Origin of the sequence: Pseudomonas sp. Kh14 (assembly GCF_900291005.1) — a bacterium.
Taxonomy (GTDB): domain Bacteria; phylum Pseudomonadota; class Gammaproteobacteria; order Pseudomonadales; family Pseudomonadaceae; genus Aquipseudomonas; species Aquipseudomonas alloputida.
The window spans coordinates 617,788-733,130 of record NZ_OLKJ01000034.1 but is presented as its reverse complement, the minus strand read 5'-3'; the positions used below and the strand labels follow the sequence as shown (position 1 = coordinate 733,130).

Genomic DNA, 115,343 nt, shown 5'->3' with positions numbered 1-115,343 from the left:
CGGCTACCTGCCGGAACTGATCAACACGGTGGCCGGCAAGGCCTTGGGGGAGGAGCGGGTAATCACCGAGGACTGGAGCGGCGAAGACTTCGACACCCTCTACGTACTGACCCTGACCTGGCACGATGGCAAGGCCAGCCTGCTGAGCCGCAATGTGCGTCAGGGCCTGAATGACGGTGCGCATAGCTGCCCGACCTGATCCGCTGGTACTGTTTGGCAAGGAAGCCGGAACAGGGATGAGCGATGAAGCAGCGGGTAACGGTGATCGGTGGCGGAGTGGTGGGCCTGGCGACGGCTTACGCGCTGGTTCGGGAAGGGCGGTCGGTTGATCTGATCGAGGCCCGCGACAGCCTGGCGTCGGCCACCAGTTTTGCCAATGGCGGGCAATTGTCTTATCGCTATGTGGCGCCGCTGGCTGATGCCGGGGTGCCGTGGCAGGCGCTGGGCTGGCTGTTGCAGGACGAGTCGCCATTGCGCTTGCGCTTGCGCATGGACCCGGCCCAGTGGCGCTGGCTGCTGGCATTCACCCTGGCTTGCAGGCGTAGCGTCAATCGCCGTAATGCCGGGCAATTGCTTGAGCTCGCGCTTTACAGCCAGGCCGTTCTGGCGCAGTGGCGCGAACACCAGAACCTGGGGGATTTCGCCTGGCGGCGCAATGGCAAGCTGGTGGCTTTTCGCAGTGAACGGGCCTTTGCCCAAGGCCGGGAACAGTTGACGGACCCGTCCAGTCAACAGGTGCTGGCGGCTGCCGAGCTGCGCGGGTTGGAGCCTGCCCTGGATGGCGCACCGTTTGTGGGTGGCGTGTTCACGGCGGGCGAAGAGGTTGGCGATTGTCACCTGTTTTGCTTGCGGCTGGAGGCGCTATTGCGCGCGTCGGGCCAGTGCCGCTTCCTGCTTGGCCGGCCGGTGACGCAATTGGTTCAGCGCCAGGGCCAGGTCGTGGCACTGCAACTGGGCGATCAGCAACTGGACGTGGAGCAGTTGGTGCTGTGTGCCGGGCATCGCGGTCCAGGCTTGGCATTACCGGGAGTGCATATACCGGTTTACCCGCTGAAGGGCTACAGCCTGACCGCACCGATCAGCGCCGGGCACCTGCCCCCGGAGGTGAGCCTTACCGACTATGAGCGCAAGATCGTCTATGCACGCCTGGGGCAGCAGCTGCGGGTAGCGGCGATGGTGGACATTGTCGGGTTCGACGAGTCGGTGGACATGCGCCGTTTGCAGAGCATGCGGCGGCTGGCGCTGGAGACGCTGCCGAGGGCGGCGGATTATGGCCAGGCGGTGGAGTGGGCGGGGATGCGACCAGCGACACCGACCGGGGTGCCGATCATAGGTGGGACGGTGTATCGCAACCTGTGGCTGAACCTGGGGCATGGGGCGTTGGGGTTCACCTTGGCCTGTGGCAGTGCGCAGCGTTTGGCCCGGATGATGCGTTAACCGGGCCGGCCTCTTCGCGGCTAAAGCCGCTCCTACGAGGACCCCAACGGTATTCAGGCGTGTGGGTGGTCCTGTAGGAGCGGCTTTAGCCGCGAAGAGGCCGGTACAGGCGAAGAATATCTAGCGGCCAAAGCGCATCGGCCAGCCCACCACTTTCTTCGCCCGTGGCGTCGCATAGGTGCGCACTTTGGACGTGCTCAAACCCATGCGCACCAGCGATTCGGCAATGGTCACCGCTGCACTCACACCATCCACCACCGGCACGCCGGTGCGTTGGCGAATCTGCTCGTCCAGCCCGGCCATGCCGCCACAACCCAGGCAAATCACCTCGGCCTTGTCGTCACGCACGGCGCGTTCGGCCTGCTCGACAATCGCCTCCACCGCCCGCAGCGGGTCGGCTTCCAGTTCCAGCACCGCCAGCCCGCTGGCTCGCACCGAGGCGCAGCGGTCATACAGGCCCGAGAGCTTCAGGCGGTCCTCGATCAGTGGCACGGTGCGGTCGAGCGTGGTTACTACGGAATAGGCGTGGCCCAAATACATTGCCGTGCTGGCGGCGGCGTCGGTAATGTCCACCACAGGCACGTTGAGCAGTTCCTGCAGGCCTTCGCGGCCATGTTCGCCATAACCGGCCTGGATCACGGCATCGTAGGGCCCTTCAAAGGCCAGGACCCGGTCCATCACCGCGATGGCCGCCAGGTAGCTCTCGAAGTTGCCCTCCACCGATTCGGCGCCGAACCAGGGTGTGAGGCCGACGATTTCGGTACCGGGTGCGGCCACCGCACGGGCCTGTTCGGCAATGGCGTGGGTGATGGCTTCGGTAGTGTTGACGTTGGCGATCAGAATGCGCATGGGCAGTCCTCCCTGACTAATGGCTGCTGTGGTCGACGGCGATGCACTCGCCGCTGATGTCGTGGTATTGGCGGTTGCGTGGGGCGATCAACAGATAGAGGGCGGCGGCGATGCCGGCACCGATCAGCCAGGAGAACGGCGCGATACCCTGGAAGTTGGGCACCAGTGCCAGCACGATGGCCAGCAGTGCGGCCGGCACGAAGGCGGCCACGGCACGCAGGTTGATGCCCTTGCTGTAGTGATAGGCGCCGGCCGGGTGCTCGGTATACAGCTCTGGCACGTTGATGCAGCCTTTGCGCAGCAACCAGTAGTCGGACATGATCACGCCGTACAGCGGGCCGAGCAGGGCGCCCAGGCCCGACAGGAAGTACACGATCACCAGCGGACTGTTGTACAGGTTCCACGGCAAAATCAGCACCGCCAGGGTGGCGCTGATCAGCCCGGCACGGCGGAAGTTGAGATGGCGCGGCGCCAGGTTGCTGAGTACGAAGGCCGGGGCGACGAAGTTGGCCATGATGTTCACCGCCACGGTGACGATCAGGAAGGCCAGGCAGCCGAGCACCAGGAATGGCGTGCTGGGTATGGCGGCAACGATCTGCGTCGGGCTGTCGATGATCTGGCCGTTGATCTGGAATTGCGCGCCGCACAGCACCACGGTGATCACGGCGAACACCAGGATGTTCACCGGCAGGCCCCAGAAGTTGCCGACGCGGATGGTCTTGCGGCAAGGCGAGGAGCGGGCGAAGTCACAGAAGTTCAGCACCAGGGTGCCGTAGATCGCCAGCCACAGTGCGCCGCCGGCGAAGATGTTGCGCCACATCTCGTAGCCGGTCAGCGGGGTAGCCACCGACCAGGCAATGCGCGCGTCGGCCTTGAAGTACATGAACACCGCCAGGGCGGCGACGGTCAGCAGGATCACTGGCCCGGCAAAGGCCTCGTAACGGCGCACCATCTCCATGCCGTAGGCCAGGATCACCAGCTGTACCAGCCAGATCGATACGAAACATACCCAGCCCAGGCTCGACAGGCCGAGGATGCTGTCGTGGTCGTAGGCTGCAAGTTGCGGCCACACGGCGGTGAGCAGCACCCGCAGCACCACCGATGCCAGGTAGGTCTGGATGCCGAACCAGGCGATGGCGATGACGGCACGGATCAGCGCCGGGATCTGCGCGCCGTGGATGCCGAAAGCAATGCGGCTGATGACCGGGAACGGTACCCCGGTTTTCTGCCCCATATAACCCGACAGGTTCATGAAGAAGTACACCAGTGCCGCGCCGATGGCCAGCGACAGCAGAATTTGCCAGCCGCCCAGGCCGAGGGCGAACAAGCCCATGGCGAACGAATAGTTGGCGATATTGTGCACATCGTTTGTCCACAACGCGAAGATGCTGTAGCCGCCCCAGCGACGGCCTTCCATAAGCGTGGGCGCCAGGTCGCGGTTATGCAGGCGCGGGCTGAGAACAAGGTCCGGCTGGTGGCCGGCAAGCGTGGACGCGGGGTGTGTGCTGGCGACGGATTGTTCAGGGGCAAGGTCGAGGCTGCTACTCATTCCGGCGGGCTCCTGATGCACATGGACTGCGATGAGCGGGCATGCGCACGGGCTCGCCATCTCGTCGGTGCAGCGTTGGCATCACAGGGTTGTGGGCGCGGCGGCTGACATTGGGTCGGCGTCGCGGATTCTTGTGTACCTATGTTTTGTTTAAGTTGTATACAAAACACGAACACACAAAAGCGAGTTCCATGCCAAAGGAAGAGCAGGTTTCAACAGGCGATCATTTCTAACTTATCTTTTTGAAAGGTAAGTTGATGAAATACAGAGAATATAAGTTGACCAAACGAACAAGTTTAAATTTTTGAAAGATTGATTAGTTGATCATTTGGTCAAAATAACGGGTGGAAAGTGTGTAACGAATTGGGGCGCTACTGAAGAAAGTGCACACAAAAATGGCACCTATGGTTACGTTTTTGTGTACAAAAAATAGTCAACTTTCTGTGTTGACCTCTTCGCGGGCACCCCTGCAAGGAGGCCAGTACAGAGGCCAATCAATCCATTGGCGGCAACCGCCGCTTGACCGGGGTCTTCTTGATGATCGCGGTATTGGTCTCAGCCAGCACATTCATGAGGTCGAGCAGCGTGTCCAGCTGCTCCATCGAGCGCACATGCAGTCGGGCGACGAAGCAGTCTTCGCCAATGACCTTGTCGCATTCGGTGAACTCAGGGATGGCAATGATCTGGCGCTCCACTTCTTGCAGCTTCCCCGGTAGCGGACGGATGCGCACGATCGCCTGCAACTGGTAGCCAAAGGCGCGTGGGTCGACCTCCACGGTATAGCCGCGCAGCACACCACGCTCTTCCAGCCGGCGCAGGCGCTCGCTGACGCTGGGTGCGGACAGCCCGCTGACCTGCGCCAGAGCCTTGAGCGAGCGGCGCGAGTCCTCCATCAGTGCGTTGATCAATAATTGGTCAATGGCATCGGTCATGCTCACCTCATCAGGTAATTCGTGTTATCTGCCTTGATAGTAAAGGTAGGTTGGCGAAAATGCCTTGGTTATCCGCTGGATGGCCAGCCTGCAGCCTTTGCATACTGTTGCCATTATCAAAGGGAGGTTTGAGATGGACAGTTCATTGCGCCGTGGCTCGCTGGAAATGGTGGCCGCCATGCTGATTTCCGGGACCATTGGCTGGTTCGTGCTGGTGTCCGGCCAGCCGGTGCTGGATGTGGTGTTCTGGCGCTGCGTGTTCGGTGCCGTGACCTTGCTGGCGATTTGCGCCGCGTTTGGCTTTCTGCGCCCAGGCGTGATCAGCCGCACGGCATTTTTGCTGGCGATTGCCAGCGGGGTGGCCATTGTCGGCAACTGGCTGCTGTTGTTCGCTTCGTACGCACGGGCGTCGATTGCCATCGGCACGGCGGTTTACAACGTGCAGCCATTCATTCTGGTGGGGCTGGCGGCGCTGTTTCTGGGCGAAAAGATCACCTTGGCCAAGGTGACCTGGCTGAGTGTGGCGTTCCTCGGCATGCTGGCCATCGTCAGTGCCCATGGTGCTGGGCAAAGTAATGGCGAGGACTATCTGCTGGGGATTGCCCTGGCGCTGGGGGCGGCGTTTCTGTATGCAATCGCGGCCTTGATCATCAAGCGCCTGAGTGGCACGCCCCCGCACCTGATTGCGCTGATTCAGGTAACCACGGGTGTGTTGCTGCTGGCGCCATGGGTCACGCTTGGCGGGTTGCCGGTCGAAGTGCCGGCGTTGGCCAGCTTGTTGACACTGGGGATGGTGCACACCGGCCTGATGTATGTGCTGTTGTACAGCGCCATCCAGCGTTTGCCCACGGCGTTGACCGGTGCGCTGTCGTTCATTTACCCGATTGCGGCAATTCTGGTGGACTGGGTGGCGTTCGGGCACCGCCTGGTGCCGCTGCAGTGGCTGGGCGTGGGGTTGATCCTGCTGGCGGCAGCGGGCATGCAGCAGGGGTGGTGGTTCCGCTCGGCGCGGCATCCTGTAGGCGCGGGTTTACCCGCGAAGAGGCCCGCAAGGTAGAATGCCGCTTTTTGCCAGCCTGCGATCCGCCATGACCTCGCCCATCGACACCCTTGAGCAACACCTGCTTGCCGCCCTCGACCCTGCACCACGGGAAACCCGCCGCCTGTTTCACGGCCGCGGCCGCTGCTGGCAGGGCCTGGAGCAGGTCACCGTCGACTGGCTGCAGGGCGTGCTGTCGGTCGCCTTGTTCCGTGAGCCGCCCGAAGGCCAGCTCGCCGAACTGGAAGCCATGCTGTGCAGCTTGGCCGATCGCCCGCAGTGGACGGGTCAGGCTGTCATCATCCAGCACCGCTACCTGCCCGACAGCCCGGGCCAGTGGCTGCTGGGTGAGCCGTGCCAGCAACGCGAAGTGATCGAGGACGGCCTGACCTACCTGCTGGACCTGGGCGTGCGGCAAAACAATGGTCTGTTCCTCGACATGCGCTATGGCCGCCGCTGGGTGCGCGAGCAGGCGGCGGGCAAGCGCGTGCTGAACCTGTTCGCTTACACCTGTGGCTTTTCGGTGGCAGCAATTGCCGGCGGTGCCGAGCAGGTGGTGAACCTGGACATGGCCAAGTCGGCGTTGTCGCGGGGCCGGGATAACCACCGCCTGAATGGCCATGATGCCTCGCGAGTGGCGTACCTTGGGCATGAGCTGTTCAAGTCGTGGGGCAAGGTGCGCAAGTACGGGCCTTATGACCTGATCATCATCGACCCGCCGACCTTCCAGCGCGGCAGCTTTGTGCTGACCCAGGATTACGCGAAGATCCTGCGGCGTTTGCCGGAGTTGTTGAGCGAAGGCGGGACGGTGCTGGCGTGTGTCAACGACCCGGGCATCGGGCCGGAATTCCTGATCGAGGGAATGGCAGAGCAGGCGCCTTCGCTGGCGTTTGTCGAGCGGTTGGAAAACCCGCCGGAGTTTCCGGATGTGGACCCGGCTGGCGGGCTGAAGGCCTTGGTATTCCGTCAGGTTTGATGCTGCCCTTGCTGGAAGCTTCGCGGGCGAGCCCGCGAAAGGGCCGGTGCAGGCGAATTCAAGCCCCCAGGGCCTGCAGCGGCAGCGGGTACACCTGGGCAAAGCGGTCCACCCCGGATACCTGTAACGGCCCTTGCAGGTTGATGCGCAGCAGCGGGTCTTCGCTGATCGACTTGCCCACCTCATGGATCAGCGCGAGTGACGCATCCACATCACTGTCGTAAGTGAACTGCACCGAGAAGAACGCATAGGCGAACTGCCGCGACTGGTTGGTAACCGCCTTGATCTGACCAAACGGCACCGAGTGCACGAAGCCTTTGCCATCGCGCAGCCGCTACGGATCGTCAGGCTTTCGACTGTACCGGTATGGCCGGAATCGAGCACTACCCAGTCGCCGATGGAAATGGAATCCTCGATGAGGATGAACAACCCGGTAATCACATCGTGCACCAGCTGCTGCGAGCCGAAGCCGATGGCCAGGCCGATCACCCCGGCACCGGCCAGGAACGGCGCGACGTTGGTGCCCAGGTTGGCCATGGTGGTGATGGTGTAGATGACGATCAGGACCACTTTGATCGCATTGTGCAGCATCGGCAGGATGGTCCGCACCCGGGTGCTCGGCTGACGCGCGCTGCGGCGGCCGACGGGGGCTTGAGTGCTTCCTGGATGTCCGTATCGAGTACCACCCACAGCAGCCAGGTGACCAGCAGGATCAAGGCAATGCTCGACAGCGAGTTGCTGATCGCCTGGCCCAGGCTGTTGCTCAGGGCGAAATCGACCACCGAGAAGCCCCAGATGCGCCCCAGCAGCTCGATGAAGGTAACGGCCATGTCGATGCGCAGTAGCGCGTGGGCGAGGCTGCGCAGCAGCTCCTTACAGGGGCGTACCCGCGCATCCCTTGTATGAGCCGAGGTGAACGGCACGCTGTTGTCCGGCAGGCGGGTTACCAGTTGTTCGGCACCTTACTGGCCTGTGCCAACGACCCAGGCATCGGGCTGCAGTTCCTAATCGAAGAGTTGTCCTTGCATGCCCCGGCGCTGGCGTTCGCCGAGCGGCTGGCGAATCCGCTGGTTTTTTCGGATGCGGGCGTGGAGGAGCACTCAAGGTGATGGAGTTCTATTATAAATACGTCATTATTCATCCGTTAATGTAGGATTTATCTTACGGGTATAATTTATTTATATTAATTGTGTGAGGATTAATTGTTTTTACAATTTTTAATATTTGCAATGAAGTTGGCCGTCTACTAGGATCCGAGTTCCTATTTGGATGCGGCGCCGACAATCAGTGATCGGCTTGATCAAGGCAGGGAGAATGCCAATGTTCAACACTTACCAGCGATGGCTCGTATTGGCCGTCCTGTCCTTCGCCTTGCTATTGGTTGCGATCGACATGACGGTCCTTTACATCGCCTTGCCCACACTTACCCATGCGCTCGGGGCATCTACCTCCGAAAAGCTGTGGATCATCAACATGTATCCCCTGGTCGTCGCCGGCTTGTTGCTGGGTGCTGGCACCTTGGGTGATCGCATCGGCCACCAGCGATTGTTCGTGATCGGCCTTGTGCTGTTCGGTGCGGCGTCGCTTCTGGCTGCATTCGCGCCATCTTCTGCGCTGCTAATCCTGGCTAGGGGCGCGCTGGGCGTCGGTGCGGCGGCCATGATGCCGGCCACGCTGGCGATCATCAGCCTGACCTTCGAGGATGAGCGTGAGCGTGGTTTTGCCATCGGCGTCTGGACGGCCGTGGCTTCCGGTGGTGCAGCGATTGGTCCGCTGATAGGGGGGACGCTGCTCGAGCATTTCTGGTGGGGTTCCGTGTTTCTGATCAACGTGCCCATCGTGCTGGTGGCCCTGGTGTTGTCCTTGCTGCTGATCAGGAACACGCAACAGGCCAACGCCGGGCCATGGGACTTGCTTGGCTCCCTTCAGGCGATGGTAGGGCTCATCAGCCTGGCGTACCTGATCAAGGAATTCGCCAAGCCCGAGCCCTCGCTGGTGGCGGCGCTGGGGGCGTTGGCCATCTGCGCGGGCTTCGGCTGGATGTTCGTGCGCGGGCAGCGCAAGCGTGGTTTTCCGTTGATCGACCTGCAGATTTTCCGCAGCCCCGCGTTCTCCTCTGCGGTCATCGCCAGCCTGGCCGCGGCCGGCTGCCTGATGGGCATCAACCTGGTACTGAGCCAGCGCCTGCAACTGGTTTTCGGGCTATCCCCGCTCGAGACCGGCCTTTATTTCCTGCCCCTTTCCGTGGGAGCGATCGTGGCCGGTCCGTTAAGCGGCTGGTTGCTGCCCAAGGTCCGTTGTGATCGGTTCCTGGTGCTCGCACTGTTGATCTACGCCGGTGCCATTGGCCTGTTCATGTACAGTTTCAGCCAGTCGGTCGCCCTGCAACTGCTGCTGCTGTTCGTCATGGGTGCTTGCGTAGGGGCGAGTATGACCGGGGCGTCCACCACCATCATGGCCAGCGCGCCGCCGGAGCGAGCGGGGATGGCCGCTTCGGCCGAGGAAATTTCCTACGAGCTGGGAGGAGGGTTGGGCATCGCCTTCATGGGTAGCCTGATGTCGGTGGTGTACAGCCGCTCGCTGGTCGTGCCCGAGCAGGCCGCCGACGCGGCGCGCCTGCAGGACGGGATCGACAGCGCGCTAGCCGCTGCCGCGCAAATGCCCGCCCCGCTGGGGCAGGAAATCGCTGTGAATGCGCGATTGGCGTTCGACCAAGCGGTGTCCTCGGTAATGATGGCCACCATGGGGGTACTCGTGGTCATCGCACTGTTGGTGTTTGTGAACTTTCGAAGGTATTCGACAGTTTCTGCCGAACAGCAAGTTTCTTCTTAATTTAGTCAAATAATGCTCGCCCCGGAATTGTTCAGTTGAATAGTTTCGGGTCTGGATTTGTGCTGCTTTAAATTTGGAGAGGTGGCATGCGCCTATTATTGGGGCAATTGTATGATCAGCGTGCGGCCTTGCATCTGGAACAGCGTTATGTCGGCGAAGTCCTGATACCGCAGGAGCATCTAATGTGGTGTTTCAGAGAGAGGGCTTTTGACAGGCGCATAAAAAATCCGATGCTCGTTTCCAAGCGTCGGATTTTGCGGCCTACAGGCTAAAGGTCAATGAGTCTGTCTTAACTGACTGGCATTAGGCCAGATGCCCCCTTACGGCTATTGGTTGGTATAGATCTGGTCAAACACCCCACCATCATTGAAGTGGGTCTTCTGCACGGTACGCCAGTCACCGAAGGTTTTCTCCACCGACAGGAAGTCCACTTTCGGGAAGCGGTCGGTGTACTTGGCCAGTACCGTCGCATCACGCGGGCGCAGGTAGTTGTTGGCGGCGATCTCCTGGGCTGCGGGTGACCACAGGTACTTCAGGTATTCCTCGGCTACGGCCTGGGTGCCTTTCCTGGCCACCACCTTGTCGACCACCGTCACCGGTGGCTCGGCTTCGGCCGATACGCTTGGGTAGACCACTTCGAACTGGTCGCGGCCGAACTCGCGGGCGATCATCTCGGCTTCGTTTTCGAAGGTGACCAGTACGTCACCGATCTGGTTGGTCATGAACGTGGTGGTGGCCGCACGGCCACCGGTGTCCAGCACGGGTGCCTGCTTGAACAGCTTGCCGACGAAGTCGCGGGCTTTGCTTTCATCGCCGCCTTGCTTGAGTACGTAGCCCCAGGCCGACAGGTAGGTATAGCGGCCATTACCCGAGGTTTTCGGGTTGGGCACGATCACCTGCACACCGTCCTTGAGCAGGTCGGGCCAGTCTTTCAGGGCTTTCGGGTTGCCCTTGCGCACGATGAACACAGTGGCCGAGGTGAACGGCGCGCTGTTGTTCGGCAGGCGGGTTACCCAGTTGTCGGGCACCAGCTTGCCATTGTCGGCCAGGGCGTTGATGTCGGTGGCCATGTTCATGGTGATGACATCGGCCGGCAGGCCATCGATCACCGCACGGGCCTGCTTGCTCGAGCCGCCGAAGGACATCTGCACGTTGACCTTCTCGTTGTGCTCGGCTTCCCAGTGCTTCTGGAAGGCCGGGTTGTAGTCCTTGTAGAAGTCGCGCATCACATCGTAGGAAACGTTGAGCAGGGTCGGGGCGGCCTGGGCGAGGTTGCCCAGGGCCAGGCCTGCGGCGAGCAGCGAGGCGGTGAAGAGTTTTTTCACGATGCTTCCTTGTTCTTGAAGGTTGTTGGGGCAGATTGCCAGCGACTATAGCGGGTGGGTTTATGCGGGTTAAAGAACAAAAAATGCTTTGGTTATGCTTCTGCCCGTGCCGGCCTCTTCGCGGGTAAACCCGCTCCTACAGGGACCGCGCACGGTCCGGGCCTGTGGTTATCCTGTAGGGGCGCGTTTACCCGCGAAGAGCCCGGCGCAGGCGCTATCACGCTTTGGGAAACAACCCATTCCCACAGCGAGAGCAGAACGCCGCCCCAGGCTCGTGGGTCTTCTTGTGGCAGGTCGGGCAATCATGCTGCAGCTGCTCCCCGCGCATGGCATTGGCTAGCTCGGCAGTGAAGATGCCGGTCGGCACGGCGATGATCGAGTAACCGGTGATCATCACCAGCGACGACAGCACCTGCCCCAGCGGGGTCTTCGGCACGATGTCGCCAAAGCCCACTGTGGTCAGGGTGACGATGGCCCAGTAGATGCCTTTGGGGATGCTGGTAAAGCCATGCTCAGGCCCTTCGATCACGTACATCAGCGTGCCGAACACCGTCACCAGCGTCGATACCGTCACCAGGAACACGATGATCTTCTGCTTGCTGCCGCGCAGCGCTTCCAGCAGGTAGTTGGCCTGCTTCAGGTACTGGCCGAGCTTGAGCACGCGGAATATCCGCAGCATCCGTATCACGCGGATGATCAACAGGTACTGGGCGTCGCTGTAGTACAGCGCGAGGATCCCCGGCACGATCGCCAGTAAATCGACCAGGCCGTAGAAACTGAAGGCGTAGCGCAGCGGCTTGGGCGAGCAGTACAGGCGGGTGATGTATTCGGCCAGGAAGATCGCGGTAAAGCCCCACTCGATGCCGGCCAGCAGGCCGGCGTAGCCCTGGTGGACCTCGTCGATGCTGTCGAGAATGACGGTGACCAGGCTGGCCAGGATGATCAGCAGCAGGATCTTGTCGAAGCGGCGGCCGGCTACGGTGTCGGTCTGGAAGACCATGATGTAGAGGCGTTCGCGTAAAGATTGCGGGGTGGACATGTGAGATATTCCTGAGCCTTGATCTGCAAGCGTAGAGGGTCTTTGTCGGAGCTTGCAACGCGAAAATTCGGAGCCGACCTAATAAAAATGCCAGTTTCCTACATCCCGCATCCGATGCAGTATGAAACTAATAGTGCTACGGCCAGGGACTTGAAATGTATATGGCTACTTGGGTTTTAGTGTAAAGGTGCAGCACATGTCGGCTTCAGAACCGCGTCGTTCGCAGGCGCTACTGTTTTATCAATCTGGTCAGTTAGTGTGTGTATTGAATAACGGCAGCGAGCGACTGGTACAGGCTGCGGGTCATGTGCTGTTCCAGCAGGGCGCGTCATCTGCCTTATTGTTGGCCGACGGTGCCAATTCGGTGAATGGGGTTTTGCGTGATCAACAGCTCTTGAGAGAGGTGTACTCCCCTTATGGCTATTCATCCTCGGGCGCTGCGGCCTCTCTGGCTGGCTTCAATGGTCAATGGCGGGATCCGATCGGTAAGGCATACCCATTGGGTAACGGGCACCGGTTCTACATGCCATCACTTCGGCGTTTCAATCGCGCTGACCAGAAGAGCCCATTTGATGAAGGCGGCATGAATGCCTATGCATACTGCGGCGGTGACCCCATCAATCATGTGGATCCAACGGGGCAGTCCTGGTCAGGCCTGCTCGGAAGAGTGGTGCGTACCGTTTTGAACTGGCTGCCAAGGCGCGCAGTTGCGGCTGCGCCCACGTTCTACCCGTCACCCGCTCAAAATATTCGGCCACCTCAAGCCGTTCCACCCCTTGCGGTGATAGATGTACCAGCAAGTCTCAGGCTACATAATCTTCCAGCTTCGCTGGAGCCCGTAGTTCAGCAGGGGTTCAGGCAGCGAGTCCCTGTGTACATTTACGGGCCGGGTGCTGGGGACGAAGTGAATGTTGTCACGTACGACACTATTGGAATGGGACACCAGAGGGTTTCGGTTCGTTCGGAACCCGGGGGTATTTATCAAGGGTTTGCCGGGCAAGGTGTGGTAGTTGATGCTTCAGGTATCGATGCAAGTTTGTTCAGGGGCGACGTGCGGCGAATGTTTGCAGGCCCGTACGGCAATTACCAATACGACGAAGGGAGATTTCATTTTATCCGTCCAGTTCGTACTCGTGGTTGGGGAGGGTAAGGTGCAAGCAGGGCCCGGTTGGGCCCCATCTCTGGTTTATCTTTGCCCTATCCGTTGCTTCACGGTCTCATTACGGGCGCTATCGAACATCATGGTCAATGCACCCCTACCCAAGTGCATGAGCCAGCAGGCAACGACAAATGGCGCGGTAAGTCCCGCGATAGGCATAAGTGAGAAAACTGGCTGCAGTAGCAGCGCTAGCGCGATTGCAGTTAGTGTGACCCAGGTTTTCTCCTGTTGACGGCTGAATGCCAATGCCGCCAATGCCGCATTGAAACCATGCAGCCCCAGCCACGCCGCCTGTGCCTGATCGGCGAGCAACGCCACGCCGCCACCAATGGCCGAACCGATTACAGCCCACATCGCCGCATAGGGGTTGGCGATGAACATACCGACGATGATCAGCAACCCGGCCAAGGGCTGGTCGAGCAGGAAGATCTGGCCTATGCCGCGGGCCAACGCGTACAGCGGGTCAGCTTCGACGAAGCCGCTGGGCGAGGGGCTGGCGATTAGCAGTGTGGCCCAGCCGAGCATGACGAAGGGGGCGGTGTAGGCGACCAGCAACTTGCCGCCGCGCTTGCGCCACTGGTGCGTGATGATGCTGGACAGGCCGCCGGCGGCGATGATCAGGGGGGGCAATATGGCCGACCAGGGCAGCACGGCGCTGATCAGGGTGCCGATCAGCACGCCGTTGTAGCAGTACAGCCCGGCCTGGCGGTCGGCACGGTCATAGCCGCGTGCCTGGGCGGTGAGCAGGCCGGCCAGGGCGCCAAGCAGCGCACCGCCGACCAGGTTGGGCGCCGTCAGCAGGATGGCCAGCAGGCAGCACAGGCCGCACAGGGGGTTGCGCAGCAGCAGCACCTGGCTGAAGCCGTTGAGTAACGCCGTGGCCCAGTCGGGGCACGGGTTGACGAAATTTTTGGTGTACATGGGGCAGTCAGTGAGGTTGATGGGGGAGCGGTGGGCCTCTTTGGGCCTCGGTTTTCCGCGGTCGGGTAGAGCGGCCTTGTGTCGCGAAAGGGGCGCAACGCGCCCCGGCAATCTCAGATCAAAGTCTCGATCCGCAGCGTGTTAGTCGTACCCGGCTTGCCGAAAGGCACGCCAGCGGTGATCAGCAGCGTGTCGCCACGGCTGGCCATGCCTTGCGCCTGGGCAATTTCCAGCGCAGTAGACACAACCTCATCCACCTGACGCAGGCGGTCGTTGACCACCGAATGCACACCCCAGGCCACGCTCAGGCGCCGCGCGGTGTTCAGGTTGGGCGTCAGATTGAGGATCGGTGCCCGTGGCCGCTCGCGCGCCGCGCGCAGGGTCGAGGCGCCCGACTCGCTGTAGTTGACCAGCACCGCCACCGGCAGAATGCCGCTGATTCGGCGGATGGCGCAGCTGATGGCATCCGACACGGTCGCTTCGGCCTTTGGCCGGCTGACGTCGAGCTGGGCCTGGTAGTCCGGGCCGTTTTCAACCTGGCGGATGATCTTGCTCATCATCTGCACGGCTTCCAGCGGGTAGTCGCCCGACGCCGTCTCGGCCGACAGCATCACAGCATCGGCACCTTCGGCCACCGCGTTGGCCACGTCGGTGACTTCGGCACGGGTTGGCGCTGGCGAGAAACGCATCGACTCGAGCATCTGCGTGGCCACCACCACGGGTTTGCCCAGCTGGCGGCAGGTGCCGATGATGCGCTTCTGGATCTGCGGCACGCTTTCGGCCGGTACTTCCACGCCCAGGTCACCACGGGCCACCATGATCGCGTCTGCCAGCTCGGCGATGGCTTGCAGTTGTTCTACTGCCGATGGCTTCTCGATCTTGGCCATCAGGTAGGCGCGGTCGCCAATCAGCTGGCGCGCTTCGACGATGTCTTCCGGGCGCTGCACGAACGACAGGGCGACCCAGTCCACACCCAGCTCCAGGCCAAAGGCCAGGTCGCGGCGGTCTTTTTCGGTGAGCGGGGAGAGGTCTAGCACCGCTTGCGGTACGTTGACGCCCTTGCGGTCGGAAAGCTCGCCACCGTTCAACACCTCGGTGTCGATGGCGTCGCTGTGCTTGGCGGTCACGCGCAGGCGCAGCTTGCCGTCGTCCAGCAGCAGGTCCATGCCGGGTTCGAGGGCGGCGATGATTTCGGGGTGCGGCAGGTTGACCCGGCGGCTGTCGCCCGGGGTTTTGTCCAGGTCCAGGCGCAGGGCCTGCCCGCGTTGCAACTGCACCCTGCCTTCGGCAAAGCGGCCAACGCGCAGCTTCGGCCCTTGCAGGTCCATGAGGATGCCCAGCGGGTAGTTCAGTTGTTGTTCGACTTCGCGGATCCACTGGTAGCGCAGGGCGTGGTCGGCATGCTCGCCATGGCTGAAGTTGAGGCGGAAGATGTTCACCCCGGCTTCGACCAGCTGGCGGATATCGTCGATGCCGTTGATCGCAGGGCCAAGGGTGGCGAGGATCTTAACTTTTTTATCAGGCGTCATGATTGGGCAGTCTCGAGGATCAGGATGGCGCGGAAGTCGTTGACGTTGGTGCGGGTCGGTTCGGTGACGATCAGCGCATCCAGCGCGACGAAGTAGCCGTAGCCGTTGTTGTTGTCCAGCTCGTCGCTGGCCGACAGGCCCAACGCTTCGGCGCGGGTGTAGCTGGCTGGAGTCATGAAGGCACCGGCGTTTTCTTCCGAGCCATCGATGCCGTCGGTGTCACCGGCCAGGGCGTACACGCCCGGCAGGCCTTTGAGGCTTTCGGTGAGGCTGAGCAGGAACTCGGCGTTGCGCCCGCCACGGCCATTGCCGCGCACGGTCACAGTGGTTTCGCCACCCGACAGGATCACGCAGGGCGCTTTGAGCGGCTGGCCGTGCTGAACGATTTGCCGGGCGATACCGGCATGCACCTTGGCCACTTCACGTGATTCACCTTCCAGGTCGCCGAGGATCAGCGGGCTGAAACCGGCCTGACGGGCTTTGACCGCGGCGGCCTCGAGCGACTGCTGGGGTTTGGCGATCAACTGGAAGTGGCTGCGGGCCAAGGCCGGGTCATCGGCCTTGACGGTTTCCGAGGCCGGGTTGTTCAGCCAATCGATGACCGCTTTGGGCGCTTCGATGTTGTAGCGTTTGAGGATGGCCAGGGCGTCGGCCGAGGTGCTCGGGTCGGCCACGGTGGGGCCGGAGGCAATTACCGTGGCGAGGTCGCCCGGTACATCGGAAATGGCATAGGTGTAGACCGTGGCCGGCCAGCAGGCCTTGGCCAGGCGCCCGCCCTTGATCGCCGAGAGGTGCTTGCGCACGCAGTTCATCTCGCCGATGGTGGCGCCGGATTTCAGCAGTGCCTTGTTGATCTGCTGCTTGTCGGCCAGGGTCAGGCCTTCGGCAGGCAGGGCCAGCAGCGCCGAGCCACCGCCAGACAGCAGGAAGATGACGCGGTCTTCTTCGTTGAGGTTGCTGACCAGTTCCAGCACGCGCTTGGCCACCGCCAGGCCGGCAGCGTCCGGGACCGGGTGGGCGGCTTCGACCACCTCGATCTTCTGGCAGTTGGCGCCGTGGCCGTAACGGGTCACGACCAGGCCGGAGACTTCGCCCTGCCAGCTTTTCTCGACCACTTCGGCCATGGCGGCTGCGGCCTTGCCGGCGCCGATGACGATAACCCGACCGCTGCGATCGGCGGGCAGGTAGGGTTCGAGGACTTGACGGGGGTGGGCGGCGGCGATGGCTGTGTCGAACAGCTCGCGGAGAAGTTTTTGCGGATCGACCGACATGGCAGGCTCCCAATTATTGTTGTTCTGCAGAATCAAAAACGCCCCTGGAACTGCCTCCGTGCAGGCCGAACCAGGGGCGGGTGTTGCTCGATGCCACCATTGGGCCTGTGGTCGCAGGTTCAACGGCGTTGGCTTCTTCGTGGGCAAGCACGCTCCTACATGCACAGCTTTGAGCGATTGTGCGGTCTTTGTAGGAGCGGGTTTACCCGCGAAGAGGCCAGTGAGGCTAAAAACGATTTATTTGTCGTCGCGGATCGAGAAGTTGGCCATGTGCTCCAGGCCTTTGATCAGCGCCGAGTGGTCCCAGTTGCCGCCGCCCAGAGCCTGGCAGGTGTTGAACACTTGCTGGGCATTGGAGGTGTTGGGCAGGTTGATGCCCAGTTCCTTGGCGCCTTGCAGGGCCAGGTTCAGGTCCTTCTGGTGCAGGTTGATGCGGAAGCCTGGGTCGAAGGTGCCCTTGATCATGCGCTCGGCGTGCACTTCGAGGATTTTCGACGAAGCAAAGCCGCCCATCAGTGCTTCACGCACCTTGGCAGGGTCGGCGCCGTTCTTGGCGGCGAACAGCAGGGCTTCGGCCACGGCCTGGATATTCAGGGCGACAATGATCTGGTTGGCGACCTTGGCGGTCTGGCCGTCACCGTTGCCACCGACGCGGGTGATGTTCTTGCCCATGGCTTCGAACAGCGGCAGGGTGCGCTCGAAGGCGTTCGGGCAGCCACCGACCATGATGCTCAGGGTCGCCGCCTTGGCACCGACTTCACCACCGGACACCGGGGCGTCCAGGTAGGCGGCGCCGGTGGCCTTGATCTTCTCGGCGAAGGCTTTGGTAGCGGTAGGGGAGATCGAGCTCATGTCGATCACCACCTTGTTCGGGCCAACGCCTTCGGCCACGCCGTTTTCACCGAACAGGACGCTTTCGACCTGCGGAGTGTCGGGAACCATGACGATGATGAATTCGGCTTCCTGGGCAACTTCTTTCGGGTTGGCCAGGGCCACGGCACCGGCGGCGATCAGGTCGGCTGGCGCGGCGTCGTGGTGGGTGGAAACGAAGATGCTGTGACCTGCCTTTTGCAGGTTCTGGGCCATGGGCTTGCCCATGATGCCGGTGCCGATGAAACCGATTTTAGCCATGAGAAATTACCTCTTTGTAATTGTGATATCTCAAGCAAGCTTTGGCCCCCTGTGGGAGCGGGCTCGCCCGCGAAGCAGACAACTCGGTGGATGGCACCGGCTTTGCCGGTGTTCGCGGGCGAGCCCGCTCCCACAGGGTCCCGAGTTGTTACTCAGATTGCGTTGTGGGTTTTCAGCCAGCCCAGGCCCGCTTCGGTAGTGGTCTTGGGCTTGTACTCCGCGCCCACCCAGCCCTGGTAGCCAATGCGGTCCAGGTGTTCGAACAGGAAGCGGTAGTTGATCTCGCCGGTGCCTGGTTCGTTGCGGCCGGGGTTGTCGGCCAGCTGGATGTGGTTGATCAGCTTCAGGTTGGCTTCCATGGTGCGAGCCAGGTCACCTTCCATGATCTGCATGTGGTAGATGTCGTACTGCAGGAACAGGTTGTCGCTGCCCACTTCGGCCTGGATTTCCAGGGCCTGTTGGGTGGTGTTCAGGTAGAAGCCCGGGATGTCGCGGGTGTTGATCATTTCCATGACCAGGCGGATCCCGGCGCCCTTGAGCTTGTCAGCGGCGTAGCGCAGGTTCTCGACGAAGGTCTTGCGCACGGTAGCGCAGTCCGGGCCTTGTGGGCGGATGCCGGCCAGGGCGTTGACCTGGGTATTGCCCAGCACCTTGGCGTACTCGATGGCCTTGTCGACACCGGCACGGAACTCTTCGATGCGGTCAGGGTGGCAGGTGATACCGCGCTCACCTTTGGCCCAGTCGCCGGCAGGCAGGTTGAACAGCACCTGGGTCAGGCCGTTGGCTTCCAGCTGCTGCTTGATGTCGGCAGCGCTGAAGTCGTATGGGAACAGGTATTCGACGCCGCTGAAACCAGCATCGGCGGCAGCCTTGAAGCGGGCCAGGAAGTCCTGTTCGGTGAACAGCATGGACAGGTTGGCAGCGAAGCGAGGCATGAGTTGTCTCCTTGCGATGAAGGCCCCCAGGGCGTGCCTGGGGGCGTCAGGCGATCAGTCCAGCAGCGAGATGGCGGTTGGCGCGTCGTTGCCGACCAGGGCCAGGTCTTCGAACTCGTTGACGGCGTTGATCTCGGTGCCCATGGAAATGTTGGTCACACGCTCGAGAATCACTTCAACCACCACCGGCACGCGGAACTCTTCGGCCATCTTCTGTGCCTTGAGCAGGGCAGGGGCGATCTCAGCCGGTTCGAACACGCGGATGGCCTTGCAGCCCAGGCCTTCGACCACAGCGACGTGATCGACACCGTAGGTGGCAGCGTCGGTCGAGTTGATGTTCTCGAACGCCAGTTGTACACAGTAATCCATGTCGAAGCCACGCTGCGCCTGGCGGATCAGGCCCAGGTAGGCGTTGTTCACCAGTACGTGGACGTACGGCAGGTTGAACTGTGCGCCTACCGCCAGCTCTTCGATCATGAACTGGAAGTCGTAGTCACCTGACAGCGCCACAACCTTGCGCTTCGGATCGGCTTTCACCACGCCCAGCGCAGCAGGGATGGTCCAGCCCAGCGGGCCGGCCTGGCCGCAGTTGATCCAGTGGCGAGGCTTGTACACATGCAGGAACTGCGCGCCGGCAATCTGCGACAGGCCGATGGTGCTGACGTAGCAGGTGTCTTTGCCGAATACCTGGTTCATTTCTTCGTAGACGCGCTGCGGCTTGACCGGCACGTTGTCGAAGTGGGTCTTGCGCTGCAGGCTCGACTTGCGCTCCTGGCACTCTTCCAGCCAGGCCTTGCGGCACTTGAGCTTGCCGGCGGCTTTCCACTCGCGGGCCACTTCCAGGAACACGTCCAGTGCCTTGCCGGCATCGGAAACGATGCCCAGGTCCGGGGTGAACACGCGGCCGATCTGGGTCGGTTCGATGTCGACGTGTACGAACTTGCGGCCTTCGGTGTAGACATCGACGGAACCGGTGTGGCGGTTGGCCCAGCGGTTACCGATACCGAATACCAGGTCGGATTTCAGCAGGGTTGCGTTGCCATAGCGGTGCGAGGTCTGCAGGCCGACCATGCCGACCATCTGTGCGTGGTCGTCCGGGATGGTGCCCCAGCCCATCAGGGTCGGGATCACGGGTACGCCGGTCAGTTCGGCGAATTCGACCAGCTTGTCGCTGGCGTCGGCGTTGATGATGCCGCCACCGGCTACCAGCAGTGGGCGCTCGGCGTCATTGAGCAGGGCCAGGGCTTTTTCGGCCTGTACGCGTGTGGCGGACGGTTTGTGCACGGGCAGCGGTTCGTAGGCGTCGATGTCGAATTCGATTTCGGCCATCTGCACGTCGAAAGGCAGGTCGATCAGCACCGGGCCTGGGCGGCCGGTACGCATTTCATAGAAGGCCTTCTGGAAGGCGTAAGGCACCTGGCCTGGCTCCAGAACGGTGGTCGCCCACTTGGTCACTGGCTTGACGATGTTGGTGATGTCGACGGCCTGGAAGTCTTCCTTGTGCAGGCGCGCACGGGGCGCCTGGCCAGTGATGCACAGAATCGGGATGGAGTCGGCCGAGGCACTGTACAGGCCGGTGACCATGTCGGTGCCGGCAGGGCCGGAAGTGCCGATGCACACACCGATGTTGCCCGGGTTGGCGCGGGTGTAGCCCTCGGCCATGTGCGAGGCACCTTCGACGTGACGAGCGAGGACGTGATCGATGCCACCGACTTTCTTCAGGGCCGAATACAACGGGTTGATGGCAGCCCCCGGGATGCCGAACGCGGTATCTACACCTTCACGGCGCATGACCAGAACGGCTGCATCGATTGCTCTCATTTTGCTCATGGTTTGTGCCTCATCAATTTTGTAATTGTATACAACTTGCTTTGCGACAGAGTGTATTCACGCCTGACGGCTTAGGTCAATGGGTTTTCATCGGCTAAGCTGGCTTTCGTCAGAGCGCCCGTGAAAACGGGGGTTTGCGCCATCGCATACGATCGTTTCAAAATATTGTATACAAAAAAATCTCTCGTTGTGTTCTATTTGTTCGATCGGTTTTCAACTGCCCTTAGGGCTTCTCACAACAAGAAGAGGACCTTTCCATGAACGTTCTTAACCTGAAAGTCGCCGTCAGCCTGGTGAATGCCGCGCTGGTGGCGGGCCGCAAGATCAATGCCGCGCCGCTGACCGTGGCGGTGCTGGATGCCGGCGGGCACCTGTTGGCGCTGCAGCGCGAAGATGGCGCGAGCCTGATTCGGCCTGAAGTGGCCACTGGCAAAGCCTGGGGTGCGATTGCCCTGGGCAAGGGGTCGCGCTTGCTGGCGCTGGATGCACAGCAGCGGCCAGCTTTTTTTGCCGCCTTGAACGGGATGGGTGAGCGGCCGGTGGTGCCGGCGCCGGGTGGGGTGCTGATTCGTGATCAGGACGGCAAGGTGCTGGGTGCCGTGGGGATCAGCGGCGATACGTCGGATATTGACGAGCAGTGTGCGATCAGTGCGATCGAGGAGGTGGGGTTGCGGGCAGATGCCGGGGTAGCGGCGTAAGGCTCAAGTTAGCAGGGGCCGCTTTGCGGCCCATTCGCGACACAAGGCCGCTCCCACAGGGGCGTGCGACCCCAGTGGAATGCGGTCCCCATTGTCCATCTCAGGCCACCTCTGGCTCACATCCCTTGAGCACCATGCGGATAATGGTTTCGGCCGCCGCGTCATAATCACTGTCGGCCAGCTTGGCCTTGCCGGTCACCGCAGAAATCTGCCAGTCGAAGTCCGCATAGGTCTGGGTCGCCGCCCAGATGCTGAACATCAGGTGATGCGCGTCCACATGGGCGATCTGCCCGCGGTCGATCCAGCGCTGGATGCACTCGATGTTGTGTCGGGCCTGCTCGTTCAACTGCTCTACTTGGTTCGGTGACAGGTGCGGTGCGCCATGCATGATCTCGCTGGCGAACACCTTGGACGCATGGGGCAGATCACGCGAAATGCGAATCTTCGAACGAATGTACGCACTCAGCACTTCTTTCGGGTCGCCGTCTGCATTGAACGGCGTGGATGCCTGCATGATCGGCGCGATGATGCTTTCCAGGACCTCACGGTAAAGGTTGTCCTTGGACTTGAAGTAGTAATACACGTTCGGCTTGGGCAGGCCGGCCTTGGCCGCGATATCGCTGGTCTTGGTGGCGGCGAAGCCCTTGTCGGCGAATTCCTCGCTGGCCGCGCGCAGGATCAATTCCTTGTTGCGCTCGCGAATGGTGCTCATGGTCAGGGATCTTCCTCGTGTCTGGCCACCTCTAAGGGGGATCGGGCATGGTAGCACCGGCCTCGACGGGCGCTCAAGGCAGCGGCTTTGGGCTAGAATCCGGCACATTGACTTATTTGGATACAAGCAAACATGGCAGGAAGCAGTCTACTGGTACTGATCGACGATATCGCCACGCTGCTGGATGACGTCTCTCTGATGACCAAGGTGGCGGCAAAAAAAACCGCAGGCGTGCTGGGTGATGACCTGGCGCTGAATGCTCAGCAGGTCACCGGCGTGCGCGCCGATCGCGAACTTCCGGTTGTCTGGGCGGTGGCCAAGGGGTCGTTCGTCAACAAGGCGATCCTGGTACCGGCCGCGCTGCTGATCAGTGCGTTCATACCCTGGGCGGTTACGCCGTTGTTGATGCTGGGTGGCGCGTTCCTGTGCTTCGAGGGTTTCGAGAAGCTGGCGCACAAGTTCTTGCACAGCAAGGAAGAGGATGAGGCACAGCACGAGGCGCGCAAGGAGGCCGTTGCCGATGCCAGTGTTGACCTGGTGGCTTTTGAAAAAGCCAAGATCAAGGGGGCTGTGCGTACCGACTTCATCCTGTCGGCGGAAATCATCGCCATTACCTTGGGTATCGTGGCTGACTCGCCGCTGACCCAGCAGATCATCGTGCTGTCGGGCATTGCGGTGGTGATGACCATTGGTGTGTATGGGTTGGTAGGCGGGATCGTCAAGCTTGACGACCTTGGGCTGTGGATGGCCCGCAAAACCTCCAGGCTGACTCAGGCAGTGGGTAACGGCATCCTGCGGGCGGCGCCGTACATGATGAAAAGCCTGTCGGTGATTGGTACTGCGGCGATGTTCCTGGTGGGCGGTGGGATCCTGGTGCATGGCATCGAGCCGCTGCATCATGCCATCGAGGCGTTCAGCGAAGGGCGTGGCGGGGCGCTGACCGGGGCGTTGCTCAACGCTGGGGTCGGTGTTGTGGCCGGTGCCATGGTGCTGGCGGTGGTCAGTGCTGCGGGGAAGTTGTGGCGGGCGATCAGACCTGCCAATTGAGGCGCCTGGCCGGGGCTTTGCCCCGGTTCGCGGGTGAACCCGCTCCTACCAGGTACCGCATTTGCCTTGAACCCGGCGCGGCCCCTGTAGGAGCGGGTTTACCCGCGAATGGGCCGCAAAGCGGCCCCGGTAACTCAGGTCAGAAGTGCACCTTGACCAAGAAGCTCATGGTGTTCTGGTCGGTAGTGAAGGCGTCGCTGTCCTTGATACCGTACTTGTTCTTCCAGTAGTCATACTCCACACCCACGTACAGCTGTTTCTCACCCAGGTGCAATGCCTTGCCCAGGTCATACTTGATCTGCGGGTTGAAGTGCAGGTTGGCCTGGTAGGTGCCGCGGCGGTTCTCGTCGTTGTCCACCACCCAGTCCATGAAGCCGTCGATCAGCACGTCGGAATCGCCGACCGGAATGGTGTACGACCACACCGGGGTGATCTGCCACACGTTGTCGCCGGCACGGCTGCCGTCGGTGGTGCGGTTGTAGAAGTTCAGCTGGAAGTAGTCGAAGCCCGGGATGGCCAGGTCGAAGCCCGGGCCGATCAGGTAGGACTCGGTGTCACCCTCGCCAAACTCGTAGGTCATTGCCAGCAGCACGTCCTTGACCGGGCCAAACTCGATCTTCTGGTCGAAAATCTTGCCGAACGACAGGCGTGGGCTGATCTCACCGTAGTAGGTGTTCGGGCCGTTGCCGGCGTCTTTCTGGCCCTGGTAGAAGATCTTGTCGACGAAAATGAAGTTGTCGCCGTACTTCCAGCCATCGGCGTGCTCGAAGGTGACGGTTTGCTGAATCGCGGGGTTGACCTTGAAGTTCTTGCCCCACAGGTAGGTCAGGCTGTTGTTCTGCCATTGCAGCAGGTCGCCGCCGAAGGTGGTGCCGCAGGCCAGCAGGCCGCCGGCGAGGATCAGGCTGTTGATAGTACGCATTGCGAGTGTCGCTCCCTTGATTGATCTGTTGTCAGCGCTCGGTGTCGGCGCTTTTTTTGTCTTTTGAGTCAGCTTTTTTCGATAGGCCACAGCTGTTTGGCAAGGGTTGGGCCAACTTTTCCGGGTTGGCAAAACCTTCCTGCTCGACTTCGTTCTGAACGGATGAAAAGGGTATTTCAGGCTGGCAACACGTTGGCCAACCGCCCGAATTCATTGACTGAGCGGTCAGTAAACGCAGGCAGAATCCGTTCTGCCCTGATCGAGGGGGCGCGCAGATTACTGGCTTGCGCGCCGGGCCTCAAGTGCTCCGTCCTGGAGCGGGGTGATTCAAACTTGTGCGTTTGGTCAACTTCCTAGAAGTGTACCTTGATCAGCGCACTGGCGACGCTCTGGTTGCTGTCCAGGTTGCCGCGGCTGTCAATGCCGTACTTGTCTTTCCAGTAGCTGTATTCAAAGCCGACGTAGAGCTGTTTGGCGCCCAGGTTCAGCGCCTTGCCCAGGTCGTATTTGACCTGCGGGTTGAAGTGCAGGTTGGCGTGATAGGTGCCACGACGGGTCTGGTCGTTGTCGGTAACCCAGTCCAGGTAACCGTCGATCAGAATGTCTGACCGGCCTACAGGGATGGTGTACGACCAGCCGGGGGTAATCTGCCATACGTTGTCACCGGGGCGGCTGCCTTCGGTGTTACGCACGTAGAAATTGAGGGTGAAATAGTTGAAGCCGGGGATGTTCAAGTCAAAGCCTGGGCCGATCAGGTAGGCCTCGTTGTCGCCTTCACCGCGCTCGTAGGTCATGGCAAGCAGCACGTCCTTGATCGGGCCGAAGGCAAGCTTGCGGTCGAAGATCTTGCCCAATGACAGGCGTGGGCTGAACTCGCCGTAGTAGGTGGTCACACCTTTGCCGGGGTCGGCCTTGCCGTTGTAGAAGATCTTGTCGACGAACATGAAGGTGTCGCCGTACTTCCATTTGTTGGCGTGCTCGAAGGTGATGGTCTGCTGGATATCAGGGTTGACCTTGAAGTCCTTGCCGTACAGGTAGGTCAGGCTTTCGCCGTGCCATTGCAGCCATTCGCCTGCGTGCGAGGGGAGGGTGACCAGCAGGCTGCTGCCCAACAACAGGGACGTGGTGATGCGCTTCATGTTGTGATTCCCGGACTTATTGTTTTTGTTGGCGTTTTTTTGGCGCGCAGGCGCCCCGGGCGACCCATTCCGGCGGGTCGACGGCGTAGCAGTTACTGCAGAGGTGGACGAGGGGCGGCCATGCACCGCCCCCTTTGGCTCAATGCTGGTGACAGACGTCGTTGTGCATTGCGCGGTCGGCACCGCCAAGGATGTTGAACAGTACGTTCAACACCAGGGCACAGACCGTGGCCATGGCGATACCGCTGTGGGTGATGGGTTCCATCCACTGTGGCATCTGGGCAAAGAACTCCGGACGCACCACGGGGATCAACCCGAAGCCGACGCTCACGGCAACCAACAGCTGGTTGCGGCGGTCGCCGATGTCCGCCTCCTGAAGAATCTTGATCCCGGTGGCGGTGACCATGCCGAACATGGCGATGGACGCGCCGCCCAGTACCGCAGGCGGGATCGAGGCAATCAGGAAGGCCGCCTTGGGCAGCAGGCTGAGCAGGATCAGCAGTGCACCGGCCACGATGGTGACATAGCGGCAGCGCACCCCGGTCATCTGCACCAGGCCGATGTTCTGGGCGAACGAGGAGTGGGTGAAGGTGTTGAAGAAGCCCGCAATGAACGACGCACCGGCATCGCACAGCAGGCCGCGACGCAGCATGCCAGGGGTGACTTCGCGATCGGTCACCTTGCCCAGGGCCAGGAACATGCCGGTGGACTCGACGAAGATGATCACCACTACCAGGCACATGGACAGGATCGGCGCCAGGCTGAAGGTCGGCATGCCGAAGTGCAGGGGGGTGACCACCTGCAGCCACGGTGCGTCGTTCAGGCCCGACAGGTCGACCATGCCGATGGAGCCGGCCAGGATATAGCCAAGGCCCATGCCCACCAGTACCGACACGTTGACCCAGAAACCGCGCATGAAGCGGTTGATCAGCAGGATCACAGCCAGTACCAGGCCGGCCACCAGCAGGTAGATCGGCGAGCCGAACGTTTCTGCTTCATGGCCGCCACCGGCCCAGTTGACAGCCACCGGGAACAGCGACAGGCCAATCGAGGTGATCACCGTACCGGTAACCAGCGGTGGGAAGAAGCGGACAACCTTGGACATGAACGGCGCGATCAGCATGCCGAAGAACCCGGCAGCGATGGTCGCGCCGAAGATCCCCTGCAGGCCCACGCCGGGCATGCCGGCCATGGCCACCATGCTGCCGACGGCAGCGAAACTGGCACCCATCATCACCGGCATGCGGATGCCCACCGGGCCGATACCGAACGACTGGATGATGGTAGCGACGCCAGCGACCAGCAGGTCGGCGTTGATCAGGAAAGCGACTTCTTCACGGGACAACCCGGCGGCCTGGCCGATGATCAACGGCACGGCGATCGCGCCACCGTACATCAGCAGAACGTGTTGCAGGCCAACCAGGATCAGTTGGAACAAAGGCAAGGGTTCTCGCGGCGGCGCAATGGGGATATACGCCTTGCGTGACTCGGACATGCAGCACCTCGAGTTTTGTTTTTATTCTCGGATCCAAGCGGCAGGCCTCATGCCTGCGCGCTCGATGCTTGCTTGTTGCGTTACACATGAAGCTTGAGGCCGGGGCTACCGGCCTCTTCGCGGGCAAGCCCGCTCCTACAGGGAAAGGTGATTCCCTTGGGGGCGGGTTGCCTGGCGAGGTGCTGTCAGTTGACCTGGGCGCCTTTGGCGATCCAGTCGCCGACGAGCTTGCGCTCTTCGGTGGTCATCTGGGTGATGTTGCCCAGCGGCATGATCTGGCTGGCAACCGCTTGCGCCTGAATGCGCGCGGCCTGGGCCTGGATCTGCTGCGGAGTGTCGAACATCACGCCGGCAGGGGCGGTGCTGAACAGTGGGCTGGTCGGCTTGGACGAGTGGCACACGGTGCAGCGTTCCTGGATGACATTGTGGATCTTGTCGAAGTCGCCGCCACCGGCCTGGGCAGCGGCCTGGGCCGGTGCTTGCGCAGGTGCGGCGGGTGCTTCGGCAGCCTTGGCGGCGTCCTCGGCACGCTGCTCGGCAGCAGTCTTGCCACCTACCGCAGTTGCCGGCAGCGGTTGGTACTCGATCTTCGCTGCTGCTTGCTCAGGGCTTACGGCCATCGGTTTCGGGCCGGTAACGTAGGCCAGGCAGATCATCGCCAGAGCGCCGACGGGCAGGGTCCAGGCGTACTTGTTGCTGTCGTGGCGGGTGTTGAAGTAGTGGCGGATCAGAACCGCGGCTACTGCGATACCGGCCAGGATCAGCCAGTTGTACTGGCTACCGTAGGTGCTCGGGAAATGGTTGCTGATCATGATGAACAGCACCGGCAGGGTGAAGTAGTTGTTGTGACGCGAGCGCAGCAGGCCCTTGGCCGGCAGTACCGGGTCGGGCGTCTGGTTGTTCTCGATCGCCGCCACCAGCTGGCGTTGGGCCGGCATGATGATGCGGAACACGTTACCGACCATGATGGTGCCGATGATCGCGCCGGTGTGCAGGTAGGCACCGCGGCCGCTGAACACCAGGCTGAAGCCCCAGCAGGCAGCGATGATCAGCACGAACAGCACACCACCGAGTAGCGCTGGCTTCTTGCCCAGGGGCGAGTCGCACAGGAAGTCGTAGATGAACCAGCCCGCGATCAGCGAACCGATACCGATGGCCACGCCTTCGGCACCGCTCAGGGTGCTGCCAGGTGCCAGCAGGTACAGGGTCGGGTTCCAGTAGAACACCACGCACAGCAGGGCGATACCGGACATCCAGGTGAAATAGGCTTCCCATTTGAACCAGTGCAGGTTCTCGGGCATTTTCGGGGGGGCGAGCTTGTATTTCTCCAGGTGGTAGATACCACCGCCGTGAATCGCCCAGAGATCACCCGACAACCCATCGCGCGGGTTGCTTCGGTTCAGGTGGTTCTCCAGCCAGACGAAGTAGAACGATGCACCGATCCAGGCGACGCCGGTGATCATGTGAACCCAGCGAATGCTCAGGTTCAGCCATTCGTGAAGGTGTGCTTCCACAGTATGTACCTCTGCCAGTCACCGAGAAGATGACTGACCTTTTCTTATTGGTGGGGATTGAGGATCAGCATCTGTTCCTCGGTGAAGTAATGCTCATCGCAGTTGTTGCCAGAACCACTGCGATCAACCACCAGGAAATCATCCCGCTTTTCGATCGTCAGCACCGGGTGGTGCCAGACGCCGCGATGGTAATTAACGCCCTGCCTGCCATTACTGCGGAAGGCTCGGACCAAGCCTGATACAGGTGCATCGCCAACGGGCGCGACCACGATCAGAAAGGGGTTGCCGAGCAGCGGGATGAAAGCCTGGCTGCCCAGCGGATGGCGTTCCAGCATGCGCACGGTCAGCGGCATGTCCTGCGCGTCGGCGCGGAAGATGCTGATGATCGCCTTGTCTTCAGGCTCGGCGGTTTCGACCGTGGCGAGCTTGTGAAAGCGCATGGTCGAGCCGTTGTTGATCATGAAGTGGTCGCTGCCGTCGGTTTCGATCACGTCTCCGAACTGGGCGAAGGCTTCTTTGGTCAAGGGCTCGATCATCAGGGTGCGCATGCGGTTATCTCTTCTATTGTTCGTTTTCTGAATAAGGTTCGGCTGTTGCTTACAGCTGCAGCAGGCGGAACAGGGCGATCAGGTTGATCTGCGCCAGGGCTTCCTTGAATTCGGCATCGGCATCGTTGTGGATGCGCTTTTCAAAGGCGGCGAGAATCTGGTGCCGGTTGCTGCCCTTCACCGCCATGATGAACGGGAACTGAAACTTGGCTTTATAGGCATCGTTCAGCTCGGTGAAACGGGCGAACTCCTCGGCGGTGCACTGGTGAATGCCGGCGCCAGCCTGTTCGTTGGTGCTCGATTCGGTCAGCTCGCCCTGGATGGCGGCCTTGCCGGCCAGGTCCGGGTGAGCGTTGATCAGCGCCAGCTGGTCGGCGTGGTTGGCGCTGAGCAGGATGTCGCTCATGCGCTGGTGCAGCGCCTCGATCTCGTCCAGCTCGCCCAGTTGGCCCAGGTCATAGGCTTTTTCCGCAACCCACGGCGAGTGCTCGTAGATGTCGGCGAAGGCCTTGACGAAGGCGTCACGGTCCAGGGTGGATGGTTTGAGGGTATTGAAGGCGGTCATCAGGCGTTCTCATTCTTGTACGGGTGGGTGGCGTGCCAGTGGCGGGCGATATCCACGCGACGGGCGAACCAGACCTGGTCATGACTTTTTGCGTAATCGACGAAGCGCTTGAGCGCAGCCAGGCGTGCCGGCCGGCCGACCAAGCGGCAGTGCAGGCCGATGGAAAGCATTTTCGGTGCGTCGGCGCCTTCGGCGTACAGCACATCAAAGGCGTCTTTCAGGTACTGGAAGAACTGCTCGCCGCAGTTGAAGCCCTGTACCTGGGTGAAGCGCATGTCGTTGGTGTCCAGGGTGTAGGGGATCACCAGGTGCGGCTTGCCGGTGGGGTTGTTCGGCTCCCAGTAGGGCAGGTCGTCGTCGTAGGTGTCGCTGTCATAGAGGAAGCCACCTTCTTCCATCACCAGGCGGCGGGTGTTCGGGCCGGTACGGCCGGTGTACCAGCCCAGCGGGCGCTCGCCGGTGAGTTCGGTGAGGATACGGATGGCTTCGAGCATGTGCTCGCGCTCCTGGGCCTCGTCCATGTTCTGGTAGTCGATCCAGCGGTAGCCGTGGCTGCAGATCTCATGGCCGGCTTCGACCATGGCGCGGATCACGTCGGGGTGGCGCTGGGCGGCCATGGCCACGGCGAAGACGGTGAGTGGCACGCCGCTGTCCTTGAACAGCTTCAGCAGGCGCCATACACCGGCACGGCTGCCGTATTCATACAGCGACTCCATGCTCATGTTGCGCTGGCCCTGCAGGGGTTGGGCAGCGACCATCTCGGACAGGAAGGCTTCGGATTCCTTGTCACCGTGCAGGATGTTGCGTTCGCCACCTTCCTCGTAATTGAGGACGAAAGACAGCGCGATGCGGGCGTTACCCGGCCATTGCGGGTGAGGAGGGTTGTTGCCGTAACCGATCAGGTCGCGAGGGTAATCAGCGCTCACTGCAGTCTTCCTTCTTGTGCGTTAGTGCGGGGGGTGGGCGGGCCGCGTCGGTATGTCGCACCACCGGATGGGCTGATTGTATACAACTTCTGAAATCTTTTGTAAGCCTGTTTTTCCGCATTTCTTCCCTTTTGTCGCCTGACAGCGACCTGGAAATACAGTGCAAGAAACCTGCCTGATTGGTCAGCTAATGAGGTTGGCATCGTTATGGTGCGTGTATTTGCGACCGATGGGTGGTTTATGGGCAGCAAATGGAGGGTGTGACAGAGGGGATCAAAAAATTGTGTACAATCCTTGGGTAGAATGTCTTAATAACGTCATTCCCGCCTGCCGCAGGCGCTAAGCTGGTGCGATGGCTGAGTATTTTTTGCCCACAGATTGAACAAAGAGGCGACACGCAATGGGACGTTTGACCACACACGTACTGGATGCCGCGCATGGCTGCCCGGGTAGCTCGATCAAGGTCGAGCTGTACCGCGTTGAAGGCCAGCAACTGGAGCTGGTGAACACTGCCCTGACCAACAGCGATGGCCGCGTCGACGCGCCGCTGCTGCAGGGGGACGATTACCGCACTGGCGTTTACCAGTTGCAGTTCAGCGCTGGGGATTACTACCGCGCCCGTGGCGTGCAATTGCCGGCCCAGGCGTTTCTGGATGTTGTCGTGCTGCGCTTTGGCATCGACGAGTCGCAGGAGCACTACCACGTGCCGCTGCTGATTTCGCCGTACAGCTATTCGACCTATCGTGGAAGCTAGTTGGTCGCTAGAAGAATCTTCGTAGGTCCTTTGGCCCGCTCTCACACTGGCGGGCTTTTTTTCGTCTGCTGTTTTTTGCATTGCCTGTGCCGGCCTCTTCGCGGGTAAACCCGCTCCTACACGACGGCCTGTGCCCAACCCCCGACATGTGTGTCCACCACCGATCAGGTGTAGGAGCGGGTTTACCCGCGAATACGGTGGCGGCAGCAACGGTGAACGGCGGGTGGAGATTGGCCAGCAGGGCCGGCCTCTTCGCGGGTAAACCCGCTCCTACGGGGGGACCGCGCAGGCCTTTCCAATGTTAAGCAAGATAGTGGCTCCTACGTCTGTTTCGGGCCATTTGACGCAGTGGGATTTGCGCGTGAATGCCTTGGCGCATGGAGCCATATCGCGGCGTACCAGCACGGGGGGGCGCGTCCCTCGCATTAATGGCCCGAAACAAGCGTAGGAACGACCTTGTTCGCGATGCGCCGCGCGGGCGGCGCTCGATTTCGAGAACACTGGAAATCTAAAGCCAAGCGCCCTCGGTCAGAGGAACACGAACTTGGCAATGAAGATCGCGCACAGCACCCACAGGCTGGCCGAGATTTCCTTGTACTTGCCGGTACCCGCCTTCAATGCCACATAGCTGATGAAGCCCAGGGCAATACCATCGGCGACCGAGAACGTCAGCGGCATCATGATCACCGTGACGATCGCCGGAATGCTGTCTGTGGCCTCATCCCAATGGATGTGCGCCATGCTGCCCATCATCAACATTGCAACGTAGATCAGCGCACCTGCTGTCGCATAGGCCGGAATCATCCCGGCCAGCGGTGCGAAGAACATCGCGGCGATGAACAGCAGGCCTACCACCACAGCCGTCAGGCCAGTTCGGCCACCTGCGGCAACCCCCGCAGCACTCTCCACATAGCTGGTCACTGGCGGTACACCGACCACCGCGCCGAACACACTCGAGGCACTGTCAGCCTTCAACGCTTTCGACAGGTTCTCGATACGCCCGTCCGGCGCCACCAGGTTGGCCCGTTGCGCGACGCCCATCAGGGTGCCGGCAGTGTCGAACATGTGCACGAAGAGGAACGCCAGCACCACGCTGATCATGCTGACGTTGAACACGCCAGCCACGTCCATGGCCATCCAGGTCGGCGCCAGGCTCGGCGGCATAGACACCACCCCGCCAAACTTGACCAGGCCCAGGCCCCAGCCGGCCAGGGTGACGCCAATGATGCTGATCAGGATCGCGCCGAATACCCGCTTGTAGCTGAGGATGGCGATCAGCAGGAAGCACACGGCCGCCAGCAGCGGCCCCGGCTCATGCAGCGAGCCCAGCTTGATCAGGGTGGCGGGGCTGTCGACGACGATGCCTGCAGTCTTCAGGCCGATCAGCCCGAGAAACAATCCGACGCCGGCCCCCATGGCATGGCGCAGGCTGACCGGGATGCTGTTGAGCAGCCATTCGCGCACTTTCGACAAGGTCAGGAACATGAACAGCACGCCCGAGACGAATACCGCCCCCAGCGCCGTTTCCCAGTTGTAGCCCATGGTGCCAACCACGGTGTAGGTAAAGAAGGCATTGAGCCCCATGCCCGGCGCCAGGCCCACCGGCCAGTTGGCGTACAGGCCCATCAGCAGGCAGCCCAGCGCGGCGGCGATGCAGGTGGCGACAAAAGCGGCACCATGGTCGATGCCGGCGTCGGCCATGATGTTGGGGTTGACGAAGATGATGTAGGCCATGGTGATGAAGGTGGTCACCCCAGCGATCATTTCGGTTTTGACAGTGCTGCCGTGTTGCTTGAGTTTGAAAATCCGCTCCAGCCAGCTCGTTTCGAGCGGTGGGGCAAGATCCAGCGTAGGGGCTTCGGATTTGCGGCTTTCCACAGCGAGTACTCCTCAAGTCGTTCTTGTTGTTATGGAGCCAGTTTCCTGAGCGATGCACTTGGCGGCTCCGCGGGGAAGGCAGACGTCTGACCGTTTTGTTGACTTATGGGTCAAGAAGTTGCTCGGTGGATTATGCTTTTGTGTACAAATAAAGCAAATAATGTTTTATGTTTTGTATGCGCAATGTGTCGTACAACGGCTATATAGGTAAAACGCCCCCTGCGGAATCGCCTCAGCCTGTGTACAATGGCGCCATACTTTCTCTTCGTGCCTCGAGAGCCCATGAACGAACAGCTGCAACCTCTGAAGAAACCTGCACGAGTCGGCAAGGCCGGCCGCAGCGGTACCCAGGACGACATCGTCTACGCGCATATTTTCGAGGCGATCCTCGAGCAGCGTCTGGCTCCGGGCACCAAGTTGAGCGAGGAAGCGCTGGGCGAGATCTTTGGCGTCAGCCGCACCATCATCCGCCGCGCCTTGTCGCGCCTGGCCCACGAAAGCGTGGTGCTGCTGCGGCCGAACCGCGGTGCGGTGGTGGCCAGCCCGACCGTCGAAGAGGCGCGCCAGGTGTTCTTCTCACGGCGCATGGTCGAACGCGCCATCACCGAGTTGGCGGTGCAGCATGCCACCCCCGAGCAGCTCAACGAGCTGCGGCAGATGGTGCGCGAAGAGCGCGACAGCTTCTCGCGCGGTGACCGGGGTGCCGGCATCCGCCTTTCCGGTGAGTTCCACCTCAAGCTGGCCGAAGCGGCGGGCAATGCACCGCTGGTGAGTTTCCAGCGCAGCCTGGTCTCGCAGACTTCGCTGATCATTGCCCAGTACGAAAGCGGTAACCGCTCGCACTGCTCATACGATGAACACATGCAGCTCATCGATGCCATCGAGGCGCGCGATGCCGAGCAGGCCGTGAGCCTGATGATGCATCACATGGACCACATCGACAGCAAGCTGAACCTGGACGAGGAGAGCGCCTCGGACGATTTGCATGCCGTGTTCTCGCATCTGTTGAAAAAACCCAAGGTTTCCGTCAAGGGTTGATCGTTTGCCTGCGTGATCGAGGGGCTGCAAGGCAGCCCTTCCAGCCACTACTGGCCATAACCCAAAGGTCTGCTAAATTCTTGTGAGCAAACCTTCATCAAGCAGTTGGGCTTGCGCATTCGTTGCGTTCAACTTCTTGAGGAATGGATTCATGAGCATGTCCCTGGGTAAACGCATGGGGGCCGAACTGATCGGCACCTTCTGGCTGGTCCTTGGTGGCTGTGGCAGTGCGGTACTCGCAGCCAGTTCCCCTCTCGGCATCGGTGTGCTCGGTGTCGCCTTCGCCTTCGGCCTCACCGTACTGACCATGGCCTTTGCCATCGGCCATATCTCTGGTTGCCATCTAAACCCTGCTGTGTCGTTCGGGCTGGTGGTAGGCGGGCGCTTCCCGGCCAAAGAGCTGCTGCCTTATGTGATCGCCCAGGTAATCGGTGCCATTCTGGCGGCCGGTGTGATCTACCTCATCGCCAGCGGCAAGGCCGGTTTCGAGCTGTCTGCGGGGTTGGCTTCAAACGGCTACGCCGACCACTCGCCTGGTGGCTATACGCTGGGTGCGGGTTTTGTCAGTGAAGTGGTAATGACGGCGATGTTCCTGGTGGTCATCATGGGGGCGACCGACGCCCGCGCACCGGCAGGTTTTGCACCCATCGCCATTGGCCTGGCCTTGACCCTGATCCACCTGATCTCGATCCCGGTGACCAATACCTCGGTCAACCCCGCGCGTAGCACGGGGCCGGCCTTGTTCGTCGGTGGCTGGGCCCTGCAGCAGCTGTGGCTGTTCTGGGTGGCGCCGCTGATCGGTGCTGCAATCGGCGGCGCGCTGTATCGGGGCCTGGCGAAAGAACCTTAGCGCTGGTGCACGCACCGCCCGGCGGCGTAGGTTTCACGTACGGTACGGTCATCGCCCAGGGTGGTGAGCACGAACAAGGTTTCTTCAATGCTGTTGGACTGCTGGATACGGTAGTCCAACAGTGGTGTGGCCTTGTAGTCCAGCACCACGAAGTCCGCATCGTTGCCCGGGCGCAGGCTACCGATACGGTCGTCCAGGCGCAGTGCGCGGGCGCCGCCGAGGGTGGCCAGGTACAGCGATTTGTACGGATGCAGGCGCGCGCCTTGCAGCTGCATCACCTTGTATGCCTCGTTCAGGGTGTTCAGCAGAGAGAAGCTGGTGCCGGCGCCAACGTCGGTACCCAGGCCCACGTTGACCTTGAATCGCTCGGCCTGGGGCAGGTTGAACAGGCCACTGCCGAGGAACAGGTTGGAGGTGGGGCAGAAGGCCACGGCCGAGCCGGTTTCGGCCAGGCGTTGGCACTCTTCGTCGCACAGGTGCACGCCGTGGGCAAACACCGAGCGCTCGCCCAGCAGCTCGAAGTGATCGTAGACGTCCAGATAACCTTTCTGCTCGGGGAACAGCGACTTGACCCAGTCGATTTCCTTGAGGTTTTCCGACAGGTGCGTGTGCATGTATACGCCCGGGTGCTCCTTGAGCAATTGGCCAGCCAGGGTCAATTGTTCCGGCGTGCTGGTTGGGGCGAACCGCGGGGTAACGGCATAATGCAGGCGGCCCTTGCCATGCCAGCGCTCGATCAGTGCCTTGCTTTCGGCATAGCCCGATTCGGCGGTGTCGGTCAGGTAGTCCGGCGCGTTGCGATCCATCATTACCTTGCCGGCGATCAGGCGCAGGTCCAGGCGTTCAGCCTCTTCGAACAGGGCATTCACCGACTCCGGGTGCACGCTGCCGAATACCAGCGCAGTGGTGGTGCCGTTGCGCAACAGTTCCTTGAGGAAGATCTTCGCCACCTGGTCGGCATGGCCTTTATCGGCGAACTGCTTTTCGCAAGGGAAGGTGTAGGTGTTCAGCCAGTCCAGCAACTGCTCGCCGTACGAGCCGATCATGCCGGTCTGCGGGAAGTGGATGTGGGTATCGATGAAGCCTGGGGTGATCAGCGCGTCCTGGTAGTGCTCGACCGGGATGCCGGCATCCAGCGTCGGCAGCAGTTCACTTGCGTGCCCAACGGCGCTGATGCGGCCATCGTCGACCACCAGCAGGCCGTCTTCGTAGTATTCATGGGAAGCCTCCAGGCCCACCTCGGCCGGGTCGGCAATGCTGTGCAGGATGGCGGCACGGTAGGCTTTGCGGGTAACGGTCATAACACACTCGTCAAATGGCTTGGCTGCGCCGGGAGGGCGGCAGCAACTGGGCAATGGGGCCGGCATTGGCGGCAGCGTCGTGCTGGCCGAAGCAGGCGTTGTAAGTGGCAATGATTTCACCGGCGATAGACACGGCGATCTCGATGGGCAGCTTGCCCTTGACCTCGGCCAGGCCCATCGGGCAGCGCATGCGTGCCATCACGGCCTCCTCGAAGCCTCGCTCGCGCAGGCGGTGCTCGAACTTGACCCGTTTGGTCTTCGAGCCGATCAGGCCGAACCAGGTGAAATCGTTGCGCTTGAGAATGGCGGCGGTCAGTTCCAGGTCGAGCTGGTGGTTGTGGGTCATGACGATGCAGTAGCTGCCGGGTGGCAGGTCCGCGACTTCGTCGACCGGTTCCTCACTGACGACCTTGGTCACCCCTTTGGGGATGAGTTCAGGGAATTCCTGTTCACGCGAGTCGATCCAGCGCACCCGGCAGGGGAGCGCGGCGAGCAAGGGTACCAGAGCCCTGCCGACATGGCCCGCGCCGAACACGGCGATCTGCGCCTGTACCGCGGCCATCGGCTCGAACAGCAGCACGGTGGCGCCGCCGCAACACTGGCCCAGGCTGGCACCGAGGCTGAAGCGCTCCAGGTGCGGGGTGGTGCGCTGCTCTTCGAGCATCTGCCGGGCGATGTGCAGCGCCTTGTATTCCAGGTGGCCGCCGCCGATGGTGTCGAACAGGCCGCTGGCGCTGACCACCATCTTCGAGCCTGCGTTGCGCGGGGTAGAGCCGCGCTCCTCGATGATGGTCACCAGCACGCAGGCTTCGCCACGGGACTGGTGGTCGGCGAGGGCGTTGATCCATTGGTGCATGATGCAACCTCTCTAAGCCATGCTGCCGACCCTTGTAGGAGCGGGTTTACCCGCGAATGCGGCGGTGAAGCCACTATCGCATTCGCGGGTAAACCCGCTCCTACGAGGGCCTTGCGTTGTCAGTGGATAATGGTTTCCAGTTCCAGTTCGTTCGACTGTGTTTCAGCCACCGCCTTGCGCATCTGCTCGCAGCCCCACAGCACCCGCTCCGGCGTAGCTGGCGCATCCACCTGCGGCTGCACGCGGTAATCGGCCAGGCTGGCCACGGCATCCTTGATTGCACACCAGGCTGCAATGCCGAGCATGAACGGGGGCTCGCCCACGGCCTTGGAATGGAATACGGTGTCTTCCGGGTTCTTGCGGTTCTCCACCAGCTTCACCCGCAGGTCCAGTGGCATGTCAGCCACGGCCGGGATCTTGTAGCTGGCCGGGCCGTTGGTCATCAGCTTGCCTTTGGCGTTCCACACCAGCTCTTCGGTAGTCAGCCAGCCCATGCCCTGGATGAAACCGCCCTCCACCTGGCCGATGTCGATCGCAGGGTTCAGCGAATCGCCCACGTCGTGCAGGATGTCGGCGCGCAACATCTTGTATTCGCCGGTCAGCGTGTCGACGATCACTTCCACGCAGGCAGCGCCAAAGGCGAAGTAGTAGAACGGCCGGCCGCGGGCCTGGCTGCGATCGTAGAAGATCTTCGGCGTGCGGTAGAACCCGGTGCTGGACAGCGACACCTGAGCGAAGTAAGCCTGCTGCACCAGTTGCTCGAAGCTGACGATCTGGTCGCGCACCCGCACATGGCCGTTGCGGAACTCGACGTCTTCCTCGGTCACTTGATAGTGCCGTGCGGCAAACTCGGTCAGGCGGCGCTTGAGGATTTCAGCCGCGTTCTGCGCCGCCTTGCCGTTCAGGTCGGCGCCGCTGGAAGCAGCCGTAGGCGAGGTGTTGGGTACCTTGTCGGTGTTGGTGGCGGTGATCTGGATGCGGCTGAAATCCACCTGGAAGATCTGCGCCACCACCTGGGCCACCTTGGTGTTCAGGCCCTGGCCCATTTCGGTGCCGCCGTGGTTCAGGTGAATGCTGCCGTCGGTGTAGATATGGATCAGTGCACCGGCCTGGTTGAGGAAGGTGGCGGTGAACGAAATGCCGAACTTGACCGGTGTCAGTGCCAGGCCTTTCTTCAGGATCGGGCTGTTGGCGTTGAAGCGGCGGATCGACTCGCGTCGCTCGGCGTAGTCGCTGCTGGCCTCCAGCTCGGCGGTCATCTCTTCGAGCATGTTGTGCTCGACGGTCTGGTAGTAGTGGGTGACGTTGCGTTCGGTCTTGCCGTAATAGTTGGCCTTGCGCACGGCCAGCGGGTCGCGGCCCAGATGACGGGCGATATGGTCCATGACCTGCTCGATGGCGACCATACCCTGTGGGCCGCCAAAGCCGCGGTAGGCGGTGTTGGAGGCGGTGTTGGTCTTGCAGCGGTGGCCGTGGACGGTGGCATCGCCCAGGTAGTAAGCGTTGTCGGAGTGGAACATGGCACGGTCGACGATCGAACCGGACAGGTCGGGCGAATAGCCACAGTTGCCGGCCAGGTCGAAATTGATACCGTGCAGCCGGCCGTTGTCGTCGAAGCCCACGTCATACTCGACGTAGAACGGGTGGCGCTTGCCGGTCATGGTCATGTCTTCGACCCGCGGCAGGCGCATCTTGGTTGGTTGGCCGGTCAGGCGCGCGATTACCGCGCACAAGCATGCCGGGCTGGCGGCCTGGGTTTCCTTGCCGCCAAAACCGCCGCCCATGCGACGCATGTCCAGTACCACCTTGTTCATCGGCACGTCGAGCACTTCGGCGACCAGTTTCTGCACTTCGGTGGGGTTCTGCGTGGAGCAGTAGACGATCATGCCGCCGTCTTCGGTAGGCATGACCGAGGAAATCTGCGTTTCCAGGTAGAAGTGCTCCTGGCCGCCGATGTGCAAGGTGCCCTGAATGCGATGGGGGGCGCTGGCCAGAGCAGCAGCCGAATCGCCGCGCTGATGGGTGTGGCTATCGAGCACGAAGTGCTTCTTGCGCAGCGCCTCGACCACGTCCAGCACCGGTTCCAGGTCTTCGTACTCGACGATGGCGGCCATGGCCGCCTTGCGTGCGGTTTCAAGATCGCGGGCAGCGACAGCGAGCACCGGCTGGCCGAAGAACTCGACCTTGTCGATGGCCAGCAGCGGGTCGCCGGCCACCACCGGGCCGATGTCCTTCAGCCCGGGGATGTCTTCGTGGGTGATGGCGATACGCACACCCTCGAAGGCATAGCACGGCGTGGTGTCGATGCGCAGGATGCGCGCATGGGCGCGGTCGGCGGTACGTGCATACACATGCAACTGGTTAGGGAATTCCAGGCGATCGTCAATGTACAGCGCCTCCCCCGATACATGCTTGTCGGCGCTGTCGTGCTTGACGCTGCGGCCGACACCGGTGGTCAGGTCCTGGCTGAACAGTTCGGCCATCTCGGCCTGGTTCTTGGCTATGTGATGGTTAGACATAAGCGGTCACCCGGGTTTCGATGTGCGGCGTTTGCTGTTCGATGAAGTACTTGCGCAGCAGGTTCTGCGCGGTCAGCAGGCGGTATTCCTTGCTGGCACGGAAGTCGCTGAGCGGGGTGAAGTCCTCGGCCAGGGCCTGGCAGGCGCGCTCGATGGCGGCCTGGTTCCACGGCTTGCCGCGCAACGCTGCCTCGCAGGCGCGTGCGCGCTTGGGAATCGCCGCCATGCCGCCGAAGGCGATACGCACACCGCTGACCACTCCGTCTTCGATGCTGAGGTTGAAGGCTGCGCACACGGCGGAGATGTCGTCGTCCAGTCGCTTGGACACTTTATAGGCGCGGAACGCCCAGTCACTGGAGACGCGCGGTACGATGATCTTCTCGATGAACTCGCTGTCCTGGCGAGCCGTGATGCGGTAGTCGATGAAGTAGTCTTCCAGCGGCATAACCCGTTGGCGTTCACCCTGGCGCAGCACCACCTGCGCGTCCAGGGCGATCAGCAGGGGGGGCGAGTCGCCGATTGGCGAGGCGTTGCCGATGTTGCCACCGAGGGTGCCCTGGTTGCGGATCTGCAGCGAGGCGAAGCGGTGAAGCAGTGCCCCGAAGTCAGGGTACTCCTCATTCAGCGCGGCGTAGCAGTCAGTCAGCGGCGTGGCGGCGCCGATCTCCAGATGGCTGGCGGTTTTCTCGATGCGCTTGAGTTCTGCCACGTGGCCGACGTAGATCATCACCGGCAAGGTCTTGTGGAACTGGGTGACTTCCAGCGCCAGGTCGGTACCACCGGCCAGCAGTCGCGCTTCGGGGTGCGAACTGTACAGGTCAGCCAGATCCGCCACGGTCAGCGGCACCAGGCAGCGCTTGTCGCCGCTGTTCAGCTCGCCGGTCTGGGTCGGGGCAATCGCCTTGAGGCGGCTGATGGTTTGCGCCTGCTGGGTATCGAACTGGTCGCGGCAGGGCTGGCGGCAGCTCTGCTCGGCGGCGTCGAGGATCGGCCGGTAACCGGTGCAGCGGCACAGGTTGCCAGCCAGGGCTTCCTGGGCCTGGTGCAGGTCAGGGCCGCTGCTGTTCTTTTGCAGGGCAAACAGTGACATGACGAAGCCGGGCGTGCAGAAGCCGCATTGCGAACCATGGCAGTCCGCCATCGCTTGTTGAACGCTGTGCAGTTGACCCTGTTGTTTGAGGCCCTCGACACTGATCAGTTGCTTGCCATGCAGCGACGAGACGAAGGTCAGGCACGCGTTCAGGCTGCGGTAGCGCAGGCTGTCGTTACCCAGGTCGTCCTGGATCAGCTCGCCGACCACCACGGTGCAAGCGCCGCAGTCTCCACTGGCGCAGCCCTCCTTGGTGCCGGTTTTGCCCAGGTGCTCGCGCAGGTACTGCAGCACCGTCATGTTAGGGTCCAGGGCGTGCTCACTACGCAGCTCCTGGTTGACGAGAAACTGGATCACGGGGATGGCCTCGCAATGGTTTTATTGTTGTTGGGCGGACTCTAAGCAAGACCTGTCTAGCAGGTCAATATTTTTCTGACTCAAGGGTCAAGAAAATGCACATGTCCATGCCCAGCCGCACACACTGCCTCTATTCCAAGCATAGATCGCGCCGGGCGCGTGGCTGTCTGAAAGGTCAAATAAACCACCTGGCCCCTCTGCGCGATTACCGCCCAAGTACGCTACAATTCGCCCCTTGTGCCCAGTTCAATGATTTTGAAGGAAAACCATGACGTTCAAGGCCCCGGACAGCCTCTCCGAGCAGATTGCCGATTACCTGGCCGAACGCATCATCCGCGGCGAGCTGGCGCCAGGCGAACGTATCCAGGAGCAGAAAGTTACCCAGGCGCTCAACGTCAGCCGCGGCTCGGTGCGCGAAGCACTGCTGATCCTCGAACGCCGTCATCTGGTGGCGATCCTGCCGCGCCGGGGCGCCCATGTGACCCAGCTGGATGAGCGCAGCGTTCGCAGCCTGTGCTCGCTGATGGGCGAGTTCTACATCCTGCTGGGCAATGCAGTTGCGCAAAAATGGCGCACCGAAGCCGACCTGCGCCCGTTTCTGGAAATCCAGCAGCGGCTCCAGCGTGCCCATGACCAGCTCGACATCAAGACCTTCGTCGCCGACAGTTTTGCGGTCATGCGTGCGGCCTATCCCTTCGCCGACAACCCGTTCCTGCAGGAAACCGTGGAAAACCTGCAGCCGGCCATGAGCCGTGCCTATTACCTGTCGCTGGACCAGCGCCAGGCCAACATGATCGACTATCTCGACCTGTTCGCCCGGCTGCTCGAAGCCGTGGTCTCGCGTGACCTGCCGCGCATTCGCGAGGTGCTCACCGCCTATGGCCAGCGCAGCTGCGAACTGGTGCTGGCGGCACTGGCCAGAGGCTGACCGATGCGCCTGAAGTGCATTCGCCTGGCCGGGTTCAAGTCGTTTGTCGACCCGACCACGGTCAACTTCCCCAGCAACATGGCGGCCGTGGTCGGCCCAAACGGCTGCGGCAAGTCCAATATCATCGACGCGGTGCGTTGGGTGATGGGCGAGAGTTCGGCGAAGAACCTGCGCGGCGAGTCGATGACCGACGTCATCTTCAACGGCTCCAGTGGCCGCAAGCCGGTCAGCCAGGCCAGTATCGAACTGGTGTTCGACAACAGCGAAACCACCCTGGTCGGCGAGTATGCCGCCTACGCCGAGATTTCGATCCGCCGCAAGGTTACCCGCGACGGGCAGAACAGCTATTACCTCAACGGCACCAAGTGCCGACGGCGTGACATCACGGATATTTTCCTCGGGACGGGTCTGGGGCCGCGCAGCTACTCGATCATCGAGCAGGGCATGATCTCCAAGCTGATCGAGGCCAAGCCCGAGGAGCTGCGCAACTTCATCGAGGAAGCGGCTGGCATTTCCAAATACAAGGAGCGCCGCCGCGAAACCGAGAACCGCATCCGCCGCACCCAGGAAAACCTGGCGCGCCTGACCGACCTGCGCGAAGAGCTCGAGCGCCAGCTGGAGCGTCTGCATCGCCAGGCCCAGGCAGCCGAGAAGTACCGTGAGTACAAGGCTCAGGAGCGGCAGATGAAAGCGCGCCTGTCTGCCTTGCGCTGGCGAGACCTGGACGAACAAGTACGCCAGCGCGAATCGGTGATCGGCGATCAGGGCGTTTCTCACGAGGCACTGGTGGCCGAGCAGCGCAATGCCGATGCCAGTATCGAACGCCTGCGCGACGGTCATCACGAACTGTCCGAACGCTTCAACCAGGTGCAGGGCCGTTTCTACTCGGTAGCCGGTGACATCGCCCGGGTCGAGCAGAGTATCCAGCATGGCCAGCAGCGCCTGCGGCAGTTGCAGGACGACTTCAAGGAAGCCGAGCGCACACGCCTGGAAACCGAATCGCACCTGGGGCACGACCGTACTTTGCTGGCGACTTTGGGCGAAGAGCTGGCCATGCTCGAACCCGAGCAGGAAATGACCCTGGCTGCTGCCGAGGAAGCCGCTGCCGCGCTGGAAGAGGCCGAGCTGGGGATGCACGGCTGGCAGGAACAGTGGGACAGCTTCAACAGCCGCTCCGCCGAACCGCGCCGCCAGGCCGAAGTGCAGCAGGCGCGCCTGCAGCAGCTGGAAACCAGTCTTGAGCGCCAGGCCGAGCGCCAGCGCAAGTTGGTCGAGGAGCGCGAGCAACTGGGCAGCGACCCGCAGGATGCCGCCATGCTCGAACTGGCCGAGCAACTGGCCAGCAGCGAAATGCTGCTGGAAGAACTGCAGCTCTGCGAAGAGCAGGTGATCGAGCGCCTGGAAAGCGCGCGCGAGCAACTGCAGCAGGCCACCCAGGCGCAACAGCAGGCACAGGGCGACCTGCAGCGCCTGGGCGGGCGCCTGGCCTCGCTTGAAGCCTTGCAGCAGGCCGCCCTGGAGCCGGGCGCAGGTGCTGCGCAATGGCTGCACGGCCAAGGGCTGGAGCAACAGCCGCGGCTGGCCGAAGGCCTGCGGGTGGAGCCGGGTTGGGAGCTGGCGGTAGAGACGGTGCTTGGCGCCGATCTGCAGGCTGTGCTGGTGGACGATTTCAACGACCTCGATTTTGCGGGCCTGGAACAGGGTGAGCTGCGCTTGCTGCTGGCCGTCGGCGCGGGGGCGACGTTGCCCGGCAGCTTGCTGGAGAAGGTCGAGGGCCGTATCGACCTGGCGCCCTGGCTGGGCCAGGTAAGGCCTGTGGAAGACCTGGCCCAGGCGCTGGAGCAGCGCGGGGCGCTCGGCGAAGGGCAGAGCCTGGTCAGTCGCGATGGCTACTGGGTCGGCCGGCACTTCCTGCGGGTACGCCGGAGTGGCGAGGCCGAAGGCGGCGTGTTGGCGCGCGGCCAGGAAATCGAACGCCTGGGCCAGGAACAACTGGAACAGGAAGCGGCGCTGGAGCAACTCGATCAACAGTTGCAGGCCCTGCGCGAGCAGCAACTGGACCTGGAGGAGCAGCGCGAACAGTTGCGCCGCCGCACCCAGGATGAAAACCGCCTGCACGGCGAGCTGAAGGCCAGTCTTTCGGCCAGCCGCGCGCGCGCCGAGCAGGTCGAACTGCGCCGCCGCCGCTTGCACGAAGAGCTGAGCGAGCTGGAAGAACAGCGCGCCCTGGAACACGAGCAACTGGGCGAAGCGCGCCTGCTGCTGCAAGAGGCTTTGGAGCTCATGGCCCAGGACACCGAGCAGCGCGAACAGTTGATGGCCCGCCGCGACACCCTGCGCGAAAGCCTTGACCGGGTGCGTCAGGAAGCCCGCCAGCACAAGGACCACGCTCACCAGCTGGCGGTGCGCCTGGGTTCGTTGCGTGCCCAGCACGACTCCACCCGCCAGGCGCTGGAGCGTCTGGAGCAGCAAGCTGCACGCCTGACCGAGCGCCAGGAACAACTGAGCCTGAACCTGGAGGAGGGTGAAGCTCCGCAGGAAGAACTGCGCCTGAAGCTGGAGGAGCTGCTGGAGCGGCGCATGAGCGTCGACGAGGAAATGCGCCTGGCTCGCCTGCACATGGACGAAGCTGACCGCGAACTGCGCGATGCCGAAAAACGCCGCACCCAGGCCGAGCAGCAGGCCCAGCTGCTGCGTGGTCAACTGGAGCAGCTGCGCCTGGAGTGCCAGGGCCTGGATGTGCGGCGCAAAACCTTGCAGGAACAGTTGCTGGCCGATGGCTATGACCTGCAAGGCGTGCTCGCCACCCTGGAAGCCGAGGCCAGCGAGCAGGGCACCGAGCAGGAGCTGGAACAGCTTGAAGCGCGCATCCAGCGCCTGGGGGCGATCAACCTGGCGGCCATCGAAGAATACGAGCAGCAGTCCGAGCGCAAACGTTACCTGGACGCCCAGGACGCCGATCTGGTCGAAGCGCTGGAGACCCTCGAAAACGTCATCCGCAAGATCGACAAGGAAACCCGCAACCGCTTCAAGGATACCTTTGATCAGATAAATGCCGGATTACAGGCACTTTTCCCAAAAGTTTTCGGGGGAGGCAGCGCTTATCTGGAACTGACGGGCGAAGATTTACTCGATACAGGGGTGACGATCATGGCGCGCCCACCGGGCAAGAAGAACAGCACCATCCATTTGCTGTCCGGCGGCGAGAAGGCACTGACCGCCTTGGCGCTGGTGTTTGCCATCTTCAAGTTGAACCCCGCACCGTTCTGCATGCTCGACGAGGTCGATGCACCGCTGGACGATGCCAACGTCGGGCGCTACGCGCGTCTGGTCAAGGAAATGAGTGAAAGCGTGCAGTTCATCTACATCACCCATAACAAGATTGCGATGGAGATGGCGGACCAATTGATGGGGGTGACCATGCATGAACCAGGTTGTTCACGCCTTGTTGCGGTTGATGTGGAGGCGGCCATGGCCATGGTCGACGCGTGATGCACGACAATAGGGGCACATTCTGCAGCGAAATGCCCCCGCCGTGTGCGACAGACGGTGTAAAGTTGTCTTTGGTCGTGCTAGCTTAATGTCACTCGTTTTTTGCGTGGGTAAAACGCCTGTCAGAACATAGAGTTGGCGCCACGTGTTAAAGGGCTTTGAACCCTTTGTTTTCAAGCATATTTTTATAGAGGCACGGGATTACATGGAAATCGGTCTGCGCGAGTGGCTGATCCTCATCGGCATCATTGTTATCGCCGGGATTCTTTTCGACGGCTGGCGCCGCATGCGCGGCGGGAAAGGCAAGTTGAAATTCCGTCTGGATCGCAGTTATTCCAACCTGCCGGACGAAGAGGGTGGCAGTGCCGAAGTGCTCGGCCCGTCGCGAGTGCTCGATACCCACAAGGAGCCTGAGCTGGACGAAAGCGACCTGCCGTCGCTCAGCGCGTCTGCGCGTGATCGCGAGCGTGAGCCCAAGCCGGTCAAGGCCAGCAAGCGCGGCAAGCGTGCCAGTGCGGCTGCCGATGTGCAGCAGGGTGACCTGAACCTGAGCGCCGAGCCGCGCGAGCCCGACCTGTTTGCCGACAGCGATGACGAGTTTGCCGCCGACAACAACCGTAGCAGCGCAGCGCCTGCCAGCAACAGCGTCAAGGAGTTGCCACCTGCCGAAGAGGTGCTGGTCATCAGCGTGATCTCCCGCGACGAGGGTGGCTTCAAGGGCCCGGCGCTGCTGCAGAACATCCTGGAAAGCGGCTTGCGCTTCGGCGAAATGGACATCTTCCACCGCCACGAGAGCATGGCCGGTCACGGCGAGGTGCTGTTCTCGATGGCCAACGCAGTCAAGCCTGGCGTGTTCGACCTGGACGACATCGATCACTTCAGCACCCGCGCGGTGAGCTTCTTCCTCGGCTTGCCGGGCCCGCGTCATCCGAAGCAGGCTTTCGACGTGATGGTTGCCGCGGCACGCAAGCTGGCCCACGAACTGAACGGTGAGCTCAAGGATGACCAGCGCAGCGTGCTGACCGCCCAGACCATCGAGCACTACCGCCAGCGTATTGTCGAGTTCGAGCGCCGTGCGCTGACCCAGAAGCGCTGACAGATCCAGACGAAAGAGCAGCCTGAGGGCGTGCTGGCCGGTTCGGGTATCGTCGTTGCCTGTGCCGGCCTCTTCGCGGTTAAACCCGCTCCTACAGGTACATCACAGCCCTGGAAGCATGTGATGCCCTTGTAGGAGCGGGTTTACCCGCGAAGAGGCCGGCACAGTCAATAGGCACCTGGAACCCCACGCACACCCCAAGCTGCTCTTTTGCTTTGCAAGAGAAGACAAATCCCATGACCGCCGAAACCCGTATCCTCGAACTGCGTGCCGAGCTCGATCAGCACAATTATCGCTACTACGTGCTCGACGAGCCCAGCGTGCCCGATGCCGAATACGACCGCCTGTTCAACGAGCTCAAGGCGCTGGAAGCCGAACACCCGCACCTGTTAACCCCTGACTCGCCCACCCAGCGTGTGGGTGGAGCTGCCATGGCGGCGTTCAGCCAGGTGCGCCACGAAGTGCCGATGCTCAGCCTGGGCAACGCCTTCGAAGAAGCCGACCTGCGTGAGTTCGGCCGTCGCGTGGTAGAAGGCCTCGATCAGCCTGGCGCGGTCGACTACAGCTGCGAACCCAAGCTCGATGGTCTGGCCGTGAGCCTGCTGTACCGCGACGGCCAGCTGGTGCAGGGCGCCACCCGTGGCGACGGCACCACTGGCGAAGACATCAGTGCCAACGTACGCACCGTGCGCAACATCCCGCTCAAGTTGCAGGGTAAGGGCTGGCCGGCAGTGCTGGAGGTGCGCGGCGAGGTGTACATGAGCAAGGCCGGTTTCGACCGGCTCAATGCCGCCCAGGCCGAGGCCGGTGGCAAGACCTTCGCCAACCCGCGCAACGCTGCCGCTGGCAGCCTGCGCCAGCTGGATTCGAAAATTACCGCCAGCCGCCCGCTGGAGTTCTGCTGCTATGGCGTCGGCCAGCTGTCCGAAAGCATCGGCGACAGCCACATCGGCATCCTTGAACAACTCAAGGCCTGGGGGCTGCCGATCAGCCGCGAGCTCAAGCATGCGGCGGGCATCGAAGAATGCCTGGCCTACTACCGTGACATTGGCGAGCGGCGTAACAGCCTGCCGTATGAGATCGACGGGGTAGTGTTCAAGGTCAACAGCCTGGCCGCCCAGCGCGAACTGGGCTTTCGCGCCCGAGAGCCGCGCTGGGCGATTGCCCACAAGTTCCCGGCCATGGAAGAGCTGACCGAGGTGCTGGACGTTGAGTTCCAGGTTGGCCGTACGGGTGCCGTAACGCCTGTGGCTCGACTGAAGCCGGTCAAGGTGGCCGGTGTGACCGTGTCCAACGCCACCTTGCACAACATGGACGAAATCGCCCGCCTGGGCCTGCGCATCGGCGACACGGTGATCATTCGCAGGGCCGGCGACGTGATCCCGCAGGTGATGCAGGTGGTGCTGGAGCGTCGTCCGCAAGACGCCCGCCCGGTAGAAGTGCCAAGCGAGTGCCCGGTGTGTGGTTCGCAGGTCGAGCGCACCCAACTGGTCAAACGCAGCAAAGGCAAGGAAACCACCAGCGAAGGGGCGGTGTACCGCTGCGTCGGCCGCCTGGCCTGTGGCGCGCAGCTCAAGCAGGCGATCATTCATTATGTGTCGCGCCGTGCCATGGACATCGACGGCCTGGGTGAAAAGAGCGTCGAGCAGTTGGTGGACGAGGGCCTGATCGGCTCGCCGGCTGATTTGTACAAGCTGCAGTTCGAGCAGGTCGTCGGCCTTGAAGGCTTTGCCGAGGTGTCGACCCAGAAGCTGCTGGATGCCATCGAAGCCAGCAAGCGCCCGAGCCTGGCGCGCTTCATCTACGCGCTGGGCATCCCGGATGTCGGCGAGGAGACTGCCAAGGTGCTGGCCCGCTCGTTGGGCAGCCTGGCGCGCGTGCAGCAGGCATTGCCGCAGGTGCTGACCTATTTGCCGGACATCGGTCTCGAAGTGGCCTACGAGATCCACAATTTCTTTGAAGACGAGCACAACCAGAAGGTTATCCAGCAGCTGCTCGACAGCGGTATGCAGTTGCAGGACGAAGGCGAGCTGGCTGCCGAATTTGCCGCCAGCACCACCTTGGCCGGGATGATCGCCAAGCTCGACATTGCCTCCGTCGGCCCGACCGGTGCCGAGAAGTTGGTGGCCAAGCTCGACAGCCTGGACAAGATCATCGCCGCCGACGGCATTGACCTGCGCCAGGCCCTGGCGGCCAAGCAGGCCGACGCAGTGCGTGAGTTCTTCAAGGATGAAGCCAACCAGAAACTGGCTCGGGACATCGAAGCGCAGCTGCTGGCGTTCGGCATGCACTGGAGCAGCGAGAAGAAGGTGGCCGAAGGCTTGCCGCTGGCCGGCCAGACTTGGGTGCTGACCGGTACGCTGGAGCGCATGAGCCGCGACATTGCCAAGGACAAGCTGGAAAGCCTGGGGGCCAAGGTTGCCGGTTCCGTTTCCGGCAAGACCCACTGTGTGGTGGCAGGGCCGGGGGCAGGTTCCAAGCTGGCCAAGGCTGCTGAGCTGGGTGTGAAGGTGCTGGACGAAGATGCCTTCGTCACATTCCTGGCCGAACAGGGCATAGCGGTCTAGGCATCCGTGCCCCCCCCTGTGGGGGGCAACTGTCTTGCTCAAAACTCGAAAAGCCTGCGCGGTCGCCCGTAGGAGCGGGTTTACCCGCGAAGAGGCCCGTCCAGGCCGTCTCGACCCTGACAAGTCATTGAGAAATGATGACTTTTTCTGCCGCAGTGGTTGTATCTGCTCCAAAGACCGGTACAATGGCGCCACTCGCTGCTCAGCGAGGCATGTAGTGGTGGCCCCATCGGTCCCCCCGCATTGATTACCCGTTAACCTGGTCAGGCCCGGAAGGGAGCAGCCATAGCGGGAACATCGAGTGCCGGGGTGTGGCTGGTGGGGCCGCCTCCATTTCTGTAAATCCTTGAACGCTCAAGGATCCCTCGCTCAAAAAATACCTTAGTCAATGTGCCAAAGCGCATGACGTGTCGACGTTCCAACTTCTGCTCTGCGAGAATGCCAGAAGGCCATACCGCCTCCAGAACGGACGCTGTGCCATGGACAGCCTTCCTACCCTCGAAACCTCGCGCCTGATACTCACGCCGCTGCAGCTGGGTGACGCACCCGCTATTCAGCGACTCATCGGCAGCATCAGCCTCTATGATCAGCCGGGTAACAACCGGGGCTTCTGGCTTGCCACTGAATGGCAGAGAAACGGCTACATCCGCGAGGCCTGTGTGGTCATCAACGAGTACTGGTTCGAGACGCTTGGGCGCTGCGTCATGCAGGTGCCCAAGGCAGCGAGCAATGACAGATCGCGCAGTGTTTCCGTGCATGAAGGCATGCGCCTGGTCGGGACTGAAGCGGGGCATTTCGTCTGTGGCGCTGTGCTCAAAGAGATCTGGGAGTTGAGCCGCGATGAGTGGCGTCAAAGGGCGGCGGTCGTTTAGGTACTGAAGTGACGATCTAAACGTCAGCAAATGCATGCCTTCGCCAGTGCCTTGCCATGATAGAAAGCAGTCCCTTTCAGCAAGGACTGCTTACATGAAGTCTTCTGCATCCCCGCCACGGTTTCAGCAGTTTACCGTGTTCTGCATTGCCTGTTTCCTACTGTCCATCAGCTACGGCACGACGTTTTTGCTCTCGATGTGGGTGCAGATGCTGGGTGGAACTGCGAGCGATGCTGGGCAGGTATTTGCAGTCGCGATGCTGAGTACGCTGCTGTCTGTGGTGAGCTCGGGGCATCTGTTGCAGCGCGTTGGTGCTGCTCGCGCTATCGCTACCGGGGCGTTCTGCCTGGTCGTGGCGTCAGTAGGTTTTGCCGTCGTGCCCGGTCTGGGCGGCGCGTTGTTGGCGTGTGGCTTGATGCTCGGAGTCGGCTGGGGGCTCTTCTACACGGTAGGGCCGATCATGGTTGCTCAAATGGTCGAGCCATCACGCCGCACGCATTGTTTTGCATTGCTCTCCGGCAGCATGTTGACTGGCATAGGTACTGGGCCGTTACTGGGCAAGTTCGCGGCCTTTGTGGGTCTGCCTACCCAGCTCGCTTTTTGGGTGGCGGCGTGTGCTGCAGGGTTGGCGGGGGCGTACTTTGCTTGGCTCGGTTCGACTTCGCGGGGGCAGCGACCGACTGAGAAGGTGCAGATTGGTTTGGCGTCCGCACTCAAAGTGATGCGTTCGCGATCAGGCTTGTCGATCCTGATGGTGGGGCTGGGTGGGGCGATTTTCGGCACCATGGGCAGTTTCCAGACCAGCTATGCCGAGCGCCTTGGGCTTGATTACTCGATCTTCTTCATTGGCTTCATGGGTGCTGCGATTGCCTGCAGGCTCTTGCTGGCCGGCTGGGTTGTGAAGCAACCGCCGCTTGCGACCTCGTGGGTTCTAACCTTGATCATGGCCACCGCCGTACTGGGGTTTGATCAATGGGTGCACAGCGCCGAGCGCTATCTGGCGATGGCCATGCTGCTGGGCGTCGGTTATGGCTTGAACTACTCCGTGATTAACGGGTTGGCTGCCAACGAGGCGCCGGTGGGCCTTACCGCGCAAGCGCTGCTGCTGTTCAGCCTGTCGTATTTCATTGGTGTGTTCGGGTTCCCCTACGTAGCCAGCCAATTGATCACGCAGCTAGGCATCAACGCGATGATGTTAAGCATTGAAGGCGTTACGCTGTTGGTTGTAGGGCTAAGTACGGCGAGATGGCTGGCTTCGCGTTTTTCCAGGCCCGCGCTGGTGTAGGTGCGTTTCCCCCAACGCCCCTGCGGCTGACAGCTTCATCAAGCGCTGAAATTTCGGGCAGGCCAGGTGATCGTCCTCCGGGCACTGTGCTGCATGCCGCAGCCCCTTGCTCATTGCTTGCAAGCGCTTGATACGTGCATCGATTTCGTCTGCTTTGGCTATCAGCATTTGCCGATCAACCTGTAGGTCCACCAGCATTACCCCCACTTCATCCAGCGAAAACCCCGCAGCCTGCCCCAAGGCGATCAGCGCCAACCGGTCTGCCACATCGGCTGAAAATTGCCGACGCTGGCCGTGCCCGGCGAGTGACTTGAGCAAGCCTTTCTTCTCGTAATAACGCAGTGTCGAAGCGGGTACGCCTGTGCGTTTGGCGACGTCGGCAATGTCCATTTCGGGCCCTTGACTTGAAGTTGACTTCAACTTCTATGCTGCGCGGCATGGGTAATGACCGTCAATCATCGAGGGCTTGTTCAATGACGTTTACTGCGATGTTTTTAGCTGCATTGCCGATTGGCATCGGTGCCACTGTAGTTATGGACCTGTGGGGGCTGCTGCTGAGGCGGCTGGGTGTTGCCACACTGAACTTCGCCATGGTCGGGCGTTGGGCGGGGCATCTGCTGGGCGGGCGAGTGTTGCACCAAGCGATTGCCAAAGCGGAACCGGTGCGAAATGAGTTGGCGTGGGGATGGGTGATTCATTATGCCATCGGTGTGCTTTTCGCGATGCTGCTGGTTGTGATCGTCGGGGAGGGCTGGTTGCGATCGCCTACTCTTTTACCTGCAGTCGTTGTGGGTGTGGGTACAGTTGTGGCGCCGTTGTGCTTCATGCAGCCAGCGATGGGGGCAGGGTTCTTTGCGTCCAGGACGCCGACACCTGCGCGGAACTGCCTGAAGAGTCTGGCCACGCATTTTGTGTTTGGTGTGGGGTTGTTCTTGAGTGCGGTTTTGCTGGCTTCGGTGTGAGGGCGGGGAGTTCGGTCAGAGGCTGCGTACAGTCAATATTCCTGCAAATAGGCCTAGTGGGCACGAAGCTGCAAAATGCGATATTTGCGAAGATGAATCCCAATAATTGTGGCGACCGGTCTTGGGCGCCAAGCGTGAATTATGCCTGTGACGTTACCGTTTCGCTGATACGGGATTCTCCCTGGCGAACGGACGATATTCTCTATGAGACGGAGTCCAAATCATGTGATCTGAATCCGGGGTTAAAGCACCAGAACCAAAGGGTCTTGTTCCCTCCTTTCAGATTTGAATCCTGCTCGTTTATAAAATGGATAACTCCTGTCACTTGGCCATACAACTAACAGCTCGCACTTATCTACGATTGCCTGGTCCTTGACAAAGCGCAGCAATTGCTCACCGACCCCATTATTCCGATAGGCAGGTCTTACGTAGACATTCGTGACATATCCCCAGTAACCATTGATTTCGCATGGAGAAGGTATTTTGCTCACTAAAATCAGAGAAGCAACACCTATCAACTCTGCATCTTTTTCAGCGACGTAGTTTATTAAATTTCCCGTAGCTTCTAATTCTTCCTCTCTTTTCAGGAATTGCTCTGTAAATCGGGCCTTATCTACAGGTGGCTCAGTTTCCTCATCATCGCTGCATAAAGCCCAGCGTAGTTCGGCGAGTGCCGATAATTCGGCAGTGGTAGATTTTCGTATATTGACTTTATTACAGTCGAGGGAGTTGTCTGCTTTCATGTCTATACCTTGCTTTATTTATGATTCTGCAGTGTTTAGTCCTGGTGCGCTGCTTTTAATTTGAGAATGGTTTGTCGGGTAGTGCTGAATTCACGAGCCACAGCACTAACCGTGATCCCCGTGAGAAGTCGTTCTAAGTAGCAGATCCTTCTCAAGCTCAGCGACCGTCGAGATCACCTGCATGGTCATTTTTCCCGCCGGACTGGTCAGATTTACGCCGCCCTGCGCCACGCAGTGAGCTCTGATACCAGACGCGGTCAGTTGTTCCACTGTTTTCCTGACATCCATAGCATTTCGTACAAGACGATCCAAGTCGTGTGCAGAGTCGGGATAATGGCCTGGAACCTGTCGGAATTTTAGTTGGAGGACAAATCCCAGACGCCCCGTATCGGTAATCCCCGGTACCAGGGAAAGCTTGTCAGTAAGCAAACGCCACTCGTCCCTGTCATCAAAAGCCTTCTCCTGTGACAACATCCCAACTCCCTGAATCTTCAATGTGTAATCGCTATGGTAACCATCCACAGCTGAGTGATTTTTACTCAGATCCAGTTCAAAAAGTCGGCTTTTGCATTTTGCGGCTTCGCTCCCACCAGGCAATAAGCATTACCCCTGGAGAAACTGCGCCGAAGTAGCACAGGAGCACGCCCGTCCATGGTGAAAATTATCGGAGCTTGCGCAATTCCCCCATCGAGTATCTCGTCTTCACTCTGCATGTGTCCATTGAACGCTTGAGTGGTACAGCGCATTTTCGATTCCTTTTGTTAGATGAATGAAGGCTCAGGTCAAGTTGCCTAGGGGCATGATAAATGCGATGAACTTGGCAGTCGCGGGCTCGGCGTGTTTTTAGAACGATCTGACATGAGCCTGAGAAAACTCCTACCGATCAGATGAGTGCGGCGAATTATCCTACGATCTCCGTCGTCTCACGTCTGATTGTTCCGGTCAACCTCGCCCACTAGGCTTTCGCGGTCGCTGTCAGTTCAGCGATCGGGTGTGGAAGCCTGGGTGGTTTGGCGGCTGTCGATATGACGGTTGTGCGTGGGAGGCCTTCGGGCCTGCCGGGTTTGCCATACCCCTGGTCTTCCACCCCGCGTACAACTGTCACCCTAAGTGTGGAAGCGAAAGGGTGCTCTCAGCCCGGCATGGTGAACTCATGAAAAAACTGGTCCCCGATCCACCCCACGTCTTCGATCTTCCCCAAGGCAAATCCCTTTCCCGCGCCATGAGCGAAGGCATCGTCCCGATGGAGTTCGCGTTGATGAATGTTTCCCACTACCTGATGTTCGCCTACAGCGATAGCCGCCGGGCGCTTGAGCGTATTCAGGACGAAGAAACCAGGCAGTTATTGGAGCATGGTTTGCGGGCCATGCAGATTGCCTGGGGGCAGGCGGATGCTGTCAGCTTGGCGTTTGAACGTAAAGGCCGCTGATGTTGAGTTTGTGAGTGTGCCGCTGTGGGAGCGGGCATGCCCGCGAAGAATATAACGCGGTGGATGGCACCGGCTATGCCGGTGTTCGCGGGCAAGCCCGCTCCCACAGTGTTTGCGCAAGCGTTCGCGAAATGAGCAGGGCGTTAGTTGCGCTGGCTGTGTGCCGGCATTTTGCTGGGTATTTCGGGCCGGGCCACAGACATACTGTCCGGGTCGCCCGTTCCTCCATACCGCTGCAAAATCCGCTCGATCTCCCCCGACTGCTTCATTCTTACCAACGCCCGCAACAACCCTTGTGTCGGTATCGCCGGATCGTTGCGCACCATGCACCCCAAATCCTGTTCGTCCAGCACTGCCAGCGCTTGCAATTGCTGCTCCGCTGGCAACCCTTGGTTGAACCACTGCAACGACAACTGGTTGCTCACCGCATGGCGATACCGGCCTGCCTGCAGCTTTTGCAGCACCAGCAACTGATTGCGGCTGTCCTCACGGTGCAGCTGGCCGTGGTCCAGCAGTGGTTGCAGGGTTGAATAGGTGTAGCCCAGCACCGTGCCGATCGCCTGGGGTGGCAGTTGCTCCGGGGGTATCGGGGTGCTGTCGTCGGCGCGGCCAACCAGTACGTCGCGCTGATGAATCAGCGGGATACTCCACACAAAATCCCTTGGGCGGTCGTTGAGCCACTGGGTACTGACGTAGCAACGCACATCAATGTCGCCGCTGCTCATGGCCTCCTCCAGACGCAGGCGGGCCATGACGTGGAACTCGGGGCGAGCGCCCACTTGCCTGGCAACGGCTTGCATCAGGTCGTACAGCAATCCCTCCACTGGCTGATCGCCTTCGATGCGTACCAGGGGCATGCTCCAGCTCTCGGTTACGGAGAAGCGCAGCACCGGCTGGTCAGCCAGGCTGTTTGTAGACCACAGCAGTAACAGGGCCAGCAGTCTTCGCAAAGGCAATCCTCTCTGGACAATGCGCCATTCCAAGCTTAGACGAGTTGCGCAGGGTGCAATTTTGCCCCCGCTCCGCTAGCATTAGCGATCTTCCGCTCGATCAGGCTACGATGGTTTTTCGATGAGTTATCAGGTTCTTGCACGAAAATGGCGTCCGCGCTCGTTCCGCGAAATGGTCGGCCAGACCCATGTGCTCAAGGCCTTGATCAATGCCTTGGACAACCAGCGCCTGCACCATGCCTACCTGTTCACCGGTACCCGCGGGGTGGGCAAGACGACCATCGCCCGTATTATCGCCAAGTGCCTGAACTGTGAAACCGGCATCACCTCCACGCCCTGTGGCACCTGTTCGGTGTGCCGGGAAATCGACGAAGGCCGTTTCGTCGACCTGATCGAGATCGACGCCGCCAGCCGTACCAAGGTCGAGGACACCCGCGAACTGCTCGATAACGTGCAGTACGCCCCTAGCCGTGGGCGCTTCAAGGTCTACCTGATCGACGAAGTGCACATGCTCTCGACCCACTCGTTCAACGCCTTGCTCAAGACGCTGGAAGAGCCGCCGCCCTACGTCAAGTTCATCCTCGCCACCACCGACCCGCAGAAGCTGCCGGCCACCATCCTGTCGCGCTGCCTGCAGTTCTCGTTGAAGAACATGAGCCCGGAGCGGGTGGTGGAGCACCTCAGCCACGTACTGGCCGCCGAGAACGTGCCGTTCGAGGAAGATGCCCTGTGGCTGCTGGGGCGTGCGGCCGACGGCTCCATGCGTGATGCCATGAGCCTGACCGACCAGGCCATCGCCTTCGGTGAAGGCAAGGTACTGGCCGCCGATGTACGTGCCATGTTGGGTAGCCTCGACCATGGCCAGGTGTATGGGGTCTTGCAGGCACTGCTCGAAGGCGATGCCAGGGCTTTGCTGGAGGCCGTGCGTAACCTGGCCGAGCAAGGGCCGGACTGGTCGGGCGTTCTGGCCGAAATGCTCAATGTGCTGCACCGTGTAGCCATTGCCCAGGCGCTGCCCGAAGCGGTCGATAACGGCCAGGGTGATCGCGAGCGGGTATTGGCGCTGGCTTCGGCGCTGCCGGCCGAGGATGTGCAGTTCTATTATCAGATGGGCCTGATTGGCCGCCGTGACCTGCCCCTCGCACCGGACCCGCGCGGTGGCTTCGAGATGGTGCTGCTGCGTATGCTGGCGTTCCGCCCGGCAGACACGGACGACGCACCGAAGCCGGTGCTAAAGCCAACGGGGATCAGCCAGGCCACAGCTGATCCTGCAGGGCAGGTGGCAGCCGCGGCGCCGGTCGCGCTTTCATCGCCTGTCGCGGCTGTGCCGGCGCAGCCTGTTGCGCAAGCCCCGCAGCTGGAGGTGCCTGCACCCGCGACGGCTGATCATGAGCCGGAGGCCGAGGCAGATGTTGAGCTGAAGGCCGAAGCCGAGGCCATCTCCGTGCCTGAGCCGGTCGCCGAAGTGGTCGACCTGCCGTGGGAAGAGCCTGCCGTTGCACCCGCGCCGTTAGCGGCTGAACCTGCGCCTGAACCGGCACCTGCGCCCGAGCCTGTTGCCCCGGTGGCGCCCACACAGGCCGCCCCGGCACACGACGAGCCGCCTTTCGACCCGTCTGCCTACGCTGCCGTGGGGATGGAGCGCGACGATGAGCCGCCGCTTGACGAAGACTATTACGGCGGCGAGAGCGATCCGGCAGGTTTCAGCTACCTGGACGAATTGGCCGAACATGTTCAGGAAGACAAACCGGCTGCCGAACCGTTGCCGGCAGCCAAACCGGCCACCGGCCTGGCCTTGCAATGGCTGGAATTATTCCCACAGTTGCCTGTGTCCGGGATGACAGGCAACATCGCGGCAAACTGTACGCTGATTGCCGCCGATGGCGACGACTGGTTGCTGCACCTGGACCCGGGCCAGGGGGCGCTGTTCAACGCCGCCCAGCAGCGGCGCCTGAACGAAGCGCTCAACCAGCACTTGGGGCGCACGCTGAACCTGCGCATCGAGCTGATCCTGCCCGAGCAGGAAACCCCGGCTCAGGCGGCAGCACGCAAGCGAGCCGAGCGCCAGCAGGACGCCGTCGCGTCGATCGAGCAGGATCCGTTGATCCAGCAGATGATCAAGTTGTTCGGCGCCAAGGTGCGGCAGGATACTATTGAGCCTGTAGAAGCCCTGGTCAGTCAGGGCCAGTAACCGATAACCATGCGGCCGGCCCGGTGCCGGGCCGCATCACATGACCCAATCGAGGTATACCCCATGATGAAAGGTGGCATGGCCGGCCTGATGAAGCAGGCCCAGCAGATGCAGGAAAAAATGCAGAAGATGCAGGAAGAACTGGCCAACGCCGAAGTCACCGGCCAGTCCGGTGGCGGGCTGGTGAGCGTGGTGATGACCGGTCGTCATGACGTCAAGCGCGTCAGCATCGACCAGAGCCTGATGTCGACTGATGAAGATGACAAGGAAGTACTGGAAGACCTCATTGCCGCTGCGCTGAACGACGCCGTGCGCAAGGTTGAGCAAAGCAGCCAGGAAAAGATGGGCGGCATGACCGCCGGCATGCAGCTGCCGCCAGGCTTCAAGATGCCGTTCTAAGGCATTGAGGTACTCAAGAACGCCGCTGATATCAGCGGCGTTTTTTTTGCGTAGATTTCAACCCAGACGCGGTCTGCTTTTTTATGTCGGGACAACTGTTTTGCTCGAACTTTGAAATTTTGCACGATCACTGTGGGAACGGGCATGCCCGCGAACACGGGCGAAGCCCGTGCCATCCACTGTGCAGCCTGCTTCGCGGGCATGCCCGCTCCCACAGTGATCACACTAGCTTTTCAGTTTTGTGCAAGGCAGTTGCTCTCATAAAACTGCAGGCCGCGTAGACTTGGGGTGACCTGATTTGACGCCACCGCCCCCGCTGGGTATAAACCGCCTCTTATTGAATTGTCAGGCCTTTCCCATGAGCTTCAGCCCTCTCATCCGCCAACTGATCGACGGCCTGCGCATCTTGCCAGGCGTTGGCCAGAAAACCGCCCAGCGCATGGCCCTGCAACTGCTCGAGCGCGACCGCAGTGGCGGGCTGCGCCTGGCTCAGGCCTTGACCCAGGCCATGGAAGGGGTAGGGCATTGCCGCCAGTGTCGCACCCTCACCGAGCAGGAACTGTGCCCGCAGTGCGCCGACCCGCGCCGTGACGACACCCAGCTGTGCGTGGTCGAGGGGCCGACCGATGTGTATGCGGTGGAGCAGACGGGCTACCGTGGCCGTTACTTCGTGCTCAAGGGGCACCTGTCGCCGCTGGATGGCCTGGGGCCTGAGGCGATCGGTATTCCGCAGCTGATGGCGCGGATCGAAGAGCAGGGCACCTTTACCGAGGTGATCCTGGCGACCAACCCGACAGTGGAGGGGGAGGCGACGGCGCATTACATTGCCCAGTTGCTGAGCGAGAAAGGCTTGGTGGCGTCTCGCATTGCCCATGGTGTGCCACTGGGCGGCGAGCTGGAGATGGTGGACGGCGGTACCCTGGCCCATGCCTTTGCAGGGCGCCGGCCCATTTCGCTCTGATTCATTGGGGCCGCTTGGCGGCCCATTCGCGGGTAAACCCTACAAAAAATGCGCGGCCTTTGTAGGAGCGGGTTTACCCGCGAATGGGCTGCAAAGCAGCCCCAAAGCCCACTCAGTACTCGCTTAGGGAAAACTCGGTCAGGCAGAAGGTAGGCACCCCCGCCGCTTGCAATCGACGCGACCCGTCCAGTTCCGGCAGGTCGATGATCGCTGCCGCCTCGAACACCTGCGCCCCGGTACGACGCACCAGGTTGGCCGCCGCCAGCAGCGTACCGCCAGTGGCAATCAGGTCATCGAAGATCAGCACCGAGTCGCCTTCACACAGGCTGTCGGCATGCACTTCCAGGAAGGCTTCGCCGTACTCGGTCTGGTAACCCTCGCTCAACACGTCAGCCGGCAGCTTGCCCTGCTTGCGGAACAGGATCAGCGGCTTGTTCAGCTGGTGGGCGATGATCGAGCCGATCAGGAAGCCCCGCGCGTCCATGGCGCCGATGTGGCTGAATTCCGCCTCGACATAGCGCTCGATGAACTGGTCGGCCACATAGCGCAGCCCGCGTGGTGACTGGAATAACGGGGTAATGTCGCGGAAGATCACACCCGGTTTGGGGAAGTCCACTACCGGGCGGATCAGGGCTTTGAGGTCGAAGGCGTCGCTGTGCATTGTTGCGGGTATCCTGGGAAAACGAATGCCCAAGTATACCCGCTAAAGACCAACCTCAGGCCTCGATTGCGCCACCGGCAAGCGCGCACAGCTGGATCGGATCGAGGATGTGCACTTCCTTGCCCTCGGCGCGCAGCAGGCCGTTCTGCTGGAAGCGGGTGAACACCCGCGACACGGTTTCTACCGCCAGGCCAAGGTAATTGCCGATTTCGTTGCGCGACATGCTCAGGCGGAACTGATTGGCCGAATAGCCGCGGGCGCGGAAGCGCGCCGACAGGTTGACCAGGAAGGTGGCAATGCGCTCGTCGGCGGTCTTTTTCGACAGCAGCAGCATCATTTGCTGGTCGTCGCGGATTTCGCGGCTCATTACCCGCATCAGCTGGCGACGTAGCTGCGGCAGTTGCACCGACAGCTCGTCCAGCCGCTCGAAGGGGATTTCACACACCGAAGTGGTTTCCTGAGCCTGGGCCGATACCGGGTAGGCCTCGGTATCCATGCCCGACAGGCCGACCAGTTCGCTGGGCAGGTGGAAGCCCGTGATCTGCTCTTCGCCGCTGTCGCTGAGGCTGAAGGTTTTCAGGGCCCCGGACCGTACTGCGTAGACCGAGCCAAAACTGTCACCCTGGCGGAACAGGAACTCGCCTTTCTTGAGCGGCCGCCCGCGTTTGACGATTTCATCCAGCGCGTCCATGTCTTCCAGGTTCAGCGAAAGAGGCAGGCACAGGGGGGCCAGGCTGCAATCCTTGCAATGGGCCTGGTTGTGTGGGCGCAGTTTGACTGGCTCGGACATTTGAATCGATCCTTGTGGGAAAGCACACATAAGTCGTAAGGGTAACTCACGACACAGGGTGTAGGCCAGTGTGCGCGGTGATGGTGCGCGCTGGCGAAACCCCGGCAGGAGGCCTGCCGGGAGTCCATGTGTGCTCATAGTGTGCCTGACAAGGAAGCTTGTCCATGCGGTTGAACGCCTTGTTTTTCAGATCACTCGCGAGAAGCGCTGGCGATTGTGCATCGCCAGATAGGCGTCGAACACCATGCATACCGAGCGCGCCAGCAGCCGGCCGGCGGGCAGGATGCGAATGCCCTTGTCGTCCAGGCTGATCAGGCCGTCGCGCTGCAAGGTCAGCAGCTCGGGCCAGAGGTCGTTGAAGTAACCGCGAAAATCCAGGGTGAAAGCCTGTTCGATGGGTTCGAAATCCAGCTCGAAATGGCAGATCAGTTGCTGGATCACCGCCCGGCGTATGCGGTCGTCGTGGTTGCACAGCAAGCCGCGCTGGGTGGCCAGTTGGGCGTTGGACAGGCTGTCCTGGTAGGTGTTGAGGTCACTGCTGTTCTGGCAGTACAGGTCGCCGATCTGGCTGATCGCCGACACGCCCAGGCCAATCAGGTCGCAGTGCCCGTGGGTGGTATAGCCCTGGAAGTTGCGCTGCAAGGTGCCTTCTTCCTGGGCAATGGCCAGTTCGTCGTCGGGCAGGGCGAAGTGGTCCATGCCGATGTAGCGGTAACCGGCGGCGGTCAGTTGGTCGATGGTGGCGTGCAGCATCTCCAGCTTGGCGGCGGCGCTGGGCAGGTCGTTGCTGTCGATGCGCCGTTGCGGCATGAAGCGCTCGGGAAGGTGGGCATAGTTGAACACCGACAGGCGGTCGGGCTGCAGGCGGATCACTTCTTCCACGGTGCGGGCAAAGCCTTCCGGGGTTTGCTTGGGCAGGCCGTAGATCAGGTCGAGGTTGACCGAGCGAAACTGCAGCGTGCGCGCAGCCTCGATCAGGGTGCGGGTCTGTTCCAGGCTCTGCAGGCGGTTGATCGCGCGCTGCACGGCCGGGTCGAGGTCCTGTACACCCAGGCTGACGCGGTTGAAGCCCAGTTCGCGAAGCAGGCCCATGGTCGACCAGTCGGCTTCGCGAGGATCGATCTCGATGCCGTAGTCGCCGGAATCGTCGTCCAGCAGGTGGAAGTGCTGGCGCAGGGTAGCCATCAGTTGGCGCAGTTCCACATGGCTGAGGAAGGTCGGCGTGCCGCCGCCAAAATGCAACTGTTCAACACGCTGTTTAGGGGCCAGGTGGCAGGCGACCAGCTGGATTTCCTGCTCCAGGCGCTGCAGGTAGGGCGCAGCGCGGGCGCGGTCTTTGGTGATGACCTTGTTGCAGGCGCAGTAGTAGCAGATGTTGGCGCAGAACGGCACATGCACGTACAGCGACAGCGGGCGCACGGCCCGTCGGCTCTCGCGCAGGGCGTTGAGCAGGTCGAACGAACCCACCTCGCTGTGCAGTTGCACGGCGGTTGGGTATGAGGTGTAGCGTGGCCCGGCGAGATCGTAGCGGCGGATCAGGTCGGTATCCCAACGGAGGTCGTCGAGCATGAGGGTAGTCCCCGGAAAGAGCAGCAGTGCACCGGAGTCTATGGCCGTCTGTAGGAAACTGTGTTGATTTGTATCAAGGGCATTGGGGCTGCTTTGCAGCCCTCGTCAATGCCCCATCAGCCAGTGCTGGTGTGGGCCCGGCAGGGTCCAGACACCGAATAGCATCACCAGCACACCGCCCGCCACGCGCACGCTGCGTCGCCGCAACAGGGCGTTTACCCGTTCGGCAGCCAGCCCGGTTGCCAGCAACACCGGCCAGGTGCCCACCCCGAACGCCAGCATCAACGCGGCGCTGTAGCCGGCATTGCCCTGGCTGGCCGCCCACAACAGGGTGCTGTACACCAGCCCGCAGGGCAGCCAGCCCCAAAGGGCGCCCAGCAGCAATGCCCGAGGGAGGCTGGACACTGGCAGCAATCGCGACGCCACCGGCTGGATATGCCGCCACAGCCCGCGGCCCAGTGCCTCGATACGGGTCAGCCCGCTCCACCAGCCGGCCAGGTACAGGCCCATGGCAATCAGCAGCAGCGCCGCAACCACCCGCAGCGCCAGCGCTGCCGGGCTGCTGGCCACGGCCCAGCCGGCCAGGCCCAGCAACAGGCCGGCGCACGCATAGCTGAAAATGCGCCCCAGGTTGTACGCCAGTAACAGGCGCAGGCGCTTGCCGCGTTGTTCGGGGGGGATGGCCAAGGTCAGTGCGCCCATCAGGCCGCCGCACATGCCCAGGCAGTGACCGCCCCCTAGCAGGCCAAGGACCAGTGCCGAGCCCAGCAGCGCAAGCAGGTCAGGCACGGGGTGGTGGTTCCTTGTCGGTGTCGGCTGCGGCATCGTCAGGTTTCACTGCCGCCTGGTGGCGCGGGTCCTGGTCGTCGAACAGGATGCTATGGGCGGGGCCTTCAAGGTCATCGTACTGACCGCTGTCTACCGCCCAGAAGAAGATGTACACGGCCACGCCGACCAGCAGCAGGGCTGCCGGGATCATGACATAGAGGGCGGGCATGGCGACTTCCTCCCGGGTAAAGGGGCTTCGTGGGGCAGCGGGCCCGAGGCCACGGGCATCCGGGTCAGGCGCAGGGCATTGAGCACCACGATCAGCGAGCTGACCGACATGCCGATGGCGGCCCACACCGGCGTGATCCAGCCGAGCGCGGCGAACGGCAACATCAGGCCATTATACAGGGTCGCCCACAGCAGGTTCTCGAGGATGTTGCGGCGGGTGCGGCGGGCCAGCTCGAACGCCTGCACCAGCGCTTGCAGGCGGTTGGACAGCAAGACGGCGTCGGCACTGGTCTTGGCCAGGTCGGTGGCGCTGCCCATGGCGATGCTGATATCGGCGGCGGCCAGTACCGGTACATCGTTGACCCCGTCGCCAAGCATCAGCACCTTGCGCCCGTCAGCCTGCAGGGCTTTCAGGCGGTCCAGTTTGTCATCCGGGCGCAGGCCGCCAATGGCCTGGTCGATACCCAGCTGCGCGGCCACTTCGGCAACCATCGGTGAGCTGTCGCCCGACAACAGCAGGGTGTGCCAGCCGCGCGCCTTGCAGGCAGCGAGCAGGGCCGGGGCATCGTCGCGCAGGCGGTCATCCAGGCCGAACCAGGCCAGTGGCCCCTGGCGGTCGCCCAGCAGCAGCCACTGGCCGCGCGGCTCGGGTACAGCGGGGATTTCCGCACCACTCAAGGCGCAGACGAAGGTAGCCTGACCAATGCGCAGGCGCTGGCCGTCGACCACCCCCTCCAGGCCCAGGCCGGGTACGCTCTGTACGTCATCGGCAGGTGTGGCGGTACGACCAAACGCGCGAGCGATGGGGTGTTCAGAGCGGTTTTCCAGCGCCGCGGCCAGGGCCAGGCAGCGGTCGGCGGCCTGGCTGCCGAGCGGGCGGATGCTGCGCAAGGTCAGGCGGCCCTCGGTCAGTGTGCCGGTCTTGTCGAAGATCACCGTGTCGATCTGGTTCAGGCCTTCCAGCACATGGCCGCGGGTCACCAGCAGGCCAAGCTTGTGCAGGGTTCCGGTAGCGGCGGTCAGTGCGGTTGGCGTAGCCAAAGACAGGGCACAAGGGCAGGTGGCCACGAGCATGGCCAGCACGATCCAGAACGCCCGTGTCGGGTCCAGGTGCCACCACCACAGGCCGATGGCAACGGCGGCCAGCAGCGAGAACAGCAGGAACCACTGCGAGGCCCGATCGGCGATTTCCGCCAGGCGCGGTTTTTCGGTCTGGGCGCGTTCCAGCAAGCGGACAATGGCCGACAAGCGTGAGTCATGGCCGAGGGCTTGCACTTCCACATTCAGCGCGCTTTCAACGTTCAGCGTACCGCCAGTGACCCGCTCACCCACCCGACGAGGTTGTGGCAGATACTCGCCGGTCAGCAGCGATTCGTCGACACTGGAGCGGCCCTCGACGATGCGCCCGTCGGCAGGGATGACCGCACCGGGCAGCACCTGCACGGTGTCGCCGCACTTTAACTCGCTGAGCAGGATGCGTTCGCTGCGCCCGATGGCGTCCAGGCGCAGGCATGAGGCTGGCAGCAGGTTGACCAGCTGCGCAGTGGCCGCCGCTGTGCGCTCGCGGGCGCGGCGCTCCAGGTAGCGGCCGGTCAGCAGGAACAGGGCGAACATGCCCACCGTGTCGAAATAAAGCTCGCCGCTGCCAGTGATGGCTGTCCAGATGCCGGCGCCGAACGCCAGGCCAATGGCCAGCGACACCGAAACGTCCATGGTCAGGTGGCGCGTTCGCAGGTCGCGCGCCGCGCCCTTGAAGAAGGGCGCGCAGCTGTAGAACACGATGGGAATGGTCAGAAACAGCGCCACCCAGCGCAGGATGGTGTGTAACTCGGGTGTCAGGTCGATGTTGAATTCGGGCCAAGTGGCCATGGTCGCCATCATCGCCTGGAACCACAGCAGCCCGGCCACGCCCAGGCGGCGTAGGGCGCTGCGGTTTTCCCGGGCCAATTGCTCGGCGGCCTGGTCAGGCTGGTAGGGGTGGGCGGCGTAGCCGATCTGGCGAAGTTCGGCGAGCAGGCGCGACAGCGGCAGCTGCTTGTCGTCCCAGTTCAGTGCCAGGCGGTGGTTGGACAGGTTCAGGCGAGCTTCGGCGACACCGGGCAGGTTGCGCAGGTGCTTTTCGATCAGCCAGCCGCAGGCGGCGCAGCTGATGCCCTCGACAAGCAAGGTGGTTTCGGCCAGCTCACCCTGGTGGCGGACGAAGGTTTGCTGCACGTCGCTGCGGTCGTACAGGGCCAGTTCGTCTTGCAGTTGCTTGGGCAGGGCTTCGGGGTTGGCGCTGTTGTCGCTGCGGTGCTGGTAGTAATGTTCCAGGCCTCCAGCGACGATCGACTCGGCCACTGCCTGACAGCCGGGGCAGCAGAACTGCCGCGGTTGGCCGAGGACCACGGCGGTGAAGCGGCTGCCGGCCGGGACGGGCAGGGCGCAGTGGTAGCAGGGGGTCGGTTGGGTCATAGGGCAGACACTGCTCAGGCAGATAGGAAACCCTGTGGGAGCGGGCGCGCCCGCGAATGCGTCAGACCTGGAAATACCTTTGCCTGAGCTATCGCATTCGCGGGCGTGCCCGCTCCCACAGGGATTTGCGGTGTTGCTACTGTTGGTGTTCGGCGCCTTGCAGGGCTTCGTCACCCAACTGCAAGGTCACACCATGCGCCACTTTTTCCTCTTCGAACAGGCGCCACACCTGGGCCCCTTCGCTACCCAGCAGTTCGACAAAACGGCGCCCGTCGACCTTGTCTTCCAGCTGCCCCACATAGCGCCCTGCTTCGACCCGGCTCAGCAGCACCTTGCGGTCCTTCTCTGGCTGGGTTGGCGAAATCAGGTTCAGCTCCAGGCTTTGCGGGTCGCTGTTACCGGTCAGGCGCAGGTCTGCTTCGCCGGTCAGTTCGTCCAGATGCACGCTGGCTTTCAGACCCAGCTGCTGCGCCAGCAGCTCGCGGTCCAGCGAGCGGTTGATGCCCTTGCCGGCCTCGTAGTAGTTGTCGTTCACCAGGTTGTCCGGGTTGTGCACAGCGATGCTGACCATGGTCAGGCTCAGGCACACCGAGGTGGTGAGGATGCCGATGATGATCCAGGGCCAGAGGTGCTTGTACCAGGGGCTGGCGGCGGTGGCGGCAGGCATTGTGCGTTATCTCTCTTAGCGGATCTGTGGGCCGATGAAACGGCTCTTGGCTTCAACCTGGGCGTCGCTGTCGTCGGCGCTCTTGAGGATGAAGGTGATTTCGTTGGTGGTCGATGGCAGCTTCTCGGGGGCAACCGACAGCTGCACGGGAAGGCTGACGATGTCACCGGCGGCCACGCGGATCTCGCGCTGGCCTTCGAGCTTGAGGTCCGGCAGGCCGGCGGCGTCCAGCACGTAGAGGTGATCGCGCTGATCCTTGTTCATTACCTTCAGGCTGTACACGTTCTCGATCCGGCCCTGGGCGTTTTCGCGGTACAACACGCGGTCTTTGCTGACGTCGAAACCGACCAGCGAACGGGTGGCGAAGGCTGTCGCCAGCCCGATCATCATCACCAGCAGTACCACGGCATAGCCGATCAGGCGCGGGCGCAGCATGTGGGTTTTCTGCCCGGACAGGTTGTGCTCGGTGGTGTAGCTGATCAGCCCTTTGGGGTAGTTCATCTTGTCCATGATGCTGTCGCAGGCATCGATACAGGCGGCGCAGCCGATGCACTCGATCTGCAGGCCGTCACGGATGTCGATGCCGGTCGGGCAGACCTGCACGCACATGGTGCAGTCGATGCAGTCACCCAGGCCCTGGGCCTTGTAGTCGGTATCTTTCTTGCGCGGGCCGCGGGTTTCGCCACGGCGTGGGTCGTAGGACACGATCAGCGTGTCCTTGTCGAACATCACGCTCTGGAAGCGGGCATAGGGGCACATGTACACACACACCTGTTCGCGCAACCAGCCGGCGTTGCCGTAGGTGGCGAGGGTGAAGAAACCGACCCAGAAGTAAGCCCAGCCATCGGCCTGGCCAGTGAAGAATTCGATCGCCAGTTCACGGATCGGCGAGAAGTAGCCGACAAAGGTCATGCCGGTGACAAAGCCGATCAGCAGCCACAGGCTGTGCTTGGCGAATTTGCGCAGGAACTTGTTGCCGCTCATGGGGGCTTTGTCGAGCTTCATGCGCTGGTTGCGGTCACCCTCGGTGACCTTTTCGCACCACATGAAAATCCAGGTCCACACGCTTTGCGGGCAGGTGTAGCCGCACCACACCCGGCCGGCGAACACAGTGATGAAGAACAGGCCGAAGGCGGCGACGATGAGAATCCCCGAGAGCAGGATGAAGTCTTGCGGCCAGATGGTGGCGCCGAAGATGTAGAACTTGCGCTCGGGCAAGTTCCACCACACGGCCTGGTGACCACCCCAGTTCAGCCACACGGTGCCGAAGTACAGCAGGAACAGTGCGGCACCCCCGACCATGCGCAAGCGGCGGAACAGGCCGGTGAAGGCGCGGGTGTAGATCTTTTCCCGGGAAGCGTAGAGGTCGACGGAATCCTTCCCTTTGTTGGCAGGCGGGGTGACATCATGTACCGGAATTTGCTTGCTCATCATCAAGTCCCACGGCAGTGGAGAAACGCCGCGGCCTGTGCGTGCGGGCCGCAGTCTCGCGCAATCTGCTAGCGCTCTGCGGTCCATGATACGCCGCTGATGGCGGTATGGGATCGCACTGCGACCTTTAGTCGCGTTGGGTTCGTGGTATGAAACGTGTTATGGCGGGTGTCAATTGATCCAGGTCACTTGCCTGCGAGAAATGCTGTGCCAGTACCGGCCTCTTCGCGGGTAAACCCGCTCCTACAAGGATCCTGTGTAGGAGCGGGTTTACCCGCGAAGAAGCCAGGCCTGCCTTACTCAGCCTTGGCTGGCTCAGCCTGGTGCGACAGGCTATAGACGTAAGCCGCCAGCAAGTGCACCTTGTCGTTGCCCTGCAGTTGTTCCTGGGCTGGCATCTGCCCCTGGCGGCCATAACGAATGGTTTGCTGCAACTGGGCAAAGCTCGAGCCATAGATGAACGCCTGCGGGTGGGTCAGGTTCGGAGCGCCCATGGCGGGCGTACCTTTGCCTTCCGGCCCGTGGCAGGCCACGCAGTTGGCTGCGAAGATCTTCTGTCCGTTCTCCACATCGGCCTTCGCGCCCTCAGGCAGAGTGCGGCCATCGAGTTTGCTGACCACGAATGCAGCCACATCGGCCACGCCCTGGTCACCGATCACTTCGGCCCAGGCCGGCATCACGCCATGGCGACCGGCCATGATGGTGGTCTTGATGGTTTCCGGCTCGCCGCCCCAGCGCCAGTCATTGTCGGTGAGGTTAGGGAAGCCGAAGGCGCCCTTGGCGTCGGAACCGTGGCACACCGAGCAGTTGGAGGCGAACAGCCTCGCACCCATTTTCAATGCCTGTGGGTCCTTGGCCACTTCTTCGATCGGCATGGCCGCGAACTTGGCGAAGATCGGCCCGAAACGGGCGTCGGCCTTGGCCATTTCCTTTTCCCATTCATGCACGCCGGTCCAGCCCGGCTGGCCGTTGGAAAACTCGGTCTGCTTGTCGTTATCCAGGTACGAATAGCCCGGCAGGACGCCTTTCCAGTTGCCCAGGCCCGGGTACAGCACCAGGTAGCCGAGGGCGAAGATGATGGTGCCGACGAACAGCCAGAACCACCATTGCGGCAGCGGGTTGTCGTATTCCTCGATGCCATCGAAGGCATGCCCGACGGTTTCGTCGGTAACCTCTTCGCGCTGGCCCTTGCGGGTGGACAGCAGCAGCCAGGTCAACGAGAAGATGGTGCCCAGGGTCAGGACGGTAACGTACAGACTCCAGAAGGTTGTCATTGTTGTTTGCTCCCAGAAGCTTTTGCTTGCTCGACGTGCCGAGTGGCCTCGGGGTCATCCGCGAAGGGTAGTTGGGTCGCTTCGTCGAAGTCCTTTTTACGCCGTGGGTTGAACACCCACAGCGCCAGGCCCACGAACGCCACCATCACCACGACGGTGCCCAGGCCGCGAATCATCCCGATATCCATCAGCGTCACCGTTTGCTCTTGATGATGGTGCCAAGACCCTGCAGGTACGCGACGATGGCGTCCATTTCGGTCTTGCCCTTGACCGCGTCACGTGCGCCGGCAATGTCGGCGTCGGTGTACGGGGTGCCGAGTGTGCGCAGCACTTCCATCTTCTTCGCGGTGTCCTTGCCGTCGAGCTTGTTCTCGACCAGCCACGGGTAGGAAGGCATCTTCGACTCCGGTACCACGTTGCGCGGGTTGTACAGGTGCGCACGGTGCCAGTCATCGGAGTAGCGGCCGCCGACGCGGGCCAGGTCCGGCCCGGTACGCTTGGAGCCCCACAGGAACGGGTGGTCCCATACGCTTTCACCGGCTACCGAGTAGTGGCCGTAACGCTCGGTTTCAGCACGGAACGGGCGGATCATCTGCGAGTGGCAGCCCACGCAGCCTTCGCGGATGTAGATATCGCGGCCTTCCACCTCGAGCGCAGTGCGTGGCTTCATGCCCTCGACCGGCTTGTTGGTGACGTCCTGGAAAAACAGCGGGACGATCTGGGTCAGGCCACCGATACTCACGGCGATGACCATGAAGAAGGCCAGCAGGCCTATGTTCTTCTCGACGGCTTCATGCTTCATCAGTGCGCTCCCACAACGACGATCTTGGCGGCCTCTTCAGCCTGTGCCGGGTTGGCGGCACGTACGGTACGGAACACGTTGTAGGCCATCAGCAGCATGCCGCTGGCGAAGAACGCACCGCCCAGGGCGCGGACGATGTAGCCGGGGTGGCTGGCCTGCAGGGCTTCGACGAAGGAGTAGGTGAGGGTGCCGTCATCGTTGATGGCGCGCCACATCAGGCCCTGGGTGATGCCGTTGACCCACATCGAGGCGATGTACAGTACGGTACCGATGGTGGCCAGCCAGAAGTGCGCGTTGATCAGGCCGATGCTGTGCATCTGCTCGCGGCCGTAGAGTTTCGGGATCATGTGGTACACGGCGCCGATCGAAATCATTGCCACCCAGCCAAGGGCGCCGGCGTGGACGTGGCCGATGGTCCAGTCGGTGTAGTGCGACAGTGAGTTCACGGTCTTGATGGCCATCATCGGGCCTTCGAAGGTGGACATGCCGTAGAACGCCAGCGACACCACCAGGAAGCGCAGGATCGGGTCGGTGCGCAGTTTGTGCCAGGCGCCCGACAGGGTCATCATGCCGTTGATCATGCCGCCCCAGCTTGGCGCCAGCAGGATGATCGACATTACCATGCCCAGCGACTGCGCCCAGTCAGGCAGGGCGGTGTAGTGCAGGTGGTGCGGGCCGGCCCAGATGTACAGGGTGATCAGCGCCCAGAAGTGCACGATCGACAAGCGATACGAGTAGATCGGCCGCTCGGCCTGCTTGGGCACAAAGTAGTACATCATCCCCAGGAACCCGGTGGTGAGGAAGAAGCCCACGGCGTTGTGGCCGTACCACCACTGGATCATCGCGTCGGTGGCGCCGGAGTAGGCCGAGTACGACTTGAACAGGCTCACCGGCAGCGAGATGTGGTTGACGATGTGCAGCATCGCGGTGACCACGATGAACGCACCGTAGAACCAGTTGCCGACATAGATGTGCTTGGTCTTGCGCTTGACGATGGTGCCGAAGAACACCAGGCCGTAGGTTACCCAGACGATGGCCAGCAGGATCGCCAGCGGCCACTCGAGCTCGGCGTATTCCTTGGTGGTGGTGTAGCCCATCGGCAGGGTGATCAGCGCGCCGACGATCACGGCTTGCCAACCCCAGAAGGTGAAGGCGGCCATGCTGTCGGAGATCAGCCGGGTCTGGCAGGTGCGCTGCACCACGTAGTAGCTGGTGCCGAACAGCGCACAGCCCCCGAAGGCGAAGATCACCAGGTTGGTGTGCAGCGGGCGCAGGCGGCCGAAGCTGGTCCAGGGAAGGTCCAGGTTCAGTTGCGGCCACACCAGCTGCGAGGCGATGAAGACGCCGAGGCCCATGCCAAGGATCCCCCAGACCACCGTCATGATGGCGAACTGGCGGACGACCTTATAGTTATAAGCAGTCGGACTGATTGCTGTGCTCATTCTAAGGTTCCACGGTTTTGATGTTCTTGTTGGTCGAAAAATCGGCGCCAGTATTGATAACCAGCAAGGTTACCGCAACGCAACTTTGGTACGCCGACCCGTGTCCAGACCCGTTCACTGATGTCCCGCAGGGATCGGGTCTGGGCGATTGTACACAAATAAATATTTGTAATGTGTACCGTTTTTCATCTTTTTCTGATCGATCGGTCAAGCTTTTTCTGGGGCGGCGACAGGCCATGCGCCGCGTCTGCTCCGGTCCTTTCGGAGCGAAGCCCACTGAGGCAACAAGCTTAGTTGTGTTCGGTGGGGGTGCAAGGGAAGGGGGTTGAGGCTGGTAGTGGGCGGGGGAGTGTAAGGCTTGAGGGTTATGGGGGGTGGGGGTGTAAGGTTTGGGGTTGTGGTGGGCGGGGGGGGGGTAAGGTTTGGGGGTTGTGGTGGGGCAGGGGTGTAAGGTTTGGGTGTTGTGGTGGGGCAGGGGTGTAAGGTTTGGGTGTTGTGGTGGGGCAGAGATCGAGCGCCGCCCGAGCGGCGCTTCGCGGGTAAACCCGCTCCTACGTTTGTTTCGGGCCAGTCCCTCCTGCACCAGTCGCGCGCGACCGCCTTGTTTGTACGACGCGATATCGAGACATGCGCCAAGGCGGTCGCGCGCAAATCCCACAGGAATAATTGGCCCGAAACAAACGTAGGAGCGGGTTTACCCGCGAAGCGCCGCGCGGGCGGCGCTCGATCTCACAGGCGGCAAATCCCTTTCGGCGAACTCACTTGGCCGTCACAGCCTCAGCCGAACCATCCTGCGACAGGCTGTACACGTAAGCCGCCAGCAGGTGCACCTTGTCATTCCCTTGGATCTCGGCCTGCGCCGGCATTTGCCCCTGGCGACCATAACGAATGGTCTGCTGCAGCTGGGCAAAGCTCGAGCCGTAGATGAACGCCTGCGGATGGGTCAGGTTCGGAGCGCCCATGGCGGGCGTACCTTTGCCTTCCGGCCCGTGGCAGGCCACGCAGTTGGCTGCGAAGATCTTCTGCCCGTTCTCCACATCGGCCTTCGCGCCCTCAGGCAGAGTGCGACCATCGAGTTTGCTGACCACGAATGCAGCCACATCGGCCACGCCCTGGTCACCGATCACTTCGGCCCAGGCCGGCATCACGCCATGGCGACCGCTCATGATGGTGGTCTTGATGGTTTCCGGCTCGCCGCCCCAGCGCCAGTCATTGTCGGTGAGGTTGGGGAAGCCAAAGGCACCCTTGGCGTCGGAACCGTGGCACACCGAGCAGTTGGAGGCAAACAGGCGGCTGCCCATTTTCAGCGCCTGCGGGTCCTTCGCCACTTCTTCTACGGGCATGGCGGCGTATTTGGCGAAGATCGGACCGAACCTGGCATCGGCCTTATCCATTTCCTTCTGCCATTCGTTGGCGCCGGTCCAGCCATTTTCATAGCCCGGCAGGATGCCTTTCCAGTTGCCCAGGCCCGGGTAGAGGATCAGGTAGCCGACCGAGAACGCCAAGGTGCCAACGAACAGCCAGAACCACCACTTGGGCAGCGGGTTGTCGTACTCCTCGATGCCGTCGAAGCTGTGGCCCATGGTCTCGTCGGTGGTGTTGTTGCTCTGGCCCTTGCGCGTGGCGAGCAGTAGCCAGGTCAGGCCAATCAGGCTACCGATGGTCAGTACGCTGATGTACGTACTCCAGAAGGTGGTCATTGCCCGTTACTCCTTTTTGCAGCAGGCTCCTGCCCGGCAGTGGGCAGGCGGTCGTCGACGAAGGGCAGCAGGCGCGCTTCGGCGAAATCACGGTCGCGGCGGCGGTTGAAGACCCACAGGGTGAGGCCGATGAAGGCAATCATCACCACGAGGGTGCCCAGCCCGCGGATCATGCCGATGTCCATTTCCATCGCACTCACCTCTTGTTCTTGATCGCGGTGCCGAGCACCTGCAGGTAGGCGACCAGTGCATCCATCTCGGTCTTGCCCTTGACCGCTTCACGGGCGCCGGCAATGTCGTCGTCGGTGTACGGCACGCCCAGGGTGCGCAGGGTACGCATCTTGACGTCGGTGTGGCTGTTGTCGACCGGCTGGGCAACCAGCCACGGGTAGGACGGCATCTTCGACTCCGGCACCACGTTGCGCGGGTTGTACAGGTGCGCACGGTGCCAGTCGTCCGAGTAGCGGCCGCCGACCCGGGCCAGGTCCGGCCCGGTACGCTTGGAGCCCCACAGGAACGGGTGGTCCCACACACTTTCACCGGCTACCGAGTAGTGGCCGTAACGCTCGGTTTCGGCCCGGAACGGGCGGATCATCTGCGAGTGGCAGCCCACGCAACCCTCGCGGATGTAGACATCGCGGCCTTCCAGCTGCAGCGCGGTATAGGGCTTCATGCCTTCGACCGGTTTGTTGGTGACGTCCTGGAAGAACAGCGGGACGATCTGGGTCAGGCCGCCGATGCTGACGGCAAATACCATCAGCAGCGCCATCAGGCCGACGTTTTTCTCGATGACTTCATGTTTCATCAGGCGTTTCTCCTCAAGCCAACCGGGCGTTCGCAGGGGCGACGTCAAGCGCTGGCGAACGCACGGTGCGCCAGGTGTTCCAGGCCATCAGGAACATGCCGCTGAGGAAGATCGCGCCGCCGACGAAGCGCACGACGAAGCCTGGGTGGCTGGCCACCAGGGTTTCCACGAACGAGTAGGTGAGCGTGCCGTCGCTGTTGACCGCGCGCCACATCAGGCCCTGGGCGATGCCGTTGACCCACATCGAGGCGATGTACAGCACGGTACCAATGGTGGCCAGCCAGAAGTGCGCATTGATCAGGCCGAGGCTGTACATGCGTTCTTTGCCGAACACTTTGGGGATGGTGTGGTACAGCGCGCCGATCGAGATCATCGCTACCCAGCCGAGGGCGCCGGCGTGGACGTGGCCGATGGTCCAGTCGGTGTAGTGAGACAGGGCGTTGACCGTCTTGATGGCCATCATCGGGCCTTCGAAGGTGGACATGCCGTAGAACGCCAGCGACACCACCAGGAAGCGCAGGATCGGGTCGCTGCGCAGTTTGTGCCAGGCGCCCGACAGGGTCATCATGCCGTTGATCATGCCGCCCCAGCTGGGTGCCAGCAGGATCAGCGACATCACCATGCCCAGCGACTGCGCCCAATCGGGCAGGGCGGTGTAGTGCAGGTGGTGCGGGCCGGCCCAGATGTACAGGGTGATCAGCGCCCAGAAGTGCACGATCGACAAGCGATACGAATACACCGGCCGTTCGGCCTGCTTGGGCACGTAGTAGTACATCATCCCCAGGAAGCCTGCGGTCAGGAAGAAGCCCACCGCGTTATGGCCGTACCACCACTGCACCATGGCATCGGTGGCGCCAGCGTAGACCGAGTAGGATTTGGTCAGGCTGACCGGCAGTTCCAGGTTGTTGACGATGTGCAGCAGTGCCACGGTCAGGATGAAGGCGCCGAAGAACCAGTTACCGACGTAGATGTGTTTGGTGTTGCGCTTCATCAGCGTGCCAAAGAACACGATGGCGTAGCCCACCCAGACGATGGTGATCAGAATGTCGATCGGCCATTCCAGTTCGGCGTATTCCTTGGAGCTGGTGTAGCCCAGCGGCAGGCTGATGGCCGCCAGCAGGATAACCAGTTGCCAGCCCCAGAACGTGAACGCGGCCAGGCCCGGTGCGAACAGGGTGGTCTGGCAGGTGCGTTGCACCGAATAATAGGAGGTGGCGAACAGTGCGCAGCCGCCGAACGCGAAGATCACCGCATTGGTATGCAGGGGGCGCAGGCGGCCGAAACTGGTCCAGGGGAGGTCGAAGTTGAGGGACGGCCAGGCGAGCTGGGCGGCGATGAAGACGCCGAGCCCCATCCCGACGATTCCCCACACCACCGTCATGATGGCGAATTGGCGGACCACCTTGTAGTTATAGGCGGTACTGCTGGTTGTGTTCATGTATGGGTTCCCATCCACGGTTATTTGGCAGGCTTTACAGCGAGGCAAGCATGATTAATGGGCAAAGTGCCGGTATTGACGGGGATCAATGGGCGAAGGTCGCAAATGTCCCAGGCTTGCGCTGCGATCCTCCGCGGGTTGCAGGTAAAGATGACTACAAGGGGTGCCTGATTCTGGCCCATGGCGCGGGCGCGCCGATGGACAGCGAGTTCATGGACGAAATGGCGCAAAGGCTTGCGGCGCTTGGGGTAGCGGTAGTGCGCTTCGAGTTCCCGTACATGGCCGAGCGCAGGGTTACCGGTGGCAAGCGGCCGCCGAACCCGCAGAAGGTGTTGCTTGAATGCTGGCGCGAGGTGTACCGGCAAGTGCGACCTTTGGTCGCGGGCAAGCTGGCCGTGGGGGGCAAGTCCATGGGCGGGCGCATGGCGAGCCTGCTGGCCGACGAACTGGGCGCGGATGCGCTGGTGTGCCTGGGCTATCCGTTCTACGCGGTGGGTAAACCCGAGAAGCCACGGGTAGAGCACCTGGCCGAGTTGAAGACACCGACGTTGATCGTGCAGGGCGAGCGGGATGCGCTGGGTAACCGCGAGGCGGTGGCGGGGTATGCGTTGTCGCCGGCGATCGAGGTGAGCTGGCTAGTGGCGGGGGACCATGACCTGAAGCCGTTGAAGGCTTCGGGGTTCAGCCATGAGCAGCATTTGCAGGCGGCGGCTGAACGCGTTGCTGATTTTCTGAAGAACTAGTGCTGGATTCTTCGCGGGTAAACCCGCACCTACAAGGACCGCACAACATCGAAGGTCGGCTCAGCACCCTGTAGGAGCGGGTTTACCCGCGAAGAGGCCGGAACAGGCCGGCGCTTAGTCGCGGTATTCGCACAGGTAAGCGGTATCCACCTTCACCTGCAGCTGAAACTTGCTGTCAGCCGGCACGTTGAACTTGTCACCGGCGTTGAAGGTTTCCCAGTTGTCGCTACCTGGCAGTTTCACGGTCAGTGCACCCGATACCACATGCATGATCTCGCGCTTGGCAGTGCCGAATTCGTATTCGCCCGGAGCCATGACGCCGACAGTGGCCGGGCCTTCTTCGCCCGAAAATGCGATCGACTTGACGGTGCCGTTGAAGTACTCGTTGACCTGGAACATGGGCGACTCCTGAAAAGAGGTGCTGAAAAAGGGCTGGCCAGTATGCCCAAGCCCACAGGCGTCGTCATCTGCTTTCAGGGGCTGTTGGCGGGCAGGGTCAACGGTAATAGCCGCGCCGTGTTGCGCGCATCTTCCAGGGCCCTGTGCTGCTGCCCGCAAAAGTGCATGCCGGCCAGTTGCAGGGCGCCGTTCAGGCCGGTGGGGCGCTGCAGGTGGCGGGCCTTGGCAAAGCGTTGCTTGAGGTTGATGTGCGGCAATGTGCGCAGCAGGCTATCGAGGCTGTGCTGTTGCCACTCCTGGTGCAGTTGCTGGCGGTCGTAGTCGCCCCAGCTGACCCAGGCCTGAAGCTGCCCGCGGTGGTGCCCCAGCCAGCGCTCGAAGCTTGCCCACACCTCGCGAAACGGCGCGGCGCTGTCCACGTCGGCCTGGCTGATGTGGGTCAGCTCACGGCAGAACGGGGTCAGCTGCGGCCGCCGCCGTGGCTTTACAAAACGCTGGAAATGGTCGACCTCGCGGCCTTCGCGGGTAACCAGGCTTGCGCCGATTTCAATGACTTCCATCTCTGTGACCGGCCACCCACCATCGTCGGTGGTGGCTTCCAGGTCGATCACCAACCAATGGCCCATACCAGGCTCCCCTGCAGATCCTGCTAGAGCGTAGCCAATGTCCGGGCATACGGCATCCTATGGCATTTTGCCGCCTGCTTTGGCACAAAGAGCAGGCGTCAGTAGTTGTGTCGCCCCTGGAAAACGCCTAGCTTAAGCGCATACAGGCATAAACCGTGATGAGTGTCCGTCTTGACTCCAGCGCCCGGCCTCAAGGCCTTGTCCACCCTGATGCTGCTGGCCGTGTTCTGGTTGGCGGCACCGGTATGGGCTGGCGAGGCGGTTGAAGTGAAGATTGGCGCAGCCCATTTCCCGCCTTACACAGTGCGCCCCGAGCAAGGTGCCGATACCGGTTTGCTGCCGCAGTTGGTCGATGCACTCAACCGGGCGCAGCAGCACTATCACTTCGTTCTGGTGCCTACGTCTATCCAGCGGCGCTTCGGTGACTTCCAGCAGGGCCGCACCGACATGGCTATTTTCGAGAACCCACAATGGGGCTGGGAGCAGATTGCTCATCAGACCGTGGACATGGGCCTGGAAGATGCCGAAGTGTTCGTCGCCCGCAAGGCAAACGGCAATGATCCGCATTATTTCGATGACCTGCGCGGCAAACGCCTTGCCTTGTTCAACGGCTACCACTACGCGTTCGCCAGCTTCAACACTGACCCGGACTACCTGCGCAAGACATACAACGCGACCCTGACCTATTCCCATGACAGCAACCTGCTGATGGTGCTGGCCGGCCGCGCCGATATTGCCCTGGTCACGCGTTCCTACCTCAGCGACTTCCTGGCACGCAACCCGGCGAGCAGGGCGCAGCTGGTGCCTTCGCAACGCATTGACCAGGTCTATCACCACTACGCTTTGCTGCGCCCGGGGTCGCCTATTGGCGAGCAGTCGTTCGCTGCCCTGCTGCGTGGCCTGCGTGACAGCGGTGAACTGGCGCGCATCTTCGAGCCGTACCGCATCACGGTGGCTGCACCGCAAGACTAAATTCCCGTGTTGCGGCAACGTTCCCTGCAGTGTGCCTTTTCTTCATTTTCGTGAGTCAAGCCCATGCCGTTCGATGCCGCTTCGCAGCCACAGTCACCGCCACGCTGGCGCAGCCTCAGTGCCGAGGAGGGCGACAGCTGGCTAAGCCTGGCCCTTGAAGGCCGCCCCCTGATCCAGTTGCGACTGGAGGCTGGCGCTTCTCTGCACGTTCACCTTGAGCGCTTTTGCCCCGAGCGCCCCTACCAAGCCTTGTGGGCCGCCTGTTATTGGTTGCTGTCGCGCGATACGGCCTGCCAGCGCCTGACCTGGCACCTGCCCGAAGTGTTGCCGCAGGCGTTGGCCAGTGGCCTGCTGCTGGCCGGTGAACAGCCTGGCCAGTACCTGTGCGAGCGCGCACTGTTCTGGCAACTGCCGCAGCCGTGGCTGGGCGAGTCGGTTGCCGGGGTATATCCGCAGCAGATGCAGATCAGCAACGGTAAGCGCCACCCGCGCCGGGCGCCCAAGCCGCGGGGCGAAGTGTACCGGCGCTTCGATGCGCGCTTGGGCAGTTGGGTATCGCTGCGTACCCTGGAGATCGAGCATGACCTGGAGCGTTTCAACCGCTGGCAGAACAACCCTCGCGTGGAGGCGTTCTGGCAGGAGGGTGGCACGCTGGCGCAGCACCGCGAATACTTGGCCAAGCTCGAAGCCGACCCGCATACGTTGACGTTGATCGGTTGTTTCGATGACGAGCCGTTTGCCTACTTCGAGGCGTACTGGGCCAAGGAGGACCGCATTGCCCCCTTCTACCCGGCCGATGACTACGACCGTGGTATCCATATGCTGGTGGGAGAGGAGAGCCACCGGGGGCCGCACAAGGTGGCCAGCTGGCTATCGGCGTTGGTGCACTACCTTTTCCTGGATGACCCGCGCACCCAGCGGGTGGTGGCCGAGCCGCGCGCCGACAATGGCAAGATGATTGGCTACATGCACGACCAATGTTTCCATTGCGACAAGGAGTTCGACTTTCCACACAAGCGGGCGGCGTTGATGATTCTGGGGCGGGAGAGGTTTTTCGATCGTTGCAAGCTGACGTAGGGGCTAGTGTGGTGTTTCACAAATAACGACCATAACTCGCGGCGCTTTTTGCACTCATGCGGCGTTGTCGCTCCTCGCCGTAGCTGGGCTACGACTCGTCGCGACGCCTTGCCTGAACGCAAAAATCGCTCGCGAGTTATTGGTCGTATTTGCAAAACACCACACTAGCGCTGCAAGCAAAAGCGAGAGCGATCCAGGTTCGCTCTCGCGTTTGCTTGAAGCTATCTTCAGGCCTGCCGACTGGCCGTCTTGCGGCAATGCACCAGTGCATCGCGGATCATGAAGTTGACCAAGGTCGGCGATACGCCCAGTTCCTTGGCAATGTCCTTCTGCGGCACGCCATTAAGGCGGTACATCTCGAAAGCATAGCGGGTGCGTGGCGGCAGTTCGTTCAAGGCCTCCGCGATGTCATTCAGCGCGGCGCGGTTGATGTGGGTGGCTTCGGGCGAGGCGTTCTGCACCACCACGTTCATGCCTTCCTCTTCACTACCGGAGTACTTCAGCTCCATCGCCTGCTTGCGATAGTGGTCGATCGCCAGGTTGCGCACGATCTGGAACAGGTAGCTCAGCTGGGCCTTGAACGATGAGGTGATCTGCGGGGCGGTGCTGAGCCGGAAAAAGGCATCCTGTACCACGTCCTCAGCCCGCGAGCGGCAGCCTGTGATGCGGGCGGCGATCTTGACCAGGATGCTGCGGTTGTCGACGAAGGCCTGCAGTAATGGTGAATCGCACTTACTTGTGGATAGTTGTTCCGCCATGGAAATCACCTTGTCACAGAGGGGAGAGGAGGCGCCCAAGGTTGGGAAGCTTCCTACGACGTGCGACAAACTATGCAAGATGATAATAATTGTCAAATGCGAAATGTAATTAGTATCTGTGGGTTTCAGTTCTAAAGCGCGGTTGGCTTTGGGGGTATGCCTTATCAACCCTTAAAGCCTGACCTGCCCGCTAATTTCTCTCCCTGCCCATCCGTTCCCCTGTGTACATCCCCGGTCGCATACGTTGCCCGCCCACGTTAGCGGAGCAGCTGTCAGACCTAACCAGACACTGGCAGGAACACCCAATGACGGACGCCTTCGAACTCCCGCTCTCGCTGGTCCAGGCCCTGGCGCAACGCGCCGCGCAGACCCCGGACAGGATTGCCCTGCGCTTTCTCGCCGACACGCCCGGTGAGCAGGCCGTGCTCAGCTACCGGGACCTCGACCAGCGTGCACGCACCATCGCCGCCGCCTTGCAGGCGCGCGCCAGCTTCGGTGACCGTGCCGTGCTGTTGTTCCCCAGCGGGCCAGATTACGTGGCGGCGTTCTTCGGCTGCCTGTATGCGGGCGTGATCGCGGTGCCGGCCTACCCGCCGGAGTCCGCGCGCCAGCAGCACCAGGAGCGTTTGCTGTCGATCATCGATGACGCCGAGCCGCGCCTGCTGCTGACCGTGGCGGCGCTGCACGACAGCCTGCAGGGCCTGGAAGCCCTGGCGGCGGACAATGTCCCCCAACTGCTGGCAGTGGATGGCTTGGACCCGGCCCTGGCTGCGAACTGGCGTGAACCCGTGCTCAAGGGCGATGACATCGCCTTCCTGCAGTACACCTCCGGCTCCACCGCGCTGCCCAAGGGCGTGCAGGTCAGCCATGGCAACCTGGTGGCCAACGAGCAACTGATCCGCCAAGGCTTTGGCATCGACCTCAACCCCGACGATGTGATCGTCAGCTGGCTACCGCTGTACCATGACATGGGCCTGATCGGCGGCCTGCTGCAGCCGATCTTCAGTGGCGTGCCTTGCGTGCTGATGTCGCCGGGGTACTTCCTGGCCCGGCCGTTGCGCTGGTTGCAGGCCATCAGCGAATACGGTGGCACCATCAGCGGCGGGCCCGACTTCGCTTATCGCCTGTGCAGCGAGCGGGTCAGCGAGGCTTCGCTGGCCGGGCTCGACCTGAGCCGCTGGCGCGTGGCCTATTCCGGCTCCGAGCCGATCCGCCAGGACAGCCTGGCCACCTTCGCCGACAAGTTCCAGGCCTGTGGCTTCGACCCGCAGAGCTTCTTCGCCAGTTATGGCCTGGCCGAAGCCACCCTGTTCGTTAGCGGCAGCCGTCGTGGCCAGGGTATCGCCGCGCTTGAGCTGGATGCCAAAGCCTTCGCCGCCAACCGCGCCGAACCCGGCACTGGCAGCGTGCTGATGAGTTGCGGCTTCCCGCAGCCGGGGCACGCGGTACGCATCGTCGAGCCGCAACAGTTGCAAGTGCTGGGCGACAACCAGGTGGGGGAAATCTGGGCAGGCGGCCCGAGCATCGCCCGGGGCTACTGGCGCAACCCAGAAGCCAGCGCTCGAACCTTCGTCGAAATGGACGGCCAGACCTGGCTGCGTACCGGCGACCTGGGCTTCATGCGTGACGGCGAGGTATTCGTCACCGGGCGTCTGAAGGACATGCTGATCGTGCGTGGGCAAAACCTGTACCCACAAGACCTGGAGAAAACCCTCGAGCGCGAAGTTCAGGTGCTGCGCAAAGGCCGGGTGGCGGTGTTCGCCGTCGAGCACCAAGGCGAGGAGGGCATCGGTGTCGCGGTGGAGATCAGCCGCAACGTGCGAAAGGCACTCAAGCCCCAGGACCTGATCAAGACCCTGCGCCAGGTCGTCGCCGACACCTGCCGACAGGCCCCGGCCGTGGTCCTGCTGCTGAACCCCGGCGCGCTGCCGAAGACCTCCAGCGGCAAGTTGCAGCGCTCTGCCTGCCGGCTGCGCATGGACGATGGCAGCCTGGACTGCTATGCCCGTTTCCCTGAGGTGAGCGAAGCCGGTACCCGTGCATCCGCTGGCGACGAGCTGCAAGCACGCATCGCCGCTGTGTGGCGCGACATCCTCAAGGTAGAGGCGGTGGCCGCGGACGACCACTTCCTGCTGCTGGGCGGTAACTCCATCGCCGCCACCCAGGCCACAGCGCGCCTGGCCGATGAGTTGGGTATCGACCTGAGCCTGCGTACCCTGTTCGAGGCGCCGGTACTGGCCGACTACAGCAAGGCCGTGGCACAGATCATCGCCGATGGCGCCGCTGGCACCGCAGCCATCACCACGCTGGAGCGCGCCCAGGCGTTGCCCCAGTCGCTGGCGCAAAACCGCTTGTGGCTGCTGTGGCTGCTGGAACCGCAATCAGCGGCCTACAACATTCCCGCCGGCTTGCACCTGCGTGGCGAGCTGGATGTCAATGCTCTGCAAGTGGCCTTCCAGGCACTGGTGGCGCGCCATGAATCGCTGCGTACCGTGTTCAGCGAAGAGAATGGCCAGGCGCTGCAGCGTATCCTGCCTCAACAGCCGTTCAGCCTGCACCGCCTGGACCTTGAAGGGCACTCGCCCGAGCAGGTTGCCGCACAGCGTGAAACCGAGGCCCGCCAGCCCTTCGACCTCACCCAGGGCCCGCTGCTGCGGGTAACCCTGGTGCGCCTGGGCGACGAAGAGCATCAGCTGTGGGTGACCCTGCACCACATCGTTGCCGACGGCTGGTCGCTGAACATCCTGCTCGAAGAATTCGCCAAGCTGTACGCCGCTCGCTGCCAAGGCCTGGAGGCCAACCTGGCGCCGCTGCCCCTGGGGTACGCCGACTACGGCAGCTGGCAGCGGCAATGGCTGGCTGACGGTGAAGCCGAACGCCAGTTGCAGTACTGGAAGGCACACCTTGGTGGTGAGCTGCCGGCGCTTGACCTGTGCACTGACCACCCGCGCGCCAGCCAGCGCGAGCACAGCGCTGCGCGCTTCAACCTCAAGGTGCCGGCCAGGCTTGGCGAAGCGCTCAAGGGCCTTGCCCACCAGCAGCAGGCCAGCCTGTTCATGGTCCTGCTGGCAGGTTGGCAGGCGCTGCTGCTGCGCTACAGCGGCCAGGCCGATATCCGCGTCGGCGTGCCCAACGCCAACCGCCCGCGCCTGGAAACCCAAGGCATGGTCGGTTTCTTCATCAATACGCAGGTGCTGCGCGCGCAATTCGATGGCCGTCACTCGTTTACCCAGTTGCTGACCCAGGTACGTCAGGCCACCTTGCAAGCCCAGGCTAATCAGGACCTGCCCTTCGAACAGCTTGTCGAAGCCCTGCCCGATGCGCGCGAGCAGGGCCTGTTCCAGGTCATGTTCAACCACCAGCAACGCGACCTGTCAGCCCTGCGGCGCCTGCCAGGGCTGTTGGCCGAAGAACTGGCGTGGCACAGCCGCGAAGCCAAGTTCGACTTGCAGTTGCACAGTGAGGAGGACCATCTGGGCCGCCTGAGCCTGGCCTTCGACTACGCCACGGAGCTGTTCGAAGCCAGCACCGTCGAACGTCTGGCCCATCACCTGCTGGCGCTGCTGGAACAGGTGTGTGCCGCGCCGCAGCAGGCGCTGGGCGACGTGCAATTGCTGGATGAGCCCGGCCGTGCGCAGCTGCTGGGTTGGGGCCAGGCACCGGCCGCCGCAGCGCAGCACCTGTTGGTCGAACAACTCAATGAGCAGGCACGCCTGACGCCGCAGCGCACCGCCCTGGTTTGGGACGGGGGCAGCCTGGATTACGCCGGGCTGCACCAGCAAGCCAACCGCCTGGCCCACTACCTGCGTGACAAAGGCGTCGGCCCCGATACCTGTGTGGCCATTGCCATCGAGCGCTCACCGCAATTGCTGGTCGGCCTGCTAGCCATTCTCAAGGCTGGCGGTGCCTACGTGCCGCTGGATGTCGATTACCCTGCCGAACGCCTGGCCTACATGCTGGCCGACTGCGACGCCCGGTTGCTACTGAGCCACAGCAGCCTGCTGGGCAAGCTGCCGCAGGTCGACGGTGTCAGCGCCATTGCCCTCGACCAGTTGCACCTGGACAGCTGGCCCAGCCATGCCCCCGGCCTGCACCTGCACGGCGACAACCTGGCCTACGTTATCTATACCTCCGGCTCCACCGGGCAGCCCAAGGGCGTAGGCAATACCCATGCGGCGTTGGCCGAGCGCCTGCAGTGGATGCAGACGACCTATGCGCTGAATGACAGCGACGTGCTGATGCAGAAGGCGCCGATCAGTTTCGACGTCTCGGTGTGGGAATGCTTCTGGCCGTTGGTCACCGGCTGCAAGCTGGTGCTCGCCGGCCCTGGTGAACATCGCGACCCGCAGCGTATCGCTGCCCTGGTGCAGGCTTATGGGGTGACTACGCTGCACTTTGTACCGCCGCTGTTGCAGGTGTTCGTCCAGGAGCCGCAGGCAGGTGCCTGCAGCAGCTTGCGCCGGGTGTTTTCGGGTGGCGAAGCGTTGTCCGCCACGCTGCGTGACCGCTTGCTGCAGGTGCTGCCGCAGGTGCAGCTGCACAACCGGTACGGCCCGACCGAAACCGCCATCAACGTCACCCACTGGCACTGCCAGGTGGCGGACGGCGAGCGCTCGCCCATCGGCCGCCCGCTGGGCAATGTGCTGTGCCGCGTGCTGGACGATGAGCTGGAACTGAGCGCCCCCGGTGTGCCGGGCGAGCTGTACCTCGGTGGCGCGGGCCTGGCCCGTGGTTACCTGGGCCGCCCCGGCCTCACTGCCGAGCGCTTCGTACCCCAGGCCGACGGCAATGGTCAGCGTCTGTACCGCAGTGGCGATCGCGCCCGCTGGCAGGTTCAGCTGGAGGCCCTGGAATACCTTGGTCGCCTCGACCAGCAGGTCAAGGTGCGCGGTTTCCGCGTCGAGCCCGAGGAAGTGCAGGCCTGCCTGCTGGCACAGGCGGGTGTGGAACAGGCGCTGGTGTTGATACACAAGGACGCCGTTGGCGCGCAACTGGTCGGCTATTACAGTGGCAGCGCCCAGCCTGCCGAGGTGCTGGCCGTGCTGGCTGAGCAATTGCCAGCCTACATGGTGCCGGCGCAACTCATCCCCTTGGCACAGATGCCACTGGGCCCCAGCGGCAAGGTCGACCGCAAGGCACTGCCTGCCCCAGTGTGGCAGCAGCGTGAGCATGTCGAGCCACGAACCGAGCTGCAACAACAGGTCGCGGCCATCTGGCGCGACGTGTTGAATCTGCCGCGCATTGGCCTGCAGGACGACTTCTTCGCCCTTGGTGGCCACTCGTTGCTGGCTACCCAGATCGTTTCACGCACCCGCCAGGCCTGCGATGTCGAGCTGCCGCTCAAGGCCCTGTTCGAAGCCAGCGAGCTGGGCGCCTTCTGTGCCGAGATCGCCCGCCTTCGCGCGGCCGGCGAGCGCAACCTGCAAGGTGCAATCACCCGTGTCGACCGCCGTCAGGCGGTGCCATTGTCGTACTCGCAGCAGCGAATGTGGTTCCTCTGGCAGATGGAGCCGGACAGCCCGGCGTACAACGTCGGCGGCATGGCACGCCTGCGCGGCACCCTGCACGTGGACGCCTTCGAGCGTGCACTGCAGGCGCTGATCGTGCGTCACGAAACCTTGCGCACCACATTCCCCAGCATCGACGGCGTGCCGTACCAGTGCGTGGCCGAAGACAGCGGCCTGCATCTGGACTGGCAAGACTTCAGCGCTTTGTCAGACGATGCCTGCCAGCAACGTTTGCAACAACTGGCCGACGACCAGGCGCACCAGCCCTTCGACCTGGAGCGGGGGCCGCTGCTGCGCGCGTGCCTGGTCAAGGCCAACGAGCGCGAGCACTTCTTTGTGCTGACGCTGCACCACATCGTCACCGAAGGCTGGGCCATGGACATCTTCGCCCGCGAGCTGGGCGAGCTGTACGAAGCCTTTGTCGATGACCGCGAGTCGCCACTGGCGCCGCTGCCGGTGCAGTACCTGGACTATAGCGTGTGGCAGCGGCAATGGCTGGAAAGCGGCGAGGGCGCTCGTCAACTGGCCTACTGGAAGCACCGCCTGGGCGACGAGCACCCGGTGCTGGCGTTGCCTGCCGACCGCCCGCGTCCGGCAGTCCAGAGCCACCGTGGCGAGCTGTACCGCTTCGAACTCGATCCGGCACTGGTGGCCCGCGTGCATGCTTTCAATAGCCAGCGCGGCCTGACCCTGTTCATGACCATGACCGCCACCCTGGCCGCCTTGCTGCACCGCTACAGCGGCCAGCGCGACCTGCGTATCGGCGCGCCGGTGGCCAACCGCATCCGCCCGGAAAGCGAAGGCCTGATCGGCGCTTTCCTCAACACCCAGGTGCTGCGCTGCCAGCTGGACGGCCAGATGACCGCCAGCGCGCTGCTGGAGCAGATTCGCCAGGCTGCCATCGAAGGCCAGTCGCACCAGGACCTGCCGTTCGACCAACTGGTAGAGGCCCTGCAGCCCCCACGCAGCAGTGCCTACAACCCGCTGTTCCAGGTGATGTGCAACGTGCAGCGCTGGGCCTTCCAGCAAAGCCGCACGCTGGCCGGCATGCAGGTGGATTACCTGGTCAACGATGCCAGCGCCACCAAGTTCGACCTTTACCTGGAGGTGACCGACCTGGACGGCCGGCTGGGCTGCTGCCTGACCTACAGCCGCGACCTGTTCGACGCGCCGCGTATCGCGCGCATGGCCGAGCACTGGCAACAACTGCTGGTCGGTTTGCTCGACAACCCGCAACACCGCCTGTGCGAACTGCCAATGCTGAGCAGTGCCGAGCGACAAGTGCTTACAGGCCAGTTGCAGGGCGAACACGATTTCGACCTTGGCCAGACCCTCCACGGTCTGTTCGCCGCCCAGGCCGCGCGCACGCCACAGGCTGGCGCGTTGACCTTCGCCGGCCAGCACTTGACCTACGCCGAGCTCGACCAGCAGGCCAACCGTCTGGCGCGTGCCCTGCGCGAACGGGGTGTCGGCCCGCAGGTGCGCGTGGGCCTGGCGCTGGAGCGCTCGCTGGAAATGGTCGTCGGCCTGCTGGCCATCCTCAAGGCCGGCGGCGCCTATGTACCGCTCGACCCCGAGTACCCGCTCGACCGCCTGCGCTACATGATCGAAGACAGCCGCATCGGCTTGCTGCTCAGCCAGCGTGCGCTGCTGCACACCCTGGGCGAGCTGCCTGAAGGCGTGGCCAGCTGGAGCCTGGAAGACGATGCCGCCAGCCTGGCGGCCTACAGCGATGCGCCGCTGGACAACCTCAGCCTGCCGCAGCACCAGGCTTACCTGATCTACACCTCAGGCTCCACCGGCAAACCCAAGGGCGTGGTGGTCAGCCATGGCGAGTTCGCCATGCACTGCCAGGCGGTGATCGCTGCATTCGGCATGCGCAGCGATGACTGCGAGCTGCATTTCTATTCGATCAACTTCGACGCTGCCAGCGAGCGACTGTGGGTGCCGCTGTTGTGTGGTGCGCGTGTGGTGCTGCGCGCCCAGGGGCAGTGGGGCGCCGAGGACATCTGCCAGTTGGTGCGCGAGCAGCAGGTAAGCATTCTGGGCTTTACCCCCAGCTACGGCAGCCAGCTGGCGCAGTACCTGGGCGGGCGGGGCGAACAATTGCCGGTACGCCTGGTGATTACCGGGGGCGAAGCGCTGACCGGCGAGCACCTGCAACGCATCCGCCAGGCCTTTGCACCGCAGCAGTGCTTCAATGCCTACGGCCCGACCGAAACCGTGGTCATGCCGCTGGCGTGCCTGGCGCCAGACGCGTTGCCAGCAGACCTTGGCAGCGTACCAATCGGCCGCGTCATCGGTAGCCGTACGGCCTATATCCTCGACGAGGATCTGGCCTTGTTGCCGCAAGGCGGCATTGGCGAACTGTATGTCGGCGGCGCCGGCCTGGCCCAGGGTTATCACGACCGGCCAGGCCTCACTGCCGAGCGCTTTGTCGCCGACCCGTTCAGTGCCAAAGGCGGGCGCCTGTACCGTACCGGAGACCTGGTACGCCTGGGTACCGATGGCCTGGTGGAGTATGTCGGCCGTGCCGACCAGCAGGTGAAGATCCGCGGCTTCCGCATCGAACTGGGCGAAATCGAGAGCCGCTTGCAGGCGCACCACGATGTCGACGAGGCCGTTGTGCTGGCGCTGGACTTGCCGGGCGGCAAGCAGTTGGTGGGCTATCTGGTGTGCAGGCAGGCCACCGCCAGTAGCGACGCGCAACAACTGCTGCGCGAAGCGGTGAAAGCCGATGCCCGCCAGCACCTGCCCGACTACATGGTGCCTGCGCACCTGGTGCTGCTCGATAGCCTGTCGCTGATGGGCAACGGCAAGCTCGACCGCCGTGCGCTGCCGCTGCCGGACCTTGAGCAGGCGCGGCAGCAATACCAGTCCCCTGGCAATGAGGTGGAAGCACAGCTGGCGCAGATCTGGCGCGAGGTGCTCAACGTTGCCCGGGTCGGCGTGCAGGACAACTTCTTCGAGCTGGGGGGCGACTCGATCCTGTCGATTCAGGTGGTCAGCCGCGCCCGGCAGGCCGGCTTGCAATTCACGCCGCGCGACCTGTTCCAGCATCAGACCATCCAGACCCTGGCAGCTGTGGTTCAGCTCAGCGAAGCCGTGAGCACGGTGGAGCAGGGACTGCGCCAGGGCCAGGCCGGGTTGACGCCGATCCAGCACTGGTTCTTCGACAGTGACGTGCCACAGCCGCAACACTGGAACCAGGCCGTGCTGCTGGAGGTGCGCCACCCCTTGGTTGAGGCCACCCTTGAACAGGCGTTGGCTGCGCTGGTGCAGCACCATGACAGCCTGCGTCTGCGCTTCAGCGACGCCCAGGGCCGCTGGCAGGCGCAGTACGCGCAGCCTGGTGCCGAGCAACTGCTGTGGAGCGCCACTGTCGCCGATTTCAATGATTGCCAGGCACTCTACACTGACGTGCAGCGCAGCCTGGACCTGCAACAGGGGCCGCTGCTGCGCGCCTTGCTGGTGCGTGACGGGCAGGGCACCCAGCGGTTGTTGCTGGCGATCCATCACCTGGTGGTCGATGGTGTGTCCTGGCGGGTGCTGCTGGAAGACCTGCAGGCGCTGTATCGTGGCCAGCCTCTGCCGGCCAAGACCCACGCCGTCGGCGACTGGGCCGCGCGCCTGGCCAGCTACGCCGGCAGCGATTCGCTACGTGACGAACTGGCTTGGTGGCAAGGCCAGCTGGGCGGTGTGCGTCGCGAATTGCCGTGCGACCATCCGCAGGGCGGCAATTTGCATCGCCATGCTCAAACCCTGGCCATCGGCCTGGACGTGGAGCAAACCCGACAGCTGTTGCAACTGGCCCCGGCGGCTTACCACACCCAGGTCAACGACCTGCTGTTGACTGCACTGGCGCGGGCCTTGTGCCGCTGGAGCGGCGATGAAGAAGTGCTGGTGCAGCTTGAAGGCCATGGCCGTGATGGGCTGTTCGAAGACATGGACCTGACCCGCAGCGTCGGCTGGTTCACCAATGCCTACCCACTGAGCCTGCGTCCGCTGCCAGGTGAAGACGACGCGGCGCGGGCCGGTTCGATCAAGCGCATCAAGGAACAACTGCGCCAGGTGCCGCACAAGGGCCTGGGCTACGGCGTACTGCGCTACCTGGCGGATGCCGCCGGGCGCGAGCAGATGGCGGCCTTGCCGCAGGCGCGCATCACCTTCAACTACCTGGGCCAGTTCGACCAGCAGTTCGACAGTGCGGCCTTGTTCCAGCCCCTGGAGGCCCCGGCCGGGTTGGCCCATGACCTCGATGCGCCGTTGCCCAACTGGTTGAGCGTCGATGGCCAGGTGTATGGCGGTGCTCTGCAACTGCGCTGGACCTTCAGCGCCGAGCGCTACGATCAGCAGACCATCGCGGGTCTGGCCGAGGCCTATCGTCAGGAGCTGCTGGCGCTGGTCGCGCATTGCCTGGCCGATGGCAATGGCAGCTTCACCCCATCGGACTTCCCGCTGGCGCACCTGACTCAGGAGCAGATCGACGCATTGCCGGTACCGGCCGCGCAGATCGAGGACGTTTACCCGCTGACGCCGATGCAGGAAGGCATGCTGCTGCACACCCTGCTGGAGCCGGGCACTGGCCTGTACTACATGCAGGACCGCTACCGCATCAACAGCGCCCTCGACCCCGAGCGTTTCGCCCAGGCCTGGCAGGCCGTGGTGGCGCGCCACGAAGCGTTGCGCGCCTCGTTCAGCTGGAACAGCGGCGAGGCGATGCTGCAGATCATCCACAAGCCGGGCAACCTGGCGGTGGACTACCAGGACTGGCGCGGCCTTGCTGAGGATGCCCAGGAGCAGCGCCTGCAGGCCCTGCACAAGCAGGAGCGCGAGGCCGGCTTTGCCTTGCTCAGCGAAGCACCGTTCCACCTGCGCCTGGTGCGCGTGGCCGATGAACGCTACTGGTTCATGATGAGCAACCACCACATCCTTATCGATGCCTGGTGCCGCTCGCTGTTGATGAACGATTTCTTCGAGGTCTACCAGGCCCTTGGCGAAGGCCGTCAGGCCCAACTGCCGGTGCCACCGCGTTACCGCGATTACATCGGTTGGCTGCAGCGCCAGGGCCTGGACGATGCACGCGCCTGGTGGCAGGCCAACCTGGCTGGCTTCGAACGTGCCACAGCCATCCCGAGCGACCGCCCGCTGCGCCATGACCACGCCGGTAGCGGCATGGTCGTCGGCGACTGCTACACCCGCCTGGAGATGAGTGATGGTGTGCGTCTGCGTGAACTGGCCCAGGCTCATCAGCTCACCGTCAACACCTTCGCCCAGGCGGCCTGGGCCTTGGTGTTGGCGCGTTACAGCGGCGACCGCGATGTGGCCTTTGGCGTGACCGTGGCCGGGCGCCCGGTGAGCATGCCGCAGATGCAGCGCACCGTTGGCCTGTTCATCAACAGCGTGGCCCTGCGCGTGCAGTTGCCCATCGCTGGTGAGCGCTGCAGCGTACGCCAGTGGCTGCAGGGCCTGCTGCAAAGCAACATGGAACTGCGCGAGTACGAATACCTGCCGCTGGTGGCGATCCAGGCGTGCAGCGAGCTGCCCAAGGGCCAGCCGCTGTTCGACAGCCTGTTCGTGTTCGAGAATGCGCCGGTTGAAACCGCCGTGCTCGATCACGCCCAGCACCTGAACGCCAGCTCCGACTCGGGCCGTACCCACACCAACTTCCCGCTGACGGCGGTGTGCTACCCGGGTGATGACCTGGGCCTGCACCTGTCGTTCGACCAGCGCTACTTTGACTACCCGACCGTCGAGCGCCTGCTGGCCGAATTCAAGCGCCTGCTGCTGGCGCTGGTACAAGGCTTTGAAGGGGAGGTGAGCGAGCTACCGTTGCTGAGCGCCCAGGAGCAAGGCTTCCTGCTGGAGGATTGCAACCGGACCGAGCGGGTTTATCCGCTGGAACAGAGCTACATCGCGCAGTTCGAAGCGCAGGTCGTGGCGCATCCACAGCGTACCGTGGCCCGCTGCCTGGAGGCGTCCTACGATTACGCCGGGCTGAACCTGGCGGCCAACCGCCTGGGCCATGCGCTGGTGGCTGCCGGGGTCTGCGTGGACCAGCCAGTGGCACTGCTTGCCGAGCGTGGGTTGCCGCTGCTGGGCATGATTGTCGGCAGCTTCAAGGCCGGCGCCGGCTACCTGCCGCTGGACCCGGGCCTGCCGGCGGCGCGCCTGCAAAGCATCATCCAGCTCAGCCGCACGCCAGTGTTGGTGTGCAGCGCGGCCTGCGCCGAGCAGGGGCGGCAGTTGCTCGGTGAGCTGGAGGCTGCGCTGCGGCCGCAACTGCTGGTCTGGGAAGACGTCCAGGCCAACCCGATCGCAAGCCACAACCCGGGCATCCACAGTGGCCCGGACAACCTCGCCTATGTGATCTACACCTCAGGCTCGACCGGCCTGCCGAAAGGGGTGATGGTCGAGCAGCGCGGCATGCTCAACAACCAGCTGAGCAAGGTGCCTTACCTGGCGCTGAGCGAGCAGGACGTGATCGCCCAGACCGCCTCGCAAAGCTTCGACATCTCGGTCTGGCAGTTCCTGGCTGCGCCGCTGTTCGGCGCCAAGGTAGAGATCGTGCCTAACGCCATCGCCCACGACCCGCAGGGCCTGCTGGCGCACGTGCAGGCCACCGGCATCACCGTGCTGGAGAGCGTGCCGTCCCTGATCCAGGGCATGCTGGCCAGCGACCACCAGGCCCTCGACGGCCTGCGCTGGATGCTGCCGACCGGCGAGGCCATGCCACCGGAGCTGGCGGCGCAGTGGCTGCAGCGCTACCCGCAGATCGGCCTGGTCAATGCCTATGGGCCGGCGGAGTGCTCGGATGACGTGGCGTTCTTCCGCGTCGATGCCGCCTCGACCCAAGGCAGCTACCTGCCAATCGGCACGCCCACCGATAACAACCGGCTGTACCTGTTCGGCGAGGACCAGGCGCTGGTGCCGCTGGGAGCGGTGGGCGAGCTGTGCGTGGCTGGTACGGGTGTAGGCCGTGGCTACGTCAGTGACCCGGTGCGCACGGCGCTGGCGTTCATTCCTCACCCTTACGGGGCACCGGGAGAGCGCCTGTACCGTACCGGTGACCTCGCACGGCAGCGCCTGGACGGTGTGCTGGAGTACGTCGGGCGCATCGACCATCAGGTGAAGATTCGCGGCTATCGCATCGAGCTGGGCGAGATCGAGGCCCGGCTGCATGAGCAGGCGGAAATTCGCGATGCCGCCGTGGCGGTGCAGGAGGGCGTGAACGGCAAGCATCTGGTTGGCTACCTGGTAGCGCACCAGGGCGTCAGTGCCGATGCCGCGTTGCTGGAGCAGGTCAAGCAACGACTGCGTGCCGAGTTGCCGGAGTACATGGTGCCGTTGCATTGGGGCTGGTTCGACAGCTTGCCGCACAACGCCAACGGCAAGCTCGACCGCAAGGCCTTGCCAGCCATCGACATCGGCGTCCAGTACAGTCAGGCCTATCAGGCGCCACGCAATGAATTGGAGGACGTGTTGGCGGGTATTTGGGCCGATGTGCTCAAAGCCGAGCGGGTGGGGGTGCACGACAACTTCTTCGAGCTGGGCGGGCATTCGCTGCTGGCCACGCAGATCGCTTCGCGGGTGCAGAAGCAGCTACAGCTGAACGTGCCGCTGCGGGCGATGTTCGAGTGCAGCACGGTGGAGGCGTTGGCCGAGTATGTTCAGGGGCTGCAGGGCAGTGCGCTGGATGATGACAAGGTCGACCGGCTCAGTGACCTGATGGCGGAGCTGGAGGGGCTGTGATGGGCAGGGGCGCCTGGCGCCCCCTCTCGATGGCCACGGTACTTAGACCGAAGCATTGATAAAGGCTTCATCCAGCGATTTGGCACGGTGGCGTTCCATGAACTGTCCACCACTGTCAAACGCTTCCAGTCGTTTGTTTGCGAGCATATAAAAGCGCTGGCAGTTTCTCGTGATTTCCTCTGTGTAATGAGAAGATATCAGCACGCTCGCACCTTCCGCGCACGCGCTTTTTATACCGAGCCATATATAATGTCGAAATTCAGGGTCTACGCCAGCCGTTGGCTCGTCAAGAATGATCAAGTCACTGTTTAAAAGCAACAAGGTCAGCGTGAAGTAGCTACGAATTTCACCGTAGCTGCAATTGGCGGCTTTTTTCTTGGCGATTTCTGCATATCGCTTGGACAGTGACGGGGACCATTTGGCTAGTTTCGAGAGAATCTCTGTGTGATCTGGGGAAGCGTTGGGGGTCAGGCTGGTGATAAGCTTGCCCGCTTCGTTCATACGTAGTAATGGGGGCAGTGTAAGGATTTGCGTCAAATAGGCCTGACGCTTGGATAAATTGGAAATGGCACCTTTTGCCGGTTTCTTTATTTTACAGATGAGGTCGAAAAGGGTTGTCTTTCCGGCCCCGTTGTTGCCCAGAATGCCGACCAGTTCCCCCGCTTTTATAGTGAGTTCAATGTCGTTCAGCAGCGGGTTTCCGCTGTATCCGAAGTGAAGGTTGTTTATAGTTAAAATGTCCATCAGTATCGGCTCCATATGGGTTGGATTCTGAAATACCTTCCGGTCAGGTATGTCGAGGCTGCAGAGGCCGAAAGTGCAATCAGGAAACTGCTGAGAAGGGGCATTTCGCCATGGAAGATCTGCGCGCTTAGAAAGAGCGGGTTGATCAGCGTTAGCGCCTGCGAAGCATCGTGCCCCAGCGTGGCGCCGGTGTATCCGGAGACCAGCATGAGAAATGACATGAGTGAGAAAAGTGTGCTGGCTGTGCTGAATTTTATCGGCAGCGCAGCGATCCCCAGGCCGATACAGGTGAACATGAGGTAGCTGGTGTAGAAGCATGCCATCAGATAGAGGAATTCAGGAAGTGAGTAGTGACCTCGTAAGGGTTTGGTCAAGAGGTAGAATAGCGTGGCGTACAGTGAGCTCAATAAGAAATAGCTGAGTGTATGGGCCGTCAGGAATAGCTTGATTGCGCCGTGTTGGTAGATGAAGGACCGCGTGAAGCCACTTTCCCTTCTGCCGATAAGGTAGAAGCTGAATCCAAAGAACGCGAGGGTGGCAGAGATGTATGAGTAGAACCAGGCGGCTGAAGCGGTATAGGTCGAGGCTGCATGCGTTGGCTGGGTAACGATGAAGAGTATGCAGGGGGCCAGTGCTGACCAAAGAAGCGATGTGGGCTCCCTCAAGTGCTCAGTGGTCAAGATTTTTGTGATGCTCGTGATTTTTTGTGCGCTGCGGATACAGTGGTTTGGATTCATGAGTAGACCATTTTGGTGTCATGGTTGCGGTGTTATTTGATTTCGCAGTGAGTGTAGAAGCCAATGCCATGAGGGTAATGCCATATTGATTTTCCATGAGTGTCTCCTGGTTGTTGGTGTGGTCTGAAATGTATGGGTATGGAGGTTTAGGCGTTCGGCGGTTTCAAGTCAATCTTTCGGTGGGGATGGCGTGGCTGGACGTGATATTGGAATGTTCGGTTTAAAGCTATTTTTGTGGGAAAATTCTTCAGAATGGTCTTGCTTAAACCTGATAGTGTTTTTTTTGGGGTTTATTTTTTCTTCTAATTGTGTAAGAAGTTTCTGTTTTTGATGCTCGAACGCTCTGTTGTGAGCGTCCGAGAGTTCTTTGTTGTGCGTGTGTGTAGGATTTGAATAAGGGAAGCAAGCAAACGATGTTTAACGACAGGGTGTGCCGAATAATTGTTTCTAGATATGTTGAGTGGCAGATTTAAATCTGCGCGAGGTAGATTTGCCCGGCTGGGAGACTTAATGCTTGCGTAAGAACGGCCTGCGCCCAATCACCAATGTGTCTCCACTCCCGATCAGCGTAGGAGCGGGTTTACCCGCGAATACAATGGCGGCGGCAACGGTGAACGGCTGGTGGAAATTGGCCAGCAGGTCCGGCCCTTTCGCGGGTAAACCCGCTCCTACACCCGACCGCGCAGGCCTTGCGATCACGGGCCTGGCGCAAAACCCAGCCGTTAGCGCGAGCCCCGTAGGAGCGGGTTCACCCGCGAACACCGGCGTAGCCGGAGCCATGCCCCGCGTCACCTGCTTCGCGGCGCTCGATCTGTGCCCCACCACATGCACTAGCGCTTGCCAAGAATCTTCCCCAGCATCTCCGGCCGTGGTGCCCCTTGCTGGCTTTGCAGGTTGCCTTGCTCATCCTGATAGAAAATGGCCGGAGTCGCCTGCAACCCCATCTCTTCCATCAACGCCATGTTCGCCGCCAGCTTCTGTTGCACAGCCTCTGGCACCTGTTCCAGCGCCTTCAGGGTGCTGGCCTTGCCGGCCTTCTCATGCTGTTGCAGTGCCTTGGCCGGGTCTTTCGCTGCCAGCAGCGCCGCCGACTTGCCCGGGCTGTCTTCGCGGATGATGCCGACCATGATATGGCGCAACTGCACCTTGCCCGACTCCACCCATGGCCGCGCCTGTTCCCAGAACATGTTGCAGTACGGGCAGTTCGGGTCGCTGAACAGGTACACCTTGCGCGGCGCATCGGCCTTGCCGTCGGCGATCCACGCGGTTTTTTCCATTTTCGCCCAGATTTCCTGGCTCATCGGCGCGTATACCAGCTTTTGCAGCGGCTCGGCGCTCAGGTCTTTGCCCTGTTCGTCGAACAGGCTGCCGACCAGTACATGCTTGCCGTCAGGGGTCAGGTACAGGGCCAGGGCGTTGTTCTGGTACTCGGCGGCATAACCGCGCAGGCCGTTGGGCGCATCGAAGCTGCCCTTGATCACGGCGCCCTTAGCTTGCAGCTGCTGAACCGCCTTGGGCAGTTCTTCGGCCTGCAGGGCAGGGGCGGCCAGCAGGGCCAGGGACAGGGGCAGCAGTGCAGTCAATCGCATGTCAGTTTCCTTGTGCGGCAGGGGCGGGCGCAATGGCCCGGTCGAAAGGTTCCAGGGCGTGGCGCAGGCTGGCCCGGGACAGTTCGCCCAGGTGGCTGCCGACCAGCCGCCCGTTGGCGTCGTAGAACAGGGTGGTGGGCAAGGCCATGGAGCCGACACGCTGGGCCAGCAGGCCGGTGCCGTCGAACAGCACGTGGGTCAGGCTCAGGCCGGTGGTGGCGAGGAAGGTGCTGACGTTTTCCGGGGTCTCGCCCTGGTTGACGAACAGGAAGGTCACGTGCGGGTAAGCGCTTTGTGCCTGTTGCAGCACTGGCATCTCACGCCGACACGGTGGGCACCAGGTGGCCCAGATGTTGATGACCAGCGGCTTGCCGCGGTAGCTGTGCAATGCCACGGCCTGGCCGCCAGCGTTGCGCAGGCTCAGTTCGGGCAGCTCGGTGCCTTTGCTGTACAGGTGGCCACCCAGACTGGCCAGGCCCCAGAACAGTGCGCCGCTGAACAGCGCCCAGCCTAGCGGGCGGCGCAGGCCGGGGTGGCGCCAGCTTTGCCACAGGGCTCCGAGCACGATGCCGGCAAGGCCCGACCAGAACAGGAAGCCGCCGTCACGGATGTCGATGATTTGCAGGGGGTCGTCCCGGTACATCGGCCAGTAGGCCAGTACGAAGCCGGCGCGGGCACACAGCAGGCCGATCAGGAACAGGTTGAACAGCGCCGATTCCGGGCTCTCGCCACCACGTCGGGCGACCCACCAGCCGACCACGCTGGCGATCACCAGGGCGGTGAGCATCAGCAGGTGGTTGAGGGCCATGGTCAGTGGCCCGAGTGTTACGGTCAGCATCAGCCTTGGCTCCTGGTCTGGATCCAGTGTTGCTGGAACGCTGCTGCGTCCACCTCACCGGTGATGCGCCGCGCGCGGCGTTCTTCGCCTTCCGGGCCGATCCAGATGATGCTGGGCGGGCCGGGTACTTGGTAGCGCTGCAGCAGGGCTTTGCTGGCGGGGCTGTCGGCGGTCACGTCCAGGCGCAGCAGGTGCACGCCGGCCAGGCCGGTCTGCACGTCGCTGCGGGCGAACACCTGTTTTTCCATGACTTTGCACGACACGCACCAGTCGGCATAGTAGTCGAGCATCACCCACTGGCCGCGGGCTTTGGCCGCGTCCAGCTCACGTTGCAGGTCCTCGGGGCGGCTGACGGTGACGAAGCTGTCCTCGGCATGCTGGCCAGCGGCCGCTGTGCTGCCACCCCCGGTGAACGGGCGTAGTGGCTGCCAGAGGTCGTCGCCGCCTGCTGCCGCACCGACCAGCAACAGGCCGCCCCACAGGGCGCCCAACAGCGGTACGGCGCGCAACGCCGGCAGCCGCTGCAGGGCCGGCCAGGCAGCCCAGGCCAGGGCGATCAGCCAGGCGCCGCTCAGTGCCAGCAGCAAGGTAGCAGGCAGCAGGCTGCGCACGGTGTACAGCGCCATGGCCAGGAACACGAAACCGAACACACCCTTGACCCGGTTCATCCACGCACCCGGGCGCGGCAGATAACGGTTGCCCAGGGTTACCAGCAACAGCAGCGGCACGCCCATGCCCAGGCCGAGGCTGAACAGCACCAGCGCGCCTTGCAGTACGTCACCGCTCTGCGCGATGTACAGCAGCGCACCGGCCAACGGCGCAGTCATGCACGGGCCGAGCAACAGGCCGGACAATGCCCCGAGCAGTGCCGCGCCGTACAGGTTGCCGCCACGGGTACCTTGCCCGGCGCGGTCCAGGCGGTCGCGCAGGGCGGCAGGCAGTTGCAGTTCGAAGACGCCGAACATCGGCAGGGCCAGCAGCACGAACAGCCCCGCCAGGCTGCCCAGCAGCCAGGGTTGCTGCAGCCAGGCCTGCAGGCTGGCACCCAGCAGGGCAGCAACCACCCCCAGCCCGGCGTACACCAGGGCCATGCTCAGCACATAGACCCCGGCCAGCAGCCAGCCGCGCCGGGCACTGGCGCCATTGCCCAGCACCAGCCCGGCAAGGATCGGCAGCATCGGCAACGAGCAGGGGGTGAAGGCCAGCAGCAGCCCAAGGCCGAAGAACGCCAGCAGGCTCCAGGCCAGGTGGCCTTGCTGAAGGCCGCTGGCCAGGGCCTGGTCGCTGGCTTGCTCGGCGGCAGGCGTTACGCTGCCACCCAAGTCGATCGAGGTGGTTTGCGGCGGGTAGCACAGACCGGCATCGGCACAGCCCTGCCAGCCCAGGCGCAACTGACCCTGGGCGTTGGCAGGCAATAGCAGTTCAAGCTGGTCGCGGTACACCGCGCTGTCGCCGAAGAACTCGTCGTGATGGTTGAGTGCCGGTGGCAGTTGCGGGTGTTGCTCGGTGGGCAGGCCATCGAACTTCAGGCGCTTCTGGTACAGGTAGTAGCCCGGCTTGATCTGGAAGTACAGGCGCATCTGGCCGTCGGCCTGGCGGTCGTGGGTGAGCACGAAGGCTTGGTCAACCGGCAGGAAGTCTGGTTTCACATCGAACGGGTTGGCTTGCAACGGGCCGGCCAGTAGGAGTGTGAGGAAGAGCAGGAGAACGCGCATGTCTTCGCCTTGGCAGATCTGGGAGTGGGGCCATGCTGACCGGGGTTGATTAAATGAAGGTTAACGCGGGTGTTGGGGTTGGGAGTGGGTCAGGAGTAGTAAGAGTTTGCTCTGGGTTTGCAGGGTCTTCGTTGTTGGATTTTCGAGGGGGGCGGCGTTGGAATTTTGAGGGGACCGCGTTGGAATTTTGAGGTGTTTGCCGGGGGATTTTCAGCGCCTGTGAGATCGAGCGCCGCCCGCGCGGCGCTTCGCGGGTAAACCCGCTCCTACGTTTGTTTCGGGCCAATTATTNGGTCGATGAGATCGAGCGCCGCCCGCGCGGCGCTTCGCGGGTAAACCCGCTCCTACGTTTGTTTCGGGCCAATTATTCCTGTGGGATTTGCGCGCGACCGCCTTGGCGCATGTCTCGATATCGCGTCGTACAAACAAGGCGGTCGCGCGCGACTGGTGCAGGAGGGACTGGCCCGAAACAAACGTAGGAGCGGGTTTACCCGCGAAGCGCCGCNAGGCGGTCGCGCGCGACTGGTGCAGGAGGGACTGGCCCGAAACAAACGTAGGAGCGGGTTTACCCGCGAAGCGCCGCGCGGGCGGCGCTCGATCTCACAGGCGCTGAAATTCTCCCGGCGAACACCTACCAGGCGCTGAAACTCTCCCGGCGAACACCTACCAGGCGCTGAAAATCTCCCGCCAAACACCTACCCGCCAAAGCGCGAATTCCGCCCCTTGCCCTATACACACCGCGACACATTGTCGGCTTGACTTTGCCTCTACCCACCCAATTGCTGTAAAGTTGACGCCAAGGTCAGCTTTTATCAAGCCAGGCCAAGAATCAAAAGAAAGGGCAGGCCCCAACTGCCCAGAGGATCAAGCATGTCCAACCGTGATATTTCTCGGCGCGCCTTCCTGCAAGGCGGCCTGATCGCTGGTGTCGGCGTGACCATGGCGCCACTTGGCAGCCAGGCCTTCGCCGCGTTGATGGAGGAGCGCGTTACCACCTCGCCACAGAAGTGGATGAACCACGACGGTAAGGCGCGTTTCCGTAACGATGCCTTGTCCAAGGTCTGCGGCGACAAAGTGTTCGCCCGCGACATCCGCGCCAAGGACATGCCCGGCTGGCCCGCGCAGCAAGGTCATGCGCTGCTGCTCAAGGCGACCAAGGTCGACCGGATTTACGCCGGCCATGACCTCAGCCTGCTCGGCAGCGACCTGCAGCCGGACCGCATCGTCACCGCCGCCGACCTCGAACAGGACGGCATTGCCTGGCCCGAGGCCCATTCGCCCGACCCGCTGCTGCCGCCCGGCAAGGTGCCGATGTTCATCGGCCACCCGGTGGCGATCCTGATCTGGCATGACTTCGAGCGCTTCCGCCAGGCCAAGCGCAAGCTGCAGTTCAACCAGCAGGCGATCCGTTACGGTGCCCAGGCGCCGCTGTACCAGCGCGACCCTTATGGCAGCTTCCGCTTCGTGCGGGTGGGTGGCGCCACGCCGTTCGACGACGATGAGTTCTCCAGCCTGAAGAACTCCATGCTGTTCCCCACCATTCTCAACCGCAAGCCGGTGTGGTCGAAGCAGCCCAACCAGCACGGCGACCTGACCGAGCAGGGGTTGTTCTACGCCAAGCGCATGGCCGAGCAACTGGACAACCCGCCCGAGGACTGGCTGGTGTTTGACGAGCGCTACAAGACGCCGTCCATCGAACCTGCCGCGCTGGAGCCGGACAACGGCAACGGCTGGTATGACCCTGCCACGGGCACGCTGCACTTCGTGGTCGCCACTCAGTGCCCGTTCGAAGTGGCGCAGGAATGCGTGCACATGATCAAACCGTCGCGCTTCGCCCTGAACACGCTGAACATGCACCCGGGGTATACCGTGGGCTATGGCTCAAAAGACAACAATATCTTCGTCTTCTATGCCGCGGTAGCTGCGCTTTACGGCGCCGGCATGCCGATCCGCCTGGCCAACGACCGCTACGAGCAGTTCCAGAGCGGCATCAAGCGCCATGCCTTCGATATCCGCTACCAGTTGGCGGTGGACAAGAAGGACAACAGCTTCAAGATATTCCGCGCCGACATGAGCTGCGACGGCGGCGGGCGCATCAACTACAGCCCGTCGGTGGCTGCAGTGGGCGCCACTGCTGCCCAGTCGATCTATTACATGCCACAGAACGACCTGTCAGTGACCGCCTACTATTCCCGTGGCGTCGAGGCCGGCTCCATGCGCGGTTACGGCACCCTGCAGAGCATGGCGGCCACCGAGATGATGGTGGATGAGATCGCCGGCCGCCTGGGGGTCGATGCCATCGACCTGCGCCGCGCCAACGCGCTGAAATCGGGCATGAAGAACACCCAGGGTGCGGTTCCGGCCGGCGCCCTGCGCCTGTACGAAATCCTCGACAAGGCCGCTGTGCACGAGTGGTGGCGCAACCGCGATGCACGCAAGCAACAGATGGACGCCAAGGACCCGGACCACTGGTACGGCGTCGGCTTCGCCATCTGCCAGAAGGACTTCGGCACAGGCTCCGAGGCGCCGATGGCCAGTGTCGAGTTCAACGCCGATGGCCGCATCAGCCTGCGCCATATCGGCACCGAGCTGGGTACCGGCATGTCCACCTCCCAGGCTTTGGTGATCAGCGATTTCCTCGGCCGTTCGGCCGACGAGGTGAAGACCGCGGTCACCGAATGGCCGGAGCTGCAGCTGACCACCAGCGGCAACCCCTACCTGATCAGTCAGCCCGAACAGGACGCCGCGCTGCGCAACCCGCGCTGGGTCGGCAAGCTGGCGTCGCCATCGTCGGCCACCAACTCGGCCTTCTATTTCAGCCATGCCACCCGCGAAGCGGCGCGTGTGCTGTTCAATCATGGGCTGTGGCCAGCGGCCATGGCGATCTGGAGCCAAGGCCCGCACGGCGGCCAGGCCAACCCGCTGGTGGTGCGCCGCGAAAATGCGGTATGGGTCAACGGTGAGCTGACTGGCAACGGCCTGGCGCCGATTCCGTTTGCCCAGCTGGCGCAGAAGGCCCACGAAATGGGTCTGGTTACTGGCGTGAGCGTGCACGGCTTCAACCGCTGGAGCTGGGCCGAGGCCGACTTTGTCATTGATGGCGTGCGCGAGCGCTTCCCGCTCGATGCCATGGCGGTGAAGTACGGCGATGGTGCGGTGAATGCCAAGAAGGCGCAGATGGGCAGCCATGGCTATCACCTGCTCGACCGGCAGAATGCGGCCTACCCCGACACCCAGCTGAACAACGCCATGGTCACCTACTACAGCCCGGTGGCGACCATCGTCGAGGTCAAGGTCAACAAAGGCACCTTGGAGACGCAGGTGCTCAACCACCACAGTTGGGTCGAGTGTGGCCGGGTGCTGGTGCCGGAACTGGTCAAGGGCCAGCTCGAAGGCGGTATCGCCATGGGCATTGGCCATGCACTGACCGAAGAAATGCCGTTGTACGAGGGTGGGCCCGGGGAGGGCGACTGGAACTTCAACCGCTACCGCCTGCCGCATGCGCGCGATGTGGCGGTGTGGCAGCAGACCAGCGAAATCCTCCCGCCGCTGTCACCGACCGACCCCTCCAAGGGCATCGCCGAAGTGGTGATGATCCCGGTCGTCGGTGCCATCGGCAATGCCGTCGCGCATGCCATCGGCAAGCGCGTGCGCGATCTCCCCATCACCCCAGCCCGTATCAAGGAGGCCCTCAATGGCTAACCGTCCACTGCAACTGACGCTCAATGGTCAACCGGTCGGGCCGGTCGAGGTCCCTGCGGACCTGGCGATGATCGACTACCTGCACGAACACCAGAACCTCACCGGCTCGCGCCTGGGTTGCGGCCAGGGCATCTGCCACGCCTGCGTGGTGATCGTCGACAACCCCGACGGCACCAGCGAAGAAGTGCGCACCTGCATCACCGGTGCGCATTACTTCGAAGGCAAGAAGGTTCGCACCATCGAAGGCCATGCCAAGAAAGACGAGGCCGGCAACCTGACGCTCAACCCGATCCAGCAGAAATTCGTCGACCTGTTCGCCTTCCAGTGCAGCTACTGCGCACCAGGCTTCGTCAACGCCGCTACCGTGCTGGTGGAAACGGCCCAGCGCCAGCCGTTGAAGAAGAGCGAAGTGGAGGACCGCATCGAGGCCAGCCTCGGTCACCACATCTGCCGCTGCACAGGCTACGTGCGTTACTACGATGCCACCCGCAAGGTGCTCAACGATCTCGGCCTGGTCAAGGAGGGTTGAACATGGGCTTCGTACGTAGCGCCTCGGCGTTGGCCCTCGGGCTGGCTGTCAGTTCGTTTGCCTTGGCGGCCGACGATGCGCAGGTCAAGCGCGGTGAATACCTGGCCCGCGCGGCCGACTGCATGGCCTGCCATACCGCCGAAGGCGGCGCGCCGTATGCGGGCGGCCTGCCGATCCATTCGCCGTTCGGCACCATTTATGGCAGCAATATCACCCCGGACAAACAGTACGGCATCGGCAACTATAGCGCCGACGAGTTCTTCGCCGCAGTCACCGAGGGCAAGCGCAAGGACGGCGCCAACCTTTATCCTGCGATGCCTTACACCTCGTACCACCTGATCAAGCGTGAAGATTCGGACGCGATCCTCGCCTACCTGATGACCATACCGCCGATCAACCGCCCGGCACCGCAGACCGCGCTGCGCTTCCCGTTCAATGTGCGCATGGGGCTCAGCGGCTGGAACATGCTGTACGGCAAGAGCGTGCAACTGCAGCCGACCGAGGGTAAAAGCCCGGCCTGGCAGCGCGGCCAGTACATGGTCGAGGTCATGGGCCATTGTGGCGAATGCCATACCCCGCGCAACCCGATCGGTGCGCTGCAGCAGGACCAACGCCTGAGCGGCGGCCTGCTGGGTGGCTACCTGGCGCCAAGCCTGCTGGCCCAGGACCTGGCCGAGCGCGGCTGGACCCAGCCGGACCTGACCACCTTCCTCAAGCACGGCATCAGCGCCCAGGGCAGCATGTTCAACGAGATGTTCCCGGTGGTGCACCACAGCACCCAGCACCTGGAAGATGCAGACCTTGCGGCCATGGCCACCTACCTGCTGGGCGACCAGCCGCCGCCGGCCAAGGCTATCGAGTCCGTTGCCCTGGAGCAGATGAGCGACAGTGCCAGGCGGGGCCGCCAGCAGTACCTGAACGTCTGCGCCGGTTGCCATGGGGTCGACGGCGAGGGCAAGCCGCACATCGCCGTAGCCATGCGCGGCAACACCGTGCTGCGCCAGGCCGACTCGCGCAATCTGGTCAAGGTGGTTCTCGAAGGCATCCGGGAACAGCAGTTCACCGGCTTCGAGCGCATGCAGCCGATGCCGGGCTTTGCCGACAAGCTTGATGACCAACAGGTGACAGATATGGTCAACTACCTGCGCCAGGCCTGGGGTGGATTGCCCGGCGACCTGAACGTACAGCAGCTCGCCGAGCTGAAGGCGGAGTAAAGCGTGCAGCATCTCGATCTACAGGTGATCCGTCAGGCTTTGCAGTGGTCCTGCAACGGCCAGCGGGTATGGTTGTGCACGGTGCTCGCCACCTATGGCTCGGCGCCGCGTGCGCCGGGTTCGCTGCTGGCGGTGAATGCCAGCGGCCAGTGGCTGGGCTCGCTGTCCGGTGGCTGTGTCGAAGACGACTTTCTCGAACGCGTGGCCCTGGGGGAATTCCCGGAGCCGGTTGCCATCGTGCGTTATGGCGACGGCAGCGACCCGCGTTCGCGCGTTCGCCTGCCGTGTGGCGGTGTGCTTGAAGTACTGGTGGAGAACCTGCCGGTTGAATGCGAGGTGCAGGCGCATCTGCGTGAGCTGGAACGTGCGCTGCTGGGCCAGCGCCGGGTACTGCGTGAGGTGAGCCTGTCTGCGGGTACCCGCCAGCTGCTCGATGACCATAGTCAGGGGCCACGGGTCGAACGGGAAAATGCCCGGGTGCGCTTGCGTGTCGGCGCCGCCCAGCGGCTGCTGCTGGCCGGCTATTCCAGCGTGGCGCATTTTTGCGCCGAATTCGGCAGAGGGCTGGGTTTTGAGGTCATCCTTTGCGAGCCGCGTGACGAAGTACTCGACGGCGTAGTGCTGAATGGCATTGAGGTGCGCCGCGAGCTACCGTCGGAATTCATCGCCAATGGCGGTTGCCATGCCGATACGGCAGTGGTGGCATTGACCCATGATCCAAAAATCGATGACCTGGCCATGCTTGAAGCCGTCCGGACCGAAGCGTTCTACATCGGCGTGATGGGCTCCAAGGCCACCTCCGACAAACGTCGCGAACGCTTGCAGCGAATTGGTGGCCTGGGTTGCGACGAGCTGGCGCGCATCCATGCGCCGATTGGCCTGAACCTGGGCAGCAAGACCCCGGCCGAGATCGCCCTGGCGGTACTGGCCGATATCCTTCGTGTGCGCAACGGCATCGAGCGGGCGGCGCTGTGAGCGTGGTTGCGCTGGTGCTGGCGGCGGGGCGCGGCACGCGTTTCGGCGCTGACAAGCGCCGGGCGACCCTGGCGGATGGCCGCAGTTTGCTGGTGCATAGCGCGGAGCGGGCACGGGCGGTGTTTGATGATGTGCGTGTGGTGTTGCGCGCGGGCGAGCAGGGCGGGGATTTCGGTTTGCCTGGCGGTTACCGAGTGATCGTCAGCCCGGATGCGGCAGCGGGCATGGGGCACAGCCTGGCGGCCGGGGTCGGGTCGTTGGGCGACAGCCAGGCACAGGCGGTGGCGATCTTGTTGGGTGATATGCCGTGGATCGAGTTGGCTACCTTGCGCCGCTTGGCCGAGGCTTGCAGCGCTTCGAACATTGTGTTGCCACGCCATGCCGGGCAGCAGGGCCACCCGGTGATTTTTGGGCGCGATTTCTGGCCGGCGCTGGGGCTATTGGCCGGCGATGAAGGGGCGCGGGCGGTGGTGCAGGCGCAGCGGGATTGTTGTGTTGTGGTTGAGGTGGAGGATGCTGGGGTGTTGCTGGATGTGGATACCCCGCAGGGGTTGATGTAGGGCCAAGGTGTTCGCCATAGCGTCCGCGGCGCCTGTGGCAGGTGTTCGCAGATGTCACGACGAACAACCCGGCCCCTCACCACACCCAAGCCGAACCCCCATCCCCCACAAAAGGTCCATAATCCCCCCTTAATCCGCCCAAGGTGCAATACCAGCCACACTACACCGGGAGCCCCACCATGCACGTTCTGCTCTGCGAGGACGACGACCTGATCGCCGCCGGCATCTGCGCCGGTCTCACCGCCCAGGGCCTGACCGTGGACCGTGTGGGCAACGCCGCTGCTGCGCGGGCGATGCTGCAGGCCGCGCAGTTCGACGTGATGATCCTCGACCTCGGCCTGCCCGACGAAGATGGCCTCAAGCTGCTGCGCCGCCTGCGCGAAAAAGGCGAGACCCTGCCGGTACTGGTGCTCACCGCCCGCGATGCCGTCACTGATCGTGTCGATGGCCTGCAGGCCGGTGCCGACGATTACCTGCTCAAGCCCTTCGATCTGCGCGAGCTGGCCGCACGCCTGCATACCTTGCTGCGGCGGGTGGCCGGGCGGGCGGTGAACGTGATCGAGCACGGCCCGCTGCGCTATGACCCGAGTAGCTGCGAGGCGACCTTGGCCGGCCAGCATGTCGACCTGTCCCGCCGTGAGCAGGCCCTGCTCCAGGCGCTGCTGCAGAACCCCGGGCGAGTGCTGTCCAGCGAGCAACTGAAAGACTGCGTGTATGGTTTCAGCGACGAAGTCGAGAGCAACGCCCTGAACGTGCACATCCACCACCTGCGGCGCAAGCTGGGTAACGGCATTGTCGAGACCGTGCGGGGCCTGGGCTACCGGCTGGGCCCGGCGCAGGCACCGCAAGAGGCCGCATCATGAGCCTGCGGGTGCGCCTGAGCCTGATCCTCGGCAGTGCCTTCGTGATCATCTGGGCACTGGCCGCCGCGTGGATGCTGCGTGACCTGCGCCAGCAGATGATGTTTTCCCTCGACCAGCGGCTGGTGGCGTCGGCGCGTATGGTCGCCGGGCTGATCGACCAACTGCCGCAGCCGCTGACCGCCAAGGGCGGGGAGGCGCATTTTTCTGCCGACCAGTTCAGCGTACCGGATGGCATGGCCTGCCAGGTCAGCTCGCTGCGTGGCGAGATCCTCGCCAGCAACCACAAGCACGATGGCGCCATGGACGACGAGCGCAGCGGGTTTCGTGACCAGACCATCGACGATGCGCTTTGGCGCACCTTTACCTACAACCACGGCGATGTGCGCATCACCACGGCCGACCGGCACATGGAGCGCGAGGCGCTGAATCAGTCGATTCTGCTGGCGGCATCGGCGCCGGTATTGATGGCCCTGCTTGGCAGCCTGGGGCTGTTGTGGATCGGCCTTGGCAAGGGCCTGGAGCCGCTCAACCGTATGCGCGATGCCTTGCGCCGCAGGCGTGCGGACAGTGTCGAGCCGCTGCAGGTGGCGGGCATGCCCAGCGAGTTGCAGCCGTTGCTGGAGACCCAGAACCAGCTGTTCCTGCGCATTGCCCAAACCCTCGAGCGTGAGCGGCGCCTGACTGACGATGCCGCGCATGAACTGCGCAGCCCGCTGACCGCGATCAAGACCCACCTGCAGGTGGCGCGCATGACCGACGGTGCAGTGCGCGAGCAGGCGCTGGAGCATGCCGAGCAGGGCACCGACCGCATGCACCGCACGCTTGAGCAGTTGCTGATGCTGGCGCGGGTGGAAGGCAGCCTGTCGTTCGAGGATGGCGTGCAGTGCAGCGCCGAGCAGGTGGCCCGTCAGGCGGTGCAGGATGCCGGCGGCGGCGACAACCGGCGTATCGTGTTGCGTTTGCCAGAGGAGGCGACGCAAATCTACCTGGGGATGCCGGCACCGTTGGCGGTGGCAGCGCTGCGCAACCTGCTGGACAACGCCTTGCGTCATGGCGGCGATGAAGCCGTAGAGCTGGAGGTGCAGATGGCGGACGACCAGGTGGGCTTCATGGTGCGTGACCATGGGCCAGGCATTGCCGAAGCGGACCTGGAGCACCTGACCGAGCGCTTCTGGCGCAATGGGCAGAGTGGTGGTTGCGGTTTGGGGCTGGCGATTGTGCAGGCGATCGTGCAGCGGTGTGCCGGTAGCCTGCGCTTTGACAGCCGTAGTGACGGCTTGCGGGTCTTGTTGCAGGTACCGGCGCGTCCTGGGCATTGATGTTTATCGCCTGTGCTGGCCTCTTCGCGGGTGAACCCGCTCCTACGCGGGTGTGTGGTCCTTGTAGGAGAGGGTTTACCCGCGAAAGGGCCGGCACAGACAAAAATAAAATCGCGTAACAACCGCTAAATCCTCCCCCCACTCAAGCGTTTCCAAAGCGATAACCGCCCATCCGCTTGCTTGCGAGGATTTACCCATGTCCACCGCTTCCAGCCTTGCCCGGGTTGTACCGGCCAGCGTGCCGCAACCCTTGTACGAATTCATCGATTCACCTTTGCTGCAACGCCAGCAACAGCAGGAATCCAACGCCCGCAGCTACCCGCGGCGTATCCCGCTGGCGCTCAGGCGCGCCCGTGGTATCCACGTCGAAGACGTCGAAGGCCGCCAGTTCATCGACTGCCTGGCCGGTGCCGGCACCCTGGCTCTGGGCCACAACCACCCGGTGGTGGTCGAGGCGATCCAGCGGGTGCTGGCTGACGAGTTGCCGCTGCACACCTTGGACCTGACCACCCCGGTCAAGGACCGCTTCGTCCAGGACCTGTTCGGCATCCTGCCCGAGGCGCTGCGCCGCGAGGCCAAGGTGCAGTTCTGTGGCCCGACCGGCACTGATGCAGTCGAGGCTGCGCTCAAGCTGGTGCGTACCGCCACCGGCCGCAGCACCGTGCTGGCCTTCCAGGGCGCCTACCATGGCATGAGCCAAGGCGCGCTGAGCCTGATGGGCAGCCATGGGCCGAAACAGCCACTGGGGGCCTTGCTCGGCAACGGCGTGCAGTTCATGCCTTACCCGTACGACTACCGCTGCCCGTTCGGCCTGGGCGGTGAGGCCGGGGTCAAGGCCAACCTGCATTACCTGGAAAACCTGCTGCTCGATCCGGAAAGCGGCGTGCCGCTGCCCGCCGCCGTGATCCTCGAAGTGGTGCAGGGTGAGGGCGGGGTGGTTCCGGCCGACATCGAATGGCTCAAGGGCGTGCGGCGCATTACCGAGCAGGCGGGCGTGGCGTTGATCGTCGACGAGATCCAGAGCGGCTTCGCCCGTACCGGGCGCATGTTCGCCTTCGAGCACGCCGGTATCGTGCCCGATGTGGTCACCTTGTCCAAAGCCATCGGTGGCAGCCTGCCGCTGGCGGTAGTGGTCTATCGCGACTGGCTGGACACCTGGAAGCCAGGTGCGCATGCCGGTACCTTCCGTGGCAACCAGATGGCCATGGCCGCGGGCTCGGCGGTGATCAACTACCTGGTCGAGCATCGACTGGCCGAGCATGCCGAGGCCATGGGGCAGCGGTTGCGTGGGCATTTGCAGCGCCTGCAGCGGGACTATCCGCAGTTGGGTGATATCCGTGGCCGTGGCTTGATGCTGGGTGTGGAACTGGTCGACCCACAAGGCCAGCCGGATGCGCTGGGCCACCCACCGGCTAACCGCGACTTGGCGCCGAAGGTGCAGCGCGAGTGCCTCAAGCGCGGGCTGATCCTGGAGTTGGGTGGGCGGCATGGGGCGGTGGTGCGTTTTCTGCCGCCGTTGATCATCAGTGCCGAGCAGATCGACGAGGTTGCCCAGCGCTTCAGCGCTGCGGTCGCCGCCGCCGTAGGCAGCGTTTGACGCCGCGCTGCATGCCACTGTTCGACGCGGTCGGCCTGCAAGGCTGACCGCCAACCCAAGCGTGTCGACGGTCTCTACGGAGTCTGGCGACAAGGAGAGCGAAACATGAGTGTACTTGCCGGGATCAAGGCGCGGCCATTGATGCCCGAACGGGGCTCTTTACCGCTGCTGATCGAAGCGCCCGAAGCGGGGCTTGGTTTGCTGGACGTCTTCGATGAACTCAAGGCTATCGTCGACGGCCACCTAGACCAGTGCGGCGGGGTACTGCTGCGCGGTTTTGACGTGGGCGGAGTCACGGCCTTTCGCGAATTCGCCCAGGCCTTCGGCCACCCGCTGCTCAACTACGAGTTCGGCTCGACGCCGCGCAGCAATGTTACCCAAGGGGTCTACACCTCCACGGAGTACCCCGCGCACCAGAGCATCCCGCTGCACAACGAGCAGGCCTACAGCCTCGACTGGCCGATGCGGATCTGGTTCTACAGTGTGATTGCCGCTCAGACTGGCGGTGAAACGCCAATTGCCGACAGCCGTGAAGTGTTCCGGCGCATGCCGGCCGACATACGCGAGCGCTTTGCCAGCAAGCGCCTGATGTATGTGCGCAACTACGGCAATGGCCTTGATGTGAGTTGGGAGCAGGTGTTCAACACCGAGGATCGCAGCGTAGTGGAGGCCTATTGTCGCGCGCACCACATCGACTGGGAATGGAAGGACGACGGTGAGCTGCGCACGCGCCAGGTCTGCCAGGCTGTGGCCACGCACCCCTGGACGGGGGATCAGGTATGGTTCAATCAGGCCCACCTGTTCCATGTCTCCAACCTACCGGCCGAGGTGCGCGAAAGCCTGCTGGAAATCGTCGACGAGGAAGACTTGCCGCGCAACGTCTATTACGGCGACGGCACACCGATCGAGAACGAAGTGCTCGAACGCATTCGCGCTGTGCTCGACGACTGCGCGATCAGTTTTTCCTGGCAGGAAAACGACGTGCTGATGCTCGACAACATGCTCGCGGCGCACGCCCGGGCGCCGTTCACCGGGCCACGCAAAGTGGTCGTGGCCATGGCTCAGGGGCACCGCGAAGCGGCGCTTTGAGGCCACTGTGGCGAGCGCTTGCGGCTTGCCGCAGGCGCTCGCCAGCGCAGCGTCCGGGCATGGCGCTGCCGCGTTAAATTCACCCTCCCTCCGCTCGTTCTACTGGAAACGCTTTGGCCGCACGGCCGAGCCGCAGATCAGTAAGGACCCCGAGCATGAACGCCCAAGACTCACTCAAACTGGCTCGACGCTTCATCGAGCTGCCCGCTGCCAAGCGACGGTTGTTTCTGGATGCCATGCGCGGGGAGGGCGTCGATTTCGCGCTGTTGCCGATCGCGCCTGGGGTCGAGGTTGCCGCCCGTGACGCGCTGTCATATGCCCAGCAGCGCATGTGGTTCGCCTGGCGGCTCGATGCCAAGAGTGCTGCCTATAACCTGCCCATGGCAGTCAAGCTCAAGGGGCCGATAGCGCCTGAGGCCTTGCAGCAGGCGCTGGACACCCTGGTGGCGCGACATGAATCGCTGCGCACGGTGTTTCCCGAGGTTGACGACCAGCCACGCCAATGCGTGCAGGCGCAGGCGTCGATCAGGGGCGAGCTGTTGGACCTTTCCCACCTGCAGGGCGAGGCCCAGGCGCAGCAGGTCGAGGCCGTATGTGCTGCAGAGTCGGCGGCACCCTTCGACTTGGCCGCTGGTCCGCTGATGCGGGTGCGCTTGCTGCGCACCTCGGCCACCGAGCACCTGTTGCTGATCACTCTGCACCATATCATCGCCGACGGTTGGTCGCTGGGTATCCTGATCGACGAACTGGTTCGGCTTTACGATGCCGCCGTGGCCGGCCAAGCGTCAGCACTTGCGCCGCTGGCCATCCAGTATCGCGATTTCGCCCTGTGGCAGCGCAGCTGGCTGGAAGCCGGCGAGCAGGCGCGCCAGCTGGAGTACTGGTTGGATCATCTGGGCAACGACCACCCCGTGTTGCAATTGCCGAGCGATCACCTGCGTCCGGCGCTGCCCAGCCACCGTGGCGAACGCCTGGAACTGCAAATCGATGCAGCGTTGGCCCAGCGCCTGCAGGTCCTGGCCAGGCGGCACAACGTCACGCTGTTCGTGGTGCTGCTGGCCGCGTTCAAGGCCTTGTTGTACCGCTACAGCGGCCAGTCGCGGGTGCGCGTCGGTGTGCCGATCGCCAACCGCAACCGCAGTGAAGTGGAGGGGCTGATCGGTTGCTTCATCAATACCCAGGTGCTGCAGACCGACATCGACCCGACTCAGGGTGGTGCGCACCTGCTGAGCCAGGTCAAAGCCTGTGCGACGCAGGCGCAATCGCACCAGGACGTGCCGTTCGACAAGCTGGTGGAAGCGCTGGGCCTGGAACGCACCGGGGGCGTGAGCCCGCTGTTCCAGGTGCTTTTCAACCATCAGTCGATGGTTACCGACGTCGCCACTGTGCGCACCGCCTCGGGCCTTGAGCTGGAAAAACTCGAGCTGCGCAAGAGCACTGCACGCTTTGACCTTACCCTGGACACCGTGGAGGTTGCCGGGCAGCTTCGCGCCGCTTTCACCTTTGCCCTCGACCTGTTCGAGCGCGACACCGTCGAAGCCATGGGGCGTGATTGGCTGAGCCTGCTGGCCGCCCTCAGCCGCGATGACGTTGCTGCGCTGGGCGACTGGCCGCTGGCGGGCGCACCCGTTGCCGCACCGCAGGTGCTGCCTTATGCCGGCCCGTTGCTGCACCAGCGCGTGGCGGCCTTTGCCAAGGCGCAGCCGCAGCGCATCGCCGTTGTCAGTGCCGATGGCTCGCTCAGTTACGGCGAGCTCGACGCGCGCGCCGACCAGCTGTGTGCCCAGCTGCAAGCGCACGGTGTGGTCGCCGATCAGCCGGTGGGCCTGATCGCCGAGCGCTCGGTGAACCTGTTGGTTGGTCTGCTGGCGATTTTCAAGGCCGGGGGGGCGTATGTGCCGCTGGAGCCGGGTCAGCCGCAGCAGCGAATGGCATTCATGCTGCGTGACGCACAGATCAAGGTCTTGCTCAGGGCCGAGGACGAGCCTGGCCCGGCCATCGGGGGCGTACAGTGCCTGGCGCTGAACGCGGCAGGTGGCGAGGCAGGGGTGCCCGTGGCGGTTCACTCCGGCAACCTGGCTTATGTGATCTACACCTCGGGCACCACCGGTATGCCCAAGGGGGTCGCGGTGTCTCATGGGGCGCTGGCCAATTACCTTGAAGGCTTGTCCGAGCGGATTGCCCTTGGCGATCTGGAACACTTCGCCATGGTCTCCACGCCTGCCGCCGACCTTGGGCATACCATGCTGTTTGGCGCGCTCTGGGCCGGCAAGACGGTACATCTGCTGCAGCGCGAGGCGGTGCTCGATGCCGACGGTTTCGCCGCCTACCTGTCGGCAAACCACGTCGATGCGCTGAAAATCGTGCCTTCGCACCTGGGTGCGCTGCTCGATGCCTGCGCCGATGCCAGCGTGCTGCCGCAGCGTTGCCTGGTGCTTGGCGGCGAGGCCTGCCCGCCGGCACTGCTGGCGCGTATCGGCGCCTTGCGCCCGGGCCTGAAGGTCTTGAACCATTACGGGCCGACCGAAACCACGGTGGGCGTGCTCACCGCCGAACTGGTGGCTGGCGAGGTAACGCACCTGGGCAGCCCGTTGCGCAATAGCCGAGTGCAGGTGCTCGACGCCACGCTGCAGGCGGTGCCCGGTATGGCCAAAGGCGAGCTGTGCATCGCCGGGGCCGGCCTGGCCCGTGGTTACCTCGCACGCCCTGGGTTGACCGCTGAGCGTTTCGTGCCTGATGCCCACGGCGAGCCTGGGGCGCGCCTGTACCGCACCGGCGATGTGGTGCAGCGTGATCGCCAAGGCCGCCTGTTGTACCTGGGGCGCGTCGATCACCAGCTGAAGATTCGCGGCTACCGCGTCGAGCCGGGGGAGATCGAGGCGTGCCTGCAAGGCCTGCCGGATGTGGACAAGGCGGTGGTGCGTGCCACCGGCCAGGATGGCAGTTTGCAACTGCTCGCCTACCTGGTGGCGCCGCGGCTGCTGGCCCGCGAGCGTGATGCCGAGGCGGCACAGGAGGCCGTGCAGCAAGCGCTGAAGTTGCACGTGCAGGCGCACATGGTGCCAGCCCGCGTGTTGTTCCTCGACAGCCTGCCATTGACTGCCAACGGCAAGGTCGACCTGGCCAAATTGCCGCTGCCGGACCAACAACACCCGGCGGCCAGCCACACACCGGCTCAGACGCCACTGCAGATCGACCTGGCCAACCTTTGGCAGGAAGTGCTGGGCTGTCCGCAGGTCGGCTTGGACGACAACTTCTTTGCCCTGGGTGGGCACTCACTCATGGCCACCCAGATCATCTCGCGCGCACGCCGACAACTGGGCCTGGATATCCCGTTGCGCCTGCTATTCGATACGGCTGACCTGCGCAGCTTCAGCCACGGGGTCAGCCAGCTGGGCGAGGTGGCCGATGCACCGATCCAGGTGCTCGACCGCCAGGCTTGGTTGCCGGTGTCCCATGCCCAGTACCGCCAGTGGCTGTTCTGGAAAATCCATCCGCACAGCTCGGCCTACCACACGCCGATGGCCGTGCGCATCACCGGCGCCCTGGACCGTGAAGCGCTGGCCCAAGCGTTTTCGGCGCTGGTTTCACGGCATGAATCGTTGCGTACCTGTTTCGAAGAGCAGCAAGGTGTGCCTGGCTTGCGCGTCCACGCCAATCTCGCGGTCACCCTGGAGCAGCAGCAGGCGCAAGCCTTTGACCCCGCGCAACTGTTGCAGCAGTTGCAGGCCGACATCCAGCAGCCATTCGACCTTGCCAACGGGCCGCTGATTCGCATGAAGCTGTATCAGTGTGGCGAGCAGGAGCACCTACTGCTCGTGACCCTGCACCACATCGTCTCCGACGGCTGGTCGATGGGCGTGATGGTGCGCGAGTGCATTGCCGTCTACAACCACCATGCCGCAGGGGCAGCGCAGCCTGATTTCGCGCCTTTGCCGGTGCAATACGCCGACTATGCCAGCTGGCAACGCGAGCGCCTGAGCGAAGGCCAGATGCAAGCCCAGCTCGGTTACTGGCAGGCGCACCTGGAAGATGATTTCGCAGTGCTGCAGTTACCTGCCGACCGCCCACGGCCCGAGCTGCAAAGCTATCGGGGCGGACGTCTGGACGTGCGCCTGCCCGCGCAGTTGACGGCGGACCTGCGGCGCCTGGCAGTGCGCTGCAACGCCACGCTGTTCCACGTCTTCCTAGCCTCGTTCGGCCTGCTGCTGGCGCGCTACAGCGGCAAGGAGAAGATCAATATCGGCGTGCCCATGACCAACCGCAATCGCCTGGAGCTCGAAGGGTTGATCGGGTTCTTCGTCAACACCGTGGTGCTGCGGCTGGGTGTGGACTACAGCGTCAGTTTCGAGCAGTTGCTGGCCCATACCAAAGAAATCAGCCTGCAGGCCCAGGCCAACAAGGACCTGCCATTCGACGCGCTGGTCGAGGCGCTGCAGCCAGAGCGCGGCATGGGTTACAACCCGTTGTTCCAGGTGATGTACAACCACTTGCGCGATCTGGGTGAGCAGGTGACCGGGCAAAGCTTGAATGGCCTGCAGGTAGAGGAGGTGGACCTTGACGAAGGCACCGCGCAGTTCGATCTCTCGCTCGACACCGTGGAGCGCTCCGACGGCGTGTTGGCGACCTTCACCTATGCCGTCGACCTGTTCGACCCCTCACGCATCGGGCGTATGGCCACGCACTGGCTGAACCTGCTGCAAGCGCTGTGTGCCCAGCCGCACGCCTGCGTCGATTGCCTGGCCCTGGCCACGGCCGACGAGCGCCGTCTGGTCGAGAGGGACTGGTGCCAGGGGCCTGCAGAGCAATTGAGCGATACCGCCGTGGCCCGCCAGTTCGAAGCGCAAGTGCTGCGCGCACCGGATGCCGTGGCAGTCATCCATGAAGGCCAGGCCTGGAGCTATGCCGAACTCAACCGGCGCGCCAACCGCCTGGCCCATCGCCTGCAAGCGCTCGGCGCCGGGCCTGAGGTGCTGATCGGTGTGGCCCTGGAGCGTGGCCTGGGGATGGTCGCGGGCTTGCTGGCGATCCTCAAGGTGGGCGCCGCTTATGTGCCGCTGGACCCTGACTACCCGGCCGAACGCCTGGCCTACATGATCGAGGACAGCGGCCTGGCCTTGCTGCTGACCCAGGCCAGCCTGAGTGAGCAGCTGGCAGTGCCTGCCTGCGTC

The 115,343-nt window shown here is 62.7% G+C and carries 88 protein-coding genes, 1 other RNA gene and 3 pseudogenes (2 of these 92 only partly in view); 38 read left to right on the top strand and 54 right to left on the bottom strand.

What is annotated here, in order from left to right:
- Together FQ668_RS20565 and FQ668_RS20560 are read left to right on the top strand one after the other, a co-directional pair.
- A protein-coding gene (locus tag FQ668_RS20565) for a histidine phosphatase family protein (RefSeq protein WP_014590179.1) crosses the window boundary here: on the top strand, positions 1-199 show its final stretch. 464 nt of this gene lie to the left of the window's left edge; 199 of the gene's 663 nt are visible here — the last part of the coding sequence; the start codon falls outside the window, past its left edge; it ends in the stop codon at positions 197-199.
- A 44-nt stretch (positions 200-243) separates the two neighbouring features.
- On the top strand, positions 244-1,437 hold the full coding sequence (locus FQ668_RS20560) for a D-amino acid dehydrogenase (protein WP_019437066.1): 1,194 nt from the start codon (positions 244-246) through the stop codon (positions 1,435-1,437).
- Positions 1,438-1,557: 120 nt separating this feature from the next.
- Here FQ668_RS20560 and FQ668_RS20555 read toward each other — a convergent pair whose 3' ends face one another.
- The 3 genes from FQ668_RS20555 to FQ668_RS20545 form a co-directional block, all read right to left on the bottom strand.
- Complete coding sequence (locus FQ668_RS20555) at positions 1,558-2,286, bottom strand: aspartate/glutamate racemase family protein (protein WP_010955048.1); 729 nt, start codon at positions 2,284-2,286, stop codon at positions 1,558-1,560.
- 16 nt (positions 2,287-2,302) lie between these two features.
- The gene (locus FQ668_RS20550; protein ID WP_144180615.1) at positions 2,303-3,835 is read right to left on the bottom strand and encodes an NCS1 family nucleobase:cation symporter-1; all 1,533 of its coding nucleotides are present in this window, start codon (positions 3,833-3,835) and stop codon (positions 2,303-2,305) included.
- A 494-nt stretch (positions 3,836-4,329) separates the two neighbouring features.
- On the bottom strand, positions 4,330-4,767 hold the full coding sequence (locus FQ668_RS20545) for an Lrp/AsnC family transcriptional regulator (protein WP_003254357.1): 438 nt from the start codon (positions 4,765-4,767) through the stop codon (positions 4,330-4,332).
- A 133-nt stretch (positions 4,768-4,900) separates the two neighbouring features.
- On the opposite strand from FQ668_RS20545, the gene FQ668_RS20540 reads away from it, so the two are divergent.
- Both FQ668_RS20540 and FQ668_RS20535 read left to right on the top strand, forming a co-directional pair.
- The gene (locus FQ668_RS20540) at positions 4,901-5,824 is read left to right on the top strand and encodes a DMT family transporter (protein ID WP_014590183.1); all 924 of its coding nucleotides are present in this window, start codon (positions 4,901-4,903) and stop codon (positions 5,822-5,824) included.
- Position 5,825: 1 nt separating this feature from the next.
- A complete protein-coding gene (locus tag FQ668_RS20535; RefSeq protein ID WP_144180613.1) occupies positions 5,826-6,782 on the top strand; it encodes a class I SAM-dependent methyltransferase in 957 nt (318 codons plus the stop codon).
- A 58-nt stretch (positions 6,783-6,840) separates the two neighbouring features.
- On the opposite strand, the pseudogene FQ668_RS20530 reads toward FQ668_RS20535, so the two are convergent.
- A pseudogene (locus FQ668_RS20530) lies at positions 6,841-7,648 on the bottom strand (mechanosensitive ion channel family protein); the annotation flags it as partial.
- Between the two features lie 90 nt (positions 7,649-7,738).
- On the opposite strand from FQ668_RS20530, the pseudogene FQ668_RS20525 reads away from it, so the two are divergent.
- Together FQ668_RS20525 and FQ668_RS20520 are read left to right on the top strand one after the other, a co-directional pair.
- Positions 7,739-7,891 (top strand): annotated as a pseudogene (locus tag FQ668_RS20525) (class I SAM-dependent methyltransferase); the annotation flags it as partial.
- A gap of 211 nt (positions 7,892-8,102) precedes the next feature.
- The gene (locus FQ668_RS20520) at positions 8,103-9,614 is read left to right on the top strand and encodes an MFS transporter (RefSeq protein WP_014590188.1); all 1,512 of its coding nucleotides are present in this window, start codon (positions 8,103-8,105) and stop codon (positions 9,612-9,614) included.
- 326 nt (positions 9,615-9,940) lie between these two features.
- Here FQ668_RS20520 and FQ668_RS20510 read toward each other — a convergent pair whose 3' ends face one another.
- Positions 9,941-10,939: a sulfate ABC transporter substrate-binding protein gene (locus FQ668_RS20510; protein WP_014590189.1), complete on the bottom strand. Its 999-nt coding sequence runs from the start codon at positions 10,937-10,939 to the stop codon at positions 9,941-9,943.
- Between the two features lie 217 nt (positions 10,940-11,156).
- Positions 11,157-11,978 (bottom strand): ion transporter, encoded by an 822-nt coding sequence (locus tag FQ668_RS20505; protein WP_019438545.1) that lies wholly within the window; start codon positions 11,976-11,978, stop codon positions 11,157-11,159.
- Between the two features lie 196 nt (positions 11,979-12,174).
- Here FQ668_RS20505 and FQ668_RS20500 point away from each other — a divergent pair, with 196 nt between their 5' ends.
- Positions 12,175-13,128 (top strand): RHS repeat-associated core domain-containing protein, encoded by a 954-nt coding sequence (locus tag FQ668_RS20500; RefSeq protein ID WP_134698025.1) that lies wholly within the window; start codon positions 12,175-12,177, stop codon positions 13,126-13,128.
- Between the two features lie 36 nt (positions 13,129-13,164).
- Here FQ668_RS20500 and FQ668_RS20495 read toward each other — a convergent pair whose 3' ends face one another.
- The 6 genes from FQ668_RS20495 to gcl all read right to left on the bottom strand — a co-directional run bounded on the left by FQ668_RS20495 (position 13,165) and on the right by gcl (position 20,754).
- A complete protein-coding gene (locus FQ668_RS20495; protein ID WP_134698023.1) occupies positions 13,165-14,058 on the bottom strand; it encodes an urea transporter in 894 nt (297 codons plus the stop codon).
- Positions 14,059-14,171: 113 nt separating this feature from the next.
- A complete protein-coding gene (gene pyk / locus FQ668_RS20490) occupies positions 14,172-15,587 on the bottom strand; it encodes a pyruvate kinase (RefSeq protein WP_144180611.1) in 1,416 nt (471 codons plus the stop codon).
- Positions 15,584-16,858 carry a glycerate kinase gene (locus FQ668_RS20485; RefSeq protein WP_144180609.1) on the bottom strand — a complete coding sequence of 425 codons (1,275 nt, stop codon included), beginning with the start codon at positions 16,856-16,858 and terminating at the stop codon, positions 15,584-15,586. Before FQ668_RS20485 ends, pyk begins: the two co-directional genes overlap by 4 nt.
- 237 nt (positions 16,859-17,095) lie before the next feature.
- Positions 17,096-17,989, bottom strand: a complete 894-nt coding sequence (locus FQ668_RS20480; RefSeq protein ID WP_014590194.1) for a 2-hydroxy-3-oxopropionate reductase — start codon at positions 17,987-17,989, stop codon at positions 17,096-17,098.
- 152 nt (positions 17,990-18,141) lie between these two features.
- Complete coding sequence (gene hyi, locus FQ668_RS20470; protein WP_014590195.1) at positions 18,142-18,924, bottom strand: hydroxypyruvate isomerase; 783 nt, start codon at positions 18,922-18,924, stop codon at positions 18,142-18,144.
- Between the two features lie 54 nt (positions 18,925-18,978).
- Entirely contained in the window at positions 18,979-20,754 is a 1,776-nt protein-coding gene (gene gcl / locus FQ668_RS20465) for a glyoxylate carboligase (protein WP_014590196.1), read from the bottom strand.
- A 257-nt stretch (positions 20,755-21,011) separates the two neighbouring features.
- Here gcl and FQ668_RS20460 point away from each other — a divergent pair, with 257 nt between their 5' ends.
- Positions 21,012-21,452: a heme-binding protein gene (locus FQ668_RS20460; protein ID WP_010955037.1), complete on the top strand. Its 441-nt coding sequence runs from the start codon at positions 21,012-21,014 to the stop codon at positions 21,450-21,452.
- A gap of 100 nt (positions 21,453-21,552) precedes the next feature.
- Here FQ668_RS20460 and FQ668_RS20455 read toward each other — a convergent pair whose 3' ends face one another.
- Entirely contained in the window at positions 21,553-22,164 is a 612-nt protein-coding gene (locus FQ668_RS20455) for a TetR/AcrR family transcriptional regulator (protein WP_014590197.1), read from the bottom strand.
- Positions 22,165-22,296: 132 nt separating this feature from the next.
- Here FQ668_RS20455 and FQ668_RS20450 point away from each other — a divergent pair, with 132 nt between their 5' ends.
- Positions 22,297-23,211: a DUF808 domain-containing protein gene (locus FQ668_RS20450; RefSeq protein ID WP_070383589.1), complete on the top strand. Its 915-nt coding sequence runs from the start codon at positions 22,297-22,299 to the stop codon at positions 23,209-23,211.
- A 139-nt stretch (positions 23,212-23,350) separates the two neighbouring features.
- Here FQ668_RS20450 and FQ668_RS20445 read toward each other — a convergent pair whose 3' ends face one another.
- The 7 genes from FQ668_RS20445 to puuE form a co-directional block, all read right to left on the bottom strand.
- On the bottom strand, positions 23,351-24,133 hold the full coding sequence (locus FQ668_RS20445) for an outer membrane protein OmpK (RefSeq protein ID WP_012051676.1): 783 nt from the start codon (positions 24,131-24,133) through the stop codon (positions 23,351-23,353).
- Positions 24,134-24,486: 353 nt separating this feature from the next.
- Positions 24,487-25,272: an outer membrane protein OmpK gene (locus tag FQ668_RS20440; RefSeq protein WP_014590199.1), complete on the bottom strand. Its 786-nt coding sequence runs from the start codon at positions 25,270-25,272 to the stop codon at positions 24,487-24,489.
- A 139-nt stretch (positions 25,273-25,411) separates the two neighbouring features.
- A complete protein-coding gene (locus FQ668_RS20435; RefSeq protein ID WP_014590200.1) occupies positions 25,412-26,767 on the bottom strand; it encodes a nucleobase:cation symporter-2 family protein in 1,356 nt (451 codons plus the stop codon).
- Between the two features lie 185 nt (positions 26,768-26,952).
- On the bottom strand, positions 26,953-28,281 hold the full coding sequence (locus FQ668_RS20430; protein WP_014590201.1) for a urate hydroxylase PuuD: 1,329 nt from the start codon (positions 28,279-28,281) through the stop codon (positions 26,953-26,955).
- Between the two features lie 44 nt (positions 28,282-28,325).
- Positions 28,326-28,829, bottom strand: coding sequence for an ureidoglycolate lyase (locus FQ668_RS20425; protein ID WP_003254333.1), 504 nt, complete (start codon positions 28,827-28,829; stop codon positions 28,326-28,328).
- Positions 28,830-28,878: 49 nt separating this feature from the next.
- The gene (gene uraD, locus FQ668_RS20420; RefSeq protein ID WP_010955031.1) at positions 28,879-29,394 is read right to left on the bottom strand and encodes a 2-oxo-4-hydroxy-4-carboxy-5-ureidoimidazoline decarboxylase; all 516 of its coding nucleotides are present in this window, start codon (positions 29,392-29,394) and stop codon (positions 28,879-28,881) included.
- Entirely contained in the window at positions 29,394-30,320 is a 927-nt protein-coding gene (puuE, locus tag FQ668_RS20415) for an allantoinase PuuE (protein ID WP_019438553.1), read from the bottom strand. Before puuE ends, uraD begins: the two co-directional genes overlap by 1 nt.
- A 400-nt stretch (positions 30,321-30,720) precedes the next feature.
- On the opposite strand from puuE, the gene uraH reads away from it, so the two are divergent.
- Entirely contained in the window at positions 30,721-31,074 is a 354-nt protein-coding gene (gene uraH / locus FQ668_RS20410) for a hydroxyisourate hydrolase (protein ID WP_003254328.1), read from the top strand.
- A gap of 528 nt (positions 31,075-31,602) precedes the next feature.
- On the opposite strand, the gene FQ668_RS20400 is transcribed toward uraH, so the two are convergent.
- On the bottom strand, positions 31,603-32,922 hold the full coding sequence (locus FQ668_RS20400) for an NCS2 family permease (RefSeq protein WP_230678101.1): 1,320 nt from the start codon (positions 32,920-32,922) through the stop codon (positions 31,603-31,605).
- A gap of 312 nt (positions 32,923-33,234) precedes the next feature.
- On the opposite strand from FQ668_RS20400, the gene FQ668_RS20395 reads away from it, so the two are divergent.
- Both FQ668_RS20395 and aqpZ read left to right on the top strand, forming a co-directional pair.
- Positions 33,235-33,990 carry a GntR family transcriptional regulator gene (locus FQ668_RS20395; RefSeq protein WP_014590204.1) on the top strand — a complete coding sequence of 252 codons (756 nt, stop codon included), beginning with the start codon at positions 33,235-33,237 and terminating at the stop codon, positions 33,988-33,990.
- Between the two features lie 151 nt (positions 33,991-34,141).
- Positions 34,142-34,840, top strand: coding sequence for an aquaporin Z (gene aqpZ / locus FQ668_RS20390; RefSeq protein WP_014590205.1), 699 nt, complete (start codon positions 34,142-34,144; stop codon positions 34,838-34,840).
- On the opposite strand, the gene guaD is transcribed toward aqpZ, so the two are convergent.
- The 4 genes from guaD to xdhA form a co-directional block, all read right to left on the bottom strand.
- Complete coding sequence (gene guaD, locus FQ668_RS20385; RefSeq protein WP_019438555.1) at positions 34,837-36,141, bottom strand: guanine deaminase; 1,305 nt, start codon at positions 36,139-36,141, stop codon at positions 34,837-34,839. The two genes, aqpZ and guaD, sit on opposite strands and share 4 nt — an antisense overlap.
- 10 nt (positions 36,142-36,151) lie before the next feature.
- Complete coding sequence (gene xdhC / locus FQ668_RS20380; protein ID WP_014590207.1) at positions 36,152-36,997, bottom strand: xanthine dehydrogenase accessory protein XdhC; 846 nt, start codon at positions 36,995-36,997, stop codon at positions 36,152-36,154.
- A gap of 119 nt (positions 36,998-37,116) precedes the next feature.
- The gene (gene xdhB / locus FQ668_RS20375; protein WP_019438874.1) at positions 37,117-39,516 is read right to left on the bottom strand and encodes a xanthine dehydrogenase molybdopterin binding subunit; all 2,400 of its coding nucleotides are present in this window, start codon (positions 39,514-39,516) and stop codon (positions 37,117-37,119) included.
- Positions 39,509-40,963 (bottom strand): xanthine dehydrogenase small subunit, encoded by a 1,455-nt coding sequence (gene xdhA / locus FQ668_RS20370; protein ID WP_014590209.1) that lies wholly within the window; start codon positions 40,961-40,963, stop codon positions 39,509-39,511. The genes xdhB and xdhA overlap by 8 nt, the downstream gene beginning before the upstream one ends.
- Before the next feature lie 268 nt (positions 40,964-41,231).
- Here xdhA and FQ668_RS20365 point away from each other — a divergent pair, with 268 nt between their 5' ends.
- From FQ668_RS20365 to FQ668_RS20335, 7 genes are all read left to right on the top strand, one after another.
- A complete protein-coding gene (locus tag FQ668_RS20365; protein WP_010955022.1) occupies positions 41,232-41,891 on the top strand; it encodes a GntR family transcriptional regulator in 660 nt (219 codons plus the stop codon).
- A gap of 3 nt (positions 41,892-41,894) precedes the next feature.
- Positions 41,895-45,383, top strand: coding sequence for a chromosome segregation protein SMC (gene smc / locus FQ668_RS20360; protein WP_019438873.1), 3,489 nt, complete (start codon positions 41,895-41,897; stop codon positions 45,381-45,383).
- A 205-nt stretch (positions 45,384-45,588) separates the two neighbouring features.
- On the top strand, positions 45,589-46,479 hold the full coding sequence (zipA, locus tag FQ668_RS20355) for a cell division protein ZipA (protein WP_144180607.1): 891 nt from the start codon (positions 45,589-45,591) through the stop codon (positions 46,477-46,479).
- Positions 46,480-46,715: 236 nt separating this feature from the next.
- Positions 46,716-49,046, top strand: a complete 2,331-nt coding sequence (ligA, locus tag FQ668_RS20350; protein WP_144180605.1) for an NAD-dependent DNA ligase LigA — start codon at positions 46,716-46,718, stop codon at positions 49,044-49,046.
- A gap of 227 nt (positions 49,047-49,273) precedes the next feature.
- Positions 49,274-49,370: signal recognition particle sRNA small type (ffs, locus tag FQ668_RS20345), an RNA gene on the top strand.
- Between the two features lie 155 nt (positions 49,371-49,525).
- Positions 49,526-49,918: a GNAT family N-acetyltransferase gene (locus FQ668_RS20340; protein ID WP_014590213.1), complete on the top strand. Its 393-nt coding sequence runs from the start codon at positions 49,526-49,528 to the stop codon at positions 49,916-49,918.
- Between the two features lie 94 nt (positions 49,919-50,012).
- Complete coding sequence (locus FQ668_RS20335) at positions 50,013-51,203, top strand: MFS transporter (protein ID WP_014590214.1); 1,191 nt, start codon at positions 50,013-50,015, stop codon at positions 51,201-51,203.
- On the opposite strand, the gene FQ668_RS20330 is transcribed toward FQ668_RS20335, so the two are convergent.
- Positions 51,150-51,593, bottom strand: a complete 444-nt coding sequence (locus FQ668_RS20330; RefSeq protein WP_019438870.1) for a helix-turn-helix domain-containing protein — start codon at positions 51,591-51,593, stop codon at positions 51,150-51,152. The genes FQ668_RS20335 and FQ668_RS20330 overlap by 54 nt on opposite strands.
- A gap of 83 nt (positions 51,594-51,676) precedes the next feature.
- On the opposite strand from FQ668_RS20330, the gene FQ668_RS20325 reads away from it, so the two are divergent.
- Complete coding sequence (locus FQ668_RS20325) at positions 51,677-52,165, top strand: DUF2938 domain-containing protein (protein ID WP_019438869.1); 489 nt, start codon at positions 51,677-51,679, stop codon at positions 52,163-52,165.
- A 242-nt stretch (positions 52,166-52,407) separates the two neighbouring features.
- On the opposite strand, the gene FQ668_RS20320 is transcribed toward FQ668_RS20325, so the two are convergent.
- The 3 genes and pseudogenes from FQ668_RS20320 to FQ668_RS29065 all read right to left on the bottom strand — a co-directional run.
- Positions 52,408-52,908, bottom strand: coding sequence for a GNAT family N-acetyltransferase (locus FQ668_RS20320; RefSeq protein WP_080557775.1), 501 nt, complete (start codon positions 52,906-52,908; stop codon positions 52,408-52,410).
- A 35-nt stretch (positions 52,909-52,943) separates the two neighbouring features.
- Positions 52,944-53,009 (bottom strand): hypothetical protein, encoded by a 66-nt coding sequence (locus tag FQ668_RS29195; protein ID WP_223279181.1) that lies wholly within the window; start codon positions 53,007-53,009, stop codon positions 52,944-52,946.
- 16 nt (positions 53,010-53,025) lie between these two features.
- Positions 53,026-53,220 (bottom strand): annotated as a pseudogene (locus FQ668_RS29065) (recombinase family protein); the annotation flags it as partial.
- Positions 53,221-54,061: 841 nt separating this feature from the next.
- On the opposite strand from FQ668_RS29065, the gene FQ668_RS20310 reads away from it, so the two are divergent.
- Positions 54,062-54,337 carry a hypothetical protein gene (locus FQ668_RS20310; protein ID WP_023390429.1) on the top strand — a complete coding sequence of 92 codons (276 nt, stop codon included), beginning with the start codon at positions 54,062-54,064 and terminating at the stop codon, positions 54,335-54,337.
- A 143-nt stretch (positions 54,338-54,480) separates the two neighbouring features.
- On the opposite strand, the gene FQ668_RS20300 is transcribed toward FQ668_RS20310, so the two are convergent.
- Positions 54,481-55,287, bottom strand: coding sequence for an ABC transporter substrate-binding protein (locus FQ668_RS20300; RefSeq protein ID WP_014590217.1), 807 nt, complete (start codon positions 55,285-55,287; stop codon positions 54,481-54,483).
- A 121-nt stretch (positions 55,288-55,408) separates the two neighbouring features.
- Between FQ668_RS20300 and dnaX the strand changes: the two genes are divergently transcribed.
- From dnaX to recR, 3 genes are all read left to right on the top strand, one after another.
- Positions 55,409-57,478, top strand: a complete 2,070-nt coding sequence (gene dnaX, locus FQ668_RS20295; RefSeq protein WP_144180604.1) for a DNA polymerase III subunit gamma/tau — start codon at positions 55,409-55,411, stop codon at positions 57,476-57,478.
- Positions 57,479-57,541: 63 nt separating this feature from the next.
- Positions 57,542-57,877, top strand: a complete 336-nt coding sequence (locus FQ668_RS20290; protein ID WP_003254305.1) for a YbaB/EbfC family nucleoid-associated protein — start codon at positions 57,542-57,544, stop codon at positions 57,875-57,877.
- A gap of 358 nt (positions 57,878-58,235) precedes the next feature.
- Positions 58,236-58,838 carry a recombination mediator RecR gene (gene recR / locus FQ668_RS20280; protein WP_003254304.1) on the top strand — a complete coding sequence of 201 codons (603 nt, stop codon included), beginning with the start codon at positions 58,236-58,238 and terminating at the stop codon, positions 58,836-58,838.
- A gap of 112 nt (positions 58,839-58,950) precedes the next feature.
- On the opposite strand, the gene FQ668_RS20275 is transcribed toward recR, so the two are convergent.
- From FQ668_RS20275 to ccoN (FQ668_RS20180), 16 genes are all read right to left on the bottom strand, one after another.
- Positions 58,951-59,499: an adenine phosphoribosyltransferase gene (locus FQ668_RS20275; protein WP_009683910.1), complete on the bottom strand. Its 549-nt coding sequence runs from the start codon at positions 59,497-59,499 to the stop codon at positions 58,951-58,953.
- Between the two features lie 55 nt (positions 59,500-59,554).
- Positions 59,555-60,289, bottom strand: a complete 735-nt coding sequence (fnrA, locus tag FQ668_RS20270) for a Crp/Fnr family transcriptional regulator FnrA (RefSeq protein WP_003254301.1) — start codon at positions 60,287-60,289, stop codon at positions 59,555-59,557.
- Positions 60,290-60,475: 186 nt separating this feature from the next.
- Entirely contained in the window at positions 60,476-61,858 is a 1,383-nt protein-coding gene (gene hemN / locus FQ668_RS20265) for an oxygen-independent coproporphyrinogen III oxidase (RefSeq protein WP_014590219.1), read from the bottom strand.
- Positions 61,859-61,963: 105 nt separating this feature from the next.
- On the bottom strand, positions 61,964-62,647 hold the full coding sequence (locus FQ668_RS20260) for a sulfite exporter TauE/SafE family protein (RefSeq protein WP_014590220.1): 684 nt from the start codon (positions 62,645-62,647) through the stop codon (positions 61,964-61,966).
- Complete coding sequence (gene ccoS, locus FQ668_RS20255) at positions 62,640-62,855, bottom strand: cbb3-type cytochrome oxidase assembly protein CcoS (RefSeq protein ID WP_010955011.1); 216 nt, start codon at positions 62,853-62,855, stop codon at positions 62,640-62,642. The genes FQ668_RS20260 and ccoS overlap by 8 nt, the downstream gene beginning before the upstream one ends.
- The gene (locus tag FQ668_RS20250; RefSeq protein ID WP_014590221.1) at positions 62,834-65,308 is read right to left on the bottom strand and encodes a heavy metal translocating P-type ATPase; all 2,475 of its coding nucleotides are present in this window, start codon (positions 65,306-65,308) and stop codon (positions 62,834-62,836) included. Before FQ668_RS20250 ends, ccoS begins: the two co-directional genes overlap by 22 nt.
- A gap of 136 nt (positions 65,309-65,444) precedes the next feature.
- A complete protein-coding gene (locus FQ668_RS20245) occupies positions 65,445-65,975 on the bottom strand; it encodes a FixH family protein (RefSeq protein WP_019438862.1) in 531 nt (176 codons plus the stop codon).
- Positions 65,976-65,990: 15 nt separating this feature from the next.
- The gene (ccoG, locus tag FQ668_RS20240) at positions 65,991-67,406 is read right to left on the bottom strand and encodes a cytochrome c oxidase accessory protein CcoG (RefSeq protein WP_026031965.1); all 1,416 of its coding nucleotides are present in this window, start codon (positions 67,404-67,406) and stop codon (positions 65,991-65,993) included.
- 296 nt (positions 67,407-67,702) lie between these two features.
- Positions 67,703-68,680 carry a cytochrome-c oxidase, cbb3-type subunit III gene (ccoP, locus tag FQ668_RS20230; RefSeq protein WP_014590224.1) on the bottom strand — a complete coding sequence of 326 codons (978 nt, stop codon included), beginning with the start codon at positions 68,678-68,680 and terminating at the stop codon, positions 67,703-67,705.
- Positions 68,677-68,868, bottom strand: a complete 192-nt coding sequence (locus FQ668_RS20225) for a CcoQ/FixQ family Cbb3-type cytochrome c oxidase assembly chaperone (RefSeq protein ID WP_003254287.1) — start codon at positions 68,866-68,868, stop codon at positions 68,677-68,679. Before FQ668_RS20225 ends, ccoP (FQ668_RS20230) begins: the two co-directional genes overlap by 4 nt.
- Positions 68,869-68,873: 5 nt before the next feature.
- A complete protein-coding gene (gene ccoO / locus FQ668_RS20220) occupies positions 68,874-69,482 on the bottom strand; it encodes a cytochrome-c oxidase, cbb3-type subunit II (RefSeq protein WP_014590226.1) in 609 nt (202 codons plus the stop codon).
- A complete protein-coding gene (gene ccoN, locus FQ668_RS20215; protein WP_003254284.1) occupies positions 69,482-70,924 on the bottom strand; it encodes a cytochrome-c oxidase, cbb3-type subunit I in 1,443 nt (480 codons plus the stop codon). The genes ccoO (FQ668_RS20220) and ccoN (FQ668_RS20215) overlap by 1 nt, the downstream gene beginning before the upstream one ends.
- A gap of 758 nt (positions 70,925-71,682) precedes the next feature.
- On the bottom strand, positions 71,683-72,624 hold the full coding sequence (ccoP, locus tag FQ668_RS20195) for a cytochrome-c oxidase, cbb3-type subunit III (RefSeq protein ID WP_014590229.1): 942 nt from the start codon (positions 72,622-72,624) through the stop codon (positions 71,683-71,685).
- Positions 72,621-72,815 carry a cbb3-type cytochrome c oxidase subunit 3 gene (locus FQ668_RS20190; protein ID WP_010955003.1) on the bottom strand — a complete coding sequence of 65 codons (195 nt, stop codon included), beginning with the start codon at positions 72,813-72,815 and terminating at the stop codon, positions 72,621-72,623. The genes ccoP (FQ668_RS20195) and FQ668_RS20190 overlap by 4 nt, the downstream gene beginning before the upstream one ends.
- A 5-nt stretch (positions 72,816-72,820) precedes the next feature.
- Positions 72,821-73,429, bottom strand: coding sequence for a cytochrome-c oxidase, cbb3-type subunit II (ccoO, locus tag FQ668_RS20185; RefSeq protein ID WP_010955002.1), 609 nt, complete (start codon positions 73,427-73,429; stop codon positions 72,821-72,823).
- Positions 73,430-73,442: 13 nt separating this feature from the next.
- Entirely contained in the window at positions 73,443-74,867 is a 1,425-nt protein-coding gene (ccoN, locus tag FQ668_RS20180) for a cytochrome-c oxidase, cbb3-type subunit I (RefSeq protein ID WP_014590230.1), read from the bottom strand.
- A gap of 50 nt (positions 74,868-74,917) precedes the next feature.
- On the opposite strand from ccoN (FQ668_RS20180), the gene FQ668_RS20175 reads away from it, so the two are divergent.
- A complete protein-coding gene (locus FQ668_RS20175) occupies positions 74,918-75,610 on the top strand; it encodes an alpha/beta family hydrolase (protein ID WP_019437883.1) in 693 nt (230 codons plus the stop codon).
- A 114-nt stretch (positions 75,611-75,724) separates the two neighbouring features.
- Here FQ668_RS20175 and FQ668_RS20170 read toward each other — a convergent pair whose 3' ends face one another.
- Positions 75,725-76,009: a pyrimidine/purine nucleoside phosphorylase gene (locus tag FQ668_RS20170; protein WP_003254278.1), complete on the bottom strand. Its 285-nt coding sequence runs from the start codon at positions 76,007-76,009 to the stop codon at positions 75,725-75,727.
- A gap of 74 nt (positions 76,010-76,083) precedes the next feature.
- The gene (locus FQ668_RS20165; protein ID WP_019437882.1) at positions 76,084-76,635 is read right to left on the bottom strand and encodes an exonuclease domain-containing protein; all 552 of its coding nucleotides are present in this window, start codon (positions 76,633-76,635) and stop codon (positions 76,084-76,086) included.
- Between the two features lie 171 nt (positions 76,636-76,806).
- On the opposite strand from FQ668_RS20165, the gene FQ668_RS20160 reads away from it, so the two are divergent.
- Positions 76,807-77,607 (top strand): ABC transporter substrate-binding protein, encoded by an 801-nt coding sequence (locus FQ668_RS20160; RefSeq protein ID WP_019437881.1) that lies wholly within the window; start codon positions 76,807-76,809, stop codon positions 77,605-77,607.
- 63 nt (positions 77,608-77,670) lie between these two features.
- The gene (locus FQ668_RS20155) at positions 77,671-78,684 is read left to right on the top strand and encodes a GNAT family N-acetyltransferase (protein WP_014590234.1); all 1,014 of its coding nucleotides are present in this window, start codon (positions 77,671-77,673) and stop codon (positions 78,682-78,684) included.
- 227 nt (positions 78,685-78,911) lie between these two features.
- Here the strand turns inward: FQ668_RS20155 and FQ668_RS20150 are convergent, their stop codons facing one another.
- A complete protein-coding gene (locus tag FQ668_RS20150) occupies positions 78,912-79,442 on the bottom strand; it encodes an RNA polymerase factor sigma-70 (protein ID WP_010954997.1) in 531 nt (176 codons plus the stop codon).
- Positions 79,443-79,747: 305 nt separating this feature from the next.
- Between FQ668_RS20150 and FQ668_RS20145 the strand changes: the two genes are divergently transcribed.
- The gene (locus FQ668_RS20145) at positions 79,748-92,701 is read left to right on the top strand and encodes a non-ribosomal peptide synthetase (RefSeq protein WP_144180602.1); all 12,954 of its coding nucleotides are present in this window, start codon (positions 79,748-79,750) and stop codon (positions 92,699-92,701) included.
- A 42-nt stretch (positions 92,702-92,743) separates the two neighbouring features.
- Here the strand turns inward: FQ668_RS20145 and FQ668_RS20140 are convergent, their stop codons facing one another.
- The 5 genes from FQ668_RS20140 to dsbD form a co-directional block, all read right to left on the bottom strand.
- Positions 92,744-93,445, bottom strand: a complete 702-nt coding sequence (locus tag FQ668_RS20140; RefSeq protein ID WP_019437878.1) for an ATP-binding cassette domain-containing protein — start codon at positions 93,443-93,445, stop codon at positions 92,744-92,746.
- A complete protein-coding gene (locus FQ668_RS20135) occupies positions 93,445-94,182 on the bottom strand; it encodes a hypothetical protein (protein ID WP_019437877.1) in 738 nt (245 codons plus the stop codon). The genes FQ668_RS20140 and FQ668_RS20135 overlap by 1 nt, the downstream gene beginning before the upstream one ends.
- Before the next feature lie 830 nt (positions 94,183-95,012).
- On the bottom strand, positions 95,013-95,771 hold the full coding sequence (gene dsbG, locus FQ668_RS20125) for a thiol:disulfide interchange protein DsbG (protein WP_019437875.1): 759 nt from the start codon (positions 95,769-95,771) through the stop codon (positions 95,013-95,015).
- Between the two features lies 1 nt (position 95,772).
- Positions 95,773-96,609 carry a TlpA disulfide reductase family protein gene (locus tag FQ668_RS20120; RefSeq protein WP_014590239.1) on the bottom strand — a complete coding sequence of 279 codons (837 nt, stop codon included), beginning with the start codon at positions 96,607-96,609 and terminating at the stop codon, positions 95,773-95,775.
- Positions 96,609-98,324, bottom strand: coding sequence for a protein-disulfide reductase DsbD (dsbD, locus tag FQ668_RS20115; protein WP_019437874.1), 1,716 nt, complete (start codon positions 98,322-98,324; stop codon positions 96,609-96,611). Before dsbD ends, FQ668_RS20120 begins: the two co-directional genes overlap by 1 nt.
- Positions 98,325-99,194: 870 nt before the next feature.
- Here dsbD and FQ668_RS20100 point away from each other — a divergent pair.
- The 10 genes from FQ668_RS20100 to FQ668_RS20055 all read left to right on the top strand — a co-directional run.
- Positions 99,195-102,026 carry a xanthine dehydrogenase family protein molybdopterin-binding subunit gene (locus tag FQ668_RS20100; protein ID WP_019437873.1) on the top strand — a complete coding sequence of 944 codons (2,832 nt, stop codon included), beginning with the start codon at positions 99,195-99,197 and terminating at the stop codon, positions 102,024-102,026.
- Positions 102,019-102,555 carry a (2Fe-2S)-binding protein gene (locus FQ668_RS20095; RefSeq protein WP_003254265.1) on the top strand — a complete coding sequence of 179 codons (537 nt, stop codon included), beginning with the start codon at positions 102,019-102,021 and terminating at the stop codon, positions 102,553-102,555. Before FQ668_RS20100 ends, FQ668_RS20095 begins: the two co-directional genes overlap by 8 nt.
- A gap of 2 nt (positions 102,556-102,557) precedes the next feature.
- Positions 102,558-103,769 (top strand): cytochrome c, encoded by a 1,212-nt coding sequence (locus FQ668_RS20090; RefSeq protein WP_014590242.1) that lies wholly within the window; start codon positions 102,558-102,560, stop codon positions 103,767-103,769.
- Between the two features lie 3 nt (positions 103,770-103,772).
- Positions 103,773-104,744 carry an XdhC family protein gene (locus FQ668_RS20085; RefSeq protein ID WP_019437872.1) on the top strand — a complete coding sequence of 324 codons (972 nt, stop codon included), beginning with the start codon at positions 103,773-103,775 and terminating at the stop codon, positions 104,742-104,744.
- Positions 104,741-105,304 carry an NTP transferase domain-containing protein gene (locus FQ668_RS20080; RefSeq protein ID WP_019437871.1) on the top strand — a complete coding sequence of 188 codons (564 nt, stop codon included), beginning with the start codon at positions 104,741-104,743 and terminating at the stop codon, positions 105,302-105,304. Before FQ668_RS20085 ends, FQ668_RS20080 begins: the two co-directional genes overlap by 4 nt.
- Before the next feature lie 179 nt (positions 105,305-105,483).
- Positions 105,484-106,167 (top strand): response regulator transcription factor, encoded by a 684-nt coding sequence (locus tag FQ668_RS20075; RefSeq protein WP_004576176.1) that lies wholly within the window; start codon positions 105,484-105,486, stop codon positions 106,165-106,167.
- Entirely contained in the window at positions 106,164-107,486 is a 1,323-nt protein-coding gene (locus FQ668_RS20070; RefSeq protein ID WP_019437870.1) for an ATP-binding protein, read from the top strand. The genes FQ668_RS20075 and FQ668_RS20070 overlap by 4 nt, the downstream gene beginning before the upstream one ends.
- Positions 107,487-107,682: 196 nt before the next feature.
- Positions 107,683-109,083 carry an aspartate aminotransferase family protein gene (locus FQ668_RS20065; RefSeq protein ID WP_019437869.1) on the top strand — a complete coding sequence of 467 codons (1,401 nt, stop codon included), beginning with the start codon at positions 107,683-107,685 and terminating at the stop codon, positions 109,081-109,083.
- 105 nt (positions 109,084-109,188) lie between these two features.
- The gene (locus tag FQ668_RS20060; protein WP_019437868.1) at positions 109,189-110,172 is read left to right on the top strand and encodes a TauD/TfdA family dioxygenase; all 984 of its coding nucleotides are present in this window, start codon (positions 109,189-109,191) and stop codon (positions 110,170-110,172) included.
- A gap of 155 nt (positions 110,173-110,327) precedes the next feature.
- On the top strand, positions 110,328-115,343 hold the 5' portion of the coding sequence (locus FQ668_RS20055; protein WP_019437867.1) for a non-ribosomal peptide synthetase. 1,509 nt of this gene lie beyond the right edge of the window; 5,016 of the gene's 6,525 nt are visible here — the first part of the coding sequence; it begins with the start codon at positions 110,328-110,330; its stop codon lies beyond the right edge, outside the window.

Excerpts from the sequence above, each read along its gene's own strand:
- FQ668_RS20560 (WP_019437066.1), top strand. The coding sequence starts at position 244 with ATGAAGCAGCGGGTAACGGTGATCGGTGGCGGAGTGGTGGGCCTGGCG.
- FQ668_RS20555 (WP_010955048.1), bottom strand. The coding sequence starts at position 2,286 with ATGCGCATTCTGATCGCCAACGTCAACACTACCGAAGCCATCACCCAC.
- FQ668_RS20550 (WP_144180615.1), bottom strand. The coding sequence starts at position 3,835 with ATGAGTAGCAGCCTCGACCTTGCCCCTGAACAATCCGTCGCCAGCACA.
- FQ668_RS20545 (WP_003254357.1), bottom strand. The coding sequence starts at position 4,767 with ATGACCGATGCCATTGACCAATTATTGATCAACGCACTGATGGAGGAC.
- FQ668_RS20540 (WP_014590183.1), top strand. The coding sequence starts at position 4,901 with ATGGACAGTTCATTGCGCCGTGGCTCGCTGGAAATGGTGGCCGCCATG.
- FQ668_RS20535 (WP_144180613.1), top strand. The coding sequence starts at position 5,826 with ATGCCGCTTTTTGCCAGCCTGCGATCCGCCATGACCTCGCCCATCGAC.
- FQ668_RS20520 (WP_014590188.1), top strand. The coding sequence starts at position 8,103 with ATGTTCAACACTTACCAGCGATGGCTCGTATTGGCCGTCCTGTCCTTC.
- FQ668_RS20505 (WP_019438545.1), bottom strand. The coding sequence starts at position 11,978 with ATGTCCACCCCGCAATCTTTACGCGAACGCCTCTACATCATGGTCTTC.
- FQ668_RS20500 (WP_134698025.1), top strand. The coding sequence starts at position 12,175 with ATGTCGGCTTCAGAACCGCGTCGTTCGCAGGCGCTACTGTTTTATCAA.
- FQ668_RS20495 (WP_134698023.1), bottom strand. The coding sequence starts at position 14,058 with ATGTACACCAAAAATTTCGTCAACCCGTGCCCCGACTGGGCCACGGCG.
- pyk (WP_144180611.1), bottom strand. The coding sequence starts at position 15,587 with ATGACGCCTGATAAAAAAGTTAAGATCCTCGCCACCCTTGGCCCTGCG.
- FQ668_RS20485 (WP_144180609.1), bottom strand. The coding sequence starts at position 16,858 with ATGTCGGTCGATCCGCAAAAACTTCTCCGCGAGCTGTTCGACACAGCC.
- FQ668_RS20480 (WP_014590194.1), bottom strand. The coding sequence starts at position 17,989 with ATGGCTAAAATCGGTTTCATCGGCACCGGCATCATGGGCAAGCCCATG.
- hyi (WP_014590195.1), bottom strand. The coding sequence starts at position 18,924 with ATGCCTCGCTTCGCTGCCAACCTGTCCATGCTGTTCACCGAACAGGAC.
- gcl (WP_014590196.1), bottom strand. The coding sequence starts at position 20,754 with ATGAGCAAAATGAGAGCAATCGATGCAGCCGTTCTGGTCATGCGCCGT.
- FQ668_RS20460 (WP_010955037.1), top strand. The coding sequence starts at position 21,012 with ATGAACGTTCTTAACCTGAAAGTCGCCGTCAGCCTGGTGAATGCCGCG.
- FQ668_RS20455 (WP_014590197.1), bottom strand. The coding sequence starts at position 22,164 with ATGAGCACCATTCGCGAGCGCAACAAGGAATTGATCCTGCGCGCGGCC.
- FQ668_RS20450 (WP_070383589.1), top strand. The coding sequence starts at position 22,297 with ATGGCAGGAAGCAGTCTACTGGTACTGATCGACGATATCGCCACGCTG.
- FQ668_RS20445 (WP_012051676.1), bottom strand. The coding sequence starts at position 24,133 with ATGCGTACTATCAACAGCCTGATCCTCGCCGGCGGCCTGCTGGCCTGC.
- FQ668_RS20440 (WP_014590199.1), bottom strand. The coding sequence starts at position 25,272 with ATGAAGCGCATCACCACGTCCCTGTTGTTGGGCAGCAGCCTGCTGGTC.
- FQ668_RS20435 (WP_014590200.1), bottom strand. The coding sequence starts at position 26,767 with ATGTCCGAGTCACGCAAGGCGTATATCCCCATTGCGCCGCCGCGAGAA.
- FQ668_RS20425 (WP_003254333.1), bottom strand. The coding sequence starts at position 28,829 with ATGCGCACCCTGATGATCGAGCCCTTGACCAAAGAAGCCTTCGCCCAG.
- uraD (WP_010955031.1), bottom strand. The coding sequence starts at position 29,394 with ATGACCGCCTTCAATACCCTCAAACCATCCACCCTGGACCGTGACGCC.
- uraH (WP_003254328.1), top strand. The coding sequence starts at position 30,721 with ATGGGACGTTTGACCACACACGTACTGGATGCCGCGCATGGCTGCCCG.
- FQ668_RS20395 (WP_014590204.1), top strand. The coding sequence starts at position 33,235 with ATGAACGAACAGCTGCAACCTCTGAAGAAACCTGCACGAGTCGGCAAG.
- aqpZ (WP_014590205.1), top strand. The coding sequence starts at position 34,142 with ATGAGCATGTCCCTGGGTAAACGCATGGGGGCCGAACTGATCGGCACC.
- guaD (WP_019438555.1), bottom strand. The coding sequence starts at position 36,141 with ATGACCGTTACCCGCAAAGCCTACCGTGCCGCCATCCTGCACAGCATT.
- xdhC (WP_014590207.1), bottom strand. The coding sequence starts at position 36,997 with ATGCACCAATGGATCAACGCCCTCGCCGACCACCAGTCCCGTGGCGAA.
- xdhB (WP_019438874.1), bottom strand. The coding sequence starts at position 39,516 with ATGTCTAACCATCACATAGCCAAGAACCAGGCCGAGATGGCCGAACTG.
- FQ668_RS20365 (WP_010955022.1), top strand. The coding sequence starts at position 41,232 with ATGACGTTCAAGGCCCCGGACAGCCTCTCCGAGCAGATTGCCGATTAC.
- smc (WP_019438873.1), top strand. The coding sequence starts at position 41,895 with ATGCGCCTGAAGTGCATTCGCCTGGCCGGGTTCAAGTCGTTTGTCGAC.
- zipA (WP_144180607.1), top strand. The coding sequence starts at position 45,589 with ATGGAAATCGGTCTGCGCGAGTGGCTGATCCTCATCGGCATCATTGTT.
- ligA (WP_144180605.1), top strand. The coding sequence starts at position 46,716 with ATGACCGCCGAAACCCGTATCCTCGAACTGCGTGCCGAGCTCGATCAG.
- FQ668_RS20340 (WP_014590213.1), top strand. The coding sequence starts at position 49,526 with ATGGACAGCCTTCCTACCCTCGAAACCTCGCGCCTGATACTCACGCCG.
- FQ668_RS20335 (WP_014590214.1), top strand. The coding sequence starts at position 50,013 with ATGAAGTCTTCTGCATCCCCGCCACGGTTTCAGCAGTTTACCGTGTTC.
- FQ668_RS20330 (WP_019438870.1), bottom strand. The coding sequence starts at position 51,593 with ATGGACATTGCCGACGTCGCCAAACGCACAGGCGTACCCGCTTCGACA.
- FQ668_RS20325 (WP_019438869.1), top strand. The coding sequence starts at position 51,677 with ATGACGTTTACTGCGATGTTTTTAGCTGCATTGCCGATTGGCATCGGT.
- FQ668_RS20320 (WP_080557775.1), bottom strand. The coding sequence starts at position 52,908 with ATGAAAGCAGACAACTCCCTCGACTGTAATAAAGTCAATATACGAAAA.
- FQ668_RS20310 (WP_023390429.1), top strand. The coding sequence starts at position 54,062 with ATGAAAAAACTGGTCCCCGATCCACCCCACGTCTTCGATCTTCCCCAA.
- dnaX (WP_144180604.1), top strand. The coding sequence starts at position 55,409 with ATGAGTTATCAGGTTCTTGCACGAAAATGGCGTCCGCGCTCGTTCCGC.
- FQ668_RS20290 (WP_003254305.1), top strand. The coding sequence starts at position 57,542 with ATGATGAAAGGTGGCATGGCCGGCCTGATGAAGCAGGCCCAGCAGATG.
- recR (WP_003254304.1), top strand. The coding sequence starts at position 58,236 with ATGAGCTTCAGCCCTCTCATCCGCCAACTGATCGACGGCCTGCGCATC.
- FQ668_RS20275 (WP_009683910.1), bottom strand. The coding sequence starts at position 59,499 with ATGCACAGCGACGCCTTCGACCTCAAAGCCCTGATCCGCCCGGTAGTG.
- fnrA (WP_003254301.1), bottom strand. The coding sequence starts at position 60,289 with ATGTCCGAGCCAGTCAAACTGCGCCCACACAACCAGGCCCATTGCAAG.
- hemN (WP_014590219.1), bottom strand. The coding sequence starts at position 61,858 with ATGCTCGACGACCTCCGTTGGGATACCGACCTGATCCGCCGCTACGAT.
- ccoS (WP_010955011.1), bottom strand. The coding sequence starts at position 62,855 with ATGCCCGCCCTCTATGTCATGATCCCGGCAGCCCTGCTGCTGGTCGGC.
- FQ668_RS20250 (WP_014590221.1), bottom strand. The coding sequence starts at position 65,308 with ATGACCCAACCGACCCCCTGCTACCACTGCGCCCTGCCCGTCCCGGCC.
- FQ668_RS20245 (WP_019438862.1), bottom strand. The coding sequence starts at position 65,975 with ATGCCTGCCGCCACCGCCGCCAGCCCCTGGTACAAGCACCTCTGGCCC.
- ccoG (WP_026031965.1), bottom strand. The coding sequence starts at position 67,406 with ATGAGCAAGCAAATTCCGGTACATGATGTCACCCCGCCTGCCAACAAA.
- ccoP (WP_014590224.1), bottom strand. The coding sequence starts at position 68,680 with ATGACAACCTTCTGGAGTCTGTACGTTACCGTCCTGACCCTGGGCACC.
- FQ668_RS20225 (WP_003254287.1), bottom strand. The coding sequence starts at position 68,868 with ATGGATATCGGGATGATTCGCGGCCTGGGCACCGTCGTGGTGATGGTG.
- ccoO (WP_014590226.1), bottom strand. The coding sequence starts at position 69,482 with ATGAAGCATGAAGCCGTCGAGAAGAACATAGGCCTGCTGGCCTTCTTC.
- ccoN (WP_003254284.1), bottom strand. The coding sequence starts at position 70,924 with ATGAGCACAGCAATCAGTCCGACTGCTTATAACTATAAGGTCGTCCGC.
- ccoP (WP_014590229.1), bottom strand. The coding sequence starts at position 72,624 with ATGACCACCTTCTGGAGTACGTACATCAGCGTACTGACCATCGGTAGC.
- FQ668_RS20190 (WP_010955003.1), bottom strand. The coding sequence starts at position 72,815 with ATGGAAATGGACATCGGCATGATCCGCGGGCTGGGCACCCTCGTGGTG.
- ccoO (WP_010955002.1), bottom strand. The coding sequence starts at position 73,429 with ATGAAACATGAAGTCATCGAGAAAAACGTCGGCCTGATGGCGCTGCTG.
- ccoN (WP_014590230.1), bottom strand. The coding sequence starts at position 74,867 with ATGAACACAACCAGCAGTACCGCCTATAACTACAAGGTGGTCCGCCAA.
- FQ668_RS20175 (WP_019437883.1), top strand. The coding sequence starts at position 74,918 with ATGATTAATGGGCAAAGTGCCGGTATTGACGGGGATCAATGGGCGAAG.
- FQ668_RS20170 (WP_003254278.1), bottom strand. The coding sequence starts at position 76,009 with ATGTTCCAGGTCAACGAGTACTTCAACGGCACCGTCAAGTCGATCGCA.
- FQ668_RS20165 (WP_019437882.1), bottom strand. The coding sequence starts at position 76,635 with ATGGGCCATTGGTTGGTGATCGACCTGGAAGCCACCACCGACGATGGT.
- FQ668_RS20155 (WP_014590234.1), top strand. The coding sequence starts at position 77,671 with ATGCCGTTCGATGCCGCTTCGCAGCCACAGTCACCGCCACGCTGGCGC.
- FQ668_RS20150 (WP_010954997.1), bottom strand. The coding sequence starts at position 79,442 with ATGGCGGAACAACTATCCACAAGTAAGTGCGATTCACCATTACTGCAG.
- FQ668_RS20145 (WP_144180602.1), top strand. The coding sequence starts at position 79,748 with ATGACGGACGCCTTCGAACTCCCGCTCTCGCTGGTCCAGGCCCTGGCG.
- FQ668_RS20140 (WP_019437878.1), bottom strand. The coding sequence starts at position 93,445 with ATGGACATTTTAACTATAAACAACCTTCACTTCGGATACAGCGGAAAC.
- FQ668_RS20135 (WP_019437877.1), bottom strand. The coding sequence starts at position 94,182 with ATGAATCCAAACCACTGTATCCGCAGCGCACAAAAAATCACGAGCATC.
- dsbG (WP_019437875.1), bottom strand. The coding sequence starts at position 95,771 with ATGCGATTGACTGCACTGCTGCCCCTGTCCCTGGCCCTGCTGGCCGCC.
- FQ668_RS20120 (WP_014590239.1), bottom strand. The coding sequence starts at position 96,609 with ATGCTGACCGTAACACTCGGGCCACTGACCATGGCCCTCAACCACCTG.
- dsbD (WP_019437874.1), bottom strand. The coding sequence starts at position 98,324 with ATGCGCGTTCTCCTGCTCTTCCTCACACTCCTACTGGCCGGCCCGTTG.
- FQ668_RS20100 (WP_019437873.1), top strand. The coding sequence starts at position 99,195 with ATGTCCAACCGTGATATTTCTCGGCGCGCCTTCCTGCAAGGCGGCCTG.
- FQ668_RS20095 (WP_003254265.1), top strand. The coding sequence starts at position 102,019 with ATGGCTAACCGTCCACTGCAACTGACGCTCAATGGTCAACCGGTCGGG.
- FQ668_RS20090 (WP_014590242.1), top strand. The coding sequence starts at position 102,558 with ATGGGCTTCGTACGTAGCGCCTCGGCGTTGGCCCTCGGGCTGGCTGTC.
- FQ668_RS20075 (WP_004576176.1), top strand. The coding sequence starts at position 105,484 with ATGCACGTTCTGCTCTGCGAGGACGACGACCTGATCGCCGCCGGCATC.
- FQ668_RS20070 (WP_019437870.1), top strand. The coding sequence starts at position 106,164 with ATGAGCCTGCGGGTGCGCCTGAGCCTGATCCTCGGCAGTGCCTTCGTG.
- FQ668_RS20065 (WP_019437869.1), top strand. The coding sequence starts at position 107,683 with ATGTCCACCGCTTCCAGCCTTGCCCGGGTTGTACCGGCCAGCGTGCCG.
- FQ668_RS20060 (WP_019437868.1), top strand. The coding sequence starts at position 109,189 with ATGAGTGTACTTGCCGGGATCAAGGCGCGGCCATTGATGCCCGAACGG.